We start from the raw sequence: 113,665 nt of genomic DNA, 5'->3' as shown, positions 1-113,665 counted from the left end.
ATCGACCCTGACCTGCGAGGACGAAAAGTTATCCACAGGCTGGGGACCCTCGGCAGCAGAAGTCCGGGCGGCCGGGCACTATGGGGCCATGACCGAGACCAACGGATCCACCCCGCAGGCGCAGACCCGGTCGATGCCCGACTGGGAGAAGCGCTTCCGCGCGCCCAGGGTGTCGCTGCCGGACTGGGCGGAGGACGCACCCCACCGTTCGCTGTTCGTCTCCAACGCCACGGGGACGTACGAGTTGTACGCGTGGGACCGCGCGACGGCCGAGCAGCGCCAGGTCACCGACCGGGCGAACGGCACGACGGACGGCGTGCTCGCACCGGACGGCGAGTGGATCTGGTGGTTCGACGACAAGGACGGCGACGAGTACGGCGTGTGGCGCCGCCAGCCGTTCCACGGCGGGCCCGACGAGGAGGCGGTGCCGGGCCTCGCGCCCTCCTATCCGGCGGGGCTGGCCATCGGCCGTGACGGCCGTACGGCGGTCGTCGGGCGGTCGACGGACGAGGACGGCTCCACCATCCACCTGTCCCGGTCCGGCACGGACCCGGTGGTGATCTACCGGCACCGTGAGTCCGCCGGTGTCGGCGACCTCTCGCACGACGGCTCGCTGATCGCGATCGAGCACACCGAGCACGGCGACGCGATGCACTCGGCGCTGCGCGTGCTCCGGCCGGACGGCACGACGGTCGCGGAGCTCGACGACACCAAGGGCGGCACGGTCGAGCTGGGCCTGGAGGTGCTGGGATTCGCGCCGGTCGAGGGGGACACGCGGCTGCTCATCGGCCATCAGCGGGGCGGTCGCTGGGAGCCGCTGGTGTGGGACGTGGTCTCCGGCGAGGAGACCGACCTGGGGCTCGCGGCCCAGCTCGACGGCGACCTGAGCGCCGAGTGGTACCCGGACGGTTCGGCGCTGCTGGTGGCGCACAGCTTCGAGGCCCGCAGCGAGCTGTACCGCTACGAGCTGGGGACCCGGGAACTGGAGCGGCTCCGGACGCCCAGGGGCACGGTGTCGGGGGCGACGGCCCGCCCGGACGGCAGCGTGGAGTACCTGTGGTCGTCGGCCGCCGAGGCACCGGTCGTGCGCTCGACGGCGGGCGGGGCGGTCCTCGACCCGCCCGGACTGAGGTCCCCGGGCTCGCTGCCGGTGGAGGACGTGTGGGTGGAGGGGCCCGGTGGCCGCGTCCACGCGCTCGTCCAGCGCCCGGCCGGCGTGCGGGGTCCCTGTCCCACCGTCTTCGACATCCACGGCGGCCCGACCTGGCACGACAGTGACGCGTTCGCGGCGGGCCCGGCCGCGTGGCTGGACCACGGGTACGCGGTCATCCGGATCAACTACCGCGGCTCCACGGGCTACGGCCGCGCCTGGACGGACGCCCTGAAGCACCGGGTCGGCCTCATCGAGCTGGAGGACATCGCCGCGGTACGGGAGTGGGCGGTCACCTCCGGCTTCGCGGACCCCGCCCGGCTGATCCTCACGGGTGGCTCCTGGGGCGGCTACCTCACGCTGCTCGGGCTCGGTACGCAGCCGGACGCGTGGGCCCTGGGCATCGCCGCGGTCCCGGTCGCCGACTACGTCACGGCCTACCACGACGAGATGGAGGCCCTGAAGGCCATGGACCGCACGCTGCTGGGCGGCACCCCCGAGGAGGTACCGGAACGCTTCGAGGCGTCCTCCCCGCTGACATACGTGGACGCGGTCAAGGCCCCGGTCTACATCTCGGCCGGCGTGAACGACCCGCGCTGCCCGATCCGCCAGATCGACAACTACGTCAAGCGTCTCCAGGCCCGGGGTGCGGTGCACGAGGTGTACCGGTACGACGCGGGACACGGCTCCCTGGTGGTCGACGAACGGATCAAGCAGGTGCGACTGGAACTGGACTTCGCGGAGCGGCACCTGCCGAGGTAGCCGGCGGACCCCAGGCAGCCCCAGTAGCCCCAGTAGCCCCAGGCAGCCCAGGCAGCCCAGGTAGCCCAGGCAGCCCCAGGCCGGCTGTCACCGGCCTGGGGCGGAGAGCGCTGGCCAGGAAACCCTCTGCCCAGGGCAAAGACTCCGTAAGGGCGGCTCCGGCCTGTGATGTTTGCGGGGGCGGACGCGCTGGGTATAGAGGGTCACCCATGTGACGGGTGTGCCCCGAGAGACTTCTCCACAGGGGGGACCTTTGAGCCGCCGTACGTCGCATGCGTACCAACCGCTGAGCCTGAAACGAAGAGCCTGGCTGACCCTCGGTGCCGTGGTCCTGGGGGGTGCGGGCGCCGTCACCTACGCCATCGCCGGCCCCTCGGACGACCCGGGCGCGCAGGGCAGGGCCAAGCGGCCGGTGAAGGTCCACGAGATCGCCCTCAAGGGCACGGGCGGCAAGCGCGAACTGGCGCGCACCGACACCGAGGCGTTCTCCCTGCTCGGCGTCTCGTGGACCGGTGCCTCGAAGCGGGTCGACGGGACCGCGCAGGTACGCGTCCGCAGCAGCGAGACCGGTGAGTGGGGCGGCTGGCGGAACCTGGAGGTCGACACGGATCCGCCGGAGGGCGTCGAGCCCGGCATGCGCGGGGCCTCGGAGCCGCTGTGGGTGGGGCCGTCCGACGGTGTCGAGGTGCAGGTCGTCCGGAAGAACGGCAACACCGGCGCCGCACTCCCCAAGGGTCTCAGGGTCGACCTCGTCGACCCGGGCGTGGTGACGAACGCCGAGACCAGGTCGGTGGGCACGGAGATCGAACCGGCCGCGTACGTGGCCGAGGACACCCCGTCGCCGACGGACCCGGCCACCGCGACGCCCACCGACACGGCCACCGCGCCCGACCCCGCGGCGAGCGAGTCCGGCAGCACCGCTCCCGCGCCCACGGACCCCGCGTCGCCCAGCGACTCGGCCCCGGCGTCGCCCTCGGAGTCCGCGTCCCCCTCGCCGAGCCCGACCAAGCCGGTCGCTCCGCCGTCCACGGTCACCGAGCCCCCGGTCATCAGCCGGGCGGCCTGGGGCGCGGACGAGTCGAAGGTCAAGGACCCGGCCGAGTACATCGACAAGATCAGCGCGGTCTTCGTGCACCACACGGTCGGCTCGAACAGCTACAGCTGTGCCCAGTCCGCCGCGCTGGTGCGGGGCATCATGGCGTACCACATCGACGCCAACGGCTGGAACGACCTCGGCTACAACTTCCTGGTCGACAAGTGCGGCCAGATCTTCGAGGGCCGCGCGGGCGGTGTCGACCTGCCGGTGCTCGGCGCGCACACGTACGGCTTCAACAGCTACTCCACCGGTATCGCCGTCCTCGGTGACTTCGAGGGCGACCCGGCCAAGGGCATCCCGGCGGGCAAGCCGAGCCGGGCCGCCCAGGAGTCGGTGGCCCGCCTCGCGGCCTGGAAGCTGGGCCAGTACGGCGGCAACCCGCAGGGCAAGGTCACGCTGACCGCCAAGGGTGACACCGGGGTGTGGAAGAACGGCCAGGAGGCCACCCTCAACACCATCTCCGGCCACCGCGACGCGTACGCCACCGAGTGCCCCGGCGCGAACCTGTACTCCCGGCTCGGCGAGATCCGCCGCTTCGCCGCGAGCCCCGGCGCCAGTTCGGCCGTCCCGACCGCCGACTTCAACCGCGACGGCATCACCGACCTGGTCGCCGGTGTGCCGAGGGCGTCCGGCAACGTCGGCAACGTCGTGGTCATACCGGGCGCCACGGACGGTCCGGTCGCGGGCGCCAGGACGAGGCTCACCCAGTCCAGCCCGGGTGTGCCCGGCACGTCCGAGACCGGTGACGAGTTCGGCGCCACCACCGCCTGGGGCGACATCAACGGCGACGGTTACGCCGACCTCGCCATCGGCGCACCCGGCGAGGACGACACGTCCGGTAACGCCGACCGCGGCGCGATCACGATCCTGTACGGCCCCGGTCTGAACTCCGGCACCTCGTGGACCACCACCGGTGTGACGAGCAAGGGCGCCCGGCTCGGCTCGGCCGTCACCGTCGGCGACTTCAACGCCGACGGCAAGGCCGACGTCTTCTCGGCCGGCACCGGCAACGGCGGCTCCTGGAACGTCAAGCTGACCGGCGGTGCCACCCAGTACGGCAAGCTGACCACGGCCACCGGGTCCGTCGCCTACACCGATGCCGCGACCGGCGACTTCAACCGCGACGGCTACGCGGACGTGGCCCTCAACTACCGCGACCAGTCCGGCGTCGGCCGGGTCACCTGGTTCAAGGGCTCCGCCACCGGCCTCGTGAAGGTCAGCGTCCTGTCGGTCAAGGGCGGCCGCTCCATCGCCGCGGGCGACGTCAACGGCAACGGCTACGACGACCTCGTGATCGGCCAGGCGTACACGTCGGAGTCCGGCGCGTACCGGGGCGGCCAGGTCACCGTGGTGCCGGGCACCTCGACGGGCTTCACCACGACCGGTATGACGACCGTCCACCAGGACACCACCGGTGTACCGGGCACCGCCCAGGACGGCGACGCGCTCGGCTGGTCGGTCTCGGCGGGCGACTACAACGGCGACGGCTACGCGGACGTCCTCGCGGGCGCCCCCAACAAGGACATCACCCGCAGCGGCGCGAACCAGGCGAACGCCGGTACGACCCTGCTGTTCAAGGGCACCTCCTCCGGCCTGACCGGCTCCGGTGCCCTGGCGTTCCACCAGGACACCTCCGGTATCACCGGCTGGACGGAGCCGAACGACAAGCTCGGGTCCTCCGTCGTCCTTCAGGACCTGTCCGGCTGGGGCCGCGCCGACCTCGCCATCGGAGCGGAGGGCGAGAACGACTACGACGGCACGATCCTCCAGCTCGACAGCGGCAGTTCGGGCGTCAACACCAGCGGCGGCGTCTACTACGGCCGCGACACCCTGGGCACCCCCGCGGGCGCCCGCCTGGGCCAGGCCCTGACGCCGTAGCGCGTCATCGGGGAGCCACAGCGACCGGCCAGGGCGTTCACGCCCTGGCCGGTCGTCGTGTACGCCCCTTGCGATCCGGGTGAGTCGCCCCTAACTTGAAACTGACGAACCGTCAGATAAGGCGGCGGCAGGCACAGGGAGGGGTACGGGAATGGCCGGCAAGGACGGTGGTACCAAGGACCTGCCCAGGGTGATCAGCGTGGACGACCACGTGATAGAGCCCGCGCACCTCTTCGAGACCTGGCTGCCGGCCAAGTACCGGGACAAGGGGCCGAAGCCCCTCACCGCCGGGATCGGCGAACTCCGGTACATCGGCGGGAAGTACCGGTTCACCACCGACCCGGACGGCCAGATCACCGACTGGTGGGAGTACGAGGGCACCCTCTTCCCGTACAAGCGCATCATCGCGGCCGTCGGTTTCTCCCGGGACGAGATGACCCTCGACGGGATCACCCGCGAGCAGATGCGGCGTGGCTGCTGGGACCCGAAGGCCCGGCTGGAGGACATGGACATCAACCATGTCGAGGCCTCCCTGTGCTTCCCGACGTTCCCGAGGTTCTGCGGGCAGACCTTCGCGGAGGCCAAGGACAAGGAGGTCGGCCTCGCGTGCGTCCGCGCCTACAACGACTGGATGGTCGAGGAGTGGTGCGGTGACAGCGGCGGGCGGCTGATCCCGCTGTGCCTCATCCCTCTGTGGGACGTCGGCCTGGCCGTCGAGGAGATCCGGCGCAACGCGGCCCGGGGCGTACGGGCGGTGACGTTCAGCGAGATCCCCACCTACCTCGGGCTGCCGTCGATCCACTCCGGCTACTGGGACCCGTTCTTCGCGGCGTGCGAGGAGACCGGGACGGTCGTCAACATGCACATCGGCAGCAGCTCACAGATGCCCGCTGCCTCCCCCGACGCACCACCCGCCGTCCAGGCCTCGCTGAGCTTCAACAACGCGATGGCCTCGATGATGGACTTCCTCTTCTCCGGTGTCCTCGTGAAGTTCCCGCGCCTCAAACTGGCGTACAGCGAGGGGCAGATGGGCTGGATTCCGTACGCCCTGGAGCGCGCGGACGACGTCTGGGAGGAGCACCGCGCCTGGGGCGGCGTCAGGGACCTGATCCCGGAGCCGCCGTCGACGTACTACTACCGGCAGATCTTCTGCTGCTTCTTCCGCGACCGGCACGGCATCGAGGCGATCGAGACCGTGGGTGTGGACAACGCGACCTTCGAGACGGACTACCCCCACGTCGACTCGACCTGGCCGGAGACGAAGAAGGTGGCGGCGGAGCACGTGGCCGGCCTCCCCGACGACGTGACGTACAAGCTGCTGCGGGGGAACGCCATCCGGATGCTGGATCTGGCGTTTGACCAGGGCAAATAGGCCAGGGCAAGTAGGCCAGGACAGGTAGGCCAGGGCAAGTAGGCCAGGACAGGTAGGCCAGGGCAAGTAGGCCAGGGCAAGTAGGCCAGGGGAAAGGGACCAGGGGGCCCGCTCACCACCTTTCCAGGGCCGTGGTGAAGACCAGTTCCGTGCGGTCGCCGGGCAGGGTGATGTGGGTGATGTCCACCGCGCGGTCCTGGATGTCGTACGACGTCTTGCGGACGACGAGCACCGACGTCCCCGGCGGCAGCTCCAGTACCCGTGCCTCCTGCGGTGTCGGCGGGCGGGCCGTGACGCGCTCCTCGATGCGGTCCACCTCGATGCCGACCGTGAAGAGCTGGTTCTGGGTGCCGCCGGGCCACGGCTCCTTGCCGTCGTCCAGGAGGTCGGGGTTCCCCGCGAGCATGTCGCGGACGAGATAGGACGTCACGAGGCTGAAGGGGGCGCTCTCGGCGGCGCATCGCGTCCGGTAGGTGCGCTCGACGAGTGCCGTGCCCTCCGGGACGCCGAACAACTCCGCCAGTTCCCCGCTCGCCCCGGTCTCGCGGTACTTCGCGTAGAAGACGAGGTCGCCGGTGCGGAGGCCGGTGTCGCGCTCGGTGACTCCGCTCTCGGCCCGCTCCGGCCTCGGCCGGCGCGCCCGGTTCTTCTCCCACTGGTGACGGCTGTTGTCGCGGACGGCCGGTGTGCGGGGGCGGCCAAGGCCCTCCCCGACCACTTCGTACGGCTTCGGCACGGGTGCTCACCGATCCCTCGCGGGGCCTGTCCTGCTCCTCTGCGTCTACCAGCATCAGCGTACGACTCCTGCCGAGGTCCTGCCGTTCGAGTGGGAGCCCGTGGCGATATGAGCCCGTGGCGATACTGGCGGGGACGGTGACCCCGGAAAGGCCCTCATGAAAAAGATCATTTCGATCGTCACGCCGGTCCACGGACAGGGAGCGCGGTTCCTCTCGGAGGCGTACACATCTCTGCGCTCCCAGAACCTCCCTGACGGCTGGTCATGGGAGTGGTGTGTGCAGGAGGACGGAAGCGACGTCCAGGCCTCGGCGTATCTTCCGGACCCGGCGAACGATCCGCGTATCCGGATCTCGGCGTCGCGGCGCGGCGGCCCGCACGTGGCGCGGACCATGGCGTTCGCCCGGTCAACTGGTGTGTATGTGAAGAACCTGGACGCCGACGACCAGCTCGCCGCCGGAACTCTCGCACGCGACATCGCGGTACTGGAGGAGCACCCCGCGGTGGGCTGGACCACGTCCCGGGCGGTCGACCTCCTGGAAGACGGCAGCACCGTCTCCTTCGAGGGCGATCCGGAACCCGGCCGGCTCCCGCGGGGAACCGCGTACGGATTCTGGGTCGAGCACCGTCGACCCCGGATTCATCCCGCCACGCTCTGTGTGCGGCGCCCCCTCCTGGCGCTGCTGGGCGGTTGGATGGCCCTGCCGGCGTCCGGTGACACGGGCCTTCTGCTGGGACTCGACGCTCTGGCGGACGGATGGTTCATCGGCGACACCGGTCTCGTGTACCGCAAGCACCCGGGGCAGATCACCACGCACCCGCATCACCGGGCGGGGGCGGAATGGGAAGCCCGGATGTCGTTGATCCAGGAGCATGCCGACGCCCTTCGCGCCTGGTCCGGCCTGACGACCGATGCCAACTGCCCACCCGGCGCGGCAGGTTGGGAGGAGCCGGACACGAAAGGGCCCGATCGCTGGCGACGGGGGATGCACCAGCGATCGGGCTATGAACAAGCGTAACAAGCCTGCTGGTCCGGCGGGAGCCCACAGCTCGACTGCACCGAGAACTTGTGATCGGGATCACTTGACGCGGTCCGCCGTGATGGCAACAGAAGGCTCACGCTCCGTTACCGGCCGCAGGGTGGCTCGTACGACAACCGGGGCAGGTACTCGTGCCATTTCTCCGGTGTCAGAACACCCCGCGTGGTCGCACAGATACGGCGAATGGCCTTGTCGGCGTCCAGATCCCACAGCCGGACGGTATCGGTACCGCTGGAAATGCCGAGCATGTGGCTTTTGGGGCTGAAGGACAGGAAATTTCCTGTCCTGGCGTTCGGGCTCATCGACCGGCCTATGGGAGCCGCCTCGGCGGGGACGGAGACGTTCCAGAGCCGGACCGTGTTGTCGTTGCCGCCGCTCGCCAGTGTGTGCCCGTCCGGGCTGTACGTCAGCGACACGACCGCTTCGGTGTGGCCGGTGAGGGGGGAGCCCAGCCGGGTCGCCTCGGCGGGATCGGTGACGTTCCAGAGCCGGACCGTGTCGTCGTCGCCTCCGCTGGCCAGCGTATGGCCGTCCGGGCTGTAGGCCAGCGCGTTGACGGGGCCGGCGTGCCATCTGAGCGGGGGGCCGACCGGCGTCGTGTGCGACGGGTCGGTGACGTTCCACAGCCGGACGGTGCCGTCCGCGCTGCCGCTGGCGAGCGTGTGCCCGTCCGGACTGAAGGCGAGGGAGTTGATGTAGCCCTTGTGCCCGGTGAGCGGTGCGCCGCGCGGCACGACGCGGGACGGGTCGCCGACGTTCCACAACTGGAACGTGCGGTCGGAGTAGGCGGTGGCGAGCGTGCGTCCGTCCGGGCTGAACGCCAGCGAGTCGGGGCCCATGAACCGTGTCCGCAGGGTGATGGGCGGACCGTGGGCGACCGGCCGGGCCGGGTCGGTGACGTTCCACAGGTACACCGTCCGGTCTCCCGTGAGCACCGCGAGGGTGCGGCCGTCGGGGGAGAACACCATCTCCTGGCCGCCTTCCGCGCGCATGAACGGTCTGCTCAGCGGCACCGGCCGGCCGGGAGTCTCCACGTTCCACAGCCGGACCCCGCCGTCGCGCGCGACCGTGGCGAGCACCCGCCCGTCCGGGCGGAACTCCCCACTGCGGCCGTTCATGTCCGATCCCGGTATCGACCACAGACGGACCTTGCTGTCGCCGCTCCCCGTGGCGAGGGTGCGGCCGTCGGGGCTGAAGCCCAGGGCGTACATCTCGCCGCTGCTGCCCGCGAGAGGCTCGCCGACCTGCGACGGGTACTCCGGATCGCTCACGTTCCACAGGCTCGCCGTGCTGTCCGCGCTGGCGGCGGCGAGCTGTTCCCCGTCCGGGCTGAAGGCCACGGACCAGATGGGGCCGGTGTGGCCGGTGAGGGGTGAGCCGATCGGTGAGGCGTGGGCCGGGTCGGTCACGTCCCACAGCCGGATGGTGTGGTCCGCGCTGCCGCTGGCGAGGGTGCGGCCGTCGGGCCGGAAGGCCACGGAGTGGACCAGGTCCGTGTGGCCGGTGAGGGGGGAGCCGATGCGAGTGGCGCGTGCCGGGTCGGTCACGTTCCACAGTCGCACGGTGTCGTCGTCGCCGCCCGTCGCCAGCGTGCGCCCGTCCGGGCTGAACGCGACGGACCGTACGGCGGCGGTGTGGCCGGTCAACGTGTCGAGCGGCTTCGGCCGGTCCGGGTCGGCCACGTTCCACAGGCGCACGGTGCGGTCCTCGCCGACCGAGGCCAGGGTGCGTCCGTCCGGGCTGAAGGCGACCAGGTAGATCGTGCCCTCGTGGCCGGTGAGGGGCCCACCGCGCCGGGCCGGTCGGCGGGGGTCCCGCACGTTCCACAACCGGATCGTGCCGTCGTCGCCCGCGCTGGCGAGGGTGTGGCCGTCCGGGCTGAACACCGCGCTGCTCACCCAACTCGTGTGGTCGGTGAGCGGCTTGCCGAGCTTCCTGGGGCGGCCCGGGTCGCTCACGTCCCACAGGCGTACGGTCCGGTCGTAGCTGGCGGTGGCGAGGGTGCGGCCGTTCGGGCTGAACGAGGTGAGGTAGACGGCGCCGGTGTGCCCGAGCAGGGGCGTGGCCAGCGGCGCGTTCACGATCGAGATCAGCCGGTTGCCGGCGTCCGCGTCGTCCGGGCGCAGGCGGTGTGCCACCAGGGAGAGTTGGGCGGACAGCGACGGATCATTGGACTGGGCGCGGTCGGCCTCGGCCATCACCTGCTCGAACACCGCTTCGTTGCGCTGCTGCCACGCGACGACCGCCGCGCCGACGGCCAGGACCGCCAGCGCGACCAGCGCCGACACCGCGCTCCGCCCGAGCCACACCGTGCGTCTGCGCAGCCTGACCGAGGCGGCCAGGAACTCCACCGCGCTACGGGTCAGAAAGGTGTCCCCCGCGTCCCGGGCGGAGGTCGCCCAGGTGTGGGCCTGCTCCAGCCGCGAACCCCGGTAGAGCAGCGACGAGTCGCGGTTCGAGCCCTCCCAGGCCCTGCCGTCCTCCTCCAGCCGCTGCCGCAGCAGATTGCCGCCCCGGTCCTCGTCGATCCAGTCACGCAGCCGCGGCCAGGCGTGGAGCAGCGCTTCGTGGGTGATCTCCACGGTCTCCGCGTCGAGCGTCACCAACCGGGCGCGCACCAGCGCTTCGAGCGACTCCTCCGTCTTGCCCGGGTTCGCCGACTCCTGGGCCAACTGGCGCCGTGTGCCCCGCCTGCGGGTGGCCGGGGTGTCCTCGCCCAGCCGTACCAGCCTGAGCAGGAGCAGCCTCGTGGCCGTACGGGCCGCCGGGTCGAGCCCGGACCAGGCCCGCTCGGCGGTCGCCGCCACGGCTCCCTGGATGCCGCCCGCCGCGCGGTAGCCGGTCAGCGTCAGCCGTCCCGCCTTCCGCCGCTGCCAGGTGGCGAGCAGGGCGTGGGAGAGCAGCGGCAGCACCCCCGCGTCGTGCGCCCCGCGCGGACCGTCGGCGCTCACCTCCCGGACGATCAGCTCCGCGAGGCCCGGTTCGAGCTCCAGCCCCACCGACTTGGCCGGCCCGGTCACCGCCTCACGCAACTCGGCGGTGGTGAGCGGCCCGAGCACCATGTGCCGGTGCTGCAACGCGTCGGCCAGTTCGGGGTATCCGAGGCACTGCTCGTAGAAGTCGGCGCGTATGCCGAGGACTACGAGGACGGGGGCCGGGACTTCCGGTTCGCTCGGTTTGCTTGGTTCAACCGGTTCGGCGGGGGTGCAGGCGGCGTGGAGGATCTCGATGAAGGCGCGTCGACTCGCCTCGTCCGGGCAGAGGGTGAACGTCTCCTCGAACTGGTCCACGATGACGACCGGACGCGCCGCGGTCCGGGCTTCGCGGTGCGCCCAGGCGGTGACGGCTTCCCGGACGGCGCGGGCGAAGGAGGGCGTACCGGGCTGCGGCGTACCGGGCTGTGGTGTCGCGGACGGCCCTGACGCACAGACCAAGTGGGCGAGTTCGGGGATCCGGCGGGTCAGCTCCCCAAGAGGGTCGGCTCCCGGCACGAGTTGGAGAACGTGCCGTTCCCGGCCGTCGTCCTCCGCGTCCGCTTCCAGCGCGCCGTTGCGCAACGCGGTGACCAGACCGGCGTTCAGCAGGGACGACTTGCCCGCCCCCGAGGCGCCGACGAGCATGACCAGGCCGCCGGGCTCCTCCGCCGCGCGCAGCTGGGCCACGAGGGCGTCCGTGCTCCGCTCCCGGCCGAAGAACCACCGGGCGTCCTGCTGACGGTACGAGGCCAGCCCCCGGTACGGGCAGACCACCCCCGGAACAACGGGAGTTGCGCGCGATGCCGGTTCCTTGCCGCTGTCGCCCTTCTCGCCCTTCTCTCCCTTGTCCCTCTTCTCGCCCGTTTTCCTCTCTTCCGCTTCCCCTTCTTCCGTGGAGGTCGCGGAGGGGTCGCCCACCGGGTCGGCGAGCGCGTGCTCCCACAGGCGCTGCCACTGGGTCAGGTCGTACAGGCCGGGGGAGACGGGGGTGGGCTGCTGGCGCCGTGCCTGGGGGATCAGGATGTGCAGTACCGCCGCGAGGGCGGTGAACTGGGCGGGCACGTTCTTGGCCCGTCGCCAGTCGCTGATCCGCTGAGCGGACACCCGTACGGGACGCCCTCGTTCGTCGACCCGCTGAAGCCGGACGACCGCCTCGGACACGCTCTTGAGGGGAGGGTTACCGGCCTCCTTGTACAGCAGGGCGAGACGTTCCGCGAAGGCCGTGCGCGCCCCCGAGCCGGAACCCAAGGTCTCCACTCCTCACTTCCCCTCATTGCCCCGCGCCTGGACATCCGGACCGGAAAACTCACTTTATACGGATGACCTGCGATTAAGTCATCGCACCGGTACCGGAACCTCCTCCGCGGGAGCCACAGCTGGAAGGATCAGGACGCAGTAGCGATTCCATCGCGCGGCGCCCGGACAGGCCATCAGTTCACGCTCGGAGAGACAACATGACGCCGCATGTTCTCGGCCATCTTTTGTCGGAGTCACGAAACGACGGCGACGGTCTCGACGTGTGAGCCCGGAGACCTGGAGATCCGGAGATCCGTGGAGTCGGTCCCCAGCGGACCGCGATCGCGTCGCCCACGGATCCGCCTGTTCTCGATCCGCACCAGTCGGCACACGCGGATCGAGGCCCTCACCGTTCGGCACCGGTCCCCACGAGGGGAGGGACCGGCGCCGAACGACGCGGTGACGGGAACGGGCGCGGCGGGCCACTGGCCGTCGCGCCCGCCGGCGCGGGCGCCTGTGCCGGTCGAGCGGCAGCCGGTCGCGTGGCCGGTCGTGCAGCCGGTACGTGCCCGTGGTCGCCGCTACGTGCCGGTGATCGCGGGTGGGCGCCTGCCCGGATCTCGGGATTCCGGGGTCTCGGGGCCGGACATTCCGGGATCTACTGCTTTCCGTCGCCGCCCACTGTGGCTGATATGAGCCGGTGTCAGCGCTACCTTCAGTCGCGCGAGTTGCCGAACAGCAGGCGGTAGCCGATGAGCAGCACCAGGGAGCCGCCGATCGCCGCGCCCCAGGTGTAGAGGTCGAAGAACTCCTTCTCCACCGGACGGTCGAGGAAGCGGGCCGAGAGCCAGCCGCCGAGGAAGGCGCCCGCGATGCCGATGAGGGTGGTGCCGATCAGTCCACCCGGGTCGCGGCCGGGCAGCAGGATCTTGGCGATGGCTCCGGCGAGCAGGCCGAGGATGATCCAGCTGATGATGCCCACGTTGTGGTCCTCCAGTCGGGTCGGGCCGGGCGGGGTCCGCCGGAAACCGACGCAATGAGTTGCCTGATTGCGCAAGTCTATGAATAGTTTCGGAGTTGTGGCGGGTCGTCGGCGAGTCGTCGCCGAATCGCCAGCGTTCATTGCGCAAGTCAGGAACTGGAAGGGGCTGAGGTCGCGTTGGTCACGACGATCGCGGGAAGCGTGAGCGGTTGCGGAGGATCTGCATGAGCGTCTCCCTGACCAAGGGCGGCAACGTGTCGCTGAGCAAGCAGGCCCCGGGCCTGACTGCCGTGACGGTCGGGCTGGGCTGGCAGGCGAACACCGGCTACGAGCTGGACGCCAGCGCGCTGCTGTGCGACCAGTCGGGGAAGGTGCTGTCCGACGAGCACTTCGTCTTCTTCAACAACCTGACCAGCCCGGACGGCTCGGTCCGCCACACCGGCGGCGGAAGCCCCGTCGACGGCGACGACCAGCGGATCCACGTCGACCTCGCCCGGGTCCCGGGCCATGTGGTGAAGATCGTCTTCCCGGTGTCCCTCTACGAGGGCGCCTCCCGTGGCCAGAGCTTCGGACAGGTGCACCGCGCCCACATCCGCGTCCTCGACCGTGAGGGCAACGCCGAACTGGCCCGCTTCGACCTCGCGTCCGGCGGCCTGTCGAGCGAGACGGCGCTGGTCTTCGGCGAGCTGTACCGGCACGGCGCGGAGTGGAAGTTCCGCGCCGTCGGCCAGGGCTACGCGTCCGGGCTCGCGGGCATCGCCGCCGACTACGGCGTGGACGTCCTGCGGGAGACGGCGCCGAGCCCGGCACCCGCTGCCTCGCCTTCCTCGCCTGCCTCGCCGCAGATGAGCACCACCTCGTACGTGCCGCCCGCACCCGCACCCGCGCCCACGCCCGTCGTCCCGACGCCGACCGTCATCTCCTCGCCCGCGCCCACGTTCGCCGCATCACCCCATCCCCCAGGGAGTTCCTCCGTGACGTGCTTCTTCGACCCCAGCCACGGCCCCGGCACGACGACGGTGACGTGGTCCCCGCAGTGGGGCGTGCCCCGGCCGACCCAGGCGTGCGCCGGGTGCGCGCAGCGGGTGCAGACCACCGCGCCGCCGTTCTACACGCCGCCCCAGCAGGGGTATCCGCAGGGAGCGCCGCAGGGCTATCCGCAGCAGGCGCACGGGCAGTCGTACGGGCAGCAGTACGGGCAGTCGTACGGAGACCACCACCACGACCGCCAGCAGCAGGACGGGGGGCGCCGCTTCGGCACCGGCGCACTCATCGGCGCCGGAGCGGCCGGTCTGGTCGGCGGCGCGCTGCTGAACGAGGCGTTCAGCGACGACGAGCCGGACGTCGTGGTCAACAACTACTACGAGGAGGACTGACCGAGGAGCCCCCCATCACCCGGCCGACGGCGCGCAAGGGCGCCGGAACCGGCACCTACACTGGGACGGCGCGCGTGCGTTGACAGTGATCAGGACGGGACGGGAGAGGACTGTGGCGGCAGACGCTGGTGGCTTCGACGATCCGTCCGCCGAGGTTCTGGCGGAGGCGGCCGCGGCGTTCGGGCTGCTCGCCTCGTCGGCACGGCTGCACCTGGTGTGGGCGTTGTCCCAGGGCGAGAGCGATGTCACGCACCTCGCCGACCGGGTGGGCGGTGCGCTGCCCGCGGTCAGCCAGCACCTGGCGAAGCTGAAGCTCGCCGGGCTCGTGCGCTCACGCCGTGAGGGCCGGCGGCAGGTCTACTACGTCGACGATCCCGACATCGTGACCGTGGTGCGGGTGATGGTCGGGCAGCTGACCGCGCGCTCGCGGCAGGCCCCCGCGTCGGTACGCCGACTGTACGAAGCCGGTGGCTGACGCGGAGGTCGCCGGTACCCCCGGTATCGCTGGTGTCGCCACCGCGGGGACTCATCCGGAATCCGCGGCGCCGACCGCTGTGCCGACCGCTGTGCCGACCGTGCTGGAGGTGCTGCGCCGGCTCGACAGCGGTCCCCGCGGTCTGACGGAGGCGCAGGCCGAGGAGCGGCTGGCCCGCCTGGGCGAGAACACGGTTCCGGCCCGGCGGGAGGCCTCCTGGCCGCGGCTGTTCGTGCGCAGTCTGCGGGATCCGTTCACCGCGGTGCTGGGGTGCCTCGGGCTGGTGTCGGCAGCCGTCTTCGCCTGGGGCACGGCCCTGGTGATCCTCTTCCTCGTCGTGGTCAGCTGCGCGCTGCGCGCGTCCGGTGAGCACCGGGCCGACCGGTCCATGGCCGGGCTGCGCGAGCTGGTCGCCACCACCGCCACCGTGCTGCGGCGCGCGGACGACGAGGACGTGGCGCCGACGGCCCGCGAGGTCCCCGTGAGCGAGCTCGTACCCGGCGACGTGGTACGCCTCGGTCCGGGCGACCTGGTCCCGGCAGACGTACGACTGCTGCGCGCGAGCGGCCTGACACTGCACCAGGCCGCACTGACGGGAGAGTCGGCACCGGCCGGGAAGTACGCCGCCGACGTCCCCGAGGCCCTGAACGTCCCCACCGGCTCCGTCGGCGGACTGTTCGAGCAGCCGCAGCTGTGTTTCCAGGGCAGCAGCGTCGCCTCCGGCAGCGCCACCGCGATCGTCACCGCGACCGGCGCGCACACCCGGTTCGCCACCGCCCACGGCGGCGGCACCGGCACCGGCGGCGGCACCGGCACCGGCGGCGGCACCCGCCGGCCGGAGGCGAGCACCTTCGACCGTTCCGTGCAGGGCATCTCCTGGATCCTGATCCGGTTCATGCTGCTCACCCCGCCGCTGGTCCTCATGGCCAACGCGGCGCTGCGCGGGCGCGGCCTGGAGACGCTGCCGTTCGCCGTCGCCGTGGCGGTCGGGCTGACGCCGGAGATGCTGCCGGTTCTCGTCACCACCTGCCTGGCCCGCGGGGCCTCGACTCTGGCCCGCGCCCACGGAGTGATCGTCAAACGGCTGCCCGTGCTGCACGACGTCGGCGCCGTGGACGTGCTGTGCCTGGACAAGACCGGCACCCTCACCCAGGATCGCCCGATCGTCCACCGCGCCCTCGGCCCGGACGGCCAGGACGACCCCGAGGTCCTGCACTGGGCCGCCGTGAACGCCTGGTGGACCCTGCAACTCGCCGACCTGCCCGAGCCCGACGCCCTCGACGAGGCGATACTCGACGCGGCCGACGAGGACGAGCTCATGGCGTACGACGGGACGGCGGCCATCCCCTTCGACCCGGCCCGCCGCCTCGCCACCGCCGTCATCCGCACTCCGGCTCCCGGCCGTCTCGGCGTACACACCCTGGTCGTCAAGGGAGACGTCGAAGCCGTCATCGAGCGCTGCGCACTCGCCGAGGACGAGCGGATACGGCTGCGCGGCCTCGCCGCCCGGCAGGCCGAGAGCGGGCTGCGCGTCCTGGCGGTCGCCACCGCCGAACGCCCGGCGCGCACCCGCCCCTACACCCCGGCCGACGAACGCGGCCTCACCTTCCGCGGCCTGGTCACCCTGCGCGACGCGCTCGCACCCACCGCCGCCGACGCACTGAACGTCCTCACCGACCAGGGCGTCACCGTCAAGGTCCTCACCGGCGACCACCCCGGCACCGCCGCCCGCGCCTGCCGCGACCTCGGCATCCCCGTCGCCGAGGACGCCCTGCTCACCGCCGACCGCATCGACGGCCTCACCGACGCCGAACTCGCCGCGCTGGCCCGCCGTACCACCGTCTTCGCCCGCTGCACCCCCGAACACAAGGCCCGTATCACCACCGTGCTGCGGACCGCCGGGCACACCGTGGGCTTCCTCGGCGACGGCGTCAACGATCTGCCCGCCCTGCGCGCCGCGGACGTCGGCATCGCCCCGCGCGACGCCGCCGACGTGGTCCGTGAGGGCGCCGACGTGGTGCTCGCCGAGAAGGACCTCACCTCGATCGCCCACGCCATCGGCGCGGGCCGGCACGCGGGCGGCAACATCGCCACATACCTGCGCGCCACGCTGTCCTCGAACCTCGGCAACGTCATCGCGATGCTCTGCGCGGGCCTGCTCCTGCCGTTCCTGCCGATGCTGCCGGCGCAGGTCCTGCTGCAGAACCTGTGCTTCGACGCGGCCCAGCTCGCCTTCGCCTACGACCGCCCGGACCCCTCGGTGCTGCGCCGCCCGACCGTGTTGCGCCCACGCGACCTGCTGCGCTTCATCACCGGTTTCGGCGTGCTCAACGCCGTCGCCGACCTGGCCACGTTCGGCGCCCTCGCGCTCGCGCTGCACGGTCCGGGCACGGGGGACGGCGAGGCGGCGTTCCACTCCGGCTGGTTCACCGAGAACCTGCTCACCCAGGCCCTGGTGATGCTGCTGCTGCGGATCGGCCGCCGCGGCGCCGAGGGGCGCGGGCCGGGCCCGGTCGCCTGGGCCGCTGCGGCGCTGGCCGCCATCGGGCTGCTGCTGCCACCGTCACCGCTCGGGCCGCTGCTCGGCCTGACCCCGCTTCCGGCGGTGTACTACCTGCTGCTCGCCGCCGTCCTGGCGCTGTACGCCCTCGGCCTCCTGGCGGCCAGGACGCGGTACGAGCGACGGCGGGCGCGGCGCGGCACGGCGTGGTGAGGCGCGGCCGGGCCGCGGCGTCCGGTCAGCCGCCGGAGCCGTACGACAGGTCGGAGCACAGGTCGTCGTCCGCCGAGCGGGCGCCGTCGGCCACCGAACCGGGGACGGCGGACGGCGTCGACGCCGGGGCGGAGGCACCCGCACCGGTGTAGGAGGCGCCGACGACCACGTTGACGACCGAGCCGTCGATGGCCTCCAGCCGGGCGCCGGGGAAGAGCTCGGCGACCGTCTCGGCCCGGCTCCGCAGGCCCGGCCCGTACTGGATGACCGTGGTGGCGTGCTGCTGGCTGCTCGCGTTGGCGGTGCCGGTGACGGTGAAGCCGTGCTCGGTGAGCGTGGCGGCGGCCTCGGAGGCCAGGCCGCTGGTGGTGGTGCCGTTGTAGACGGCGACTTCGGCACCGTCCCCGGAGACGTCCCCGGGGACATCAGAGGCGTCGTCGCCGGCCGGGGTCGCCGACGCGGCGGCTGACGCCGTGGGGGTGCGCTCGGTGCTCTTCTTCCCGCTCTTTCCGCTGGCGTCCTTGCCGTCGATGGTGCGGTCGTCCTTCAGCGCGGCCCACAGAGCGGAGGCGTCCGGCTCGACGACCGCGACGCGCGAACCCTCGTAGCGCCAGGGGATGGTCACGAACTTGGTGTTGTGCAGATCGATGTCCTTCAGCGACATGGCGAAGGAGATCAGCTTGTCCGCCGTGCCGAGTCCGGGGTCGACGGTCATGGACTCGGTGGCGGCGGTGGCGAGCGGCAGCAGTCTGGTCGGGGTGAGCCCGTCGCTCTTTATCTTCTTCAGGAGGCTGGAGACGAATGCCTGCTGGCGTTTGATCCGGCCTATGTCGGAGCCGTCGCCGATGCCGTGCCGGAGGCGGACGTAGTCCAGGGCCTTCTGGCCGGAGACGGTCTGCTCGCCCTCCTTGAAGATCAGCTCGCCCTTGGTGGTGCGGCTGGGGTTGAGATCCCCCTGGTAGATGTCCCCCGGGACGCACACCTCCACCCCGCCGACGACGTCCGTCAGCGCCGCGAAGCCCTTGAAGTCGACGACGACCGTGTGGTCGACGCGCAGCCCGGTGAGCTCCTCCACCGTGTTCTGGGTGCAGGCCGGGTTGCCCTTCGCGGTCTGCCCGACCGAGAAGGCCGCGTTGAACATGGTGTCGGGCTGGGTCCGCGTCCAGGTGCCGTCGGGCAGTTTGCAGGGCGGGATGGTGACCAGGGTGTCGCGGGGGACGGACACCGCTATCGCGTGCTTGCGGTCGGCGTAGATGTGCAGCAGGAACGCGGTGTCGGAGCGTCCGATGTCGTCCTTGCTGCCGCCGCCCAGCGCGCTGTTGCCGCCGGTACGCGCGTCCGAGCCGATGACCAGGACGTTCTGGCCCTTGGACGATCCGGCGTCCGGGCGGTCCCTGGACAGGCCGTCCCCGTCGAAGGTGTCGATGTCGCCGTTCAGCTTCAGGTAGATCCAGCCCAGGCCGGCCGTGCCGAGCACCGCCACGGCCAGCGCGACGAGCAGTGCCGTCCGCAGCGGGCCGCGGGCGCGGCGCTGTGCCGCGCGGCCACCGCGGGCCCTGCGACGGCCGCGCGGCTCCGACTGGCGCCGGCGGCGCGAGGGAGTGGTCTGCTCGCTGGTGGTGGTCATCGGCGCGCCCTCGTCCGTCCGGCTCGTACGGAAGGGACGAACTGACCTCATCCCATGAGTTGTATAGTTGCGCAATATAGCAAGAGTGGGAGAGGGGGTGGGCGGGGTGCTCCGCAACGGACTGGCGCCCTGGCACCTGCTGATCGTGGCGATCACGATCATCGTGCTGTTCGGTTCGAAGAAGCTGCCCGAGGCCGCCCGCGGGCTGGGCAGATCGATGCGCATCCTCAAGAGCGAGGCCAGGGCCATGAAGGGCGACGAGCCCGCGGGTCCGGCGGGGGGCGCGCCCGCCGGGGACGACTCGGCCCGCTGAGCGCCGGCCCGCCCGTCCGCCGGGAGTGGGCCGGCCCGCTGGGCGCCGACACCTTCCCGCGCCTCAGGGGCTGGCGATGTCGAAGCCGTACCGGAGCGGTTCGCCGGTCACGCGGTAGTCGCGGCGGTAGACGTACACCCCTTCCACGCGCACACCGTGCGGCGCGGCCTCCGGCTGGCAGGGGTACGTCACCTGGATCACGCGCGGCCGGTCGGAGACCGTCATCCGCATCCCGTCCGCGGGTCCTCCGTCGAGCACCGCGGTCTCCCGTCCCGTCGCGTCGCTGGTCTTCTCCATGGCAACATTTTAAAGGTTGTGCAACTATTCATGGATCGTGAGGCAGGTCACGGTCCGGCCGGGGTGCCGCAAGCCGGCCCGGATCACAGGAACCGGCTCAGGAACGCCCGCGTGCGAGGGTTCGCCGGGTGATCCAGGACCTGTTCGGGGGTGCCGCTCTCCACGATGCGGCCACCGTCCATGAAGACCACACGGTCGGCGACCTCCCGGGCGAAGCCGATCTCATGCGTGACCACCAGCATGGTGAGGCCGCCCCGGGCCAGGTCGCGCATGGTGGCGAGGACCTCGCCCACCAGCTCGGGGTCGAGCGCGCTGGTCGGCTCGTCGAAGAGCATCAGCTTGGGCCGCATCGCCAGGGCGCGGGCGATGGCCACCCGCTGCTGCTGTCCCCCGGAGAGCTGCCGGGGATAGGCGTCCGCCTTGTCGGCCAGACCCACCTGCTCCAGCAGCCGCAGCGCCGTCTTTCGTGCCTCGGGCCTGGCGACCCGGAGTACCCCGACGGGGGCCTCCATGATGTTGGCCAGGACGGTCTGGTGCGGGAACAGGTTGAAGTGCTGGAACACCATGCCGATGTCCCGCCGCTGCCGGGTCGCCTCACGCGGGCGCAGATGGTGGACCCGGGAGCCGGACCGGCGAAAGCCGATCAGTTCGCTCTCGACGTGGATGGAGCCCGAGTCGATCTGCTCCAGGTTGTTGACACAGCGCAGGAACGTCGACTTGCCCGAGCCGGACGGACCGAGCAGCACGACGACCTCCCCGGAGCCCACCTCCAGGTCGATGCCCTTGAGTACTTCCAGATGCCCGAACCGCTTGTGCACCTGGTGCGCCCGCACCATCGGCGTCCCTGCGGCCGGGGCGACATCCGTCGCCTTCGTGGTCAGGCCCGTGCCCATGGCCGTGCCCGTGCCTGTGGTCCTGGTCGTCATGAGGAGGTCTCCGATTCGGGCGCCGACGCGGTTTCGGACGCTGCGAGCGGTGCACGTGGCGTACGCCGCCGGAAGAGCGCGAAGTCCCAGAAGCTCTGCGGTGCGTTCCGGCTGCTGCCACGGGCGTAGTGGCGTTCGATGAACGACTGCCCGATGTACAGCACCGAGGTCATGACCAGGTACCAGAGGCAGGCCACGATGAGCAGGGGGATGGTCTCGAAGGTGCGGTTGTAGATCGATTGCGCGGTGTACAGCAGATCGGCCAGGGCGATCACGCTCACCAGCGAGGTCGCCTTGAGCATGTTGATGACCTGGCTGCCGGTGGGCGGCACGATGAAGCGCATGGCCTGCGGCAGCACGATCCGGCGCAGGATCCGCGCCCGGCCCATGCCGAGTGCCGAGGCGGCCTCGGTCTGGCCGTGGTCGACGCCGAGCAGACCGCCGCGCACGATCTCCGCCATGTAGGCGGCCTCGTTGAGACCGAGGCCGAGGATGGCCGCGAGCCACGGGCTGATCAGAGAGTTGGTCTGGGCGCTGACGAACTCGGGGCCGAAGGGGATGCCGACGGAGATCCGGGGCAGCAGCGCCGAGAGGTTGTACCAGAAGATGAGCTGCACCAGCACGGGGATGCCGCGGAAGAACCAGACGTACGCCCCGCAGACCGAGCTGAGCACCCGGTTCTCCGACATGCGCCCCACCGCGACGAGCACCCCGCCCACGATGCCGATCGCCATGGCCACCAAGGTGAGTTTGACGGTGGTGGCGATGCCCTGGCCGAAGACCTGTGCGCCGAAGTAGTCGCCGACCGTGCCCCATTCGAAGTTCGGATTGGTGACCAGGAAGTGCCCCAGCTGTGCGGCGAGCACGGCCAGGACCGCCACGGACAGCCAGCGCAGCGGATGCCGTACGGGGACGGCGTGGGCCACGTCCACGTCGCCCGCGTCGTGCGACCCCTTGGGCTCCTCGGGGCCTTCGGCGCCCTTCGGCCGTACCCCGATGGCGACCGCCGGGGTGTCGGTGTCGCTGTCGGTGCAGGTCCCGGAGTCAGGGGAGGGTGGTGGGGTGGCCATGGACGGCTCACCTCCTTTCGCTTTCATGAGTGGTCCGGCGCTGGTGCCTAGGACGTGGCGAGGTTGATGCCCGCCTGCTTCAGCTCGTTGTCCTCAAGGCCCCACTTCTTCATGATCTGGCCGTAGGTGCCGTCGTCCATGAGCTTCTGGAACGCCTTGAGCAGCACGTCGCGCAGCTCGCCGTTCTTGGGGACGACGGCACCCTGGTAGAGGGTGTCGAACCCGTTGGACTGCCCGGTGCCGGACAGTTCGAGCTCGCCCTTCGACTGCTGCACGAAGTACGTGAGCGGCGCCTGTGAGGAGAAGAAGGCGTCGGCGCGGCCGGACTTGACGGCGAGGATCGAGGACGGCTGGTCCTTGTACGACTGCACCTGGACGGCGGGCTTGCCGTCCTTCTCACAGGTCTGGGACTGGGTCTTGATGACGCCCTCGGCGGAGCCGCCGGCCATGACCGCGATCTTCCGGCCGCAGGCGGTGTCGAGGGAGGTGATCTTCTTCGGGTTGTCCTTGGGTACGGCGAAGACGACGAACTCGCGCACCCAGTCCACGAAGTCGTTGGCGCCCTGCCGGTCCTTGAAGTCACCGATCGGGCCGACGGCGAAGTCGTACCGCCCGGCCTTGATGCCCGTCAGCTCGCTCGGCAGCCCGTCCGCCGTGACGTGCTCGATGGTGACGCCGAGAAGCTGGCCGAGCGCGGTCGACAGGTCCGCGGAGGCACCGGTGAGGTGGTGACCGTCCGAGCCGGCGATCTCGTACGGAGGGAAGGAGCCGTTGTTGACCGAGATCAGCTTTCCGGCCTTGACCACCTTGGCGGGCAGCTGGTCGTGCAGCGCCTGGTCCATGGTGACCTTGGCTCCCGAGCCGGTGGTGGCGGAAGAGTCCTTCCCGCCGGTTCCGGCCTGCGGCGGGTTGCCGCCGCACGCGGCCAGCAGGGCGGTGCAGGAAAGGGCACCGACGGTGAGGGCGATACGTCTGGTGAACATGTTGCGCATGTCAGGCTCCGAGGGGAAGGCTGCCGAGGGGACGGACAGTGGGGTCGACGGCGAACCGTCGGTTGGCGAGGACGGGGAGGGTGCCACGGGCGGCCGCGGTGACGCCCGGGTCCGCCTCGGCCCAGGCCAGCCCCGGCGCGGCGGCGAGCCGGGAGCGGACGGTGCCGAGCGGGTCGACGATGAGGCTGTTGCCGATGTTGCGCGGGCCGCACTCGCCGCTGGCCGCGACCCAGCAGGTGTTCTCCAGGGCCCGCGCGGTGACCATGACCTCCCAGTGGCGCTCCTTGGCCGGGCCGCGCACCCAGGCCGCCGGGAGCACCAGCACCTCGGCACCGGCGTCGGCCAGCAGCCGGGCCAGTTCCGGGAAGCGTACGTCGTAGCAGGTCATGAGGCCGACCTTGGTGCCGGCCACCTCGACCACCACGGGCGGTTCGTCGGCGGGGCGGACGTTGGCGGACTCCTGGTCGCCGAAGGCGTCGTAGAGGTGGATCTTGCGGTAGCGGGCGATGAGTTCGCCCGCGCGCAGCACCACCAGCGTGTTGAAGACCCGGCCGTCGTCGGACGGTTCGTGGATGCCGACCACGATGGAGGTGGCGCTCCGTGCGGTGGCCGCGGCCAGTTCGGTGACGAACGGGCCGTCCAGCGGCTGTGCCACCTCACGGATGCGGTGGCGGTCCTCGGTGAAGCGGGCCAGTACGCCCTCGGGAAGTACGAGCAGATCGGCGCCGCCCTGGTCCGCCTCGGCAGCGAGGTCGATACAGGCGGTCAGGTTGTCCTTCCAGTCGGGACTGGCGGCGAACTGTCCTACGGCGATGCGCATGAGCGGGTTGCTCCAGGGTGGGTCGGCAGGTGGATCGAGCGGGGAGGAAGTGGATCAGACAGGGGTAAAACTGCCAGGGGAAGGTAAGGGGAGGCGGTGAGGGAGGGGAGCGGGGGAACAGCGAAGGGGAGTGGGCCGAGGAGATGCGGATCAGGGGGAGGGTCAGGGAGCGGATCAGGGGGAGAGTTCAGGGAGCGGGGAAAGGAGGAGGAGCGGCGGGCCCGGGGCTTCAGACGGCGGCTGTGGCGGAGGCCGACGGGCCGGGGGCGACGGGTTCCGGGAAGGGCTCCGGGAAGGGCTCCGGGAAGACGACGGCCGGGTCGATCGGATCGGGCCAGATGCCCTGCGCGTACAGCTCCTCGCAGAACGCGGCGGTCATCGCCGCGTTGCTCGCCGTACCGTACGGCATCCAGTCCTGGCCGAACAGCGTGGCCGACTCGGTCAGCGCGTGCAGCAGCCAGGGTGTGGTGTCGGTGAGAAGCCTGCGGCGGCCGAGCCAGTGGTGCTTGGACTCCTCCAGGCCCGCCAGGAGGGCGGCGGGCAACTCGGGGTGGGCCTCGACGACCTCCTTCTTCAGCGTCACCAGGTGGATTCCGGGGACGAATCCGGTGGCCGACCAGTAGGCGCGCTCGGCGGCCGGGTGGTCGTCCAGCAGATGCCGGAAGCGGCTTGCCGAGGTGAAGAACTCCGACGGCATGAAGGGGGTGAGGATCGCGTCCAGGCGTCCGGCGGCCAGTTCCCCGACCAGGGACTCGCCCTCCGGCATGGCCGAGACGTTCGACGGCAGCGGGCGGTCCCCGAGCCGTTCCTTGCCGACCTCGCCGGTGGCCAGCGGGCCGACCCGCCAGGTGATGCCGGACAGGTCCACGCCCGCGGCACGGATCAGCGCCCGGGTCCAGGTGTTGCCGGAGTCGGGCCAGCCGGTGAGGCCGATACGGGTGCCGGTGAGCTGGTCCAGCGAACGCATCGGGCTGTCGGTCCGCACCAGCACACAGCGGTGGCGAAAGCCGCGCATCACGAACGCGGGCAGACCCATCAGCCGGTCGTCGCCCGCCGCACGGGCCTGCACATAGCGGCTGAACGAGGTCTCGCCGCCGTCGAGGCCCGGCTCGGCGAGCACGTTCGGAGTGATCTCCCGCGCGTCGATCCGTATGTCGAAGCCCGGCACCCGCACCCGTCCGGACATCAGCGGCACCAGATGGTCCCAGTCGCGCAGGCCCAGACGGACGGTGGGGAGGGACGGACGTGACACGGCGCGCACTCCTAGCGTTTCGAGCAAGCTCGCACAGAGCGGTACAAGTTCTTGCATGGTGCGCATAGCTCTCTTTCGGCCATGCGATGTGCGGCAGGCTATTGTTCAGAACAGAATGCAAACAAGATGCGTTTTGTTACTGAACATAGTTTTTCCGTGTCGTAACCTGCGGGGCCGTATACGGCGACAGAGGGTCGGTGCGGGAGAACGGCCAGGTGAGCGGGGGGAAACGGCATGGCCGGGACCGATGGCGGAGGCAGGGGCAAGGGCGGAGGCGGGCAGGGAACGTGGCCCACCGCCCGGCTGGCGGCACGCATAGAGGACCCCAGCGCCCGGGGCATCGCGGTCACCATGACCGATCTCATCCGGTCGGGAGAGCTGGCGCCCGGCAGCGCACTGCCCACCGTGCGGGCTCTCGCCGGTGCGCTCGACGTCAGTCCCAGCACTGTCGCGGAGGCATGGGCAGTACTGCGCCGGCACCGAATGATCACCACGCTCGGGCGGCGCGGGAGCGTGGTCAGCGGCCCGCCGTCGGTACCGCACCCGGTTCGCTACGAGCGCGTCGGCGATTTCGGCGCCCACCTCACCCTCGACCTCGCCGTCGCCGCCCCGGACCCCGCGTTGCTGCCACCGCTCGGCGAGGCACTGCTCGCGGGCGCCCGGACACCCAAGCTCAACGACTACTCCCGTACCCCCATCACCGACGCCCTGCTGGACGCCGTGCGCGGCACCTGGCCGTTCACGCCCGAGGCGTGGCTGGCCGTCGGCGGCGGCTACGAAGGGGTGCAGGTGCTGTGCCAGGCGCTGATCGTGCCCGGTGACCGGGTCGTCGTGGAGGATCCCACGGCGGCGCGGTTGCTCGACATCCTGGATGCCCTGGACGCAACTGTCGTCCCGGTCGCGTGCGACGACGAGGGCCCGCTCCCGGATGCGCTGTCCCAGGCCCTGGACCAGCGCCCCGCACTGTTTCTGCATCAGTCCCGGGCGCAGGTCCCCTGCGGCTGGACGCTCACCGAGCGGCGGGCCGCCGCGCTTGCCGCCCTACTGGAGAGCGCGCCGAACGTCACCGTGGTCGAGGACGACGGCATCGGCCCGCTCGCCACGACCCCCGGCGCCAGCATCGGTGTCCATCTGCCGCACCGCACCGCGCTGGTGCGCTCGTACTCCAAGGCGTACGGCCCCGATCTGCGCCTCGGCGTGGTCGGCGGGCCGGGGGAACTGGTCGAACGCGCCCGGGTCCTGCGCACGTTCGGCACCGGCTGGACCAGCCGCATCCTCCAGGACGCGCTGGCCCACCTGCTCGTGGACGAGGCGGCCACGCGCTGCGTACGGGAGGCCGCCGACCGGTACGGCAGGCGCAGAACAGCGCTGGCCGACCGCCTGGACGGGCACGGCGTACGCACCCGCAACCAGGACGGCCTCATGCTGTGGGTGCCGGTGGCCGACGAGACGTCCGCGCTGGTCACGATGGCCGCCCGAGGCGTCACGGTGTCACCGGGCACCCGCTACTGCGTCTCGTACACCGAGCCTCACCTACGGGTCGCCACCAGCAGACTCTCCGACGACCCGGCCGCCCTCGACGAAACGGCGTCTCTCCTCGCCCTGGCGGCCACGGCCACGGCGGATCGCCTGCACTGAACGCGTCCACCGGTCTCGTCGTCGGCTGCATCGCGTACCGCGTCGGCGACCTGCGCCAGTTCCGCTCGCGGGTCGCCGCGGCTCGCCTCGGCCGTGGAGGCATACCGCGCGTCGGCGGCGCAGGCCGGCCGGAGTCAGCCGGTGCTACGGGTGCCGTTGGTACGGGTGGGCGTGCAGGCCGTCGGCGAGCCGGACGTGATGGTGCCGCCAGCCCGTCGACACCCGTCGGGCGCCCACCAGGTGAGGGTGCCCGGCGGGAAGGTCCGCGTGCACGTGCGCGGGCCCGGAGGGCCCCGGCCGCCACAGCCCTGCCGCCAGCAGCGAGGCGGCCAGCGCGATCGAGCCCAGGGCGAGCACCGCCCACGAGAGCCCGGCCGCCGAACCCAGCCATCCCGCCAGCGGATACGTCACCAGCCAGCAGCCGTGGGACAACGAGAACTGCGCGGCGAACGCCGCCGTACGCTCCGCGGGCGGCGCCGAGCGGCGGATGAGCCGCCCCGTCGGCGTCAGCACCATCGAGCACGCCGCACCGAACGCCGCCCAGACAGCCAGCAGCGCGGGCCAGCGCCAACCCCCGCTCGGCGCCGCCGTGACGACCCCGAGCCCGGCGAAGACGACCGCGAGCAGCAACGCCCCCGGCAGCATCACGGCCCGGTCCGGCACCCGGTCCAGGACCCGGGGCAGGACCAGGGCCACGATCATCGACCCCGCGCCGTACGCGCCGAGCGCCAACGGCACGGCGCTCTGCGGCAGTCCCAGGACCTCGCGCACGTAGACGACGGAGTTGACGGTCACCATCGCTCCGGCGGCCGCGACCGCGAGGTTCAGGGCGAGCAGCGCCCGCAGCTCGGGGACGGCGAGGAAGAGGCGGGTGCCCGTGGTGGCCCTGGCGCAGGCGCCCCGGGCGGGCGGCGCGGGAGGGGTGGCCGGCTCGGGCAGAGCGGCGGAGATCACCAACGCGGCCGAAGCGAGAAAGCCGAACACCGTCCCGGTGAACAGCCAGTTGTACGTGACGACCGACAGCAGCGCCGCCGCCAGCGCGGGGGAGAACAGGCTCTCCAGGTCGTACGCGAGCCGCGACATCGACAACGCCCGCGTGTAGTCACGCTCCTCGGGCAGCACGTCGGGGATAACGGCCTGGAACGTCGGCGTGAACACGGCCGACGCGGACTGGAGCAGGACGACCAGCACGTACACCTGCCAGACCTGGTCGACGAACGGCAGGAACAGCGCCACCCCGGCGCGCACCAGGTCCGCCGTCACCATGAGCGCCCGGCGTGGCAGCCGGTCGGCCACCGCGCCGACGGCCGGGGCGATCGCCACGTACGCCACCATCTTCAGGGCGAGCGCGGTGCCGAGCACCGAACCGGCGTCGGCGCCCGCGATGTCGTACGCCAGCAGGCCGAGCGCGACGGTCGCCAGCCCGGTGCCGACGAGGGCGATGACCTGGGCGGCGAAGAGGTGGCGGTAGGTGCGGTCGCGCAGGACGGCGAACATGCGGGCGGCTCCCTGGGCAGGCCGGTTCGGTCGGACCGGTCGGGCCGGTCGACACCCCACGAGTGTAGCCATCATGTGCGCACCTGCGCACATGATGGCTGGCTGTGACGGTCGCGATGCCGTGTTGTGTGGGGGCATGCCGCGCGATGCCGCGTGATGCGGGACGGTGTGGCGTCAGGGCTCCTGTGGTGCCGATACGGCCTGCCCCGCCACCGCCCCCGATGGCTCTAGGCTGACCTCATGCCTGAGCGCGACGCGATATCACCTGCGGCCAGTGCGCATCTGCGTGCTCCGGACAGCGCGCGGCTCGCCGAGGCGACGGGGGTGTTCGCGATGCTCTCGGACGCCACCCGGCTGCATCTGCTGTGGCTGCTCGCGCAGGGCGAGTCGGATGTCGGTTCTCTCGCCGAGCGGTGCCAGGCGTCGCGCACGGCGGTCAGTCAGCATTTGGCGAAGCTGCGGCTCGCAGGACTCGTCGACACCCGCCGCGAGGGCCGGCACATCCACTACCGCCTCAGTGACGGTCACCTGCGGCGCCTGGTCCTCGAAGCGCTCAGTCACGCGGACCACCGGGTGAGCGGACAGGCCCCGCACGACTGACAGGTCACGACTGGGAGAAGGCGCATGTGGTGCCGTGTGCCCGCGCGGGGCCACGGCACCACGGTGGTACCAGGCGGCTACTTGGCCACGTGGAGGGCGGCCAGGGCCTGTGCCCAGCGGGCGTACTTCAGCTGGGCCAGGTCGGTGACCGTCTTGACGCCGAACGCCTCCTCCAGCAGTTCGCCATCGCGGTCCGAGACCCCCTTCAGCGCGCTGACCGGCGTCGCCGTGGTCACAGGCGCCGTAAGAGGTCCGTCAAAGCCGTAAGAGGTCCGTCAAAGGGGTGGGCGCGGACGTAAGAGGCCCGTCAACGGTGCTCGGATTCGGCCGGCGTTCGGGGTTTCCTCGAAACGTCCGATCCGTCAGGCGTCCGGTTCTCACACGGATGCTCTCCGAATCCCCTCCAGGAGCTCACGATGGCCGACGTGGCCTTCGTTGTCACCACTCTCGCGGTGTTCGCGCTGGTGGCCTTCGTCGCCAAGGGGGTGACGAAGCTGTGACCGTCGAGAACATCGTCGGCCTGGTCGTGGCCGTCGCCCTGCTGGGCTATCTCGTCCTCGCCCTGATCTTCCCGGAGAGGTTCTGAGAGCGCACATGGGTCCCGTACTCGCCGGTGTGCTCCAGTTGCTCGCCCTCATGGTGGCGCTGGCGCTCGCCTACGTTCCCCTCGGCACCTACATGGCCAAGGTCTACTCCTCCGACAAGCACTGGCGCGTCGAGCGATGGATCTACAGGGCCATCGGCGCCCATCCGAACACCGAGATGCGCTGGCCCGCGTACCTGCGCGGCGTGCTCGCCTTCTCGGCCGTGGGCGTCCTCTTCCTCTACCTGCTGCAACGGCTCCAGGGCGTGCTGCCCGGTTCGCTCGGGTTCTCCTCGATCGAGCCGGCGCAGGCGTTCAACACCGCGGCGTCCTTCGTGACGAACACCAACTGGCAGTCGTACTCCGGCGAGCAGGCCATGGGCCACGTCGTGCAGACCGCCGGTCTGGCCGTGCAGAACTTCGTCTCCGCGGCCGTCGGTATCGCGGTCGCGGTGGCGCTGGTGCGCGGGTTCGCGCGCTCGCGCACCGGTGAGCTGGGCAACTTCTGGTCGGACCTGGTGCGCGGTGTCACCCGCATCCTGCTGCCGGGCGCGGCGATCGCCGCCGTCGTGCTGGTGGCCTGCGGAGTGATCCAGAACTTCTCCGGCATCCACGAGGTCGGCCAGTTCATGGGGGCCTCGCAGCAGTGGAACGGCGGTGCGGTCGCCTCGCAGGAGGCCATCAAGGAACTGGGCACCAACGGCGGCGGCTACTTCAACGCCAACAGTGCCCACCCCTTCGAGAACCCCACTCCGTTCACCAACCTGTTCGAGATCTTCCTGCTACTGGTGATCCCGTTCTCGCTGACCCGCACGTTCGGCGTGATGGTCGGCAGCGTGAAGCAGGGCTACGCGATCCTGGCGGCCATGGCGAGCATCTGGGTCGGCTTCGTCACCCTGATGATGTGGACCGAGTTCTCCCACCACGGCCCGGCGTTGCAGATCGCGGGCGGTGCGATGGAGGGCAAGGAGGTGCGGTTCGGCGTCGGTGCCTCGTCGATCTTCGCGGTGTCGACCACGCTGACCTCGACGGGTGCGGTGGACTCCTTCCACTCGTCGTTCACGGGCCTCGGCGGCGGCATCGCGATGCTGGGCATGATGCTGGGCGAGATCGCGCCCGGCGGTGTCGGCTCGGGCCTGTACGGCATGCTGATCATGGCGGTCATCGCGGTGTTCATCGCGGGGCTGATGGTCGGCCGTACGCCCGAGTACCTGGGCAAGAAGATCGGCACCCGCGAGATCAAGCTGGCGGCGTGCTACATCCTCATCACCCCGGCGCTGGTCCTGATCTTCGCCTCGGTCTCCATGGCCCTGCCCACACCACCGCAATCGATGCTGAACTCCGGCGCGCACGGGTTCTCCGAGGTGCTGTACGCCTTCACGTCCGCCTCGAACAACAACGGCTCGGCGTTCGCGGGCCTGAACGCGAACACCGACTGGTTCAACACGATGACCGGGCTCGCGATGCTGCTGGGCCGGTTCCTGCCGATGATCTTCGTGCTGGCGCTCGCGGGTTCACTCGCCGAGCAGAAGCCGGTCCCGGTCACCGCGGGCACCCTGCGCACCGAGAAGCCGCTGTTCGCGAGCCTGCTCGTGGGCGCCATCCTGATCATCACCGGTCTGACCTACTTCCCGGCCCTCGCGCTCGGACCGCTCGCCGAGGGGCTGGCGTCATGAACACCGACGTAACGAACCAAGGCGCAACGAACCAAGACGCAACGAATCAAGGTGCAACGGACCAAGACGCAACGAACCAAGACGTAATAAAACGAGACGTGAAGAACCAAGAGGCCTCGATGTCCACAGCCACTCCGACCCGGGCGCCGCACAGCGACGTACCCACCGGGCACAAGGCCGCCGAAGGCCGTGTCGGCGCGGGCCTGTTCGACCCCGGACAACTCGTCAAGTCCCTGCCGGACGCCTTCCGCAAGCTCGATCCGCGGGTGATGGTCAAGTCGCCCGTGATGTTCGTGGTGTGGATCGGCTCGTTCCTGACCACCGTCTTCTCCTTCACGGATCCCGGCAACTGGTTCGGCTGGACCATCAGCGCCTGGCTCTGGCTGACCGTGGTCTTCGCCAACCTGGCGGAGGCGGTCGCCGAGGGCCGCGGCAAGGCGCAGGCCGACACGCTGCGCAAGGCCAAGACCGACACGGTCGCACGCCGGCTGCTCGCGGACGGCTCCGAGGAACAGGTCCCGGGCACGGAGCTGCGGATCGGCGATCTGGTGGTGTGCGAGGCGGGCGACGTCATCCCCGGCGACGGCGATGTCGTCGAGGGCGTCGCGTCCGTGGACGAGTCGGCGATCACCGGTGAGTCGGCGCCGGTCATCCGGGAGTCGGGCGGCGACCGCAGCGCCGTCACCGGCGGGACGAAGGTGCTGTCCGACCGGATCGTCATCAGGATCACGACCAAGCCGGGCGAGACCTTCATCGACCGGATGATCAGCCTGGTCGAGGGCGCGGCCCGGCAGAAGACGCCGAACGAGATCGCGCTGAACATCCTGCTCGCCTCGCTGACCATCGTGTTCCTGCTGGCGGTGGCGACGCTGCCGCCGTTCGCCGCCTACGCGGGCACGCACCTGACGATGGTCGTGCTGGTGGCGCTGCTGGTCTGTCTGATCCCCACCACGATCGGCGCGCTGTTGTCGGCCATCGGTATCGCGGGCATGGACCGGCTGGTGCAGCGCAACGTGCTGGCGATGTCCGGCCGGGCGGTCGAGGCCGCCGGTGACGTCTCGACGCTGTTGCTGGACAAGACCGGCACCATCACCCTGGGCAACCGGCAGGCCGCCGAGTTCGTGCCGGTGAGCGGGACCACCGAGGCCGAGGTCGCCGACGCCGCCCAGCTCTCCTCGCTGGCCGACGAGACCCCCGAGGGCCGCTCGGTCGTCGTTCTGGCGAAGGAGAAGTACGGGCTGCGCGAACGCCACCAGGGCGAGCTGGCCGGCGCCGAGTGGATCGCGTTCACCGCCCAGACCCGGATGTCGGGCGTGGACGTCGACGGCAGGAAGATCCGCAAGGGCGCGGCCGGTTCGGTCATCACCTGGGTCCAGGAACAGGGCGGCACCCTCCCCGAGGACGCCGACACGATCGCGGCCCGGATCTCCGAGGCGGGCGGCACACCGCTGCTGGTCGCGGTGGACGACGAGCGGGGCGCCCGCGTCCTCGGAGTGATCCACCTCAAGGACGTCGTCAAGGACGGCATGCGGGAGCGGTTCGTCGAACTGCGCCGCATGGGCATCAAGACCGTCATGATCACGGGTGACAATCCGCTGACCGCGAAGGCGATCGCGGACGAGGCCGGAGTCGACGACTTCCTGGCAGAGGCCACGCCCGAGGACAAGATGGCGCTGATCAAGCGCGAGCAGGCGGGCGGCAAGCTGGTCGCGATGACCGGTGACGGTACGAACGACGCCCCCGCCCTGGCGCAGGCGGACGTCGGCGTGGCGATGAACACCGGTACGTCGGCCGCCAAGGAGGCCGGGAACATGGTGGACCTGGACTCCAACCCGACGAAGCTGATCGAGATCGTCGAGATCGGCAAGCAACTGCTCATCACCCGGGGCGCGCTCACGACGTTCTCCATCGCCAACGACGTCGCGAAGTACTTCGCGATCATCCCGGCGCTGTTCGCGGCGGTCTACCCGGGCCTGGACAAGCTCAACATCATGGGCCTGTCCTCACCCGACTCCGCGATCCTGTCGGCCGTCGTCTTCAACGCGCTGATCATCATCGCGCTGGTGCCGCTGTCCTTGAGGGGTGTGCAGTACCGGCCGATGAGCGCGGACCGGATGCTGCGGCGCAACCTCACGATCTACGGCCTCGGCGGGCTGATCGCCCCGTTCATCGGCATCAAGATCATCGACATGCTCATCTCCCTCATCCCCGGGATCAGGTGAACGACATGAACAACTCCGTCACCAACACCGCCCGGTTGCTCGGAGCGGGCCTGCGCGCCCTGCTCGTGCTGACCCTGGTGACCGGTGTCATCTATCCGCTGGTCGTCACCGGTATCGCCCAGGGGCTGTTCCCCGGCAGGGCGAACGGTTCCGAGATCAAGGCGGACGGGAAGGTCGTCGGCTCGTCCCTGATCGGGCAGGCGTACAACCTGCCGCTGAAGAAGGGGCAGCAGACCCCGGAACCGGACCTGAAGTGGTTCCAGGGCCGCCCGCAGAACGGGCTGGGCCACAACAGCGTCAACACCCAGTACAAGCTCATCGTCTCCGGCGCGACCAACCTCGCCGCCGACAGCAAGGACCTTGTCCAGCAGGTGAAGGACGCCCAGGCCGCGGTCATCAAGGACAACTCGGTGCCCGGTCACGTGGTCAAGCCGTCCGACGTCCCCGCCGACGCCGTCACCTCCTCCGCTTCCGGACTGGACCCGAACATCTCCCCGGCCTACGCGGACCTCCAGGTCCACCGGGTCGCCGAGAAGAACAACCTGCCGCTCGCGCAGGTGCAGAAACTGGTGGACGAGCACACCGACGGCCGCACGCTCGGCTTCATCGGCGAACCGCGGGTGAACGTCCTGGAACTCAACATCGCGCTCAAGGACCTCGCGGCGACGAAGTGACGGCCGGCGGCGACGACGAACTGACGGCCGGGGACGACGAGGTGGCGGTCGGCGACGAGGTGACGGCCTTGGAGCAAGTGACGGCCTTACACGACGGAAAGGCACACCGATGACCCAGGTGCTGGTGGTGGAGGACGACCCGCATCTCGTACGGGCTCTCGTGATCAACATGGAGGCCCGCCGGTACGGCGTGGACGCCGCCCCCGACGGGGCCACGGCTCTCAGACTGGCGGCCGCGCGTCATCCCGACGTGGTGATGCTCGACCTCGGCCTGCCCGACATGGACGGCGTCGACGTCATCAGGGCGCTCCGCGGCTGGACCCGTGTACCGATCCTCGTCCTCTCGGCCCGCCAGGCGTCCTACGAGAAGGTCGAGGCGCTCGACGCGGGCGCCGACGACTACATCACCAAGCCGTTCAGCATGGACGAGTTGCTGGCTCGGCTGCGGGCCGCCGTCCGCCGCGCCGAGGGCAGCCCGCTCGCCCCCGAAACGACCCTGGTGGAGACGGACGACTTCACCGTCGACCTGCTCGCCAAGAAGGTCGTCCGGGGCGGGCGGGACGTGCGGCTGACCCCCACCGAGTGGCACCTGCTGGAGATCCTGGTCACCAGCCCCGGCCGGCTCGTCACACAGAAGGATCTCCTCCGGGAGGTCTGGGGCGCCTCGCAGAGCACCAAGACCAACTACCTGCGGGTCTACATGGCCCAGCTGCGCCGCAAACTGGAGACGGACCCCTCCCACCCGCGCTATCTGATCACCGAGTCCGGCATGGGCTACCGCTTCGAGGGATGACAGACACGACCTGTCAGGATTCAGGAACCGCCCGCAGCGTAGGCGATGTTGGGCCGAGGTGGCTGGGCCATGCCCGCTCCGAGGAAGTAGTCGGGGTGGTGGGACTGCATGTAGCCCTTGAACGTCATGGCGTTCCGGTAGGCGGGGTTGTGCGCCGGCGTGTAGAGCCGGGTGTTCGTCGGCTGGTTCGTGGTGAAGATGATCAACTCGTCGTAGGACGCGTTGGTGTACACGGCTTCCTCGCGCCAGTCGCCGAGGATGTCACCGACGAAGGTGGGCTGCACGCCCTGGGAGGCGTTGACCGCGCCGTAGTTCCAGGTGCTGACCAGCCGGGGCAGGCTGCCGCTCGGCGTCGGGCGTGCAGGGTCCCACTTCTCGATCTTGCCGTCGTTGAGCAGCTCCATGGTGAGGTCGCCGTCCCACCACAGGCCCAGCTGCGGCCAGGGGCGCAGCGACGCGTTCGGCTCGGCGAGCTTGTTGGAGGGCGCGTTGTACAGGCCCGAGAAGGACCAGACCTCCATGCCGGGGAAGCGCGGGTCGACGTCTCCGGCCATGCCGCGTCCGACGTCGGCGGGGCCGTCACCCTTGTGCTCCCAGATGACGGTGCCGTTCGAGGCGTCGTAGTAGTACTCCAGCAGACCGCTCGGGTTGTCCTGCTGGACGCCGTAGCCCTCCAGGCCGGGACGACTGGGGTCCATGTCCGCGATGTGGAAACGGTCGCCGTGGTTGATGCCCTTGGGCCCCATCGAGTAGCGCAGGGACCCGTCGCCGTTCAGCACGAACCCGATCTCGGCGACCTCGTCCTTCCCGTCACCGTTGACGTCGATGGCGCGGGTGTTGTGCCCGTCGGGCGCGTTCTGGCTGCCGCGCTGCCATGTCCACTGGCGGTCCAGCGAATCGCCGTCGTACTTCCAGGCGGCCATCATCAGGTTGAAGGAGCCGTCGTCGCGCCGGTTCTTCATGTAGGCGACCAGGCTCGGCGTGGTCCCGTTGAGGTACGCCACGCCGAGGCGCGCGCCCATCGGACCGTCACCCAGGTAAGTCGTCGGCACGGCCGACCAGTTGCGGAGGGCTCCGGTCCGGCCGTCCAGGACGGCCATCCACTGCCGCGAGTCGTCCTCGTGCGTCCAGGTCGTGCCGTCGCCGAAGGTGACGCCGTCGGCGATCCGTACGGCGACCTCCGCGCGGCCGTCGCTGTCGAAGTCGTAGACCGTGACACCGTCCCAGTGGCCCAGGTCGATTGCGGACGACCCCGGCTCGATGTTGTCCTGGTTCTGACTGTTCGGCCCCATGTCGACCTCCCAGAGGAAGTCGCCGTCGCCGCTGTAGGCCTCAAGAGACTGGGGCGAGGTCTGCCGGTCCACCACGTAGTCGTACGCGCCGTCGCCGTCGAGGTCGCCGACCCAGACGAACTTCACCGGACCGCCGGAGCGTAACGGCACGCGGACCACGGGCTCCGTGGCGTGGTTGGCCGTCAACGTGAAGGCCTCGCTGGGCGCCTGCTCCTGCCCGCCCACGACCGGGGCCACCCGGTAGCTGTTGGACCTCGTCAGGTCGGCGGTGGGGTCGGCGTAGTTGGTGCCGCCCGTCAGGACAGCGGCGTTGAGCTTGACGTACGCGCCGCCACCGGTGGACCGGTACACGTTGAAGCCGATGCCCTCCGGGTCGAGCCCCAGCAGCCGCCAGGACACCAGGACCTGGGTGCTGCTGGAGCGCACCGCCACGACCCCGCGCCCGAGGTTCTCCATGACGCGGGCGGCCTGAACCGCCGTATCGGCGGTGGTGGTGGCGGTGGTCGGAGTCGGGTTGGGCGAGGCTGGGCTCGCGGGGCCGACGGCCAGCGTGGCGCAGACGGCCAGAACCGCCGGGATGGTGACGGCCACGCGGTGGGCGGGCCAGCTTTTCATGAGCATGACAAGTTCTCCTCCTTGCGATTGCGGTGCGCGGGGGTGGGGTTGGACCGGCTCCCGCCCTCGACCCAGGCCGGAAACCCCGAAGAGTTAAACCGTTTACACACCTGCGATGGAAGCACCGTGCCAGGTACGCGTCAAGGCTGTCGAAGCCTCCTGTTGACGCATCTGGCCGTATACGTGACCATCGAGCGGAAACGTTTACATACAGGTGGGGACGCAGGAGGCCCAATGCCTCGCCGGACCGCGCCCGACGACGGGCGGCCCCGCCTGGCGACGATCCGCGACGTGGTCCAACACGCCGGCGTCTCGGTCGCCACCGTGTCCCGGATCCTCTCCGGCACCTACCCCAGCGCCGCCGCCACCCGCGCAAAGGTCATGCGCGCCGTACGCGAACTCGACTACGTGGCGAACGCCCACGCCAGAGGGCTCGCCGGCGTGCGGCCCAAAAGCGTGGCCATCGTGGTCAACTCCGTGATCTCGCCGCACTACGCCCATGTCGCGCAGGGAGTGCAGGAGGAGGCGGCGCGCGAGGGCAGGCTGTGCATCGTCGGCACGACGGGCGGTGACCCCGAGCGGGAGTTGGACACCATCCGGCTGATGCGCCAGGAGCAGGCCGAGACCGTGATCCTCGTCGGGAACATCGTCGCCGACGACGCCTACCGCGAGCGCATGGCGAGCTACGCCCGCGCCCTCGCGGCGGCCGGCTCCCGGCTGGTGCTGTGCGGACGCCCTCCGTTGGGCCCCGACGTCCCGGCCACAGTCGTCGAGTACGACAACACCGCAGGCGCCCACGCCATCACCAGCCACCTGCTCTCGGCGGGCCACCGGCGCATCCTGTTCCTGGGGCGCCGTACCGGTTACACCACACCCGACAGCCGTGTCGCCGGCTACCGCGCGGCCCTGGCGGCGCATCGCGTCCCGCACGACCCCGGGCTGGAGGTCGACGGCACGATGGAGCGCGGCGAGGGCCACCGCATGAGGAGCGAACGGCTCGGCAGGGGACACACCCACATCGTCGTCCGCGACTCGGTCCGCCACCACCTGGAACCGTGACGGTACCGTCCTCGCCCAACCCGGGCACCTGCGCGGCCTCGCCCCCGTGCCCGCCCGTCAGGGCCATGTGCGCTCGATACGGTCATGTCGCACGGCGTAGGCCGCTGGACCGCCCTTCTCAACGGCTCGGTGGATCGCGTCACGGCGAGCGGCGAGCCGTTCGACCATCTCGGCGCTGCGCAACTGCTGGTTGTCGAGGTAGAACAGCACCGCTTCGCGTTCGACCACCCGCAGGCTCTCAGTCCCTCGGCTACGCGACGACCGAGATTCCGGTCGAGGAAGAACTCAGGCGGCAAGGCGCACCACTGCACGGCACAGCGCGTCGACCTGCTCAGGTGTCATGTCGAAGTCGTACGCGATTTCCTCGATGCTCTCCCCGGCCTCCCACAGGTCAGTGATCGCGTTGACCGCGACGCGATTGGCGGCCACCATGGGACGACCGTGACCGAACCTCGGATCGATCACGACGGGAACGGATTCCGGGTACTGCCTCAGCCGCAGGCTGGAGGGGAAGTCGTCGTCAGGCGCCCAGGTCAGGTAGCGAAGATAGTCGGAGACGACTTCCTGGATGGGGGCCTGACCGTCTCGGGCCCTGCGCAGATCCCCGAGGCCGTGTTCGACGAAGATGTCCACGCCGTCCGTCGCGATCCGCTTCGACACGAGGCCGTAGGGGGTGTCGAAGGCGTCCCGTACGGCGGCAGCGGCTTCCCTGATCTCGCTCATGCGGAGCCCCAGGGACCGCAGGGAACGGAGGACGTGCGCCTCGGCCACCGCGATGAAGGGTACTGAGGGCTGCCCCTTCCGTACGGGCTCGACTTGGTGGACCAGTGGTGCTCCGGCGGCCTTGCCCTTCAGCCACGAGATGAGAGTCGACTGCGGAATCTCCAGATAGGAGGCTGTTTCCGTCGGAGTCAGAAGTCCGTCCTTGAACCTGTCGACCATGCCCCACCTCCTCGTGATGCCGTTGCCGGTGCTGGGTTGCGCATCGTCGCACACCAAGCCTCCCACCCGAGGCCTCACCGCACACTCGCCCATCGGCTCAGCCGGCCGCACGGAGACGGCCCCCCGCTCGACATTCACGACAGCGCCCGGGTTCCGGAGCGCGGAAGGCCCGCTCACAGCCGTCGCAGGTTTGAAAGGGCAGCACGAAGGGGCGGGACGCATCCTCGGTGAGCGGGCGCGGAGGCGGCGCGGGCAGGGGCGTCTCCCGGAGGCGGAAGGCGAGGATGCCCGCCGGGCGGGTCAGGAAGTGGTCGGGGAGCCGTGCGGTGAGCAGTGCGGTGATCTGGGAGGGTGCGACACCGGCCGCGAGCCACTGGGTGACGGCCGGCGCCAGCCGCACGGCCTCCTGCTCGGAGAGAACGAGGCGGGGATCGATCCGGCGGAGTGAGGTCAGAACGGCGACTGCCTGCGGGTCGGCGTCGGAGAGCGCCGGGCGGGCCACCGCCGGTTTCTCCGTCTGTTCCCGAGCGGGAGTGGACATCGCTCCAGTGGTGACTGCCGCCGGGGGCGCGGCTTCCTCGGCTACTTGCCGCCTCCGTGGACGGGGAGGCCCCGGCGGCTTCGGAGGCGGAGGCCCGTCCAGGTCCGGGCCGCCGTCGGGTACGTCGTAGAAGTACGTCCGGGTACGGACCTGCCCGGTGGGTGTCCGCTCGCGGCGGCGCTCCAGGTATCCGGCCGCTTCGAGCTCCCTGAGCGCTCGCGAGATCAGGATCTCCCCCTCGCTGAAGTGCTCGCACAGGGCGGCGATGCTCACGGAGGAGCCGTCGGGCAGCGAGGAGATGTACGCCGCGACACCGACCGTGACGGCGCTGCCGCGTCGCTGCGCGAGGGCGTTGGAGATCACCGTGAAGTCGGCGGTGAGCCGGGTACGTACGTGGATCACGCCGGAGGTCGGAGTCCCGGCGTCGGCGCGCAGGCGCGCGTTAGACTGCGAGTCAGCCATCGGGAAGGTGCTTCTTCCTGATCGGTCAGGCCCTCGTTCGGGATGCCAGTCCCGGCCGGGGGCCGTATCTGTTTACGGGTTGTCGCGGCGAACGTAACCGTCCGTATCCCTCGCCTGCAAGCCGGTCACCCGGACGGGTGACGGGGGCTTCTCGGCCGGGGAGGGTGGGTGGGCGGGTAGTTCTTTCCCCCGGTTCTTTGGGGAGGTCAGTGGCCCGCCGGGCCCTTGCGGACGAGGAACCGGCGGGCCCGTAAGACGGAACGCGGCCGGGACCTGGCCGACTCAGACGCGGTGCTGACCGGCCTTCAACTCACCTATGAACTCTGCCCAGGAGCGGGCCTCGAAGAACAGAGCGGGACCGTGCGGGACCTTGCTGTCACGGACGGGCACGACGCCGGGGAACCCGTCGGCCACCTCCACGCAGTTGCCGCCCTCCTGATTGCTGTAGCTGCTCTTGCGCCAGGCGGCGCCGTTCAGATCGGGACGGGACGTTCGCTCCACGGTGGTTGTCCTCCATCACGGATCGGATCATGTCGAGCGACATGAGCGGGGGCAGGGCTGCCGCCCGCAGCCGATCGTAGGTCAGCGCGAAGCTCCTGACCTCCTCCGGATCCTCGATGAGTTGGCCGTAGTGCGCGCCTTCTGTGTAGGCGACTTCCGAGCCGTCCGGCATCGTCAGAACGGTGAGCGAGCCGCCCATGACGTCATGCTCGCCCTGGTCGAACGGCAGTACCTGCACGGTGACATGAGGCTCCGCTGCCGCCTCAAGCAGCCGCTCCAGCTGCTCACGCATCACCACCTGGCCGCCGACCGGACGCCGGAGCACCGCCTCGTCGAGAACGACCCACAGTTCCGGCCGATCTGGCGCACCGAGGCGATCCTGCCGTCCCATACGAACGGTGACCCGCTCTTCCAACTGCTCCTTGCTGCCGAGCGTTCGGCCGACGCTCAGAACTGCTCGTGCGTACGCCTTGGTCTGCAACAAGCCGGGCACCACATGCGCCGCGTACTCGCGGATGCCCACCGCCCGCCCCGAGTACTCCATGAACTTCCGCGACCAGTCCGGGAACGCCTCGCGGTACACGTACGGCCACAGCTCGACCAGCAGGTTGTCCGCACCCAGGGCGGCGTCCAGCGCACGCGCCAGCTCCAGCGTCGGCTTCGCCCCGGAGACACGCTCGATCTGCGTGATCCGGGTGCTCACCACGTGTGTCTTCGCGCCGAGTTCGGCCTGGGTCAGTCCCGCGGCCGTACGGAGCCTGCGTACGCGTGCGCCGAACAGCGCCGCCATCGACGTACTGGGATCAATTCCGTTGCCCAAGGCGTCACTTCCGTCCCTTACGAACCAAAAGGTAAGGCTGCGTCACCTTCCGAGCGTAGGGCTGCGGGACGAATCTTGAGTGCGGAACGTGATGACTCGACTACATCGCGGGACGACTCAGGGCTCGACAGGCAAGAAGAACGGAAACGCTGTGCTGACAGGAACGACCACCTCGGACGAAGAACCGCGAAGGAGCGTCGCCGAAGCGCCCGTGGCGGAAGCCGTCCTGCTCGACGGCGAAGCCACTGACGGTGAAGCGACCGAACCCCCGCCGCTCACCGCGCAGTTCGCTTCCTCGCCGCGAGGCGCGCGGCACGCCCGGCGCTTGGCCGTGCGGCGCATGGAGGAGTGGGGTTACCCACCGGCGTCGGACGTGTCGTGCACGGTCGCCCTCGTCGTCGCGGAACTCACCGCGAACGCCGTGCAGCACGGCCGCGTTCCGGGACGTGACTTCGGTCTCCGGCTCGCCCTCGACGAGGCGTCGGACCTGATCCGGATCGAGGTCGCCGACGCAGCCGCCGCGAAGCGACCACCCGCCGCCCCACCCTCGTCGTACCCCGACGGCGAGTCGGGCCGCGGCCTGCTTCTGGTGGACGTCCTGGCTGAGCGCTGGGGCTCGACACCCCGTCATCCCGTGGGCAAGACGGTATGGGCGGAGGTGTCGACGGAGGCATCAACCACCGCAGAACAGGGCGGTTCCATGGCCGGGTCCACACCCGTGCAGTGATCTGCCTCACAAGCTGTCACAGCGATCGATCACGCGGTGTCTTGAGGCCGAACCCCTGGAAACGGAGACGGGAGACACCATGGCGAAGAACACGAAGAACACAGATGTTGATGTCGATGTCGTCGTGATCGGCGGGGGATACGCCGGCGTCATGGCCGCCAATCGCCTGACGCAGCGTGACGACGTGACAGTGACACTCATCAACCCGCGCCCGAACTTCGTCCATCGGGTCCGCCTGCACCAGCTGGTGGGCGGGTCCGACGATGCGGTCGTCGACTATCGAGACGTCCTGGCCGAGGACGTCCGGCTGGTGGTCGGCACCGTGACACGGATCGACGCGGCAGGGCGCCGCGTGACGCTGGAGGCGGGCGGCGCGCTCGACTACGACTACCTGATCTACGCGGTGGGCAGCGGCAGCGCCGACCCGCGCGTGCCCGGAGCGGCCGAGTTCGCCCACCCGATCGCCACCCTGGAGGAGGCGCAGCGGCTGCGGCCGATCGTCGACGCCGCTCCCGCGACAGCCGCGGTGACGGTGGTCGGAGCCGGTCCGACCGGCATCGAGACCGCCGCCGAGCTGGCGGAGACCGGCCGCAACGTGACCCTGGTCTGCGGCGAAGTACTCGGCCCGTACCTGCATCCGCGGGGCCGACGCTCGGTGGCCGGGCGGCTGGCGGCGCTGGGGGTGACCGTGCTCGACGGCTCCGACGCGGCCGGCGCGGCCGACGCGAAGGTGACGGCGGTGACCCGCGATGCCGTGCGGCTCGGTGACGGCCGCGAACTGCCGAGCCAGGTGACCATCTGGACCGCCGGCTTCGCCGTGCCGGACCTGGCCGGGCGCAGCGGGCTGAGCACGGACGCCCTGGGACGCCTGCTCACGGACGAGACGCTGACGAGCGTGGACGACGAACGCATCGTCGCGGCCGGGGACTCGGCGGCGCCGTCGGACCTGCCGTTGCGGATGAGCTGCCAGGCCGCGATCCCTCTGGGCGCGCGGGCCGCCGACACGGTGCTCAGCCGGATCGCGGGTGAGCAACCCTCGCCCCTCAACCAGGTGTTCGCGGGCCAGTGCATCAGCCTGGGCCGTCGCGCAGGCATCTTCCAGTTCGCCCACCGGTACGACGTCGCGTTGTGGTTCCACATCGACGGTCGCCCTGGCGCGAAGCTCAAGGAAGTCGTCTGCAAGGGCATCGTCAAGCACCTGGCCGCCGAGGCACGCAAGGCCGGTTCGTACAGCCTGCACCGAGTCTCAGGCGGCACCAAGCGCCAGCAGCGGCTGCTGCAGCAGGCCGGGCGCGACGAGGCGCCGGCCACCACCCCCGCACGGGCCGCCTGAAGGAAGGCGCTGTGGATGCATGCTTGAAGGCCTCCAGTAACCAGGACCGTCCGCGAGACGAGAAGGGGCGGGACGAGACGAGACGAGAAGAGACGAGATGGGGCGAGACGAGAAGGGGCGAGACATGAGAGACCACGACCGGACCGGCCCGGCGACCGAGACGTTCATCGCCCACCGCAACCTGCTCTTCACCGTCGCCTACGAGATGCTCGGATCGGCTGCCGATGCTGAAGACGTCCTCCAGGAAACCTGGCTGCGGTGGGCCGAGGTCGACTTGTCACAGGTGCGCGACCACCGCGCCTACCTGGTCCGGATCACGACCCGACAGTCCCTCAACCGGCTGCGCACAATGAAACGCCGCAGGGAGGCGTACGTCGGACCCTGGCTGCCGGAGCCCCTGCTCACCGCGCCGGACGTGGCCCAGGACGTCGAACTCGCCGAGAGCGTGTCGATGGCGCTCATGCTCGTCCTGGAGACGCTGTCGCCGACGGAGCGCGCCGTCTTCGTGCTGCGCGAGGTTTTCGACGTCGGCTACGACGACATCGCCGCCGCCGTCGACAAGACCCCTGCGGCGGTGCGCCAGATCGCCCACCGAGCCCGCCGACACGTCGACGCCCGCCGCCCGCGCAAGGTGGTGTCCGCGAGCGAGTCCCGGGCGGTCCTGGAGTCGTTCCAGCGAGCGTTCGAAACCGGCGACCTACAGGGCCTCCTTGACGTGCTCGCCCCTGACGTCGTCCTGATGAGCGACGGCGGCGGCATCAAGCAGGCCGCGCGGCGGCCGGTCATCGGCGCCGAGAAGGTGGTCCGCATGTTCATCGGCCGCACCAGCAAGCTCGAAGCCACGCTCACCCTCGCCCCCACGACGGTCAACGGCAACCCGGCACTCGTCGTACGCCTGGACGACGCCCTCGACGGCATCATGGCGATCCGCGTCGAGGACGCCCGCATCACCGGCCTCTACTACGTCCGCAACCCGGAGAAGCTGTCCCACATCGAATCCGAGACTCTGCTCGCCTTCCGATGAATACCGGTGGCGGAACAGCGGCGGCTGACCAGATCCAACAAACCAACCCCGAACCGAAACCTCTGGCCACCGCCGTACGCCGCACCGACGTCCCTCATGGCCACCGCACCGCACCGCACCGCAGAACGCCAGAACGCCAGAACGCCAGAACGCCAGAACGCCAGAACGCCAGAACGCCAGAACGCACAGACGGTCTTTACCCGCAACGGCGAGTTCGCGAAGTGCCCACAGGGCCGGTACTCCGTGGACCAGGCCCAGGAGCAGCAGCGCACCGAGGACGTCGAAGACGGTCGGCACCACCGATCGCTGTCACGAAAACCGGTGCGCTCCTTGCTCGCTTCGGCTCCGGCAAGCGATTACTCAAGGCGCCGCTCTGGTTGTTCCTCGTCCTCGTCGGGCACGTGCACATCGCCGACGGCGATGTTGACCTCGACAACTTCCAGACCGGTCATCCGCTCGATGGCGGCTATCACGTTCTCTCTGACGTCGTTCGCGACATCGATGATGGAGACGCCGTACTCGACGACGATCTCCAGGTCGACCGCGGTCTGTACCTCGCCGACCTCGACCTTCACCCCGCTGGTGACGGACTTCCCGCCGGCACCGGGCATACGTTCACGCATGGCCCCCATGCCACGGGCGAATCCACCGCCCATCGAATGGATGCCCGGCACATCCCGGGCGGCCATCCCGGCGATCTTTCCCACCACACCGTCGGCGATCGTTGTACGGCCGCGCGACCCCGGGTCGCCTCCGTGCGGCACCTCCACACTCTTCCCGCCGCGCTCGCCCACTGACCCCGCGCCAGGGGGCTCGGGCCGGTTCGGCAGTCCGGTATCCCGCATCTTCAGTCACCACTTTCCGACGCACAGGCGGCCTGTCGTGCCTCTTCCTTCACGCTAACGGCGAGTGCCCGACGTCGCTCAGGCAAGTGGCATGTGAGCGATGTCGGGCATTGCGCCAGGAGGCGGTGGTACCCCACGCAGAAGGGCAGGTCGGGCGGCCGGTCCGGACCGCCCCACGGACAAGGACGCGGGGCCTGCGGTTGCGCCCCATCCGCGTTCTGAGGAGGACAAGGTCGGCGATGACCACCATCCCCCCGATGATCAGCAGGTAGAGCGTGTCCCTGCTGAGCGCACCGATGACGCCGAGCGCAACCGCCACGATGAGCAGCAGGAGAAACAGCACCGCGTCAGCCTCCCGGCACCAGCGGCGGGCCAGTCGCTGTGCGCCGTCCACGTGGACGGCCCACTGATCTCTCGGCCCGTCGGGTCAACGATGTCGCGGTCGCGTCACTCGCGGAGATCGGCCGAGTGGATCACACCTTCTCCCTGTGGCATGTGCCGGTGACGCAACGGCCCCGGCGTATACACACCGGGGCCGCCCTTCCGGGTCGTTGCACGTGAGAGTGCACCGGCCCACTCACCAGGGTATGCCCGGGACGCAATTTCGGTCATATGGGAGGACACGGTCGGTCATGTGGCCGACCGGAGCCCTCAGGGTGGCCAGTGCGGTGTCAGTCACTGTCCTTCTCCTCGGTCTCCATGAGTCGGATCCCTTTGTGCATCAGTGTGACCATCGCGGGTGTGTTTCCTCGCGCCCAGTCGACCTGGATGAGTCCCTCGGCCGCCAGGTACGTGCAGGCGGCGGCCAGGTCCTCCTCGGGCATGGCGAGATCCTCGCGCAGCTGCGCCCCGGTGAGGCCGAGGAGGCGATTGCCTTCGACGGCCTCGTACAGGGTCTTCATGATCGCCTCGCGGTAGTGCTTCCGCTCGTGGAGTGTCGCCATGGTCGCCTGCCTCTCGTGCCGACACCGACGGAAATCCGTACGTCTGGGGGTGTCCTTCTTCCCCCGCTGAGGGCCATCCCGTCAGATTTCGTCCGGCTGTGTGTGATCGTCCCGGGAGGACTGGCTGGTCAACAGCCAGGAGCGCACCGGCTCCGCCGTGCGCGTGGTGTCCACGGTGAGGTGGAGGCGTGTTCCGCCGTCGGCGCCTGCGGGGTAGCTGCGCGCTTCGGTGGCGGCGAAACAACGGCGGAGAATCTCCGCGACATGGCGAGCCGCCTCCGGGTCCGCGGCGACGATACGAACCTCCGCGTGCCCGGCCGACGGCAGTTCCGGTGACTTCATGGTGACCCCTTGCTCATTCAGGACGACGTGCATCAGGGGCGACGTGCCGGTGGGTGTGACGGCCGTCGCCCCACACCCACCCCTGACTGGAAGCAGGTCTGCGTCATCAGCGGCTCGCCTCTCGATGCTCAGGGGGTGTGGCGTCGGCAGGAGGACCCTTCGGCACGGTGGCACGTGGGCCCTTACGGGTCCGCCGACCGATTCCCGGTAGGGCGTCGCTGTAGCGGAACGCCCCGATCCTTTCGTCATGCTGCGCGTTGAGCCGGTGGATCAGGACCATTCCCGCGACGATCACGAAGATGACCACGGCGACGGTGACGGCTGTCTCCACGTCCTCACCTTCTCAGGGCGGAACTGGAGATCCTTGTCGTGGCTCCGGCCGCCGAAGCGGCTCCGCCGTCGGTCTCCCATTCCTCTTCCCGGCTCCGAGCCTCCGCCGCGTCGTGGCTCGTGGCCTCGTCGGCCATCAGACCGCTGGCGGTGCGGATACCTCCCGGAACGGTTGCTGCTGCCATCAGCCGGGCGGCGACGGCGGGCTCCGTCTCCGGAGGGATCACCAGCAGGTCCAGGCGGCCCACCGTGTAGGAGAGGAGGATCACCTTGTTCGGGTCCTGCTCGGCGGCGAACCAGCCGACATGCACCGTGTGCCCCGTGACGGGGACCTTGCGCGGGATGACGGGCCAGTGGGTCGGGTTCACGGTGATGTGGGTGATCCGGCCCCAGCGCGCGTCCAGCGCTTCTGTCAGAGTGGGGATCTCCCTGAGGAGATCACGGGAGCGGGGCCACCAGGCACCGTCCAGAAGATCTCGAACCGAGCCGGTCGGGGCGAGGGACAGCCGGGCCGGCGCCGAAGGCAGGCGCTCTTTGGTGATCGTAGGTTCGATGGTCGCGGTCATGACGCGGACCTGTCCCCGGCCTCCTCTTGGAGGCCGGTGTTGTTGCGCGCCGGGAACGGCACCGACATGGCGGCCGGTGTGCGAAGTGCTCCCGGTTTTTTCAGTCTACGCCGCTCCGAGGCCCCGGGACGTGCGCGTGAACAGGCATTTCACCGAGAGACTACGAGCCCGGAGCCGCCGGCGAGAGCAGCCGGGGCGGCGCACGATTTACGGTGATAGGGGAGGTCCCGCGTTCGGCGGCGACACCGAATCCCGCAGACAGGCGGACACCCATGACCGAATCCGACATGCCTCGCGCGCCCGGGCTCCTGCCGGACGCGATCCATCGGGCCACGAAACCCGGGACGGTTCTTCTGCGGCTGGAGACGACACAATCCCGGGAAGGCAACCTCGACGGCGCGTGGTGGCCGCGTTCCCGCGACATCAGCGCGGAGTTGCCCGGCCTCATCCACGTGCTGACCGGGCACCTCGGCCCCATCACGCGCGTCGGCCTGGACGCCACCGCATGGGATGGCCTTCCCACGCGCCTGGTCATCGACGACCGGGTCGTCCATATCGACTCCTTTCCGGTCGGTGATGACACCGCTCTGATCACTCGGGGCGACCAGGACCACTTCTCCCTTCTCGTGGTCCCGCCGCACGCGACAGCCGACGCCGCCCGTGCCGCGATGGCCAGGGCCGTCCGGGCCGACAACGTCACCCATGCGGCACAGATCCTCATCGACACCGGCACCCATCAGGCACACCCACTCCCCGCGGAGGGCCCTCGGACCGGCGAGGAACGCCGCGAGCCCGAGGAATGACGTCTGGAGGTCCGGGCGCCCGTAGGGCGTCTTTGCCGGGCGGCGCCTGCTTCAAGGCGATCGAGGCGGTGCCGCCCGTCGGAGTGGATGCCCGGTAGTGGTGTCCGCTGATGTTCCGCCGACGCCGTTAGGGTGCGCGACATGGCCCGTACTCGGCTGTACCGTGACGGCTCCCTGGTCGAGGAGGACTTCCCGGTCCGGGACATCTCCCGGCATCTGGCGGATCCGTCTTCGACTGTGTGGTTGGACCTGTACTGCCCGAACCGCGCCGAGTTCACGGCGGTCGGCGAGGAACTCGGTCTCCACGAGCTGGCTCTTGAGGACGCGCTGCACGAGGGACAGCGGGCGAAACTCGACAACTACCGCACCCATCACTTCCTCAGTGTCTACGCGGTCGCCGTCGACCCGGACGGCGCAGGACTGACGATGAGCGAGCTCGCGGTCATCCTCACGCCGCAGGCGCTGATCACCGTCCGCAAGGACGCCGCGTTCGCCCTCGACGAGCTGGTCGCCCGCTGGGACCGTACCGCGGCTCTGGCCGCACACGGGGTCGCCTTTCTGCTCCACGGCCTGCTCGACTATGTCGTTGACGGGCACTTCGCCGCGGTACAGCAACTCGACGAACGTATCGAGGAACTGGACGATCTGCTCTTCGCCGAAGGAGGCCGGCAGATCCAGACCGTACAGCGCCAGTCCTACGCCCTGCGGAAATCACTGGTTCGGCTCCGTCGCGTGGTCCTGCCCATGCGGGAGGTCGTCAACGCCCTCATGCGCCCCGATCTCGACGTCGTCGACGGCCCCTTGCTGCCGTACTACCGAGATGTGTACGACCACGTGCTGCGTGCCGGCGAGTGGACGGAGTCGCTGCGCGACCTGGTGGCCTCGGTGATGGAGACCAACTTGTCGGTGCAGGCGAACCGGATGAACCTGATCATGAAGAAGGTGACGAGCTGGGCCGCGATCATCGCCGTGCCCACGGCGATCACTGGCTTCTACGGACAGAACCTTCCCTACCCCGGCTTCGGACAACACTCGGGATTCGTCGTTTCCAGCGCCGTCATCGTCGTTGTCTCTCTGACGCTGTACTTCGCTTTCAAGCACTGGGACTGGCTCTGACCACACGCTCCTGCGTGCTCGTCGGCAGACGGGTCCTGGGAGCCGGTTCCCGAAGTCGACTGCCAAGACGGGGCCGAACAGCAATTCAGGCCCGGCGCTGATCTCTCAGCACCGGGCCTGACCTGGTGTTTCGGCTGTCGGGGTGGCGGGATTTGAACCCACGACCTCTTCGTCCCGAAGCAACTGGAAAGCGTGTCCGACGTTGGGCTGGCGTGCTTCTTACCTGCTGCGATGGTCCGCAGGTGTGCGTGTGTGTCCGCTGCTGTGCGTGGGCGTTGTCACGCAGTTAGACACTCACCGTGTTTCGCTAGCAGTACCTTCCGCCTGAGCCCTCGCAGCCCACCTTGAAGCAGATCTTCCCTCACCGGAGACAAGGGCACGGTGGGCCGCCCAACCTGCCTCGGTGAGCGCCCACGGGTCGCCGCGCCGTTCGTATGGCTTGAGAAGCCCTGCCTTGACCATCCGGTTCCGTTGCCAGGCGGTTCGGTTCTCCCACTTGACTTCCCCGTTCGAGGGTTGCGGCAGGTGGTCGGTCTCAGTGAGCTGTGAACCGTACCGCTCGTGGATCCTCCGAAGCACGGCCTGCTTGGAACCCACACCGCCCATCTCGCCAAGCGTTGTGAGAAGCCAACGGCCGAGTACCTCGTGGGGTGTCAGCTGCATGTCGGCGATCGTAGGTCCCCGCTGGGGCCCGTGTTGCGCTCTTTGCTGAGAAAGTAGCTTGTCTCGCGGGCAGCTGAGTCCGTTGGGAAGAAACACCCCGCCCCATCACGCCGCACCGCCACCCCTACGGGAAACGCGTATGCCCGAGGGGCGCTGACCTGGGGTTTCGCTGCTGGCCGCTCTGGCTTGACTGTCACTGTCGGTCGTCGTCGAGTGGCCTTGGGGGGCCTCGGACGGCCCAGGAACGATCTCCGGTGGAACGTGTAGCCACGACGACCGGAGGGCCCGGTACTACCTGCCTTCCTCTACCAGACGCGACGCCCTACAGGAAAACTTAATGTGCGGCAGGCAAGCACGCGTAATACTGGCGACCATGGAAATCGCAACTGAGGGTGGACATCGACTCCTCGCCTACATCAGTGCCGCAACTCGACGCGGAGCAATACTCAGCCCGGATAACCTGGAAGCCTACGCCAGGTCTCCTTTCCGACGCATGCGGAATACTACGTCCCCGTTCCAAAATTTCTTGGGGAGTCTGACCGGGAAAAGCGAACCACTTGAGACGTGGACGCAGTATCTGGAGCGCGTGGGATGGATCAAAGTCGCTAGCGACTCGGTGAAACTCTCACCGCTGGGCCACGCCATTCTCGCCGACCTTTCTGCACCAAAGCTGGACGTGACGAACGAGGACGCCTCCGAGGTCATCCTGGACCCGTCTGATCCATTCGCATACGTGCGCGTGATCGGAGCTCTTTCAGATGTCGGCGAGGGCCTCTTGGTCGACCCGTACTTCCGATTTGATCAGCTTGAGACAGTGGTCGAGCACACCCAGATCAGGCGGATCTTGACCAGTAAGAAGATCGGTGCTCCTGCGATTTCTCAGCTAGCGCTGGCATTGGCCGTCTACGACGAACCTCAACGCCCCGAGGTGCGTGTCGCGAACGAACTTCACGACAGGTTCGCCATTTCAGAGGGCGACAAGGTCATCGCCATCGGAACTTCCCTGAACTCTGTCGGGAGGAATCTGAGCATCGTTGTGCCGCTTGCAAGCATTGCTGGCAACGCGATTAGGCGGAGCCATGAAGACCTGTGGTCTAGCGCATCGGTATTGGAGCCAAAGAAACCTACACCGCAAGTAATGGAGACTGCTGAGCAGCTGAGCACGACGAAGCCGGAACAAAACTGAGGTCGGCGGAACGGCTTTGGGCTGGAGCTGCTTTGGGGCGAGTGATCATGGCCCCGTAAGCTTCCGGCGAGTCGGGCAGTCTGTGGACCTGCCCGTTAAAGCACGACGTTGGGGCCATGATCTTAGAGGCTCGCCCCAAAGTGGCTGCCTAAAGCCGTGGAGCCGACCGCCCCAGCCACAGAGGGTGTCTCCCCCTTCATGCCCGCAGCCGTCGAGCGCGCCGCCGGGCGCGGCCAGCCGGGGCGCAGACAGGAGGCAGGCCGCGCCGCAGAGGCGGCGCGCGCCCGCGCCGTGCGCGGGCACTTGAACCCGTGAAGAAGGTTGTTACTCAGCAGTGTGTTGTGATGCGCCACAAGGGCGCGTCGTACTGCTCCGGGCGGCTGCTGATGAGCAGTTGGCGCAGGTCCTCGCGGAGGGAGCCGTTGAGGTTCAGCGCCTCGGTGATGCGGCGGAACGTCGTGTGGGTGATTCCGCGGTTCAGGGCCTCGTCCTCGAACTGGTCGAGTTGGGACAGCACCGCTTCAGGGACCAGCTTCACCGGCGGCTGGTCTTTGAGCCATGCGGCTTTGTTGCGTTCGTAGTCGATTTCTGAGTACCCGCAGATTTCGCGGCTGTGGCCCTCTACCTCGTCCAGGGTGGTGGTCGTCGTGATGGCGCGGGCCAACTGGTTGCGGCTCAGCGCTTCGTCCAGATCGACTTCGTGGACGGTTGGTCCTTCGTCGGTGAGGGGGACGGGGAGTCCTGCGTCCCGCATCTCGCAGGTGCCGCGTACGCCTCGGGCTGTTGCCGCGAGCATCCCGGTTGCCTCGGACGGGTGCCACTCCAGGACCGAGCTGATCGACTCGACGTCCTTCGCCGTGAAGGTGTGGACGAGGGAGCCGAGTGCGCCGCGCAGTTCATCGAGGGGCAGTTCGCCATCCAGGCCGGGGCCTGCTACCAGGAGGCGGATCGGTGCGTTCACCTGGCAGCACGCGGCAAGCGTAAGTGCGTCAGCAAGCGGGCTCTTGAGCGTCGGTTCGTCGCCCCGCGCGAGGATGTCTCCACCCACGTCCAGGAGATCGATCGACTCCGGTGACAAGTGGCTCACCAACTCTTCGAGTTGGCGTGTGATGCCCTCGGCCCCGTGCTGCGGGTCGATCAGCGCGAAGGTGTGCGGGAACTCTGCGGCGAGTCGGGGGAGTGTGGAGCCTGCCGGAGGAATCGGGTGGGCTTCGGCCGGCACTGCCCAGACGGCCGGGGTGAGCTGTTCGAGGCCGGTGAAGTTCTCCGGTCCCCTCGGGCCCGGTACTGGGTCGATCAGGAGGCGGTCCCACGCGTACGTGAGGATCACCGCCTGGTCCTCGTCGCCGTAGAGGGCGGCGTGAAGCATGGCGGCGGCGACGGCGTCGCCCCCTCCTCCTGCTGCGACGATCAACCGCTTCATGCGGTTCAGCCTACGGGGTCCGGGGTTGACCACTCACTCTATAGTGGCTACTGGCCATAGCCACTTGGACAAGGAGGGTGGGGAGACATGCCTCAGATCGAAGAGGCTCAGCCGAAGTATCTCCAGATCGCGCATTACATCCGTGATCAGATTCTTCGGGGTGACCTGCGGCCGGGGGAGGAGGTTCCCTCGGAGCGGCAGTTGGCGGCGGACTGGAAGGTGTCCCGGCCCACGGCTGCGCGGTCGTTGGAGGCGCTGAGCCATCAGGGGCTCGTCGAGAAGCGCCAGGGATCGGGCACGTACGTGCGGAGCCTGGAGGTCAATCGGCGGGCGCGTGAGCTGTACGGGCGGGCTCGGCAGACCGGGAAGATCTACACGCCCGGCGAGTACGCGGTGATCACCTCGGCCGGTTGGATGGATGCGCCAGATCACGTTGTTGAGGCTCTGGGCCTGGTCAAGGACCGTCGGGCCGTGCATCGGCGGCGGGTGACGAACAACCAGGACGGACCGATCACGCTGTCTACCTCGTGGTTCGCTCCGGATGTCGGTCAGCGTGCGCCGAGGCTCCTGGAGCCGGAGCGGATTCAGGAGGGCACGCTCATGTACGTCGAGAACATGACGGGACGTCAAGGCAGTTACGGGGAAGATCGTATGTGTGCGCGGGGTGCCACCGACGAGGAGGCTGCTGACCTCCAGTTGGAGTCCGGTTCGGCTGTACTGATTGTTCATCACGTCGTCTTCGACCTTCAGGACAGGCCGTTGGAGTTCGCCGAAGCCACGTACCCGCCGCACCGCTGGGCGTTCGAGCAGGGCTATCCGCTCACCTGATGGTGTGGTGACGTTCCGTCGGCTGCGCCGAACGGGTTGCGCATTCGAAGTGGCTAATGCTACTATCCAGGAAGTGGCTAAGGCCACTTGGATTGGAAGGGGGCACGGCGTGACCAGTCAGCGGCCGGACGAGGGCGCGCGTTCAACTTGCCAGGGTTGCCGGGGGCGCGGCTGGAAGCGCGTCGGCTCCCGTACGGCTCTGGCGCTCTCCACGGCCAATGACCGTGCCCGTGCCACATCGAAACGGCGCTGCCTCGACTGTGACGGCAGCGGCAAGGAGTGAGCGCGGATGGCGTACACGATCGACCGTTTTCCCTCCGAGGACTCACCGCGCCTGGGTGCCATGACCCTGCATCCCGTCGCGGAGTCTGTGCCTCGGGCGCGGCGATGGTTCCGGAAGTTCATCGCCCCGTACAACCCGGCCTGCTCGATCGACGACTGTGCGTTGATGATCTCGGAGCTGGTGACGAACGCGATTCTCTACGGGCGGGCGGATGACACCTGGGTGGTGCGCGTTGAGTGGTATCGCGAGGAGACCTCGCTTCGGGTCGAGGTGCACAATCCGGGGTTCCCGGCGAACGTGCGGATGCGGCAGCCGGAGGCCAGCGATGCCCACGGGCGCGGGCTGCTCCTGGTCGACTCCATCGCCGAGTCGTGGCACTCCGGTCCCAGTCGCTTCGGCGGAACGGTCGTCTCCTTCGTCGTTGCCGACGCGTGGCCGTCCAGCGAGGGCTTCGGGCCGATTCTGTTCTGATGGCCGTGTTGTCGTTAGTCTGGTTGACCAGTTGACTTGGCCAATCTCGACAGGCGGCGTTCATGGCGTATGAAGTGGCGGCACCGAAGTACGTGCGCCTCGCGCAGACGATCCAGCGCCGCATCGAGGATGGCACCTACCCGCCCGGTACGCGGGTGCCCAGCGAGAATCAGTTGGTGCAAGCCTTCGGTATGTCCCGCCCGACTGTCGTTCGGGCGCTGGAGCTGCTGAAGCGAGATGGCTGGCTGGAGTCCCGGCAGGGGTACGGGACGATCGTTCGGGGCCGTCCGGAGGTTATTGAGCAGCGGGATCGGCGGGGCCGTGAGGCGCTGGAGCGCGATGAGTCGCGGGCCTCGGGGCGCTTGGTGGAAGTCGCTGAAGTCCCTGTTCCGGCGCGGCTCGCCTCCGCGCTCGGGCTGCCGAAGCGGGCCAAGGTCCTCATGCGTCGCTTTCTGGTGGAGGAGGACGGTGAAGCGGTCGAGCTGGTCTCGTCGTACTTCCCCGCCGGCCTCGTCGAAGGAACCGAGCTGGCGAGCTCCGGGCTGCTGAGCGGCGGTTCGCGTGAGCACGTGGAGGCTCGGAAGAAGGTCCGCTTCGACCATGTGACGGAACGAGTCTCGGCTCGACTGCCTGACAGCGGTGAAGCTGAACTGCTCGGCTTGCCGGATGGCGTGCCTGTGCTCAGCGTTCTGATCATCGCGTGCGATGCCTCCGGACAGGCGTTGCAAGTCTCTGACGTGCTGCTTCCTGCCGATCGGCAGGAACTCGAAGACACCTACCGCTTGAACTGACGCCTGGCGCGGGCGAGTTCGCCTCCAACTTCACTTGACAAGTCAACCTGTCATCTCTAGCTTCGGACTTGCTAAGTCAACTTGTCAGGATGGCGAGTTGGTCGACTCAGAAGGAGAAATCTCTGTGCGTGTGATCCGCATTGACGCCTCGACCGCCACGATCTTGCTCACCGAGGCTCCGGCGCCGAAGGTGCGCGACCGGCAGACCGGTGAGATCGCGAAGGATGCGGTGAGCGGCGAGGCACTGATGACGATCGGTGTCGTCTACATCGAGGAGGGGGAGTCGTCGCTGATCAAGGTCACGGTTCCTGAGAGCGGTGTCTCCGAGGGACTGACGCTCGGAGCTCCGGTCGCGCTTCCGGGGCTGGTGGCGCGGCCTTGGGAGAGCGTGTTCAACGGCCAGCAGCGGCACGGCATCGCCTACCGGGCCACCGCCGTGGCTCCGGGCGCCTTCCCGATGGCTCAGGCGGGCTGATCGCTGTGACCGACCTGGTGACGTGGGCCGAGCTGGGCGGGTCGCTCGCTGCGATAGGCGGCGCGGCCTACGTCCGGCACGCTCACCCGGCGGCCTACTGGTCCACGGTCGGGCTGCCGGTCTCGGTGGCCCGGCTGCTGGCCTCGTACTCCTCGACCATGGACGCGTGCGGCCTGACGGTCGAGCCGTCCCGGTGGCGGGCACTGGCCGTGAGGGCGACCACTCGCCGTGAGGTCCGGCCGGTTCCCCCGCGCCGGGGCATGATCCGGCCCACCTCGACCGGTCTGCGGCTCCGGCTGCGGCTGGCTCCGGGGCAGGAACCTGCGGACGTGGCGGCCTCGGCCGAACGGCTGCGGCACGCCTGGGGTGTTCACGCTGTGTACGTACGGGATGTGAAGCCCGGAGTCGTGGAATTGCGGCTGGTCGGCTTCGATGTCCTGCGGAAGGTGCGGATGCCCCGCCGGACCGATGCTGGTCCGCTTCAGGTGCCGGTGGCTCTGCGGGAGGACGCGACCGCCTTCGTACGGGACTACCAGGCCGTTCCCCACGAACTCGTGCTCGGCGCCACGCTGTCGGGCAAGTCCATGTTCCTGCGGAACCTGCTTGCCGGGCTGGCCGCTCAGCCGGTGGTCCTGGTGGGGATCGACTGCAAGCGCGGGGTGGAGCTGGCACCGTTTGCGCCCCGGCTTTCCGCGCTGGCCACCGATCCGGAGCAGGCGGCCGAGCTGCTGCCCGTGCTGGTCAAGGAAATGGAGGACCGATACGACCTGATCAAGGCCCGACAGGGCATCGCACCCGGCACCCCGGATGAGGAGATCACCTCGGACATCTGGGGCCTGCCCGAGGGTGAACGCCCAGCGCCCATCGTGCTGTTCGTCGACGAGGTGGCCGAACTCTTCCTCGTCGCCACGAGGAAGGAGGAAGAACGGCGGGACGAGATGGTCACCCAGCTCATCCGGCTCGCCCAACTCGGCCGAGCGGCCGGCATCTACCTGGAGGTCTGCGGGCAGCGCTTCGGCGCCGAGCTGGGCAAGGGAGCGACCATGCTCCGTGCTCAGTTGACCGGGCGGGTCTGCCACCGCGTCAACGACGAAGCCTCCGCCAAAATGGCACTCGGCGACATCGCCCCCGAAGCGGTCTGGGCAGCCTGCGCCATCGCCGCCGAACTGCCCGGCCTCGCCGTCGTCGGCGACACCTCCGGAGGCTGGTCCCGCATCCGAACCCCGTACCTGTCCCTCGCCGACGCTGCGGCCACATGCCGCGACACGGCGCACCTCGCCCCGGACGTACCGGCGCTCACGCCCTTCCACCCGTACGTCCCGCCCGTGCCGGTGAAGGACTCCGGGCCCGTGGCCGCTCCTGAGACGGTCACCGAGTAACCGCATCGCTCCAACGGTCGGCGCGGCCGTCCCGCGCCACGTCCCTACCCCACCCATGCCTGGAACCGGAAGGAGTCGCGCCGTGCGTGCCCTGCCCGTCCGCGTTGACGCCGTGCTCGTTCAAGCACTGATCGCCGCCGCGCTGTCCTTCGCCCACCTGCACGACCTGGCCTCGGCCGCTGGACAGGACGGCTGGAAGGCGTGGGCCTATCCGGTCTCCGTCGACCTGCTGATGGTGGCGGCCTGGAGGCGGCTGCGTTCGGGGGAGGCGAAAGCGGCTGGCTGGTGCTGGTTCCTCGTCGCGCTGGCCGCGTCCCTCGGGGCCAACGTCGCCACCGCCGGACTGCTCGACCTGGACGACGTACCGGCCTGGCTGCGCATCCTCGTCGCGGGCTGGCCCGCGGTTGCCTTCCTGGGCGGCACGCTCCTTGCCCACGGATCAGCGAAGCCGAGCGAGGCTCCGGTGACGGCACCCGCACCGCCCTCGACGGCCACAGTCCCCGATCCCACCACCGCAGAAGTCGAGCGGCCCTCAACGGCGGCCGAACTCCCTGCCATCGAGCCGGAGTCGGCTCCGCCCTCACCGCCACCCGTACCGCCTGCCCTCGTCGCCCACGCCCGGAAGGTCGCCGACGAGCACCGCGCCCGGACCGGCACGGACATCGACACCTCGACCCTTCGCGCCCGGCTCGGCGTCCCGATGCCGCTCGCCGAAGCCATCGCCACCCAACTCACCTGACCCCGGAGGACTTTCCCCCTTGCGTCCGTCCACGCTCCGCGCGCTCAAGCGCGCCGCCGAGCTGACCCGCCAGAACCGACTCACCGAAGCAGTGCTGATCGCAGAGCCGGTGATCCTCACCGCCGACAGCTACGAGGGCGACGAGATCTTGCGCTGGCTGGCCGACCACGTCACCGACTTCACCGGCGAAACCGAAAAGGAGACCCCCTGATGCCCGCCAACCGCCGCTTCCGCCGCGTCGTCCGCATCGGCCCCGTACAGGTCGCCACCTACTACGACGGCCGGGGCCGCGAGAAGCACACCGCCGCCTGCACTGCACCGCGCTGCGGCTTCTCCGCCGATTACGACAGCCGCGCCGCCGCCGAGCTGGCCGCCCGAGCTCACCGCTGCTCCGTCCGCTGACCCCCGATCTGCTGAGGAGAACCCCGTGACTGTCTCACTGCCGCTCGTCTTCGTCCTGGGCATCGTCGCCTGGGCCGCGATCAAGTTCCTCGGCATCCGCCTCTGGGTCGCCGCCGTGATCGCCCTGTTCGGTTTCTGGCTCTCCCAGACCTTCCTCGCCCCGGCCATCGAGTCCGGCACCCGCTCCGGCGTCGACATCGTCAACGGCAACCACGACTGACCGTCCCGACCGACAAGGAGTCCCACGATGTTCCGCCCCAAGCTGCCCGACACCCCGCACGTCCCGAGCATCACCACGCACATCCCGCAGGACCACGCCCCGGCGCCCGCTCACTCCGCCGGCCGCCCAGCCGCCCCGTACGTGGGGGTCGGCGTCAGCGCGGTCGCCGCCGTGGTCGTCGTCGGCGTCGTGCTCACCGCGCTCCTGGCCGCCGTCGCCCTCTCAGCCATCTCCGTGGCCATCGCCGCCGTCGTCCTGCGCTCCCTCGTCACAGGCGCCAACAGGCGCTGACCGGCCGCCGGGGCGGCAACAAGCCGCCAAGCATCCCGCCGCCCCGGGGCCGTCCCTCCCAACCGCTGACACAGCCGAAAGGAAGTCCCATCATCACCCGGCAGACTCCGCCCCCGCTGGCGGAACTCTCCATGCTGGCCTCCCTGGGCACCATGCCCGAGCTGGCCCGGCAGCTGTCCGGCCTGGGTGGCTGCACCCACCCCATCCGCCTCGACGGCCACCGCACCGAGTACGAGGTCAACCAGACAACCGGCGAGATCGGCCGCGTCCTCAACCACCTGGACTCGACCACCCTCCCCGCCGGGAACCTCCTCGTCCGCTGCAACAACCGGCGTGCAACCCGTTGTGCGGCCTGCGCTGAGATCTACCGCCGCGACACCTACCAGCTGATCACCGCCGGGCTACGCGGCGGCAAGGGCACCCCCGAACAGGTCGCCACGCACCCGCGCGTCTTCGCCACCTTCACCGCCCCGAGCTTCGGCCCGGTCCACAACCGGCCCTCCAGCGGCCGGGCCTGCCGCTGCGGCACCCGCCACGACGAGACAGACCCCGCTCTCGGCACACCCATCGACCCTGAGACGTACGACTACGAAGCGGCCGTGCTCTGGAACGCCCACGCAGGAGCCCTCTGGCGCCGGTTCTCCATCTACCTGCGTCGTGAGGTCGCTAAGCGCGGCGGACTCACCCAACGCGCCTTCCGCGACCACGCGCGCATCTCCTTCGCCAAGGTCGCCGAGTACCAAAAGCGTGGCGCCGTCCACTTCCACGCGGTCATCCGCCTCGACGGCCCGGAAGGCGGCGACACGTCCCCTCCAGCCTGGGCCACGGCCGAGCTGCTTACCCACGCCATCCGAGCAGCCACCACCGCCGCACGCGTCAACGGCCCGCAGATCGATGGCCGAGCCCACACCTTCACCTTCGGCCGCCAACTCGACATCCGCACAATCCGCTCCGCTGACTTCGACGACGGCCAGGAGCTGACCGAACGCGCCGTAGCCGCGTACATCGCCAAGTACGCCACGAAAGGCGCCGAGACCGCGACCGGCACCCTCGACCGTCCCATCCGCTTCCTCGCCGAGCTGGCACAGGCCCGGATCACCGACCACGCCCGCCGCATGATCCGCACGGCCTGGACCCTCGGCGCACGCCCGGAGCTGGCAGACCTCCGCCTACGCGCCTGGGCCCACATGCTCGGCTTCCGCGGCCACTTCTCCACCAAGTCCCGCCGCTACTCCACCACCCTCGGTGCCCTCCGCGACGCCCGCGCCGAATGGCGCCGCGCCCAAGCGGCTCCCGTTGCCCCGCAGGACGGCGAAACAACCCTCGTCCTCGCCCACTGGGTCTTCGCCGGAACCGGCCTGTCCAACGCCGAAGCCTGGCTTGCCGCCAGCGTCCACGGTGATAGCCGACTCAGCCGAGAGGCCGCCCGCGAAGCCGGGCGAGACCACACCGACTTGGAAGGAGCCGCCGCATGAACACCGCCGCCTCTGAGTTGCTCACTGTGCCGGAGGTCATGGCACGGCTCAAGGTCGGACGCTCCAAGGTCTATGACCTGATCCGCACGCGCCGCCTGGCTTCCCTCAAAGTCGATGGTTGCCGCCGGATCCCTGATGACGCCGTACGCGACTTCATCGAGAACCAGATGAGCGAGGCTGCCTGATGACCAAGCGGCGTAGTCGCGGTGATGGCGGCCTGCACTGGGACGAGAAGAGACAGCGTTGGATCGCCACGGCGAACCTCGGCTTCGATCCGAGCGGTAAGCGGATCGTCAAGCGGGGGAGTGGCAAGACCAAGACCGAGGCGAAGAACAAGCTCAAGGAGGTGCTGCGGGACCATGAGGACGGCCTCGCGATCGCGCCCACGGGCTACACGGTCGCTGACGCCGTGAACGACTGGCTTACCTACGGCCTGGCGGGCCGTGACCAGGGCACGGTCGAGAACTGCACCATCCTGAGCAAGAACCATGTGATCCCAGCTCTGGGCGCCCGGAAGCTCCGCGACCTCAGCGCGGAAGACGTCGACCGCTGGCTGGCTGCCAAGGCCAAGATCCTCAGCACCCGCACGCTGCAGGCCATCCACTCCTGCCTGAACCGCTCGGTCAGGCGGGCCATGGCTCGGGACAAGGTGAAGCGCAACGTGGTCGAGCTGTGCTCAGTGCCCCAGGGGCAGGCGGGGCGGCCATCCAAAGCACTCACCTTCGCCCAGGCCGAGGCGGTACTCAGCGCGGCCGAGGGGACCTCGATGCACGCGTACATTGTCGTCGCCCTGCTGACTGGCGCGCGCACCGAGGAACTGCGGGCCCTCACCTGGGATCACGTCTTCTTGAAGGGGCGGCCGGACGTCGACCCGCCGCAGCCTCCGCACATCGCGGTGTGGCGCTCGGTCCGGCGCGGCGGAGATACGAAGACCCGGAAGTCCCGGCGAACGCTCGCTCTGCCGGCGCGTTGCGTGGATGTCCTCTGGCAGCAATTCGAAGACCAGGGCTGGGAACGGCTCGCCGCTGGGGACAAGTGGGAGGAACACGGGCTCGTGTTCTCCTCGGCCGTGGGCAAGCCGCTCGATGCTCCCAACGTGCGGCGGGCCTTCCGCCAGGCGCTCAAAGACGTCGAGGGACTCGACGCCGACGAGTGGACTCCTCGGGAGCTCCGGCACAGCTTCGTGTCCCTGCTCTCCGACCGTGGCGTCCCCCTGGAGGAGATCTCTCGTCTCGTCGGACACTCCGGCACGGCCGTGACCGAGGAGGTCTACCGGAAGCAGATCCGGCCCGTGATCCAGACCGGTGCCGTGGTCATGGATGGCATCTTCAAGCGGGGTCCAGAGCGTTAGTCACGCAGATAGACACACAGACGAAACAGGTGAGGGACCTAGGAACGTTCCTAGGTCCCTCACCTGCTGTTTCACTGTCGGGGTGGCGGGATTTGAACCCACGACCTCTTCGTCCCGAACGAAGCGCGCTGCCAAGCTGCGCTACACCCCGATCGTCGCTGCGCGTCGCGGCGACGTCGTTTACTTTAGCCCACTGGTGGCTGGAGACGAAATCCGGTTTTCCGGGAGGGGGCGGGGTCGGCTCACCAGTCCAGGCGGCCTCGGCGGGCGCGGACCGGGTTGGGGCGGAGGTGGTCGAGGGCGACCAGGAGGAGCCCCAGGGCGTAGCAGGCGAGGCCGATGAGGAGGGCGTTGGCGAGGACGCTCTTGTAGCCCTGCTGGTCCACGTCGAGGAAGGGGTAGAGGTACGACGCCGAGGAGCCGTCGGGCAGCAGTACGCCGCGGGCCAGCGTGAACGCGAGGTACGCCAGGGGGTAGAGCAGCCACGTCGCCGCGAGGGCCGGGCGCAGGGGGGCCGGGCGGGTGAGGAGCAGCCAGTCCGCGGCCACCGCGACGGGGAGCAGTGTGTGAAGGAGGGGGTTGGCCTGCGCGGGCCAGCCTGCGAGTGTGGCGATCTCTCCCGTTCCTGGCCCGGCTCCCGCGCCCAGGGTCGGGGTCGGGGTCGGTCCCATCGTGAGGAAGGGGGGCGAGCCCCCGGTGAGGATCATGTGGCAGATCAGGGCCGCGATCGAGACGTAGAGCAGCGTGCCGCCCGTCACCAGGGGTGGCAGGGGGCGGCGGGCCGTCCAGGCCCGTGAGGCGGAGGAGGTGAAGACCACCGCCACCAGCACACCGGTCTGGATCATGAAGTAGCTCAGGACGTGGGGCGGGCTGCCCCGGACCAGTTCGACGCCCACGCCCGTTGCCGCCGTCAGTGCCACCAACAGGCGGAAGGCGGCTGCCACCGGGCGCCGGTTCGGGGCGACCACCGCGCTTGCGGGGACGACGGACTGCAGCGGCGCGGGCATGCCCGGTATCACGGGAAGGTCGGGTATGTCCCTGGGTATCGGTGCGGTCATGCGTTCACGCTAAGTCGCGTCGACAAAACCGGCTAAATGGGGCACTCCGTATGGGTGAGGTGCTGGGGACGCGCCCCCCGAACCCGTTCCGTGCGGGCAGTTGTCAGGGAGTCACCGTGCTGCTGTCACTCCCGTCCCACCAGCGTCAGCAGTGATGCCTCAGGCGGGCAGGCGAACCGTACGGGCGTGTAGCGGTTCGTGCCGCAGCCCGCCGACACGTGCAGGTACGCCGTTCGCTCGTCCACCGTGTGCGTGGACAGGCCCTTGACCCGGTCCGTGTCCAGGTCGCAGTTGGTCACGAGTGCGCCGTAGAAGGGGATGCAGAGCTGGCCGCCGTGGGTGTGGCCGGCGAGGACCAGGCGGTAACCGTCCGCGGTGAAGGCGTCGAGCGAGCGGAGATACGGGGCGTGCACCACACCCATCGAGAAGTCGGCTGATGCGGAGGGGCCGCCCGCCACGCGCTCGTACCGGTCCCGCTTGATGTGCGGGTCGTCCAGGCCGGTCAGCTCAACCTCCATGCCCTCGATCTTCAGCGTGCCGCGCGTGTTCGTGAGGTTCAGCCAGCCCGCCGTGTCGAAGCCGTCCCGCAGCTCCTCCCAGGGGTTGTGGATGACGCCCACCGCCGGTGCGTTGCCGTTCAGACCGTGGCGGCCCTGGGCCTTCTCCAGCAGGTAGCGGGCGGGGTTGCGCAGCTTCGGGCCGTAGTAGTCGTTCGAACCGAAGACGTATGCCCCCGGGAACTCCATCAGCGGGCCCAGCGCGTCCAGTACCTCGGGGACGCCCTCCGGGTCGGAGAGGTTGTCCCCGGTGTTGATGACGAAGTCGGGGCGCAACCCGGCCAGGGAGCGCAGCCAGCGTTGTTTCTTGCGCTGTCCGCTGACCATGTGGATGTCGGAGATCTGGAGTATGCGCAGCGGCCGCATGCCGGACGGCAGCACCGGCACCGTCACCCGGCGCAGCCGGAAGGAGCGGGCCTCGAACCCCGCCGCATAGACCAGACCGGCGGCGCCCACCGCCGCGATGCCCAGAGGTACTCCGTATCGCGCTCGCATACACCCATCGTGTCAGACCCGCGCGACACCTCGCTCAGCCTGTGGATAACCAGGGCCGGTCGCGGGTGGCCTCCCCAAGTCCCCTTGTGGAGAAGGCGGAAGAGGCGAGGCAGATGTCGGCCGATGGCCCGCATCACGTTCAGCACCGAGTCCTGCACCGAGTCCTGCACCGAGTCCTGCACTGAGGCCTGCATCGGGTCCTGCATCGTGTCCAGCAGCAATTCGCCGGCGCCCGGCCATGTCCTGCCACGCCCTGCCACGTCCCGTGAAATCAACGGGCGGTCGACCCTGCGCACCTGCGACAATTGATCTCATGACCACGCTCAAGTCGAAGCTGCAGGAAGACCTCAACGCCGCGATCAAGGAGCGCGACGAGCTCCGCTCCTCGACGCTCCGGCTGACGCTCGCCGCGATCACCAAGGAAGAGGTCGCGGGCAAGGAGAAGCGCGAGCTCTCCGACGACGAGGTCCTGAAGGTGATCACCAAGGAGGCGAAGAAGCGGCGCGAGGCCGCGGACGCCTTCGCGCACGGTGGCCGGGTCGAGCAGGCCGAGCGGGAGAAGGCGGAGGGCGAGGTCCTCGCGGCCTATCTGCCCAAGCAACTCTCTGACGAAGAGCTCCGGCAGATCGTCGCCCAGGCCGTCGACGAGGCGAGGGCGGCCGGTGCCGAGGGGCCGCGCGCGATGGGCCAGGTCATGAAGATCGTCAACCCGAAGGTGGCGGGCCAGGCCGAGGGCGGTCGCGTCGCCGCGGTGGTCAAGCAGCTTCTCGCAGGCGGCTGAGCAGCATCTCGAAGCTCCGATACGGCGGTGGGGTGCCCCCTTTCCCAAGGGGGCACCCCACCGCCGTATCCGGCCGACGGGTTACCGATCGGCCGGACGACCGGTCAGCCGAACCCGCCGCCGCCGTTCCCGTTCCTGCCGCCGTTGCCCTGGCCCTGGATGAAGCCCTCCGGGATGGAGAAGGACGGGGTGGGGAACTCGCCGCCGGTGCCGCCGTTGACCAGGCCGCCGGTGCCGCCGTTCCCCCTGTTGTCGTTGTTGTCCCCGTTGTCGCGGCCCTGGCCACGGTCGCGCTCACGCTTGCGCTCGTCGGGGATGTTGATCAGGTTGAAGTTGGGTGCGTCCTTGCCCACCAGCGCGCCGTTCATCATGTCGCGCCAGATCGGGCCGGGGACCTCACCGCCGTACACCTTGGGGTAGTAGGCGCCGCCGATGCGGATGTCGACCATGCGCCGCTTGTGCGCCGGGTCGCCGACCCAGACGGCACCCGCCATGTTCGGCGTGTAGCCCACGAACCAGGCGGCGTAGCGGAAGTCCGTCGTACCGGTCTTGCCGGCGCTGGGGCGGCTGCCGAGACCCGCCTGTGTACCCGTACCGTCCTCGACCACGCCCTTGAGCAGGGTGTTCATCGTGTCGGCGGTGGTCTCCGACATCGCACGCGAACAGGTCGACTTCGGGACGTCGAGGGACTTCGTCCGCCCGCCGACGCTCTGCTTGATCGACTCGATGGCGACCGGCGTGCAGTACATGCCGCGTGAGGCGAAGGTCGCGTACGCGTTCGCCATCGTCAGGGGCGACATCTCCTGGGTGCCGAGGGCGATCGACGGGTTCTGGCCCATCTTGCCGCCGTCCGCGCGGTTGACGCCCATCTGCCCTGCCATCTTCGTGACCGGGCAGATACCGATGTCGGCGATCAACTGCACGTAGTAGGTGTTCACCGACTTGGCGGTGGCCTCCTTCATGCCGTACGGGCCGACCTCCGACTCGTTCTCGTTGGTGAGCTTGGCGCCGTCGGTGTTCACCCAGTTCTTGCCGTCGCAGGCCGCGATCGGGCTCGGGTAGGGCATCTCGTACGGCGACGAGTACCGCTTCGTCGGGGCCATACCGCCCTCGATGGCGGCCGCGGCGACGATCGGCTTGAACGTCGAACCGGGCTGGTAGCCGGCGCCGCCACCCATGTCCGCGTCGACCGAGAGGTTGATCGTCGTCTCGTTCTGCTTGGTGTCGATGCCGTACGGGCGGGACTGGCCCATCCCCAGGATCTTGCCGGTGCCGGGCTCGACGATGCTGGCGGCGGTCGCCACGTCGTCGCTCTGGTTGACGTGCGTCTTGATCGAGTCCTGGACCGACTGCTGGGCCTGCGGGTCCATCGTCGTCCGGATCGTCAGGCCGCCCTGGTTCCAGATCTTGGCCCGGGCCTCCTTGGACTTGCCGAAGACCGGGTCGTTCAGGAACACCTCGCGCACGTAGTCGCAGAAGAAGCCGGCGCCCTTGACCGCCGTGATGCAGCCGTTCTTCGGCTTGCTGACGTCGAGCCCCAGGGGCGCCCTCTTGGCCTTGTCCGCCTGAGCCCGGGAGATGTCGCCGACGTCGGCCATGCGCTGAAGCACCAGGTTGCGCCGCTTCTTGGCCTCCGCCTCGTCGTTGATCGGGTCGTAACGCGTCGGCGACTGGACGATGCCGGCGAGGAGCGCGGCCTCGCCCAGTTCCAGGTCCTTGGCGGGCTTGGAGAAGTAGCGCTGGGCGGCGGCCTCGATGCCGTACGCCTGCTGCCCGAAGAACGTGATGTTGAGGTAGTTCTCCAGGATCTTCTTCTTGCCGAGTTCTTCCTCCAGCTGGATCGCGTACTTCAGCTCGCGGATCTTGCGGCCGAGGGTCTGCTGGGTGGCCTGGGCGACCTTCGTCGGGTCGTCGCCGGCCTCCTCCACCGCGACGTTCTTCACGAGCTGCTGCGTCAGCGTGGACGCGCCCTGCTCGACGCCGCCGCTCTGCGCGTTCTTGTTGAGGGCGCGCAGGATGCCCTTGAGGTCGACCGCGCCGTGCTCGTAGAAGCGCGAGTCCTCGATCGCGACGATCGCCTTCTGCATGGCGGGCGCGACGTCCTTGAGCGCGACCACGGTGCGGTCACGGGAGTAGACCGTGGCGATCTGGCCGCCCTCGCTGTCGAGGATCGTCGTGCGCTGGCTCAGGGGCGGGCGCTTCAGGTTGGCCGGGAGCTCGTCGAAACCCTCCACCGATCCCTTCGCGGCCAGCCCGAGGGCGCCGACCGCGGGCAGTGCGATGCCCGCCATGACGGCCCCCGCGAGCACACTGACACCGAGGAACTTGGCGGCCTGCTGCGTTGGCGACAGACCTCCGCCCGAGCGCTTGTTTGGCATGGGGGCAGCCTAATCCGTAGTGATGAGCGTTCCGAGGGAGCGGGTGCCTCTCGGAATGTTCGAGTACAGGATCGTGACATCTCGGCGCCGCCGGGCCGTGACCACGGTCACGCGGGCGTCCGGCGGGTGACGCTGTGCGGATGGCGCTGTGCGGATGACGTCGGGCGGATGACGTCGGGCCAATGTCTGATGCCGAGGCAACGGATGTGTCTACGTTCTCATTCGCCGGACACGCGCATATGCCTTGGCCTAAGCTGCTCTCGACTGTCACAGCAGTAGGCCCATGTATCAAGTACGTCTGGCGAACCCGAATCGTTCCGACGTTCTGCCCACTTTTTTTCGAGGACGTGCCCGAATTCGCCGCGTGTGTCACTTGGCGTCCGTTGTGGAGCGGCTTAACTGTCCCGTTCTGACGGGAAGGTCACGTATGACCTCAGGTCACTCCCGCGGGTGATCTGCCGCTTACCCATAGTCCGTTCGGGCCATTCAAGATTGGGCCCGACGGGGGTGTTGCGCTGTGCCCACCTTCCGTAACGTCCTCAACTGGCGGCGGTGAATATGCCGCTGCCGCCGTGGGGGAGCCTCGATTCGGGAGAGGACGGCGCCGGTATGGGCTGGGTAACCGACTGGAGTGCGCAGGCTGCCTGCCGCACTACCGATCCGGATGAACTGTTCGTTCAGGGAGCAGCGCAGAACAGGGCCAAGGCGGTGTGCACCGGGTGTCCGGTACGCACGGAATGCCTGGCCGACGCGCTCGACAACCGCGTGGAGTTCGGCGTGTGGGGAGGCATGACGGAGCGCGAGCGCCGCGCACTGCTGCGCAGGCGTCCGACTGTCACGTCGTGGCGCAGGCTGCTGGAGACCGCGCGTACGGAGTACGAGCGCGGCGCGGGCCTGCTGCCACTCGACGAGGAAGAGGTGTACGAGAACTACGCGGCGGTGGGCTGAGCGCGGTGGGCTGAGCAGAGTGCGTTGACTGCCGCGCCGCTGAGGACGCCCTTGTGGCGTCGGCGCGTCGGGCAGGTGCGCCGGCTGCTGGGTGCCCCGGGCCTCCTGTACCGGTTGTAGGTCCGGACGACTCAGGCGTCGGTCGTGGGCAGTTCCGGCCGTATGGCCGCGAGCCGGTCACCGATGTCCCGCAGGCCGGCGAGGTCATGGACGTCGCCGGGCAGTGCGCCCACTTCGGCCACGGCCACCTCGGGGTGGAGCGCGGTGAAGCGGTCGCGCGTGCGCTGCTCGCGGGAGAGCAACTGCATGCGCTCGGCGTGCAGTCTCAGGAGGCCTGCGGTGAGTTGGTCGACGGTCCGGTCCGTCCGGTCCGCGGTGGCCCGGTCTGCGGCGGGGGAGCCTGCTTCGGGTGCGGGAACCTCGGACTCGTGACCCTCGGATGCGGGAGGTGCTGAACTGCCGTACGCGTCGGGAGGGTTACGAAGTCCTTCTTTCCCGTCCACCTGATCGACAATGCGGGGCTCGGCAAGATTTTCCGCGGCGGCGGGATCGGCAGGGGCTGCCGTGGCCGACTCGCCCTTGGCTGGATCGGCTGAGGCCGGATCGACTGTGGCCAGGTCAGCTGTGGCCGGGTCAGCTGTGGCCGGATCGGCCGCAGGGGGATCAGACACGGAAGGCTCGGCCGCGGAGGGACCAGACGCGGAAGGACCGGCCGCGGTGGGATTGGCCGCGGAAGGTGCGGCCGCGGTGGGATCAGTCGTGGAAGGATCCGCCTGGTCGGCCGCGAGATCGAGGTTCTCCGCAGCGGCGAGTGCGCGCTCGGCGGACAGTTGGGCGGCGCCGCTGCCGTGGACCCGGTTGAGCACCAGACCGGCGAGCGGCATGTCCTCGGCGGCCAGTCGCTCCACGAAGTACGCGGCCTCGCGCAGCGCGTCCCGCTCCGGGGCCGCCACCACCAGGAACGCCGTACCGGGCGCCTGCAGCAGCTTGTACGTGGCGTCCGCGCGCGTGCGGAACCCGCCGAACATCGAGTCCATGGCGGCCACAAAGGTCTGCACGTCCGTCAGGAGCTGGCCCCCGAGAAGCTTCCCGAGGGCGCCCGTCATCATCGACATCCCGACGTTCAGGAACTTCATCCCCGCACGCCCGCCCATCTTCGCGGGCGCCAGCAGCACCCGGATCAGCTTCCCGTCCAGGAACGACCCCAGCCGCTTCGGGGCGTCCAGGAAGTCCAGCGCGGAGCGCGACGGCGGCGTGTCGACGACGATCAGGTCCCACTCGTCCCGGGCACGCAGCTGCCCCAGCTTCTCCATCGCCATGTACTCCTGCGTGCCCGCGAAGCCCGCCGAGAGCGACTGGTAGAAGGGATTGCCCAGGATGGCGGCCGCCCGCCCGGGGTCCGCGTGCGCCTCGACGATCTCGTCGAAGGTGCGCTTCATGTCGAGCATCATGGCGTGCAGTTCGCCGCCGGTGCTCTCGTCGACGCCCTTCACCCGGCGCGGCACGTTGTCCAGCGAGTCGATGCCCATGGCCTGCGCCAGCCTGCGCGCGGGGTCGATGGTGAGCACCACGACCTTGCGGCCGCGCTCGGCGGCACGCAGCCCCAGGGCCGCCGCCGTCGTCGTCTTGCCGACGCCTCCGGACCCGCAGCACACCATGATGCGGGTCTTCGGGTCGTCGAGCAGTGGATCCACCGCCAGGGCGCGGGTGGAGGCGATCGCTCGATGGGGGTCGTGCGGGTGGGCCGGGTCGCGCGTGGAGGCCAAGCTGTGCGTGGGGGCCGGGTCCTGACTCATGAGATCCCTTGCTGACGCAGTTCCGTGGCCAGTTCGTACAGGCCCGCCAGGTCCATGCCCTCGACGAGCAGCGGGAGTTCGTGCAGCGGCAGGGCCAGCTCCCGCAGTACGGCCCGCTGCTCGTGCTCCAGGGTGTGGCGCTCGGCGTACTCGGCGGCCTGCTCCAGCAGCGGCTCCACGAGCCGCTCGGCGTGGCCACCGCGCCGCGCTCCGCCGAGCCCGGCCGCCGAGAGCGACCTGGCGATGGACGGACGGGACGCGGCCCGCAGGAACTCCAGGTCGTCGCCGTCGAGTACGGCCGGACGCACCATGTTCACAATGACCCGGCCCAACGGCAGCCCGGCCGAGCGCAGCTCCGCGATGCCGTCCACGGTCTCCTGGACGGGCATCTCCTCCAGGAGCGCCACCAGGTGCACGGCGGTCTCGCGGGACTTCAGGACCCGCATCACCGCCTGGGCCTGATTGTGTATCGGGCCGATCTTCGCCAGGCCCGCCACCTCGTCGTTCACGTTGAGGAAGCGGGTGATGCGGCCCGTGGGCGGCGCGTCCATCACCACGTAGTCGTACAGGAACCGGCCGCTCCTGTCCTTGCGGCGCACCGCCTCGCACGCCTTGCCGGTCAGGAGCACGTCCCTGAGGCCCGGCGCGATGGTGGTGGCGAAGTCGATGGCGCCCAGCTTCTTCAGGGCGCGGCCGGCACCGCCCAGCTTGTAGAACATCTGGAGGTAGTCCAGAAGAGCCAGTTCGGGATCGATCGCGAGCGCGTACACCTCGCCACCGCCCGGAGCCACGGCGATCTTCCGCTCCTCGTACGGCAGCGCCTCCGTCTCGAAGACCTGCGCGATGCCCTGCCTGCCCTCCACCTCGACGAGGAGAGTGCGCTTGCCCTCCGTCGCGAGGGCGAGCGCGAGTGCTGCGGCGACCGTGGTCTTGCCGGTACCGCCCTTGCCGCTGACGACCTGGAGCCTGCTCACGCCTTCGAGCCTAACCAGTCCGCGTACGGCCTACGCGGGAGGCTGTGGATAACGCGGCTGCTGTCGGCCCCATGAGCCCCGTACGACCCCCGCATGAACCCCGCTGCGCAACGGCTAGAGTCGGCCCCATGACCAAGTGGGAATACGCAACCGTGCCGCTGCTCGTCCACGCCACGAAGCAGATTCTGGACACCTGGGGCGAGGACGGCTGGGAGCTCGTCCAGGTCGTGCCCGGGCCGAACAACCCCGAGCAGCTGGTGGCCTACCTGAAGCGGGAGAAGCAGGCGTGAGTGCCGTCGAGGCGAAGCTCGCCGAGCTCGGGCTGAGCCTGCCGGAGGTCGTGCCGCCGCTCGCCGCGTACCAGCCCGCCGTGCGGTCGGGCGTGTACGTGTACACCGCCGGGCAGCTGCCCATGGTGGACGGCAAGCTGCCGGTCACCGGCAAGGTCGGCGCGGAGGTCACCCAGGAGGAGGCCAAGGACCTGGCACGCACCTGCGCGCTCAACGCGCTCGCCGCGGTCAAGTCGGTCGCCGGTGACCTCGACCGCGTCGCGCGCGTGGTGAAGGTCGTGGGCTTCGTCGCCTCGGCCCCCGACTTCACGGGCCAGCCCGCCGTCCTCAACGGCGCCAGTGAACTGCTCGGCGCGGTCCTCGGCGACAAGGGCGTCCACGCCCGCAGCGCCGTCGGCGTGGCGGTGCTTCCGCTGGACGCGCCCGTGGAGGTCGAGATCCAGGTGGAGCTGACGGAGGGGTGAGCGACGGCTCCGGGGACAGCGGTGCCCGGCGCGGTACGGCGCCGCCGTTCCTGTCGGGAAAGCCGTTCCTGTCGGGAAATCCGTGACCAGGAGCACCGGTTCGTAGGACGCGTAGAACGTGTAGTACGCGCCCCAGGAGCAACCGATTGTTGCCTCTCGAACATCAGCGCACTACGGGATAGCCTCCGGCCATGGCGAACGGTCAGTGGTACCCACCGGAGTGGCCGGAACGCATTCGCGCGCTGGCGGAGGGCACGCTCACCCCGGTCGTCCCCAAGAGGGCGGCCACGGTCATCCTGCTCAAGGACACCGACGGCACCCCCGTGGTGCACATGCTGCGCAGACGCGCCTCCATGGCCTTCGCCGGAGGCGCGTACGCGTACCCGGGCGGTGGTGTGGACCCCCGCGACGACGAACGCCACATCCGCTGGGCGGGCCCCACGCGCGCGTGGTGGGCGGACAGACTGGGGGTCGACGAGGCCGGCGCCCAGGCCGTCGTCTGCGCGGCTGTACGCGAGACCTACGAGGAGGCGGGTGTCCTCCTCGCGGGCCCGACCGCCGACTCCGTGGTCGGCGACACGACGGGGGAGGACTGGGAGGCGGACCGCGCGGCCGTGGCCGCCCGCGACCTGTCCTTCGCGGAGTTCCTGGAGCGCAGGGGCCTGGTGCTGCGTTCCGACCTCCTCGGCGTGTGGACCCGGTGGATCACCCCGGAGTTCGAGCCCCGCCGCTACGACACCTGGTTCTTCGTGGCCGCCCTCCCCAAGGGCCAGCGCACCCGCAACGCCTCCACGGAGGCCGACCGCACCGTGTGGATCCGCCCCCGCGACGCGGCCGACGCGTACGACAAGGGTGAGCTGCTGATGATGCCGCCCACCATCGCGACCCTGCGCCAGCTCGTCCCGTACGCCTCGGCCGCGGAGGCACTGGCCGCCGCGCCCGGCCGTGACATGACCGCGGTCCTGGCACGGGCCCGCCTGGAGGACGGCGAGATCGTCCTCTCCTGGCCCGGTCACGACGAGTTCACCAAGCACATCCCGACGGGGCGAACCCCCGCATGAGTCACGTCCTGATGAGCCACGTCCTGGAAGAGGCCCCCGCATGACGGACGCCGCCGCACTTCCCGGCCAGCCACGGGGTGGGGTCGTCTCGGGCGCCGCCACCCCGCGCGCCGTCAACGTGCTCGCGCCCAACGCGTCCCCGATGACCCTCGACGGCACGAACACCTGGATCCTGTCCGAGCCCGACTCCGAACTGGCGGTCGTCGTCGACCCGGGGCCGCTGGACGACGGACACCTGCGGAACGTCGTCGACACGGCGGAGAGGGCCGGAAAACGGTTCGCGCTGACGCTGCTCACGCACGGGCACCCCGACCACGCGGAGGGCGCGGCGCGGTTCGCCGAGCTCACGGGAACCACGGTGCGCGCGCTCGACCCGGCACTGCGGCTCGGGGACGAGGGGCTGGGCGCGGGCGACGTGGTGACCGTCGGCGGGCTTGAGCTGCGGGTCGTCCCCACACCCGGGCACACCGCCGACTCGCTGTGCTTCCATCTCCCGGCCGATCGGGCGGTCCTGACGGGTGACACCATCCTGGGCCGCGGAACGACGGTCGTGGCCCACCCGGACGGCCGTCTCGGGGACTATCTCGACTCCCTGCGGCGGCTCCGGTCACTGACCGTCGACGACGGCGTCCACACCGTCCTCCCCGGCCACGGCCCCGTCCTCGACGACGCCCAGGGCGCCGTCGAGTTCTATCTCGCCCATCGCGCCCACCGGCTCGCCCAGATCGAGACGGCGGTCGAGGACGGCTACCGCACGGCGGCCGAGCTCGTGGCCCACGTGTACGCGGATGTGGACCGGTCACTGTGGCCGGCGGCCGAACTGTCGGTACGGGCGCAGCTGGACTACCTGACGGAGCACGGCCTGATCTGACGCCGGGCCGCTGCCGCCTCAGGGGCGCGCTGCCTTGACGCCGTGCACGCGCGCGTACTCCTCGGCGAGCCACGGGCCGAGGTCGTCCACGTAGCAGCGCAGGACGGCCGGGTCGGGCCCCGGCTCGTACGCCGCGACCGCCGCCGACCGCATCTGCCCGGCGCGCTCCGGGTAGTACTGCCCGAACACCTCGGCCATAGCGTGCAGGTCGCTGGTCCAGCCGTTCCAACGGGGCATGACCAGGGTGAAGCCTGTGCGGACGAGGTGGCGGGAGACGCCACGGACGAGGGAGCGCCGGGCTTTCTCGGTGGCCGCGTCGCCGGACGCGCCACCGGTCACTTCCTCGATCCGTTTGCGCCACCGCTGAAGGCGCAGGGTGAGATCGCCGTTGGTCTCGCGCGCGAGGAGCGAGTCCGGGCGGTAGCGGGGCAGGTACTGGGCGAGGTCTTCGCCCAGGAGAGGCGTGCAGAGGCAGGCGACGAACCAACCCAGGTCGTACCTCTCCAGGGCACTCAGCAGCCGCGTACGGCTGTGCAGCAGGGTGCCGGAGCCGTCGATCTGCGGGAACTCCAGGTCGAGCGCCTCATCGAGGGCACGGGCCTCCGCGCGGTCCGCCTCCGTGGGTTCCTGGCGGAGGGCGACGAGGAGGTCCAGGTCGCTGCGCCCCACGCGCGCGGTGCCGCGGGGGACCGAGCCGTAGAGGTACGCGCTGTGCAGGCGGGTGCCGAAGGCGTCGAGGATCCGGTCTCGCGCGGTGGCGACGACGGGACGGAACGCCTGGGGGATCCGCCCGAGGGATCCCTCGCGTTCGATGCAGCCCTGCGGGTCGAGCCCTCTGGGGGCTCTGGAGTGCTCAGTTCCGGCCACGTGATCACTGTGAATGAGGCCCCGCTCCAGGGAGCGGGACCCCGTCGGTGTGCCGGAAGTCAGCGGGAACGCTTGGCGAGGCGCTCGACGTCCAGGAGGATCACCGCGCGGGCCTCCAGACGCAGCCAGCCACGGCCGGCGAAGTCCGCGAGGGCCTTGTTGACCGTCTCACGGGAGGCGCCGACGAGCTGGGCGAGCTCTTCCTGCGTGAGGTCGTGCACCACGTGGATGCCTTCCTCGGACTGCACGCCGAAGCGACGCGAGAGGTCCAGGAGCGCGCGGGCCACGCGGCCGGGGACATCCGAGAAGACCAGGTCGGACATCTGGTCGTTGGTCTTGCGCAGTCGGCGGGCGACCGCGCGCAGCAGGGCGCCGGCCACCTCCGGGCGGGCGTTCAGCCAGGGCTGGAGGTCGCCGTGGCCCAGGCCGAGCAGCTTGACCTCGGTCAGTGCGGTGGCCGTCGCCGTACGCGGGCCCGGGTCGAACAGCGACAGTTCGCCGATGAGCTCACTGGGGCCCACGACGGCCAGCATGTTCTCCCGGCCGTCCGGGGACGTGCGATGAAGCTTGACCTTGCCCTCCGTGACCACGTACAGGCGGTCACCGGGGTCGCCCTCATGGAACAGGGCGTCACCGCGCGCGAGGGTCACCTCACTCATGGAGGCGCGAAGCTCCGCGGCCTGCTCGTCGTCGAGCGCGGCGAAGAGCGGATTGCGCCGCAGAACGTCGTCCACGAGTTCTCTCCTTGTCGACCTGCTCAGGGGATCTTGCTCCCCGTGGTACCAGGGGACCGTGCTCCCCATATTGCCCGACGGTCCAAACAGTGTGATCTGTCACAAGGATGCCGTACAGGTGTGCCCACGTGTCCGGCAGGGGTCCAATTGCCGGCCGGTCTTCTGGGTCAGGGGCAGATGTCGGTGCCTGGCTTTAGGCTGGCCGGGTGTCCAAATCGCCGGTGAGAGCACAGGTCAAGGGAGCTGGACGGGTGGTTGCACGGCGCGATTCCGCTGTGGGCGAACAGGTCCCCGCGGAAGCGAAGAAAGCGACAAAGGCGGCAGAAGCGGGTGCGGCCGCGAGGTCGGCCGCTGCCGAGGAGCCAGGAGGGAAGCCTGTCCGGAAGTCGGCCCCGAAGAAGGCCGCTCCGGCCGGGAAAGCCGCTCCAGCCGGAAGAATCACTCCGGCTGGAAGAGCCGCCCCGTCCAAGAAGGCTGCTCCTTCGAACTCCGAGCCCGCCGTCAAGGAGGGACCGGGCGGCAAGGCCGGGGACAAGAAGCCCCCGAAGCCCCCGAAGACCGAGTCGCGCACCGCGCTCGTCCGCCGGGCCCGCCGTATCAACCGCGAGCTCGCCGAGGCGTACCCGTACGCCCACCCGGAGCTGGACTTCGAGAACCCCTTCCAGCTGATTGTGGCCACGGTCCTGTCGGCCCAGACCACCGACCTGCGCGTGAACCAGACGACGCCGGCGCTCTTCGCGAAGTACCCGACGCCCGAGGACCTTGCCGCGGCCAACCCCGAGGAGGTCGAGGAGATCCTGCGGCCGTGCGGCTTCTTCCGGGCCAAGACCAAGTCGGTCATGGGACTGTCGAAGGCCTTGGTGGAGGACTTCGGCGGGGAGGTGCCCGGGCGGCTGGAGGACCTGGTCAAACTGCCCGGCGTCGGCCGGAAGACCGCCTTCGTCGTGCTCGGCAACGCCTTCGGGCGACCCGGGATCACGGTGGACACGCACTTCCAGCGTCTGGTCCGGCGCTGGAAGTGGACCGAGGAGACCGAGCCGGACAAGATCGAGGCGGCCGTCGGCGCGCTCTTCCCGAAGACCGAGTGGACGATGCTCTCGCACCACGTGATCTTCCACGGCCGCCGTATCTGCCACGCCCGCAAGCCCGCGTGCGGCGCCTGCCCCATCGCCCCGCTCTGCCCGGCGTACGGCGAGGGCGAGACGGACCCGGAGAAGGCGAAGAAGCTCCTGAAGTACGAGAAGGGCGGCTTCCCGGGCCAGCGCCTCAAGCCCCCGCAGGCGTACCTGGACGCCGGCGGCATCCCGGCACCCCCGCTGGGGGCCGGATGACAGCCGGCACAGCAGGACACCCACACGGCGCCCGCACGGCTGGAAGGCCGTACGGCGCCCATACGCCAGGACACCCGACCGGCGCCCGCACGGCTGGAAGGCCGTACGGCGCCCATACGCCAGGACACCCGACCGGCGCCCGCACGGCTGGAAGGCCGTACGGCGCCCGCACGGCAGGAAGCCCCCGCGGCGCCCGTACGGCGCGACACCCACACGAGGGACCCGCGGAACGATCTGCCGTGGCGTGCGCGTTGGGATCGGCAGAGCGACGGGGGTGGCGATGACGCACGCGAGCAACACGCACGACGGGCGGCTGGTGCTGAGCAAGGACGGCCTGCCCGGCTGGCTGGACCCGGTGGCCCACGCCGCCGAGACGGTGGAGCCACCGCAGCTGAGCAGATTCCTCCCGCCGGCGAACGGCGAGGGCCGGCAGTCCGCCGTGCTCATCCTGTTCGGCGAGGGAGAGCGCGGGCCCGAGCTGCTGCTCATGGAGCGGGCGAGCTCGCTGCGGTCGCACGCGGGCCAGCCCTCCTTCCCCGGAGGCGCCCTGGACCCCGAGGACGGCGACCCCAAGGCCGACGGGCCGCTGCGGGCGGCTCTCCGCGAGGCCGAGGAGGAGACCGGGCTCGACCCGAGCGGCGTCCAGCTGTTCGGCGTGCTGCCCAGGCTGTACATCCCGGTGAGCGGCTTCGTGGTCACTCCCGTGCTGGGCTGGTGGCGAGTGCCGAGCCCGGTGGATGTCGTCGATCCGAACGAGACGGCCCGTGTCTTCACCGTCCCCGTGGCGGATCTCACGGACCCCGGCAACCGCGCCACCGCCATCCACCCCAGCGGTCACAGAGGCCCGGCATTCCTGGTCGAATCGGCCCTGGTGTGGGGATTCACGGCCGGAATCATCGACCGTCTGCTGCACTTCGCGGGCTGGGAGCGGCCTTGGGACCGGGACAAGCAGGTCCCGCTCGACTGGCGCGCATGACAGGGTGACAGCCGTGCTGTGTTTTTCCGGGGGACGCCGTGCCCGTGTGCCACTGCGGGGTGGCCCCGTCGCCCGGCCGGGGATTGGCGACCGCAAGGTGACGAGGCGAGGCTTGAAGCAGTGAACGTGCTGGACATCCTGTTGCTGGTCGCCGCCGTGTGGTTCGCGATCGTGGGCTACCGCCAGGGCTTCGTCGTCGGCGTCCTCTCGGTGATCGGCTTCCTCGGTGGCGGCCTCGCCGCGGTCTATCTGCTCCCGGTCGTCTGGGACGCGCTGACCGACGACGCGGAGGTAAGTACGACCGCCGCCGTTGTCGCGGTGATCGTCGTCATCGTCTGCGCCTCGGTCGGCCAGGCCCTGACCACCCACTGGGGCAGCAGACTCCGCCGCTACATCACCTGGTCCCCGGCCCGCGCCCTCGACGCCACCGGGGGCGCTTTTGTCAACGTGGTGGCGATGCTCCTGGTCGCCTGGCTGATCGGTTCCGCGCTCGCGGGGACGACGCTGCCGACGCTGGGCAAGGAGGTGCGCAACTCCAGGGTGCTCCACGGTGTGTCGAGCACCCTCCCCGACCAGGCCGACACCTGGTTCGCGGACTTCTCCTCGGTCCTCGCGCAGAACGGCTTCCCACAGGTCTTCAGCCCGTTCTCGAACGAGAAGATCCCCGAGGTCCAGCCCCCCGACCCGAGGCTGGCGAACAGCGCGGTCGCCCAGCAGGCCAAGAAGTCCATCGTCAAGGTCATGGGCACCGCCGAGAGCTGCGGCAAGGTCCTCGAAGGCACCGGGTTCGTCTTCGGCCGGCGCCGCGTGATGACCAACGCGCACGTGGTCGGCGGCGTCGACGAGCCCACCGTCCAGATAGGGGGCGAGGGCCGCAGGTACGACGCCACGGTCGTCCTCTACGACTGGGAGCGCGACATCGCCGTACTGGACGTGCCGAACCTGAACGCGCCGGCGCTGCAGTTCTCGCCCGAGGACGCCGCCACCGGCGACAGCGCGATCGTGGCGGGCTTCCCGGAGAACGGCGCGTACGACGTGCGCCCCGCGCGGGTGCGGGGCCGCATCACCGCCAACGGCCCGGACATCTATCACCGCGGCACCGTCAGCCGTGACGTGTACTCGCTGTACGCGACCGTCCGCCAGGGCAACTCCGGCGGCCCGCTGCTCACGCCCGACGGCAAGGTGTACGGCGTGGTCTTCGCGAAGTCCCTCGACGACCCCGAGACCGGGTACGCGCTGACCGTGGACGAGGTCCAGGAGGACATCACCAGAGGCCGAGCGGCCAACCAGCAGGTGGGCAGTGACAGCTGCGCTCTCTAGCGACAGCCGCCCTCTAGCGAGAACTGCCCTCTAGCGGCAGCTGCGCCTCTAGCTAGCTACAGCTGGTGCGCTCTCCAGGGCCGACCGACGGCGGAACGGCTCAGGCGCGCGCGTGGCGCAGCCGCGCCGAGACCCAGCGGGCCCGGCGGCGCAGAATGTGTGGAATGCCCAGCCGGGAGTCCGCGCCCGAAAGCTGCGGACCACCTCCCTGACGGGAGCTCAGGCCCGCGGCGGGGCGGCGGTTGCGTGCTGCGTCACTGTAGTCGTGCGTCCAGCCCATACCCCGTCCTCTGCCCCTGCCCCAAGGTCGATAACCGCCCCCAAGCCCCCCAATTGGCCTATGCGCCAGGCATGTGGCCGTTCACAGGAACTTCGTAAAACGTTCGTGGGGCCTTCGGGGGACCTGTGTGGGGCAGGTGTTCCCATCCGGGTGCCGTCCGGGTACAGGACGCATCCGGACGGTCACCGATCGGGTTCGGGATCCTTCAGCCAGTTGATCAGTTCGGTCGAGAACGCGACCGGGTCCTCCTCGTGCGGGAAGTGCCCCAGACCGTCGAACAGACGCCAGCGGTACGGGGCCTCGACGTACTCTCCGGAGCCGGCCGCGCTCCGGGTGCGCAACACGGGGTCCAGCGAGCCGTGCAGGTGCAGGGTGGGCACGCGCACCGGGCGCTTCATACGGCGGTTGAACTGGATGCCGTCCGGGCGGGCCATCGAGCGGACCATCCACCGGTACGGCTCGATCGAGCAGTGCGCCGTCGACGGGATGCACATGGCGCGCTGGTACGTCTCCACGGTCTCGTCGTCCGGCAGCCGCGGCCCCGACCAGTCCCGCACCAGCCGGCCCACCAGGGCTCCGTCGTCGGCGGTGAGCTGCCGCTCGGGGATCCAGGGCCGCTGGAAGCCCCAGATGTAGGAGCCGGCGGCCGTCTGCTTGACGTCCGACAGCATGGCCGAGCGCCAGCGCCTGGGGTGCGGCATCGAGGCGACCGCGAGCCGCCGTACGAGCTTGGGGCGCATCACGGCGGCCGTCCACGCCAGGTAGCCGCCGAGGTCGTGGCCGACCAGCGCGGCGTCGGGCTCCCCGAGGGACCGCACGACTCCGGTGATGTCGAGGGCCAGGTTGGCGGGGTCGTAGCCGCGGGGCGTACGGTCGCTGCCGCCGACGCCCCGCAGATCCATCGCCACGGCCCGGTAGCCGGCATCGGCGAGGGCGACCAGCTGATGCCGCCACGTCCACCAGAACTGCGGGAAACCGTGCAGCAGCAGGACCAGCGGTCCGTCACCCAGCTCGGCGATGTGGAAGCGCGCGCCGTTGGCCGCGACGTCCCGGTGCGCCACCTTCGCGCCGGGCACGTCCAGCCGTACGACTGAGGCGGGCGGCGCGGCGGAGGTCCCGGAGGCCGCGGCCGGCGGGGAGGCCGGGACCTCGGAAGACGCCGAGGAGGCCGAGGACGCCGAGGATGCCGGGGTGTCCGAAGGGGTGGCGGGGTCCGTCATGAGGACGAGCGTGCCACAGCCTCGACGGGGGCGTCGGCCTGGCTGGGCCGACGGGGGTGCGGCTTGGCGTTCTGCAGGACACCCGCGGTCTCCTTCATGGAGGAGGCGACCTTCTGCGGGCCCTGTCCCTTCTTGGCCTTCTTGGCGAAGGCGACACCGATCAGTGCGAGGAGTCCGGCGACCAGCACGTTGGCCGCGAACGACAGCAGGAAGCAGACCGCGAGGTTCCAGCCGCTCCAGGTCCGGATGCCGTACGCGAGGGCGAAGTTCAGCATCGGCAGGGAGAAGAGCAGCACCGCGCCGGCCGCCGCGAACGCCCCGCCGCCCATCGCGCCGCGCTTGACGTCGTGCTTGAGCTGGGCCTTGGCCAGCGCGATCTCGTCGTGCACCAGCGCGGACATCTCGGTGGTCGCCGTGGCGAACAGTTGGCCGATGCTGCGTTCGGCGCCGACCGGGCTGCCGTCGGGTGCGCTCATCGAAGTCTCCCTCACTTGCGTCCTCGGCCTCCCCGGGGCTGTGGGACCGCCGTACGGAACGGGCCGTTCGCCGCGCGTGCGGTCCTTCGTACGGTCTGGGGGTGCCTGCGGTTTTGTGCGGTCCTGTCAGATCATGCCGGACCGTCGTCCCCCTCGCTTGCCCCGCCCGAGACTTCGGCAAGCCTCCGGTGCTCGGCGGCCTTGCGCTCGTAGATCTCGGCCATACGCAGGTGGTAGGCGGGGTTGTCCTGTTCGTAGATGTCGGGGATGCCGTCGAGGTCCTCGTCGCGCTCCTCCGCCTCGTACAGGGCGCGGTACTTGGCGTTCCGCACCTTCAGTAGCACGGTCGCCAGCATGGCCGCGATGAGGGAGCCGACGAGCACGGAGGCCTTGGCCTTGTCGGTGAGCTCCGGAGTGCCTTCGAAGGCGAGTTCACCGATGAGCAGCGAGACGGTGAAGCCGATGCCGGCCAGCGTGGCGACCGCGAAGACGTCCGGCCAGGAGAGATCCTCACTGAGCGAGGCCCTGGTGAAACGGGCCGTCAGCCAGGTGCCCCCGAAGATGCCGAGCGCCTTGCCGACGACGAGTCCGAGGACGATACCGAGCGTCTCGGGCTGGGTGAACACCTCGCCGAGCGCGCTGCCGGAGACCGCGACACCCGCGCTGAACAGGGCGAACAACGGCACGGCGAGGCCCGCCGAGAGAGGGCGTACGAGGTGCTCGATGGACTCGCCGGGGGAGCGGGACTCGCCCTCGCGCCTTGTGCAGCGCAGCATCAGACCCATGGCGACACCGGCGATGGTGGCGTGGATGCCGCTGTTGTACATCAGCCCCCAGATGACGAGCGCGAGCGGTACGTACACGTACCAGCCGCGTATGCCCTTCCTGATGAGCAGCCAGAAGACGATGAGGCCGACGACGGCGCCGGCGAGCGCGACGAAGTTGATGTCGGAGGTGAAGAAGACGGCGATGATCAGGATCGCGAACAGGTCGTCGACGACGGCGAGCGTGAGCAGGAAGGCGCGCAGGGCGGAGGGCAGGGAGGTCCCGATGACGGCGAGGACGGCGAGTGCGAAGGCGATGTCGGTGGCGGTGGGCACGGCCCAGCCGACGAGCGAGCCGCCGCCGATGACGTTCGTGACCGTGTAGACGAGCGCGGGCACGGCCATCCCGCAGAGCGCGGCGACGACGGGGAGCAGGGCCGCTTTCGGGTCCCGCAGGTCACCGGCCACCAGTTCGCGTTTGAGTTCGATGCCCGCGACGAAGAAGAAGACCGCGAGCAGTCCGTCGGCCGCCCAGTGCTCGATGGAGAGGTCGAGGCCGAGAGAGCCCGGCCCGATGTGGAAGTCGCGCACGGCTTCGTAACTGCTGTGCAGGGCAGGCACGTTCGCCCAGATCAGCGCGACGACCGCCGCTGCCAGGAGCAGCACACCGCCGACCGTCTCCGTCCGTAGCGCGTCCGCGACGAAGTTCCGCTCGGGCAGCGAGAGACGGCCGAGGAACTTACGGGCGCTGGTGGTGGTGCGGGGGGCGGGCATGGCGGGGACCTCCGGTCGGTGGGCAGGACGAATCACCTGCCGACCAGACTTCCCGGCGCACCTTCAGCATCTTTTCGTGTTGTTGACGGGCTTCTTACTTTACCTAACTGTGCGGGAACCCATCCATGCGCCCCCGGGCCAGGTGATCCCGCACGTCGAGCGCGGGCGCCGGGGACGCGAAAGGGGCACCCGCTGTGCCGCCGGGTGCCCCTTTCAGGACCGTACGAACCTGCCCGCCGTCGGCCGTGCTCAGCCGCCGGCCATGGGCAGTCCTCGTGGCAGTCCTCGGCCGTGCTCAGTCGCCGCCCGTGGTCAGTCCTCGCTCGGTGCTGCCGGCAGCTTGGCCTGGATCAGGTCCATCACCGTCGAGTCCGTCAGCGTCGTGACGTCTCCGAGCTGCCGGTTCTCCGCCACGTCACGCAGCAGCCGCCGCATGATCTTCCCGGAGCGGGTCTTGGGCAGCTCCGCGACCGGCAGAATCCGCTTCGGCTTGGCGATGGGGCCGAGGGTCGTGCCCACGTGGTTGCGCAGTTCGGCCACCAGGTCCTCGGTCTCCGCCGCGGTGCCGCGCAGGATCACGAACGCCACGATCGCCTGCCCCGTGGTCTCGTCGGCGGCGCCGACCACGGCCGCCTCCGCGACCGACGGGTGGGACACCAGCGCCGACTCCACCTCGGTGGTGGAGATGTTGTGGCCGGAGACGAGCATGACGTCGTCGACGCGCCCGAGGAGCCAGACGTCCCCGTCGTCGTCCTTCTTGGCGCCGTCCCCGGCGAAGTACTTGCCCTCGAAACGTGACCAGTAGGTGTCGATGAACCGCTGGTCGTCGCCCCAGATGGTGCGCAGCATCGACGGCCACGGTTCGGTGAGGACCAGGTAGCCACCGCCGCCGTTGGGCACCTCGTTCGCCTCGTCGTCTACGACGGTCGCGGAGATGCCGGGCAGCGGCGTCTGCGCGGAGCCGGGCTTGGTCTCGGTGACACCGGGCAGCGGGGAGATCATCATCGAGCCCGTCTCGGTCTGCCACCAGGTGTCCACGACCGGCGTCCTGTCCGCGCCGATGTTCTTGCGGTACCAGATCCATGCCTCGGGGTTGATCGGCTCACCGACCGAGCCCAGCACGCGCAGGGAGGACAGGTCGAACTTCGCGGGGATGTCGTCGCCCCACTTCATGAACGTACGGATCGCCGTCGGCGCCGTGTAGAGGATGGTGACGCCGTACTTCTGCACGATCTCCCAGAAGCGGCCCTGGTGCGGGGTGTCCGGCGTGCCCTCGTACATGACCTGCGTCGCGCCGTTCGCCAGCGGCCCGTACACGATGTACGAGTGGCCGGTCACCCAGCCGACGTCGGCCGTGCACCAGTACACGTCCGTTTCGGGCTTCAGGTCGAAGACGGCGTGGTGCGTGTACGCCGTCTGGGTGAGGTAGCCGCCGGAGGTGTGCAGGATGCCCTTCGGCTTACCCGTCGTGCCCGAGGTGTAGAGGATGAAGAGCGGGTGTTCGGCGTCGAACGCCTCGGGTGTGTGCTCGGCGGACTGGCGCTCCACGATCTCGTGCCACCACACGTCGCGGCCCTCGGTCCAGGCGACCTCCTGGCCCGTGCGGCGGACGACGAGGACGTGCTCCACGTTGTCCACGCGGTCGACGGCGTCGTCGACCGCGGGCTTGAGCGCGGAGGGCTTGCCGCGGCGGTAGCCGCCGTCGGAGGTGATGACGACCCGGGCGTCGGCGTCCTGGATACGGGTCGCGAGCGCGTCCGCGGAGAAGCCGCCGAAGACCACGGAGTGCGCGGCGCCGACGCGGGCGCAGGCGAGCATCGCGATCGCCGTCTCGGGGATCATCGGCATGTAGACGGCGACCCGGTCGCCGGCCTGAACGCCCAGCTCCAGCAGCGCGTTCGCGGCCTTGGAGACCTCGTCCTTGAGCTCGGCGTAGGTGATGGCGCGGCTGTCGCCGGGTTCGCCCTCGAAGTGGAGGGCGACGCGGTCGCCGTGCCCGGCCTCGACGTGCCGGTCCACGCAGTTGTACGCCACGTTGAGCTTGCCGTCCTCGAACCACTTCGCGAACGGCGGATTCGACCAGTCAAGGATCTCGGTCGGCTCCTTGGCCCAGGTCAGCCTGCGGGCCTGCTCGGCCCAGAAGCCGAGCCTGTCAGCCTTGGCCTGTTCATACGCCTCCGCGGTGACGTTGGCGTTCGCGGCCAGGTCGGCGGGGGGCGCGAACCTGCGCTCTTCCTTGAGCAGGTTGGCCAAGGATTCGTTGCTCACGACATCTCCCTTTCCCAGGGTGTCCGTTGTGTCCCAGGCCACAGCTCATCAGACCCGGACCCTCGATGACAAGGGCCGTCCGGTGAATTGGTTTAGACCTGTGGGCGGGTGGCTCCCCGGCGGGTGCCACCCATGCTCACGGACGGCGCGTGTGCGGGGTTCACCTGCCGGGGTGGGACCGGCCTCGTGCTGGGCAGGGGAGGGGGCGAAGCGACGTTGCCGGGGTCAGCCGACTGGTGTCTGCCGACCGGGGTGGTCGGCCGGGGTGGTCGGCCGGGGTGACCGGCTGGGTGTGCCGGCCGGGGTGGTCGGTTCGGGCGGCCGCAATGCGGTGCGCGGGTTCGTCCCGTCGTCGGGCCCGGGCAAGCCTTCTCCCTGGGCGTCGCGTCCTCTCGGGGTCACGCGGAACGGTGCAGATCCTCCACCACGCTCGCGTTCTCGGACGCGTCCACGTGGTCGAACACCTCCGTCCCGTCCGTGCCGGTCAGCAGATACGCCTGTGCCTCGCCCACGTGGAAGTACATCCCGTGCAGCTCCAGCGTTCTCTCCTTCAGGGCCTGCGCCACGGATTCGTGCGCCCGGAGGTGCTCCAACTGCTGGACCACATTGGTCAGGCAGAGCTGCTCGACCGCGTCGGCGGGTGCCCGCCCGGCCAGCCGCGCGCCGGGACGGCTTATGTCCGCCGCGCGCTCCAGACTGGGCCGTCCGTGCCGCAGCCACCGCTTGAGCGGCGTCCGGGTGCCCCCGGGCTCCGTTTTCAGCAGTGCCTGCATCGCTCCGCAGCCGGAGTGCCCGCACACCGTGATGGACCGCACCTTCAGTACGTCCACCGCGTACTCGATCGCCGCGGCCACCGAGTCGTCCCCGCTCTCCTCGCCGGGCAGGGGGACGAGGTTCCCCACATTGCGGACGACGAAGAGGTCGCCGGGTCCACTGGAGGTGATCATCGACGTGACGAGCCGTGAGTCCGCGCAGGTGAGGAACAACTGCGAGGGCCGCTGTCCTTCGCGCGCGAGCCGGGCCAGCTCATCGCGCACCAGTGGGGCGGTGTTCCGCTGGAAGGCGCTGATGCCGCGCGCCAGCTGCTGCCCGCTGGGCCGGCCGGAACCGCCGGTGTCTTCACCTGTCCGGTCACCCGGTGCCACGGTTCCCGGGTCCTGGCAGTGGTGGTTGCGCCAGGGCGTCCAGGGGCGGCACCGGCATCCGGAGATCTCGGCGGGTTCCGCGATACGGGTGCCCGCGCGCCCGGTGAGCTCGACGGAGCCGCCCTGTGCGGTGTGTGTGTTCTGCCAGTCCTGCAGCGTCTCGAACGCCGCGTGGTCCATGAACGAGCCGTCCAGCTCCACGACGGCTTCGGTCCCGTGGGGCACCAGGTGGAGGGCCCGGCTGAGCCGGGGCACCGCGAGGAACGTCAACTGGCCGCGTACACGTACGTAGTGGACCCCCTCTGTCTCGACGTGTGTGATGCGGGTGCGGGCGAGGCGGTGCAGGGAGACGCCGACGGCCACGGCGATGCCCAGGGCCACGCCCTCCAGGACGCCCAGGACGACGACGCCGAGCGTGGTGACGGCGTACACCAGCGCCTCTCGGTGGCGGGTGACCGTGCGGATGTGGTGCAGGGACACCATCTGGATGCCGACGGCCATCACCAGGGCGGCGAGCGATGCGAGGGGGATCAGCTCAAGGACGGGGACCATCAGCAGCGTGGCTACTACTACCCAAACGCCATGCAGCATTGTGGAGTTCCGGCTCACGGCGCCGGAGTGCACGTTCGCCGAACTCCGTACGGCGACCCCGGCGATGGGCAGCCCGCCGAGCGCTCCCGAGACGACGTTGGCCGCACCCTGGCCGAGCAGCTCACGGTCCAGGTCCGAGCGGGGCACGCCCGGCCGCCCCGCCGCCAGCTTGTCCACGGCGACGGCACCGAGCAGTGACTGCACGCTGCACACCAGTGTGATGGTGAGGACCGCGGCGACCAGACCGAGCGCCGATCCTTCGGGCATTCCGGCCAGGGCGTGGCTGCGCCAGGACGGCAGGTCGACCTTGGGCAGGCTCAGTCCTGCCAGGGAGGCTGCCGCGGTGGCCAGGGTGACGGCGACGAGTGCGGCCGGGACCCGGCGCAGCGCCTGCCCGGCGCGCCCGGGAATCCGCGGCCATGCGAGCAGCACGGCGAGGGTCAGCGCGCTTATAGACAGGGCGGCCGGACGCAGCTGTGCCAGCTGGGCGGGCAGCGCGCGGAGGTTGTCGAGGACGGCGCTCTGCGGGGTCCCGCCGAGCACGATGTGCAGCTGGGCGACGGCGATGGTGATGCCGATGCCGGCGAGCATGCCGTGCACGATCGCGGGGCTGACGGCGAGCGCCGTGCGGGCCACGCGCAGGCAGCCCAGGCCGAGCTGGGCGAGTCCGGCGGCGATGGTGATGGCGCAGGTGGCCCGCCAGCCGTATTGCTGGATGAGCTCGGCGGTGACGACGGTGAGGCCGGCGGCGGGACCGCTGACCTGGAGCGGTGAGCCGCCGAGACGTCCGGCGACGAGGCCGCCGACGGCGGCGGCGACCAGGCCGGCCTGGAGGGGCGCGCCCGTGGCGAGGGCGATGCCGAGGGACAAGGGAAGGGCGATCAGGAAGACCGCGAGTGACGCGGAGACGTCGGCGCTCGCGATGCGGAACGGACGGTGTGGGCCCGGCGGGGGGCTGTGGGGCGGATGGGTGCGCTTGGCCCGAGTCGGGTCTTCGGCGCGGGTGGGGACGCAGGCTGACATGGTTCCCGTCTCCTCCGGGGCGGCGCGGTCGCGGAACAGGTGGTCCCCGCTCTCGGGCGGGGTCGGGTCGCGGCCGTGGGTCACGGCGTACAGCGGCGGGATATCTCAACAATCAGTAAACGAATCGTAATGCAGAGTAAAGGAAGTGTGGGTCCAAAAGTGGCAAATGGGTGAGTAGATCACCCCGTCGAGTGAATGTGGATTTTCATCGGCTTGTCATACAAATTCTTTTCCGCGGTCGTGCGACTTTGTCTCCGTGAAGGAGTCGGCGCGCCTTTCGGATGGCGCGGCGAACTCCCTCACCGGGTTGCCCTGACTGAAGGAAGAAGGTGGGCCGAGGATGGACGCCACCCACAGGATCGCCGCGGGTGCCGCACTCGTCGCGGTCTGTTCCGCGGCACTCGCCGGTTGCGTGACCGGCGACACCGGCGCCCGCACCGATGGCGGGGTTCCCAGAGAAGGCGCGCACGGCCCGAAGAGGGCCGTTCCGGCGCCGGCACCCAAGGACGGCGTGCGCCTGATCGGTGACGGCTCCACCGCGTACACCGGCCCGCAACCCGGTCGGCCGGGGCAGCCCGGACCGGAGCGGCTCGCACCGGGTCGGAAGCCGCCGCAGTTCGTGGTCTTCTCGTGGGACGGCGCGGGCGAGGACAGCCAGCGGCTGTTCTCCCGCTTCCGCAAGGTGGCCAGGGCCAACAACGCGACGATGACGTACTTCCTGAGCGGCGTGTACATGCTGCCGGGCGGGAAGCGCGAGCTGTACCGGCCGCCGCAGCACGCGCCGGGCAGCTCGGACATCGGCTTCAACGACATCCGCGGCATCCGGGACACCGTGGCCCAGTTGCGTGGCGCGTGGCTGGAGGGCAACGAGATCGGGACCCACTTCAACGGCCACTTCTGTGGCCCGGGGGGTGGGGTCGACGAGTGGTCGGTGGACGACTGGAAGAGCGAGATCGCCCAGGCCAAGGCTTTTGTGAAGTCCTGGAAGACCAACACGGGCCTGGCGCAGGAGGAGCCGCTGCCCTTCGACTACGACAGGGAACTCGTCGGTGCCCGCACACCCTGCCTCGAAGGGCAGCGGAACTTCGTGCGGGCAGCCGCTGAGCTGGGCTTCCGCTACGACACCAGCGGCGTCACCGAGCAGGTCTGGCCCAAGAAGAAGGGCGGGCTGTGGGAGCTGTCGATGCAGATGGTCCCCGTCCCCGGCCGTGATTTCGAGACGCTGACGATGGACTACAACTTCTACGCGAGCCAGTCCCGGGCACGCGCCGGCGACCCGGCCATGCACACCTACTGGGGCAACCAGTACCGTGACGGCCTGCTCAAGGGCTTCGAGCGCGCCTTCCACGGCAATCGCGCGCCCCTGATCATCGGCAACCACTTCGAGTCCTGGAACGGCGGTGCCTATATGCGCGCCGTCGAAGAGACCATCAAGGCGGTCTGTACGAGGGCCGAGGTGCGCTGTGTCTCCTTCAGGCAGCTCGCCGACTGGCTGGACGCCCAGGACCCCGAGACCCTGGACAGGCTGCGCACCCTTGAGGTCGGCGAGGCTCCGGCGCGGGGCTGGAGCGCCTTCCTCGCGGGCGGAGCCGCCTCTGCTCCCAAGGGTGTCCCCGGAGCCCTGCGGCCCACCAGTTAGCTCCCGGCCCGGCGGGGGCGCGTAGGGTCGTACTCATGAGTACGACAGGCGCGACCGCCGATCCGCTGGCGGCCCTGGGGGAGCTCCCCGGGGTGGCCGAGTCCGTGGAGTCCGTGCGCAAGGCCGTGGACCGTGTCTACGGGCACCGGATCATGCGCCGCCGCAGCAACGAGATCACCTCTGAGGCGGCACTGCGCGGAGCTCGCGGTTCCGCCGCGCTGTCCGGTGCCGACTGGGTCCTGGAAGAGGTGCGTCGCCGCACGGACTTCCGGGGTGACGACGAGGCCCGGGTGACGGGCGCCGCCCTCAGGCTGACCGCCGAGGCGGGCCAGCTGCTCTCCATCTGGCGGCAGTCGCCCCTCCGGGTGCTGGCCCGGCTGCACCTGGTGGCGGCGGCCGATGACAACGCGCGCGTGGGACGTCCGCGTCAGGACGGCGAACCGGTCGACGAACCACTGGTCGAACTGCCGCTGCCGGACGCCGCCGAGGTCTCCGGCCGCCTCGAAGGGCTCGCCGAGCTGATCATCGGGGGGAGTTCGGCCCCCGCCCTGGTGACCGCTGCCGTCGTCCACGGCGAACTGCTCGCCCTGCGCCCCTTCGGCTCCCACAACGGTCTCGTCGCGCGCGCGGCCGAGCGCATCGTCCTGGTCGGCAGCGGGCTCGACCCCAAGTCCGTCTGCCCGGCGGAGGTCGGCCACGCGGAACTCGGCCGTGCCGCCTACGTCGCGGCCCTGGAGGGCTACGTCTCCGGAACCCCGGAGGGCATGGCCGCCTGGATCGCCCACTGCGGCAGGGCCGTGGAACTCGGGGCCCGTGAGTCGACCGCCGTGTGCGAGGCGCTCCAGCGCGGGGCGGCGTAGCGCCCCGGGCAGCAGAAAAGGCCCTCCTGGAGGGCCTTTTCAGGAGGTTGCGGCGGTACGAGTGCTCGTACCGCCGCTGGCATGTTCACCGGGTTACCAAGCGTCCTCTCTCTATTGCCCATCAGGCCGGGAACTGTTGCCCGTCACCTGGTGCGGCTGGCCCGTATTCGACGGGTCGACGTCGCGTGGGTGCCCGATGTTCATGCTCGGTCCGTGGGGCCAAAATGCGTTATTAAAGGTGATCCTTTCGGATCTCCTTTGGTCTCGCGGGCCGTTGAGTCCTTTGTACTCCAGCGCCCTGGGCAAGCGGAAGCCCTGGATGCACTTCTTTACTTTTGGCATCAAAGGGGTGTTAACGGGCGCCGAACGGAGCGTCGGGGCGGCCATTGAAGATCATGTGGCGGCGAGCCGACGCCGGCTCGCGTACCAGACGAGTCCGGCAGTGGCCGCCGCGGCGCCTATGGCGGCGGCTGCGACAAGGGCGGGACGCGGTGGCGCCGACAGTCGCTGCTTCAGTCGTACCGGGTGGTGGAAGTCCAGAATCGGCCACCCGCGCGCGAGGGCCTCCCGCCGCAGGGGACGGTCCGGATTCACCGCATGGGGGTGACCGACGGTCTGCAGCATCGGCAGGTCCGTGACGGAGTCGCTGTAGGCGTAGCAGCGCGCCAGGTCGTACCCCTCGGACTCGGCCAGTTCCCTGATCGCCTCGGCCTTGGTCGGGCCGTACGCGTAGTACTCCACTTCGCCCGTGAAGCAGCCGTCGTCGCCCACGACCATGCGGGTCGCCACCACGCGGTCCGCACCGAGAAGTTCCCCGATCGGCTCGACCACCTCCGCGCCGGATGTGGAGACGATGACGACATCGCGCCCGGCGGTGTGGTGCTCCTCGATCAAGGAGGCGGCCTCGTCGTAGATGATCGGGTCGATCAGATCGTGAAGGGTCTCGGCGACGATCTCCTTCACTTGCCGGACGTTCCAGCCGCGGCACAGCGAGGACAGGTACTCGCGCATGCGCTCCATCTGGTCGTGGTCGGCGCCGCCCGCGAGGAAGACGAACTGGGCGTATGCGGTTCGCAAGACGGCTCTGCGGTTGATCAGGCCGCCTTGGTAGAACGACTTGCTGAACGTGAGCGTGCTCGACTTCGCAATGACCGTCTTGTCCAGGTCAAAGAAGGCTGCTGTGCGGGGCAAGGAGTGGTTTTCCACGGCCTGAGCATATGCGCCCACCATTCGGGCTAGTGTGGGGCGCGTGGGTTTGCCTGAGAAGGCTCTCGGGTACACCATGGAAGTCACGGATCGTTCGCGACCGTGCTAACCCGGTCCGACTCCTCCCCCCCCCGAGTCGGCCGTGGGGACGACCCCCGCTCTCCCCCCCGGCGGGGGTCGTCGCATGTCCGGGCGGGTTTTCCCTCTCTCACACATGATCGCCCGGCCCTCTCGTGGCCGCATGCGACCCCGCCGCCTGAGCACATGATCCGTCACTGTCTGTAGTCGTCAGGCTGCGTTGGGGAAGTCGCGCAGAGGTCGCCTGTATGGGTGACGGCGATATTCACAACCCCTGTGTTGTCCACAGTTTTCGACCAAGATCCACATGATTTCCGGGATCGCTGCACCGTGATTCAAGCGCGCACCGCTCGCGGCGAGTTCATGGCCGGATCGGTTTGTCGGTGCGCGTTTGGCCGGCTCCTGTCGGCCTTGCATATGGAGGCCGGTCCGCCGGTTCTCCACAGGGGACTTCCCAGGGGCGCGAATCGCGGGGCCGAAGAGGGCCGCGCGGGCGCCGCGCAGGAAACAGCGAAGGGGGCTGGAGATCGTGGCGGGAGCCATCGTGAACCAGGTGCCGCCCGCCGCCGAAGGGCGGCAGGGCAGGCCGTTGATCGTCACCGAGGACGTGGAACTGCTGGACGACCTGCTGCGCCTGTGCGCGGCCGCGGGCGCCAGACCGGAGGTCCACCACGGAGTGCCGGAGGGCAGGGGCCGGTGGGAGGCGGCGCCGCTCGTCCTCGTCGGCGACGACGCGGCACGGCGCGTACGAGGCGCCGCGCGCAGACGAGGGGTGGTGCTGGTCGGCCGGGACCAGGACGACTCCGGGGTCTGGCGGCGAGCCGTCGAGATCGGCGCCGACCACGTGCTGGTGCTGCCGGACGGCGAGCAGTGGCTCGTCGACCGCATCGCCGACGTGGCCGAAGGCGTGGGCAGGCCCGCCCTGACCGTGGGAGTGATCGGCGGCCGGGGCGGTGCCGGAGCGTCCACCCTGGCCTGCGCGCTGGCGGTCACCTCCGCGCGGCAGGGCAGGCGCACCCTCCTGGTGGACGCGGATCCGCTGGGCGGCGGACTCGACGTCCTCCTGGGCGGCGAGGCTGCCGAGGGACTGCGCTGGCCTGCGTTCGCCGCCTCGCGCGGCCGGGTCGGCGGCGGAGCCCTGGAGGAGTCGCTGCCCGAACTGCACTCCCTCCGGGTACTCAGCTGGGACCGCGGCGACGCCGTCGCCATCCCACCCCAGGCCGTGCGAGCGGTCCTGGCCGCCGGCCGGCGGCGCGGCGGTGCGGTGGTCGTCGATCTGCCGCGCCGCATCGACGAAGGCGTCGCGGAGGCCCTCGCCCAGATCGACCTCGGTCTGCTGGTGGTCCCCGCCGAGCTGCGCGCGGTCGCCGCGGCCGCGCGGGTGGCGTCCGCCTTCGGGATGGTCCTGCGCGATCTGCGGGTGGCCGTGCGGGGCCCCTACGCGCCGGGCCTGGACGACCGCGAGGTGGCACGGCTGCTCGGACTGCCACTGGCCGGCGAAGTGCCCGCCGACACCGATCTTCTGGACGGCGCCGCACCCCCGGGAGGAGCCCCGCGCGGACCACTCGCGCGTTTCTGCACGACCTTCTGGGAGCGAGCGGTCGGAGGTGAGGCCGCATGAAGGGCGGCTGGGACCCGGCGGCGGGGACCGAGACCGATTGCGGGCTGCTGGACGGTGTCCGGCAGTGGCTCGCCGAGAGCGGCTCCGAACCGACACCCGCGCGCGTGGCACAGGCGTTGCGGGAGCGGGGACGGGTGCTCGGGGACGCCGAAGTCCTCGGCGCGGCCGAACGGCTGCGCTCCGAACTGATCGGCAGCGGGCCACTGGAACCGCTGCTCGCCGACCCTGAAGTCACCGACGTCCTGGTGTCGGCGCCCGACCGGGTATGGGTGGACCGGGGCGGCGGCCTGGAGCTGACGGAGGTCTCCTTCCCGGACGCGGCGGCCGTACGACGACTCGCGCAGCGCCTGGCAACGGTGGCCGGCCGCAGGCTCGACGACGCGCGCCCGTGGGTCGACGCACGCCTTCCCGACGGCACACGCCTGCACGCGGTGCTCCCACCGGTGGCCGTGGGCTCGACCTGTCTGTCCCTGAGGGTGGTACGGCCGCGGGCGTTCACCCTCGACGAACTGGTGGCGGCGGGGACGGTACCGCCGGGCGGCGACCGAGTGCTGCGGGCCCTGATCACCTCCCGCCTGTCGTACGTGATCAGCGGCGGCACCGGAACGGGCAAGACGACGCTGCTGAGCGCCCTCCTGGGCCTGGTCGACCCGGGCGAGCGGATCGTGCTGGCCGAGGACTCGGCGGAGCTGCGCCCCGGTCATCCGCACGTGGTGCGGCTGGAGGGAAGACCCGCCAACCAGGAGGGCGTGGGGCTCGTCGAGCTCCAGGACCTGGTGCGGCAGGCGCTGCGAATGCGGCCCGACCGGCTGGTCGTCGGCGAGGTGCGCGGGCCCGAGGTCGTGTCGTTGCTGGCCGCCCTGAACACGGGGCACGAGGGCGGCTGCGGCACCCTGCACGCCAACGCGGCGGACCAGGTGCCCGCCCGGCTGGAGGCACTCGGCACGGCCGCAGGGCTCGACCGGGCGGCGCTGCACAGCCAGTTGGCGGCCGCGCTGTCCGTGGTCGTCCATCTCGTCCGGGACCGGGACGGGCGGCGCAGGATCGCCGAGGTGCACGTGCTGGAGCGGGATCCGTCCGGGCTGGTGGTGACGGTGCCCGCGCTGCGGTGGGGTGCCGAGGCGTTCGCGTACGAGCGGGGCTGGGAGCGGCTGCGAGGGCTGCTCCGGGAAGGGAGCGGAGCGCTGTGACGGGGGGCGACGAGATGTCGGCCGGGCTGACCGGGGCGGCCCTGGTGTGTGCCGGGGCGGCGGCCTGGCTCCTGGGCGGACCGGGTACCGGGACACGGCGGGCGCAGCTGCTGCTTGCCGGTGGTGGGGCGGTGGGACCGCCGCCCTGGGAGAGGGCGGCCCTGCGCCTGCGGCGGCTGCCGGCCGAGTGGTGGGCGCCGGTGATCGGGGTCGTGATCGGCGTGCTGGGCGGGTCCGTGCTGCCGGTGCTGGCCGGTGCGCTCGGAGTGCCGCTGCTGCGCCGGTTGCGTCGGGCCCGGGAGACACAACGGGCGGGCGAGCGGCGCGGTGACGCCGTGATCGCGCTCTGCGGGGCGCTCGCCGGAGAGGTTCGCGCCGGTCGGCAGCCGGGTGAGGCGTTACTGCGGGTCGCCCGGGACTCGGGCGGGCTCGGCGAGGCCCAGTCGGTGGTGCTGGCGGCCGCGCGGTTCGGCGGGGACGTGCCCGGCGCTCTCGTGGACGCGGCACGGCAACCGGGCGCCGACGGACTGCTGGGGCTCGCCGCGTGCTGGCGGGTGGCCGTGGACCGGGGCGCGGGGCTAGCGGCCGGACTCGACCGACTGGAGGGCGCCCTGCGCGCCGAACGGGACCAACGGTCCGACCTGCGCGCCCAGCTGGCAGGCGCCCGGTCCACGGCCGTGATGCTCGCCGGGCTGCCGGTGCTCGGCCTGCTGCTGGGCACCGCGCTGGGCGCCGACCCGCTGCACGTGGTGCTGCACAGCGCCGCCGGCCTGGGCTGCCTGCTGGTCGGCGGAGTGCTGGAGGGCGTCGGCCTGTGGTGGGCGCTGCGGATCGTACGGGGGGCGGAGGCGGCATGAGCACGGACGTTGTCCACAGGCTGGGGGTGCTCGTGTGCGGGGCTCTGGGACTGTGGTGGCTGGTCCGGTCCCTCGACACTGTGCGGCGCGAACGGAGGCTGCGAAGACGGCTGGGCGCCGTGCTGCTTCCGGAGGCTGTGCCGTCGGCGCGGCGGCAGGTGGTGCGGGAGACCGTACGGCGGTGGCTGCCGGTCGCCGGGGTGGTGAGCGCCGGGTGGGTGCTGGTCGGAGGCCTCACGGGGCTGGCGCTGGGGCTGACCGCCGGAGGCGGGTTCTGGTGGTGGCAGCTGCGGCACCGGCACCGGGCCACCGGGTCCGCGGGAAAACCGCCGGACGGGGAGTACGACCCGGCCCGAGTGGCCCGTCAACTCCCGCTCGCCGCCGACCTGCTGGCAGCGTGCCTCGCCGCCGGAGCCGGCCCTGCCGTGGCCGCGCGGGCCGTGGGCGAAGCCCTGGGAGGGCCCGTCGGAGAGCGGCTGGATCTCGGTGCGGCACAGGAGCGGCTCGGGGGCGAACCGGCCGAGGCGTGGCGGGCGTTGGCCGCGCTCCCCGGTGCCGGCCCCTTGGCGCGGCTCCTGGAACACGCCGACGAGTCGGGGGTGCCCGCCGCGGCCCCGGTGGCCCGGCTGGCGGCCGAGGCCCGCGCCGCGTGGGCACGCGCCGCGACCGAGCGGGCGCGCCGCGCCGCCGTCATGGTCACCGCACCCGTGGGGCTGTGCTTCCTGCCCGCGTTCATCGCGATCGGGGTGCTGCCGGTGGTGATCGGGCTCGCGGACGGGCTGCTGGGAGGGGGCGGCGAATGACGGGATGACAGGCGACGACAGCACAAGCGGCAGCAGAAACGACAGCGGCAACGCAAACAACAGCACAAACAACAGCACAAACAACAGTACAAACAGCGGCACATGCGATGAACGGAACGGATCCTTACGGGGGTTGAGATGCAAAAGGCAGTACGGGCGGTAGCGGCGGTACGAGGACGGATGCGCGCCCTGGTGCGCAGGGTGCGCCAGGCACCGAGGGACGCGGGGATGGTCACCTCCGAGTACGCCGTGGGGATCATCGCGGCGGTCGCCTTCGCCGCGGTGCTCTACAAGGTCGTGACCAGTGGGCAGGTGCAGACGGAGTTGCAGGACATCGTGAAGCGGGCGCTCGATGGCGGGTCGTGAGCGGTGGGCCGTGTGGTGGGGCGGTGGTCGCTGGGGAGCGTGGAGAGCGGCCGTCGAGCGGAGGCGTGACCGTGGTTTCGTGACCGCGGAGGCAGCGGTCGCCCTGCCCGTGCTGGTGCTGTTCGCGATGGCGCTGGTGTGGGCGCTGCTCGCCGCGTGTGCGCAGATCCAGTGCGTGGACGCGGCGAGGGCGGGCGCTCGGGCGGCGGCTCGCCAGGATCCACCCGACGCGGTCGTGGCGATGGCTCGCCGGCTGGCGCCCGAGGGGGCCAGGGTCACCGTGAGCCGTGAGGGCGACCTGGTGCACGTGGTGGTCGCGGCGAACCCACCGGGACCGGACGCCCTGGGCCTGGACCTGAGCCATGAGGCCGTGGCACTCGCGGAGGAGACGGTGGGGGCCAGGGGGTGATGGACACAGGGCACGAAGCACGGACGACGACAGGCGAGACCCTTCCGCCTGACAGGGCACGCCGAAAGCCGTGGCGGGAGAGAGACAGGGCACGCCGGAAGCCGTGGCAGCTCAGTGACGGATGGCGCAGGAAGCCGTGGCGGCACAGTGAAAGTGACCGATCGCGCCGGACGGGTCATCGCTCCGATCGAGGATCCGCGACCGTCTGGGCCGTGGGTGCCATCGCGGTGCTGTGTGTGATCTTCGGGGCCCTGCTGGCCATGGGCCAGGCGGTCGTGATCCGGCACCGTGCGGCCGGGGCGGCCGATCTCGCGGCGCTCGCGGCCGCCGACCACTGGACGCAGGGCGGGGACGCCGCCTGTGCCATGGCGGAGCGGGTCGCCCGGGCCCAGGGCACCCGGCTCGTGCGGTGCGCGATCGAGGGCGAGACCTCGGACGTCAGGGTTGCGTCGGGGAAGGGACCGTTCAGCGCGGAGGCCAGATCGAGAGCCGGACCGGCGGCGCCGGTCGCACCCGGAACCGACGGCCCCAGACCCGGCCCCCACGCCCCGGCCCCCCAGGCACTGAACGCGCCAGGCACTGAACGCGCCAGGCACTGAACGCGCCAGGCACTGAACGCGCCAGGCACTGAACGCGCCAGGCACTGAACGCGCCAGGCACTGAACGCGCCGGGCACTGAACGCGCCCCACACCGCGGCAGTCAGCCCGCCGGCGCGTCCCGCAACAGCTCCGTCAGCAACCGCACGGCTCCCCGCTTGTGCAGTGGGTCGTTGCCGTTGCCGCATTTTGGGGACTGGATGCAGGACGGGCAGCCTGCGTCGCACTCGCAGGAGGCGATGGCCTCGCGGGTGGCGGTGAGCCAGGAGCGGGCCGTGTGGAAGGCGCGCTCGGCGAAGCCCGCGCCGCCCGGATGGCCGTCGTAGACGAAGACCGTCGGCAGCAGCGTGTCGGGGTGCAGCGGGATCGAGACGCCGCCGATGTCCCAGCGGTCGCAGGTCGCGAAGAGCGGCAGCATGCCGATCGACGCGTGCTCGGCGGCGTGGAGGGCGCCGCCGAGGATCTCCGGGTTGATCCGGGCCGCGTCGAGCTGGGCCTCGGTGACCGTCCACCACACGGCACGGGTGCGCAGCGTACGAGGGGGGAGGTCGAGTTTCGTCTCGCCGAGCACTTCACCGGTGATCAGCTTTCGACGCAGGAAGGAGACGACCTGGTTGGTGACCTCGACGGAGCCGTAGCACAGGCGTCCGTCGCCCCACGGGACCTCGATGTCCGTCTCCAGAATGGAGATCGACGTCGTGTCGCGGGCGACCGTCGAATACGGCGGGTCGGCCTCCTGGACGAGGGCCACGGATTCGTCCAGGTCCAGTTCGCGCACCAGGTACGTACGGCCCTGGTGCAGGTGCACGGCGCCCTCGTGGACCGTCGTGTGCGCGGCGCCCGCGTCGACCGTGCCCAGGAGCCGCCCCGTGCCGGCCTCGACGATCTGGACCGGCTGCCCGCCCTGCCCGCGGATGTCCGTGAGGTCGGCGGCCCGCTCGCGGCGTGTCCAGTGCCAGGCCCTGGTGCGGCGCCGGAGCAGCTTCGCGGCTTCCAGCTGCGGCAGCAGGTCCTCAGTGGCGGGGCCGAACAGCGGAAGGTCGTCGTCCGTCAGGGGGATCTCGGCGGCGGCCGCGCACAGGTGCGGGGCCAGGACGTACGGGTTGTCCGGGTCGAGGACGGTCGACTCGACCGGCTGGTCGAACAATGCCTCGGGATGGTGCACCAGGAACGTGTCCAGCGGGTCGTCGCGGGCGACCAGGACGGCCAGGGCGCCCTCCCCCGAGCGGCCGGCGCGGCCCGCCTGCTGCCACAGGGAGGCCCGCGTGCCCGGGTAGCCGGCGATGACCACGGCGTCCAGGCCGGAGACGTCGATGCCCAGCTCCAGGGCGGTGGTGGCGGCGAGGCCGAGGAGTTCGCCCGAGTGGAGGGCGCGCTCCAGGGCGCGGCGTTCCTCCGCGAGGTAGCCCCCGCGGTACGCGGCGACGCGCCGGGCCAGCGAGGGGTCCCCCGCGGTGCCGGCCCCCGAGGTCACGGTGGCGAGGCGTTCCTGGGTGATCACCGAGATGAGTTCGGCGCCGCGCCGGGAGCGTACGAAGACGACCGAGCGGACTCCCTGCAGGACGAGGTCGGTGAGGAGATCTGCCGTCTCCGCGGTCGCCGTGCGCCTCACCGGCGCGCCCTTCTCGCCGTGCAGTTCGGTGAGCGGGGGCTCCCAGAGGGCGAACACCAGTTCCCCGCGGGGGGAGGCGTCGTCCGCGACCTCGACCACCGGCACGCCGGTGAGCCGGGACGCGGCGACCGAGGGCTCGGCGGCGGTCGCCGAGGCCAGCAGGAAGACGGGCGAGGCGCCGTACCGGGTGCACAGTCTGCGCAGGCGGCGCAGCACCTGGGCGACGTGGGAGCCGAAGACGCCGCGATAGGTGTGGCACTCGTCGATGACGACGTACTTCAGGGCCTTCAGGAAGGAGGACCAGCGCGGGTGTGAGGGAAGGATTCCCCGGTGCAGCATGTCGGGGTTGGTGAGGACGTAGTTGGCGTACTGGCGGATCCACTCGCGTTCCTCGACCGGGGTGTCGCCGTCGTAGACGGCGGGGCGGACCGCGGTGCCCAGCGGATGTGAAATTTCTTTCACCGATCGGCACTGATCCGCCGCGAGTGCTTTCGTCGGGGCCAGGTACAGGGCGGTGGTGCCGCGGCCGTTGGGTGCCTCGGAGCCGTCCAGGAGGCCGGAGAGGACGGGGACGAGGTAGGCGAGCGATTTTCCGGAGGCCGTGCCGGTGGCGACGACCACCGAATCTCCGTCCAGGGCGTGTTCGGCGGCGCGGGCCTGGTGGGCCCAGAGGTGTTCGATGCCCTTGGCCTGCACGGCCGAGATGACTTCCGCGCGGATCCGGTCGGGCCAGACGGCATGGCGGCCCTCGCGCGGGGGCAGGTGCTCCGTATGAGTGATGCGCGAAGCCCTGCCCGGCGCGGAGGCGAGCCGGTCCAGGACCGCCCCGGGTGCGGGGCGGGCGGCGGAGTCCGTCGGGGATCGATCGGATCGGTGATTCTTGGCCATCGGCACCGAGTGTGTCACTGGCGTGACGGACAATGGTCCCAAGGCGTCGTGCACGCCTCCCGGTAAGTGATTGAATGCCATCGCGGCTGGGGAACCGTCCTGGGGCTCCGCCGAGGTGTCCCGAGGGACGACCGCTCGATTAGCAAGGTGCTGGAGGATCCGTGGACCTGTCCCTGTCGACCCGTACCGTCGGCGATCGTACGGTCGTCGAGGTCGGTGGCGAAATCGACGTATATACCGCGCCCAAGTTGCGCGAGCAGCTGGTCGAGCTGGTGAACGACGGGAGTTTCCACCTCGTCGTCGACATGGAGGGTGTCGACTTCCTCGACTCCACCGGGCTCGGCGTGCTGGTAGGCGGCTTGAAGCGTGTCCGGGCCCATGAGGGCTCGCTGCGCCTGGTGTGCAACCAGGAGCGCATTCTGAAGATCTTCCGCATCACCGGTCTCACCAAGGTGTTCCCGATCCACACCTCGGTCGACGAAGCGGTGGCGGCGACGGACTGACCGTCGGTGGGCCGCGTGCCCATGACGGCTGAGACAAACAGGAGGGGGACCGGGCCCGCGACGGCCCGGCCCCCTGACAGCACGCCCGTTTCCGAGGGGGATGCATGGCCACCGTTGAACTCCGTTTCAGCGCGGTCCCAGGACATGTCAGGACCGCCCGCCTGGTGGCCGCTTCCGTCGCACGCAAGGCCGGGGTGGACGAGGCCGTCCTCGACGAGGTGCGGCTCGCCGTCGGCGAGGCCTGCACCCGGGCCGTCGGCCTGCACCAGAGCAGCGGCATCTCGGCGCCGGTGCGGGTGCTGCTGATCGAAGAGGAGAAACAGTTCTCCATCGAGGTCGGCGACGAGGCGCCGCGCGCCGTGCCGGGCGGCACGACGCACGGAGCCCACGAGGACGCGGACGTGGAGGCCGAGGAGGACGAGATGGGCCTCGCGGTCATCAGCGGCCTCGTCGACGACCTGGAGGTCACCGCGGGCGAGCACGGCGGCCAGATCCGTATGAGCTGGCCGACCACACCGCCGGTCGCGGTTCCCTGACGCGCACCTCCCGTACGCCCCGTCGGCGTACCTCGCGCTTCGAGTCTCCGTAAAGGGCCCTGCTGAGCAGGGCCCTTTACCTTTTGTCTGATCATTCTGCGACGACTTCCCGATGATGCGCCTGAATTAGTGAAGGTATTCACGATCAATCAGGTGGTCATGTGATCAAGCGTCAACGCTTTTGGGGCGTTACCGCTTTCGGGTTCTGTACCTCGTCGACGATCATTTGCTGATGGGCAGGTGGAGCTAATTCCGTTTACCGCGTACTGTTTTGATCAGGTTCCCCTCCCTAGAATCCGTCCACATCTTGAGCTCAGCCCAAGCGTCAAGGAGGACGAATGGCGGGGCTTTCTACCCCTCAACAGTTTGATCACCCCACAACCTTCGCGGCCGCAGTGTTGACGAACGACAATCGGCTCATCGTGATGGTCATCGGGATCGTCGCGCTGGCCGCTCTCGTGGTCGCCGGGGTCCTGGTGCGCCAGGTGCTCGCGGCCGGCGAAGGCACCGACAGCATGAAGAAGATCGCGGCGGCGGTCCAGGAAGGCGCCAACGCCTATCTGGCCCGGCAGTTGCGCACGCTCGGCGTATTCGCCGTCGTCGTGTTCTTCCTGCTCATGCTGCTGCCCGCGGACGACTGGAATCAGCGCGTCGGCCGATCGGTGTTCTTCTTGATCGGCGCCGCGTTCTCGGCGGCCACCGGTTATATCGGGATGTGGCTGGCCGTACGCAGCAATGTGCGGGTCGCGGCCGCGGCACGTGAAGCCACCCCGGCGGAAGGCGAGCCGGAAAAGGATCTCACCGCCGTCTCGCACAGAGCAATGAAGATCGCTTTCCGCACGGGTGGCGTCGTCGGCATGTTCACGGTGGGGCTCGGTCTGCTGGGCGCCTCCTGTGTCGTGCTGGTGTACGCGGCCGACGCTCCGAAGGTCCTGGAAGGCTTCGGTCTCGGTGCGGCGCTCATCGCGATGTTCATGCGGGTCGGCGGCGGCATCTTCACCAAGGCCGCCGACGTCGGCGCCGACCTGGTCGGCAAGGTCGAGCAGGGCATTCCGGAGGACGACCCGCGCAATGCCGCGACCATTGCCGACAACGTGGGCGACAACGTCGGCGACTGCGCGGGCATGGCGGCCGACCTCTTCGAGTCGTACGCCGTGACCCTCGTCGCCGCGCTGATCCTCGGCAAGGCGGCGTTCGGTGACTCGGGACTCGCGTTCCCGCTGATCGTGCCCGCGATCGGGGTGGTCACCGCGATGATCGGCATCTTCGCCGTGGCCCCGCGGCGCGCCGACCGCAGCGGGATGAGCGCCATCAACCGCGGTTTCTTCATCTCCGCGGTGATCTCGCTGGCGCTGGTCGCGGTCGCGGTCTTCGTCTACCTGCCGTCGTCGTACGCCGACCTGAAGGGCGTCACGGACGCGGCGATCCTCGGCAAGGGCGGCGATCCGCGGATCCTCGCGCTCGTCGCGGTGGCCATCGGCATCGTGCTGGCCGCGCTGATCCAGCAGCTGACCGGCTACTTCACCGAGACGACCCGCCGCCCCGTGCGGGACATCGGCAAAACGTCGCTCACCGGCCCGGCCACCGTCGTCCTCGCCGGTATCTCCATCGGTCTCGAATCGGCCGTCTACACCGCCCTGCTGATCGGCCTCGGCGTGTACGGGGCGTTCCTGCTCGGCGGTACGTCGATCATGCTCGCCCTGTTCGCGGTGGCGCTGGCCGGCACCGGACTGCTCACCACGGTCGGCGTCATCGTCGCCATGGACACCTTCGGGCCGGTCTCCGACAACGCTCAGGGCATCGCCGAGATGTCCGGCGACGTCCAGGGCGCGGGCGCGCAGGTGCTCACCGACCTCGACGCCGTGGGCAACACCACCAAGGCCATCACCAAGGGCATCGCCATCGCCACGGCCGTCCTCGCGGCCTCGGCGCTCTTCGGGTCGTACCGCGACGCGATCGTCACGGCCGCGAACGACGTGGGCGAGAAGGTGTCCGGCGCGGGCGCGCCGATGAACCTGATGATGGACATCTCACAGCCCAACAACCTCGTCGGGCTCATCGCGGGCGCCGCGGTCGTCTTCCTCTTCTCGGGGCTGGCGATCAACGCGGTCTCGCGGTCCGCCGGTGCGGTCGTCTACGAGGTGCGCCGGCAGTTCCGCGAGAAGCCGGGGATCATGAACTACACCGAGAAGCCCGAGTACGGCAGGGTCGTCGACATCTGCACCAAGGACGCCCTGAGGGAGCTGGCCACACCAGGACTGCTCGCCGTCATGGCGCCCATCGCCATCGGGTTCACGCTCGGCGTCGGCGCGCTCGGGGCCTACCTCGCGGGTGCGATCGGCACGGGCACGCTGATGGCGGTGTTCCTCGCCAACTCCGGCGGCGCCTGGGACAACGCCAAGAAGCTCGTCGAGGACGGCCACCACGGCGGCAAGGGCAGCGACGCCCATGCGGCGACCGTCATCGGCGACACGGTGGGCGACCCGTTCAAGGACACCGCCGGCCCCGCCATCAACCCGCTGCTGAAGGTGATGAACCTGGTGGCGCTGCTCATCGCGCCCGCGGTCGTCAAGTTCAGTTACGGCGCGGACAAGAGCCTCGCACTCCGTGTGGTCATCGCGGTGCTCGCGCTCGCGGTGATCGTCGGCGCGGTGTACGTGTCCAAGCGGCGCGGTATCGCCGTGGGTGACGAAGACCACTCCGACCGGGTGGCCACGTCGGCGGATACCGCGGTGGTCTCGTAGACGGCGGTACCAGGGCCGGCTTCCCGTCGGCCAACGGGCGGGCGGATGGCGCGTGTTGGCGCGCCGTCCGCCCGTTTCGCCGTTTGTGCGCTCTGTCCGTGAGCCTTCTCTCGCTGGTGCACAACGGATCATTAGGTGTGATAACGGTTATATGACACCGGGGTGTCGCCCGTTCTGCGTGTATGTTCCGGGGCCGAGAGCCATGGAAGGGACCAATCCGGTGAACAAGAAGCTCGCGGCCGCACTGTCCGGCGGTGCGGTACTGGTACTGGCGCTGTCGGGATGCAGCAGCGACGGCAACAGCGACAAGCTGAACTCCTGGGCCAAGCAGGTCTGCGACGCCGTGCAGCCGCAGACGAAGAAGATCACGGCCGCCAATGCCGCGATCCAGCAGGAGACCTCGGACGACAGCGCACCGGAGGCCGTGCAGAAGGTGGACTCCCAGGCCTTCCAGGACATCTCCGACGCCTACAAGGCGATGGCGACCGCTGTTCAGAAGGCCGGGGCGCCGGACGTCGAGAACGGCGACAAGAAGATGCGGGACGCGGTCAAGGAGCTCAACACCCTCTCCGCCGCCTACGGCGAACTGAAGAAGAAGTCGGACGACCTCGACACCAAGGACCAGGCGAAGTTCGCCGACGGCCTCAAGGGCGTCGCCACGGAGCTGGAGAAGCTGAGCAGGAGCGGCAGCGACGCGCTCGCCAAGCTGGAGGAGGGCGACGTGGGCAAGGCGATGTCCGAGCAGCAGAGCTGCAAGGCCGCCGCCGTCTCGTCCTCGCCGGGCAAGAGCTGATCCTCGGCGGTAAGAGCTGACGTCCGCGGGAAAGGGCGCCCCTGAGGAGGGCGATCGTTCGTCAGCCTCACCAGGGTCCGGTACGCACGCGTGCCGGACCCTTGGCATATGCCGTCCACAGGTGTGCGCGCCAGGTCGCGGAAGCCGACACAATGGGACCGTGAGCAACTCCAGCCTGTCGCCCCTGCCCGCCACCGACCGCCCCGACGTCGCCGCCCGGCTCCGGGACGCCCTGATCGGAGCCGGTTTCACCGCCGACGGGCTGCTCGACCTGCTCGGCGCTCCCGCGTACGCGGCGCTGGCCCGCAGTGAGACCGTGCCGGCGCTGCGGGCGACGCGCGGGGACACGCCGCTGGAGGCGCTCGTGCGGCTGTTCCTGCTCCAGCAGCCCGTGGCGCACGCGCGTGTGGCGGACGCGCTGCCGGTCGACGCCTGTCTGGAGAGCGGCTGGCTGGTGCGCGGCGCTCCGGATGCCGGGGACGATCTCGCCGCCACCGTCGACGTACGGCCGTACGGCGGTCCCGGTGGCGAGGACTGGTTCATCGTGTCGGACCTGGGGTGCGCGGTCGGCGGGGCCCGCGGCATCGGCGGCCATGAGGAAGGCGTCGTACTCGGAGTGGGCGGAGCGTCCACCACGCTCGCCGGAATCACCGTACGTACCCCGGTCACCTCCGTGCTCGACCTCGGCACCGGATCAGGAATCCAGACCCTGCACGCCACGCGCCAGGCCACCCGGGTGACCGCGACCGATGTGAACCCGCGCGCGCTGCACATCACCGCGCTCACGCTCGCGCTGTCCGGCGCACCGGCGGCCGACCTGCGCGAGGGTTCGCTCTTCGAGCCGGTACGGGACGAGACGTACGACCTGATCGTGTCCAACCCGCCCTTCGTGATCTCCCCCGGCGCCCGGCTCACCTACCGCGACGGCGGCATGGGCGGGGACGACCTGTGCCGCACCCTGGTCCAGCAGGCGGGCGAGCGGCTGAACGAGGGCGGTTTCGCGCAGTTCCTCGCCAACTGGCAGCACGTGGAGGGCGAGGACTGGCCGGACCGGCTGCGCTCCTGGGTGCCGCGCGGGTGCGACGCCTGGATCGTGCAGCGCGAGGTGCAGGACGTCACCCAGTACGCCGAGCTGTGGCTGCGCGACGCGGGCGACCACCGCGCGGACCCCGCCGAGTACCAGGCGCGGTACGACGCGTGGCTCGACGAGTTCGAGGCACGCAAGGTCAGGGCCGTCGGGTTCGGCTGGATCACCCTGCGCAGGACCGGCGCCGCCGAGCCGTCGATCACGGTGGAGGAGTGGCCGCATCCGGTCGAACAGCCGCTCGGCGACACGGTGCGCGCGCACTTCGAGCGCCTCGACTATCTGCGCGGGCACGACGACGCGGCCCTGCTCGCCGGGCACTTCAGGCTCGTCGCGGAGGTCGTCCAGGAGCAGGTCGGACTGCCGGGCGCCGAGGACCCCGAGCACGTGGTGCTGCGGCAGAACCGCGGGATGCGCCGGGCCACCAAGGTGGACACCGTCGGCGCGGGCTTCGCCGGGGTGTGCGACGGCACGCTCAGCGCGGGCCGGATCCTCGACGCCATCGCGCAACTGGTCGGCGAGGACCCGGTGTTGCTGCGCGACCGGACCCCGGCGCAGATCCGGCTGCTGGTGGAACAGGGCTTCCTCGAACCGGCCGGGTAGAGGCCCCGGCGCTGCCCGAGCCGTCGTCCCGTGCACGACATCGTCCCGTGCACGACGGCCTGGGTGTTCACCACACGTTCGTCTTCCGGCCTCCCGGGCCTGTGAGGCTTCCTGGCCCGAGGATCCGAGCACACAGGACATGGAAGAGACATGGAAACCGCACCGGCGATCTTCACGGGCACCGTGTTCGTACTGTTCGGGTCGTCGCTGCTGCTGTGGACCGGACACCGGGTACGCCATCACGAGGCGGTCGCCGAGGGAGTGCACCCCAGGATCTCCGCTGTGGTCGCGACACTCGCCGGCGTGAGCGCACTGGCGCTCGCGGCGTGGTGCTTCGCGCAGGTGTGAGAGCGGCGCACGGCCAACGGCCCGCCCCCGGACGATCTCCAGCAGCGCATCACCCGTAGACGACCGCCTGCCTTCGCGGACTCCGAGCGTACGTACGAGCGACCGGGGCGCCCTTGCCGCCTCTCGGACTGAACGCGGCGCTCCCGAGTTACCCTCGGAAACCATGCTCGGCGGTGCGCCGGACCCGACCGTCCTCCTCGCGCCCTGACGCCGAGCCCGCGTGTGCATACTGCCACAAGAAGGCTACGGATGGTGAGAAGAACCGATGAGCCTTCATTCCGGCCCCAGGTTAGTCTGAGGCTTGACCCGTTACATTGGGAGACCGTTCGAGTGGCCGTTGTGGACTTCGGTCATTTGACACGGGGGCGGGATTTACCGTCACACTCCGCAGCGTCAGTACGTGCGCGCCACATCCCCGTGGCCCCAGCCCTGGGGTGCCCCCAGCGTCGACCGGAGAGAAGAGCGAAGTTGTCCCCGACCAGCGAGACCGCGAAGGGCGGCCGCCGACTCGTCATCGTCGAGTCGTCTGTCAAGGCGAAGACGATCAAGGGCTATCTCGGCCCCGGCTACATCGTCGAGGCGAGCGTCGGGCACATCCGTGACCTTCCTAACGGCGCCGCGGAGGTGCCCGAGCAGTACACCGGCGAGGTACGCCGCCTCGGCGTGGACGTCGAGCACGACTTCCAGCCCGTCTACGTGGTCAACGCCGACAAGAAGGCCCAGGTCAAGAAGCTCAAGGACCTCCTGAAGGATTCCGACGAGCTCTTCCTCGCCACCGATGAGGACCGCGAGGGCGAGGCCATCGCCTGGCACCTCCAGGAAGTCCTCAAGCCCAAGATCCCGGTCAAGCGGATGGTGTTCCACGAGATCACCAAGGACGCGATCCGTGAGGCCGTCGCCAACCCGCGCCAGCTCAACCAGAAGCTGGTCGAAGCCCAGGAGACCCGCCGTATCCTCGACCGCCTCTACGGCTACGAGGTCTCGCCGGTCCTGTGGAAGAAGGTCATGCCACGCCTGTCGGCGGGCCGTGTGCAGTCCGTGGCGACCCGCCTCGTCGTGGAGCGGGAGCGCGAGCGCATGGCGTTCCGCTCCGCCGAGTACTGGGACCTGACCGGCACCTTCGGCACGGGCCGTGCCGGCGATCCGTCCGACCCGTCCTCGCTGGTCGCGCGGCTGACCGCGGTCGACGGCCGGCGGGTCGCCCAGGGGCGTGACTTCGACTCGCTCGGGCAGCTCAAGAACGCGAACACGGTGCACCTGGACGAGGCGCACGCCCGCGCACTGGCCGCCGCCCTTCAGAGCACGCGGTTCTCCGTGCGCTCCGTCGAGTCCAAGCCGTACCGCCGCTCGCCGTACGCGCCGTTTCGCACGACGACCCTCCAGCAGGAGGCCAGCCGTAAGCTCGGCTTCGGCGCGAAGGCGACCATGCAGGTCGCGCAGAAGCTGTACGAGAACGGCTACATCACGTACATGCGTACGGACTCGACGACCCTGAGCGACACCGCGATCACGGCCGCCCGCGCCCAGGTCACGCAGCTGTACGGCGCCGACTACCTGCCGGACCGGCCGCGTACGTACGCCAACAAGGTCAAGAACGCCCAGGAGGCGCACGAGGCGATCCGGCCCTCGGGCGATCGTTTCCGCACGCCCGCCGAGACGGGGCTGACCGGCGACCAGTTCAAGCTCTACGAGCTGATCTGGAAGCGGACGGTCGCCTCGCAGATGAAGGACGCGACCGGGAACTCCGTCACCGTCAAGATCGGCGGCGCCGCGGCCGACGGGCGGGACGCCGAGTTCAGCGCGTCCGGCAAGACGATCACGTTCCACGGCTTCCTCAAGGCGTACGTCGAGGGCGCCGACGACCCGAACGCCGAGCTCGACGACCGCGAGCGCCGGCTCCCGCAGGTCGCCGAGGGCGACGCCCTGAGCGCCGAGGAGATCACGGTCGACGGGCACGCCACCAAGCCCCCGGCCCGCTACACCGAGGCCAGCCTGGTCAAGGAGCTCGAAGAGCGCGAGATCGGCCGCCCGTCGACGTACGCGTCGATCATCGGGACGATCCTCGACCGCGGCTATGTGTTCAAGAAGGGCACGGCCCTGGTGCCGTCCTTCCTGTCCTTCGCCGTGGTCAACCTCCTGGAGAAGCACTTCGGGCGGCTCGTCGACTACGACTTCACCGCCAAGATGGAGGACGACCTCGACCGCATCGCCCGTGGCGAGGCGCAGTCCGTGCCGTGGCTGAAGCGGTTCTACTTCGGCGAGAGCGCATCCGACAGCGGCTCCGCCGAGGGGAACGGCGTCGGCAGCGCGGCCGAGGCGGGCAACGGCGACGGGGACCACCTGGGCGGCCTGAAAGAGCTGGTCACCGACCTCGGCGCGATCGACGCACGCGAGGTGTCGTCCTTCCCCGTAGGCAGCGACATCGTGCTCCGGGTCGGCCGCTACGGCCCGTACATCGAGCGCGGCGACAAGGACTCCGGGAACCACCAGCGCGCGGACATCCCGGACGACCTCGCCCCGGACGAGCTGAGCGTCGAGCTCGCGGAGGAACTGCTCGCCAAGCCGAGCGGTGACTTCGAACTCGGCACCGACCCGTCGACCGGCCACCAGATCGTCGCCAAGGACGGCCGCTACGGCCCGTACGTCACCGAGGTGCTCCCCGAGGGCACCCCGAAGACCGGCAAGAACGCGGTCAAGCCGCGCACGGCCTCGCTGTTCAAGACGATGTCGCTGGACACGGTGACCCTTGAGGACGCGCTCAGGCTGATGTCGCTGCCCCGTGTCGTCGGCACCGACGCCGAGGGCCAGGAGATCACCGCGCAGAACGGCCGTTACGGCCCGTACCTGAAGAAGGGCACGGACTCCCGTTCCCTCCAGGCCGAGGAGCAGCTCTTCACGATCACGCTGGAGGAGGCGCTGGCGATCTACGCCCAGCCCAAGCAGCGCGGGCGGGCCGCGGCCAAGCCGCCGCTGAAGGAGCTGGGCGCGGACCCGGTCAGCGGCAAGCCGGTCGTGGTCAAGGACGGCCGCTTCGGCCCGTACGTCACCGACGGCGAGACGAACGCGACGCTGCGGTCGGGCGACAGCGTCGAGGAGATCACTCCGGAGCGCGGGTTCGAGCTGCTCGCCGAGAAGCGGGCGAAGGGGCCCGCCAAGAAGACGGCGAAGAAGGCCGCGGCGAAGAAGACGACCGCCAAGAAGACCAGCGCCAAGAAGGCCGCCCCGGCCAAGAAGGCGGCCGCGAAGAAGACGACGACGTCGAAGACCGCGGCGAAGAAGGCGCCCGCCAAGAAGGCGGCGGCGAAGGCGGCCGACGCCGAGTAGGGACGGAACGCAGACAGGTGCAGGTCGGGCCCCGGCATCCGCCGGGGCCCGACTTGTAGAAGCCCTGTGAAGTTTGGTTTTCGCTCGCCGCTAGGCTGAACGCTTGGCCCTGCCCGTCAGGGCACCATCTGCTTCAATGTCGACCGCCGCAGAACGGGTACTCGGTTCTGCGGCCGCACCAACTCCACAGACGAGACGTCCCGCCGATCCGGCGGCAGGCCCGGTTGTCCGGACTTGGCCGAACTGGCGTGACGGAGAGCCCGCGTACCATCGCCCAGTAGAGGGATGCGACGGTTCTCCGGACGGAAGAGAGAGATGACGCGAGCCGAGCAGCCAACGGCCCACCACCCGTCCCCTGACGACGCCCTGGTCGCGGACTCCCGCGAGCGCGCCGTCCGCGCCCTGCTGCGCCAACCGCAGCTCAAGCGGCTGTGGAGTGCGCAGCTCGTGGGCGGCGTGGGCGATGCCCTCGCGCTGCTGGTCCTCGTGCTCCTCGCCTTCCAGGCGGCGATCACCCAGGGCTCGTTCGGCGGTGGTTATCGCGGGGTCGCCCTGTGCGTGGCCGCCGTCTTCGGGGCACGCCTACTGGCCACCCTGCTCTTCGGGGCAGTCCTCCTCGGACCGCTCACCTCGCTCACGTCCCAGGAGGGCCCGCTCGACCGCCGCTGGACCATGGTCGGCGCGGACGGACTGCGCGCGGCGCTGCTGCTCGTGGCCCCCCTGTGGATCGACTGGACACCGGACAACGCGCTCGCTGTCCTTCTCGTGACCGCCTTCGTGACCGGAGTCGCCGAGCGTTTCTGGACGGTGTGCCGGGAGAGCGCGGCACCCGCGCTGCTGCCCGCGCCCCCACTGGAGGGCGCCACCGTGCGCCCGCTGCCGGACCACATGGACGCGCTGCGGCGCCTGTCCCTGCGTACGGGATTCGTGGCCGTGCCCCTCGCCGCGGGCGGCCTCGTCGTGATCTCGCTGCTCAACAACCTGCTGGGCTCCGGTATCGCCTGGTTCGGCCAGCACCAGGCGGCACTCGCCTCCTACGTGGCGGCCGGGCTGTTCGCCGCCTCCCTCTCGGTCCTGGTCTTCCTCGAAGTGCCCGACACGCGCACCCCGCGCGCGCGGTCGCCGCTGGAAGGTCTGCGCCGCCCCAAGACGGGCACGGGCGTCGACAAGGGCCGTACCGGCGCGATCACCATCGCCGTGCTCGCCTGCGCGTCCGTCGCGAGCGCCGTCGCCGCCGCGGTCGCCGTGGCCGTGCTGCAGGCCAAGGACCTGGGCGGCGGACCGGTCACCTACGGGCTGCTGGTCCTCGCGCTGACCGGTGGCGTCGTGGTGGGCATCCGCAGGGCGCCGTCGGTGCTGCCCGCGCTGTCGCGGCGCCGGCTGCTCGCCCTGGCGATCGCCTCCACCGGCGTGGCGCTGCTCGCCGCCGGGCTCGTACCGGACCTCACGAGTGTGGTCCTGATCCTCGCCCTCGCGGGCGTGGGCGCGGGCATCGCCGCGAACACCGGTCACGCGCTGCTGGACCAGGAGACCGAGGACTCCCGCCGGACGCGCACGACCGAGCACCTGCACGCGGTCGTACGGGTCTTCGTGGCGCTCAGCGCCGTGATCGCCCCGGTGCTGGCGGCGCTGATCGGGCCGCACCGGCTGGAAAACGGCAGGTTCGTGTTCGCGCACGGGGGCGCCGCCTTCACGCTGATGCTGGTGGGCGCGCTGCTGCTGCCGGTGGCCGCGCTGGTGCTCGCCAAGGTGGACGACCGTTCCGGGGTTCCGCTGCGGCACGACCTGCTGGACGCGCTGCGCGGCGGGGACGACCCGGAGGTGGCCCCGGCCGCCTCGGGCTTCTTCATCGCCCTGGAGGGCGGCGACGGGGCCGGCAAGTCGACCCAGGCCGAGGCACTCGCGGAGTGGATCCGCGCCAAGGGGCACGAGGTCGTGCTGACCCGCGAGCCGGGCGCCACGCCCGTGGGCAAGCGGCTGCGGTCGATCCTCCTGGACGTGTCGTCGGCCGGACTGTCGCACCGGGCCGAGGCGCTGCTGTACGCCGCCGACCGCGCCGAGCACGTGGACACCGTCGTGCGGCCCGCCCTGGAACGGGGCGCCGTCGTCATCTCGGACCGGTACACCGACTCGTCGGTGGCCTACCAGGGCGCGGGCCGGGACCTGTCGCCCACCGAGATCGCGCGGATCTCGCGCTGGGCGACGAACGGACTGGTCCCGCATCTGACGGTGCTGCTGGACGTCTCGCCCGAGACCGCCCGCGAGCGGTTCACGGAGGCGCCGGACCGGCTGGAGTCGGAGCCGGCCGAGTTCCACGCGCGCGTGCGGTCCGGTTTCCTGACGCTGGCCGCGGCCGACCCGGGGCGCTACCTGGTCGTGGACGCGGGCCAGGAGCCCGAGGCGGTCACCACCGTCGTCCGGCACCGGCTCGACACGATGCTGCCGCTGTCCGAGGCCGAGGTGAAGGCTCAGGAGGAGGCCCGCCGCAAGGCCGAGGAAGAGGCGCGCCGCAAGGCCGAGGAGGAGGCGCGCCGCAAGGCCGAGGAGGAGCGCCTGGAGCGTGAGCGCCAGGAGGAGCTCGCCCGGCTGCGCGCCGAGGAGGAGGAACGCAAGCAGCGCGAGCTGGAGGAGGCCCAGCGGCGCGAGGCCGAGCGGCAGGCGGAGGAGGCCCGGCAGCGGGCCGAGGAAGCCCGGCGGAGGGCCGAGGAGGAGCGCGCCCGGCTCCTCGCGGAGGAGAAGGCGCGGGCCGAGGAGGAAGCGCGCCGCAAGGCCGAGGAGGACCGTCGCCGCAGGCAGGCCGAGGAGGAGGCCCGGCTGCGGGCCGAGGCCGAGGCGCGTCGTCTGGAGAAGCAGCGCAAGGCCGAGGAGGCGCTGCTGCGGGCCGAGGAGGCACGGGCGGCGGCGGAGGCCGCGGCCGCGGCTTCGGCCGGGACGGCGTCGAGGACGGCCGGTGCGGCCGGTGCCGCTGGTGCTGGTGGTGCTGCCGGTGGCTCCGCGGCTCCTGGCGGTGGCTCTGCGGCTGCCGGGGCGGATGCGTCGCGGGAGTGGGCCTCCGAGGGGACGCCCACCTCGTCCCCGACGTCCTCGCCGGACAACGAGGTGACCGTGCCCACGCCCGTCGTGTCCCCGCGGAACCCGTCGGGCGGACCCGTGGACGAGACGGCCGTGCTGCCGCCGGTCATACGGCCCGGTGGCCCCGACTCGGAGACCACCACCGAACTGCCGCAGCCGCCGGTGCCTCCGGGTGCCGGGGACGAGACCACCGTGCTTCCTCCCGTAAGGGAGGAGGGTGCCGCTCCGGCGGACCGGGTGCCGTCGGGCTTCTTCCGGGACGAGCGTTCGGCGCTCGATGGCCCCCAGGACCGTACGCGCGAGCTGCCCCAGGTGGACGCCGAGGGAGCCCCGCGCCGCCGCCCCCGGCCCGACTGGGCTGAGGAGACCCCGCTGGACGACCTGCCGACCCTGGCCGACGAACTGCTGGGGCCGCGCGACGGCTACGAGGACGGGGCCACCGACAGCCGGGACGACGACGGGCGCGGCGGGGGCCGTGGCGGCCGGGGCCGGGGCGGACGGCGGCGCTGATGACGCTCGGGCCGGGGCGGACGGCGGCGCCGGTCGCGGTCCGGACCCGGCTGTCAGTGGCCTCGCGCACAATGGGATGCGGCAAGGCAGAGCGTGACGGAAGGGGCGGTGCCGCATGCCCGTGTGGGACGACCTGGTGGGCCAGGAGCGGCTGAGCGCGCAGCTCGAAGCCGCCGCCCGGGATGCCGACGCGATCGTCACCGCGGCCGCCGCGGACGCGCCGCCGCCGGAGGCGTCGAAGATGACCCACGCCTGGCTGTTCACGGGCCCTCCCGGCGCCGGACACACCACGGCCGCGCGGGCCTTCGCGGCCGCCCTCCAGTGCGTCAGCCCGGACCGCGCGCTGGGCGGGACCCCCGGCTGCGGCTTCTGCGACGGCTGCCACACGGCGCTGGTCGGCACCCACGCCGATGTCACCACGGTCGCCGCCGTGGGCTCGCAGATCCTCGTCGAGGACATGCGGGACACCGTCCGCAAGTCGTTCACGGCACCGGCGAACGGCCGCTGGCAGATCATCCTCGTCGAGGACGCCGAGCGGCTGAACGAGAAGTCGGCCAACGCGGTCCTCAAGGCAGTCGAGGAGCCCGCCCCCCGCACGGTCTGGCTGCTGTGCGCACCCTCGCTCGAAGACGTCCTGCCCACCATCCGCTCCCGATGCCGCCATGTGAGTCTGCTCACACCCTCGGTGGACGCGGTCGCCGACATGCTCGTACGGCGTGAGGGCATCGAGCCCGACGTCGCCGCCGCGGCGGCCCGCGCCACGCAGGGGCACATCGACCGCGCCCGCCGTCTGGCCACCGACCCCCGCGCGCGGGAGCGGCGGGCCGCCGTGCTCAAGGTGCCCCTACGCGTCGAGGACATCGGCGGCTGCCTCAGGGCGGCACAGGAGCTGGTCGACGCCGCCACGGAGGCGTCCAAGCAGCTCGCCGAGGAGCTCGACGTCAAGGAGACCGAGGAGTTGAAGGCGGCGCTGGGCGCGTCCCAGGGCGGCCGCCTGCCGCGCGGCACCGCGGGCGTCATGAAGGACCTGGAGGACAAGCAGAAGCGCCGGCGGACGCGTGCGCAGCGCGACAGCCTCGACCTGGCCCTGACCGACCTCACCGGCTTCTACCGCGACGTCCTCGCCCTCCAGCTCGGCTCCCGCGTGGCCCTCGCCAACACCGAGGCGCACGACACGCTGGAGCGCCTCGCCCGCGACACCACACCCGAGTCCACACTGCGCCGCATCGACGCGATCACCGCATGCCGCGACGCCCTCGACCGGAACGTGGCCCCCCTGCTGGCGGTGGAGGCGATGACGATGGCGCTGCGGGCGGGCTGAGCCTGTGGTTCGGCCCCATGTGGCGGACCGGCGCGTCGTAGCCGTCAGCCGTCACCCTTACGAGCCGCTGCCACACACCTCGCAAACAGTGACCAATTCGTAGCGCAGAGTTACGATCACGTAATGCACATCAGGAGCTGCCCCCGGTTGCCCTCCAGCGGCACGACCACCCACGCTCGGCCCCACGCTCGTCCGGACCGCCGGAACCGAACGCTGCGTACCTTGCGTTCCCTGCGTACGACCACCGGAT

102 protein-coding genes, 1 tRNA gene and 1 pseudogene (1 of these 104 only partly in view) are annotated in these 113,665 nt (G+C 70.3%); 63 read left to right on the top strand and 41 right to left on the bottom strand.

The annotated features are described in order from the left end of the window. Positions 1 to 88 precede the first annotated feature (88 nt). The 3 genes from IE262_RS27290 to IE262_RS27280 all read left to right on the top strand — a co-directional run bounded on the left by IE262_RS27290 (position 89) and on the right by IE262_RS27280 (position 6,258). The gene (locus IE262_RS27290; protein ID WP_189877381.1) at positions 89 to 1,912 is read left to right on the top strand and encodes a S9 family peptidase; all 1,824 of its coding nucleotides are present in this window, start codon (positions 89 to 91) and stop codon (positions 1,910 to 1,912) included. A 253-nt stretch (positions 1,913 to 2,165) separates the two neighbouring features. Next, the gene (locus IE262_RS27285) at positions 2,166 to 4,886 is read left to right on the top strand and encodes an FG-GAP-like repeat-containing protein (protein ID WP_229877516.1); all 2,721 of its coding nucleotides are present in this window, start codon (positions 2,166 to 2,168) and stop codon (positions 4,884 to 4,886) included. A 151-nt stretch (positions 4,887 to 5,037) separates the two neighbouring features. After that, the gene (locus IE262_RS27280) at positions 5,038 to 6,258 is read left to right on the top strand and encodes an amidohydrolase family protein (protein WP_189877378.1); all 1,221 of its coding nucleotides are present in this window, start codon (positions 5,038 to 5,040) and stop codon (positions 6,256 to 6,258) included. Between the two features lie 112 nt (positions 6,259 to 6,370). On the opposite strand, the gene IE262_RS27275 is transcribed toward IE262_RS27280, so the two are convergent. Further along, positions 6,371 to 6,994 (bottom strand): UTRA domain-containing protein, encoded by a 624-nt coding sequence (locus tag IE262_RS27275; protein ID WP_189877376.1) that lies wholly within the window; start codon positions 6,992 to 6,994, stop codon positions 6,371 to 6,373. Positions 6,995 to 7,151: 157 nt separating this feature from the next. Here IE262_RS27275 and IE262_RS27270 point away from each other — a divergent pair, with 157 nt between their 5' ends. Beyond that, on the top strand, positions 7,152 to 8,012 hold the full coding sequence (locus tag IE262_RS27270; protein WP_134034613.1) for a glycosyltransferase family 2 protein: 861 nt from the start codon (positions 7,152 to 7,154) through the stop codon (positions 8,010 to 8,012). Between the two features lie 107 nt (positions 8,013 to 8,119). Here IE262_RS27270 and IE262_RS27265 read toward each other — a convergent pair whose 3' ends face one another. Both IE262_RS27265 and IE262_RS27260 read right to left on the bottom strand, forming a co-directional pair. Beyond that, the gene (locus IE262_RS27265; protein WP_189877374.1) at positions 8,120 to 12,265 is read right to left on the bottom strand and encodes an nSTAND1 domain-containing NTPase; all 4,146 of its coding nucleotides are present in this window, start codon (positions 12,263 to 12,265) and stop codon (positions 8,120 to 8,122) included. Between the two features lie 694 nt (positions 12,266 to 12,959). Further along, positions 12,960 to 13,226 (bottom strand): GlsB/YeaQ/YmgE family stress response membrane protein, encoded by a 267-nt coding sequence (locus IE262_RS27260; protein ID WP_134034619.1) that lies wholly within the window; start codon positions 13,224 to 13,226, stop codon positions 12,960 to 12,962. 224 nt (positions 13,227 to 13,450) lie between these two features. Between IE262_RS27260 and IE262_RS40385 the strand changes: the two genes are divergently transcribed. The 3 genes from IE262_RS40385 to mgtA all read left to right on the top strand — a co-directional run bounded on the left by IE262_RS40385 (position 13,451) and on the right by mgtA (position 17,790). After that, positions 13,451 to 14,602, top strand: a complete 1,152-nt coding sequence (locus IE262_RS40385) for a TerD family protein (protein WP_189877372.1) — start codon at positions 13,451 to 13,453, stop codon at positions 14,600 to 14,602. Positions 14,603 to 14,714: 112 nt separating this feature from the next. Then, on the top strand, positions 14,715 to 15,077 hold the full coding sequence (locus tag IE262_RS27250) for an ArsR/SmtB family transcription factor (protein WP_134034625.1): 363 nt from the start codon (positions 14,715 to 14,717) through the stop codon (positions 15,075 to 15,077). Beyond that, positions 15,070 to 17,790, top strand: coding sequence for a magnesium-translocating P-type ATPase (mgtA, locus tag IE262_RS27245; protein ID WP_189877370.1), 2,721 nt, complete (start codon positions 15,070 to 15,072; stop codon positions 17,788 to 17,790). The genes IE262_RS27250 and mgtA overlap by 8 nt, the downstream gene beginning before the upstream one ends. Before the next feature lie 25 nt (positions 17,791 to 17,815). On the opposite strand, the gene IE262_RS27240 is transcribed toward mgtA, so the two are convergent. Continuing rightward, positions 17,816 to 19,417, bottom strand: coding sequence for an LCP family protein (locus tag IE262_RS27240; protein WP_189877457.1), 1,602 nt, complete (start codon positions 19,415 to 19,417; stop codon positions 17,816 to 17,818). Between the two features lie 85 nt (positions 19,418 to 19,502). Between IE262_RS27240 and tatA the strand changes: the two genes are divergently transcribed. Then, the gene (gene tatA, locus IE262_RS27235) at positions 19,503 to 19,730 is read left to right on the top strand and encodes a Sec-independent protein translocase subunit TatA (RefSeq protein ID WP_373305149.1); all 228 of its coding nucleotides are present in this window, start codon (positions 19,503 to 19,505) and stop codon (positions 19,728 to 19,730) included. A 63-nt stretch (positions 19,731 to 19,793) separates the two neighbouring features. Here the strand turns inward: tatA and IE262_RS27230 are convergent, their stop codons facing one another. The 6 genes from IE262_RS27230 to IE262_RS27205 form a co-directional block, all read right to left on the bottom strand. Beyond that, positions 19,794 to 20,027 (bottom strand): hypothetical protein, encoded by a 234-nt coding sequence (locus tag IE262_RS27230; RefSeq protein WP_134034637.1) that lies wholly within the window; start codon positions 20,025 to 20,027, stop codon positions 19,794 to 19,796. A gap of 83 nt (positions 20,028 to 20,110) precedes the next feature. Next, positions 20,111 to 20,863 (bottom strand): amino acid ABC transporter ATP-binding protein, encoded by a 753-nt coding sequence (locus tag IE262_RS27225; RefSeq protein WP_134035076.1) that lies wholly within the window; start codon positions 20,861 to 20,863, stop codon positions 20,111 to 20,113. 86 nt (positions 20,864 to 20,949) lie between these two features. Then, positions 20,950 to 22,023, bottom strand: coding sequence for an amino acid ABC transporter permease (locus tag IE262_RS27220; protein ID WP_229877515.1), 1,074 nt, complete (start codon positions 22,021 to 22,023; stop codon positions 20,950 to 20,952). Positions 22,024 to 22,070: 47 nt separating this feature from the next. Continuing rightward, a complete protein-coding gene (locus IE262_RS27215; protein ID WP_229877514.1) occupies positions 22,071 to 23,015 on the bottom strand; it encodes an ABC transporter substrate-binding protein in 945 nt (314 codons plus the stop codon). Between the two features lies 1 nt (position 23,016). Continuing rightward, the gene (locus tag IE262_RS27210; protein ID WP_189877367.1) at positions 23,017 to 23,835 is read right to left on the bottom strand and encodes a deaminated glutathione amidase; all 819 of its coding nucleotides are present in this window, start codon (positions 23,833 to 23,835) and stop codon (positions 23,017 to 23,019) included. Between the two features lie 229 nt (positions 23,836 to 24,064). Next, a complete protein-coding gene (locus tag IE262_RS27205) occupies positions 24,065 to 25,087 on the bottom strand; it encodes a substrate-binding domain-containing protein (RefSeq protein ID WP_229877513.1) in 1,023 nt (340 codons plus the stop codon). A 234-nt stretch (positions 25,088 to 25,321) separates the two neighbouring features. Between IE262_RS27205 and IE262_RS27200 the strand changes: the two genes are divergently transcribed. After that, positions 25,322 to 26,725, top strand: a complete 1,404-nt coding sequence (locus IE262_RS27200) for an aminotransferase class I/II-fold pyridoxal phosphate-dependent enzyme (protein ID WP_189877365.1) — start codon at positions 25,322 to 25,324, stop codon at positions 26,723 to 26,725. 144 nt (positions 26,726 to 26,869) lie between these two features. On the opposite strand, the gene IE262_RS27195 is transcribed toward IE262_RS27200, so the two are convergent. Further along, positions 26,870 to 28,222, bottom strand: coding sequence for an MFS transporter (locus tag IE262_RS27195; protein ID WP_189877363.1), 1,353 nt, complete (start codon positions 28,220 to 28,222; stop codon positions 26,870 to 26,872). Positions 28,223 to 28,462: 240 nt separating this feature from the next. Between IE262_RS27195 and IE262_RS27190 the strand changes: the two genes are divergently transcribed. After that, a complete protein-coding gene (locus IE262_RS27190; RefSeq protein WP_134034649.1) occupies positions 28,463 to 28,822 on the top strand; it encodes an ArsR/SmtB family transcription factor in 360 nt (119 codons plus the stop codon). A gap of 77 nt (positions 28,823 to 28,899) precedes the next feature. Here the strand turns inward: IE262_RS27190 and IE262_RS27185 are convergent, their stop codons facing one another. Then, entirely contained in the window at positions 28,900 to 29,058 is a 159-nt protein-coding gene (locus tag IE262_RS27185; RefSeq protein ID WP_189877472.1) for a hypothetical protein, read from the bottom strand. A 260-nt stretch (positions 29,059 to 29,318) separates the two neighbouring features. Here IE262_RS27185 and kdpF point away from each other — a divergent pair, with 260 nt between their 5' ends. From kdpF to IE262_RS27160, 5 genes are all read left to right on the top strand, one after another. Beyond that, the gene (gene kdpF, locus IE262_RS27180) at positions 29,319 to 29,408 is read left to right on the top strand and encodes a K(+)-transporting ATPase subunit F (protein ID WP_067057375.1); all 90 of its coding nucleotides are present in this window, start codon (positions 29,319 to 29,321) and stop codon (positions 29,406 to 29,408) included. Between the two features lie 8 nt (positions 29,409 to 29,416). Continuing rightward, positions 29,417 to 31,081: a potassium-transporting ATPase subunit KdpA gene (gene kdpA, locus IE262_RS27175; RefSeq protein ID WP_189877361.1), complete on the top strand. Its 1,665-nt coding sequence runs from the start codon at positions 29,417 to 29,419 to the stop codon at positions 31,079 to 31,081. A gap of 119 nt (positions 31,082 to 31,200) precedes the next feature. Beyond that, entirely contained in the window at positions 31,201 to 33,303 is a 2,103-nt protein-coding gene (kdpB, locus tag IE262_RS27170) for a potassium-transporting ATPase subunit KdpB (protein ID WP_189877359.1), read from the top strand. 5 nt (positions 33,304 to 33,308) lie between these two features. Then, the gene (locus tag IE262_RS27165) at positions 33,309 to 33,977 is read left to right on the top strand and encodes a potassium-transporting ATPase subunit C (protein ID WP_134034661.1); all 669 of its coding nucleotides are present in this window, start codon (positions 33,309 to 33,311) and stop codon (positions 33,975 to 33,977) included. A gap of 109 nt (positions 33,978 to 34,086) precedes the next feature. Beyond that, positions 34,087 to 34,770, top strand: a complete 684-nt coding sequence (locus IE262_RS27160) for a response regulator (protein WP_189877357.1) — start codon at positions 34,087 to 34,089, stop codon at positions 34,768 to 34,770. A gap of 20 nt (positions 34,771 to 34,790) precedes the next feature. On the opposite strand, the gene IE262_RS27155 is transcribed toward IE262_RS27160, so the two are convergent. Then, a complete protein-coding gene (locus tag IE262_RS27155; RefSeq protein ID WP_229877512.1) occupies positions 34,791 to 36,683 on the bottom strand; it encodes a rhamnogalacturonan lyase family protein in 1,893 nt (630 codons plus the stop codon). A 228-nt stretch (positions 36,684 to 36,911) separates the two neighbouring features. Here IE262_RS27155 and IE262_RS27150 point away from each other — a divergent pair, with 228 nt between their 5' ends. After that, positions 36,912 to 37,736 (top strand): LacI family DNA-binding transcriptional regulator, encoded by an 825-nt coding sequence (locus IE262_RS27150; protein ID WP_308432795.1) that lies wholly within the window; start codon positions 36,912 to 36,914, stop codon positions 37,734 to 37,736. Between the two features lie 57 nt (positions 37,737 to 37,793). On the opposite strand, the gene IE262_RS27145 is transcribed toward IE262_RS27150, so the two are convergent. The 5 genes from IE262_RS27145 to IE262_RS27130 all read right to left on the bottom strand — a co-directional run bounded on the left by IE262_RS27145 (position 37,794) and on the right by IE262_RS27130 (position 40,972). After that, positions 37,794 to 37,964, bottom strand: a complete 171-nt coding sequence (locus IE262_RS27145) for a hypothetical protein (RefSeq protein ID WP_229877511.1) — start codon at positions 37,962 to 37,964, stop codon at positions 37,794 to 37,796. A gap of 57 nt (positions 37,965 to 38,021) precedes the next feature. Continuing rightward, positions 38,022 to 38,678, bottom strand: coding sequence for a DUF433 domain-containing protein (locus IE262_RS27140; RefSeq protein WP_189877355.1), 657 nt, complete (start codon positions 38,676 to 38,678; stop codon positions 38,022 to 38,024). Positions 38,679 to 38,775: 97 nt separating this feature from the next. Further along, positions 38,776 to 39,681: a hypothetical protein gene (locus tag IE262_RS27135; RefSeq protein ID WP_189877353.1), complete on the bottom strand. Its 906-nt coding sequence runs from the start codon at positions 39,679 to 39,681 to the stop codon at positions 38,776 to 38,778. A 282-nt stretch (positions 39,682 to 39,963) separates the two neighbouring features. Further along, positions 39,964 to 40,095 (bottom strand): DUF397 domain-containing protein, encoded by a 132-nt coding sequence (locus tag IE262_RS39705; RefSeq protein ID WP_229877525.1) that lies wholly within the window; start codon positions 40,093 to 40,095, stop codon positions 39,964 to 39,966. Next, entirely contained in the window at positions 40,058 to 40,972 is a 915-nt protein-coding gene (locus IE262_RS27130; RefSeq protein ID WP_189877450.1) for a helix-turn-helix domain-containing protein, read from the bottom strand. The genes IE262_RS39705 and IE262_RS27130 overlap by 38 nt, the downstream gene beginning before the upstream one ends. A gap of 181 nt (positions 40,973 to 41,153) precedes the next feature. On the opposite strand from IE262_RS27130, the gene IE262_RS27125 reads away from it, so the two are divergent. The 3 genes from IE262_RS27125 (at position 41,154) to IE262_RS27115 (ending at position 44,086) form a co-directional block, all read left to right on the top strand. Then, positions 41,154 to 41,729, top strand: a complete 576-nt coding sequence (locus tag IE262_RS27125) for an ATP-binding protein (protein ID WP_189877351.1) — start codon at positions 41,154 to 41,156, stop codon at positions 41,727 to 41,729. A 79-nt stretch (positions 41,730 to 41,808) separates the two neighbouring features. Then, on the top strand, positions 41,809 to 43,062 hold the full coding sequence (locus tag IE262_RS27120) for an NAD(P)/FAD-dependent oxidoreductase (RefSeq protein ID WP_189877349.1): 1,254 nt from the start codon (positions 41,809 to 41,811) through the stop codon (positions 43,060 to 43,062). A gap of 124 nt (positions 43,063 to 43,186) precedes the next feature. Then, complete coding sequence (locus IE262_RS27115) at positions 43,187 to 44,086, top strand: RNA polymerase sigma-70 factor (RefSeq protein WP_189877347.1); 900 nt, start codon at positions 43,187 to 43,189, stop codon at positions 44,084 to 44,086. 356 nt (positions 44,087 to 44,442) lie between these two features. On the opposite strand, the gene IE262_RS27110 is transcribed toward IE262_RS27115, so the two are convergent. The 5 genes from IE262_RS27110 to IE262_RS27090 all read right to left on the bottom strand — a co-directional run bounded on the left by IE262_RS27110 (position 44,443) and on the right by IE262_RS27090 (position 47,113). Further along, a complete protein-coding gene (locus IE262_RS27110) occupies positions 44,443 to 44,931 on the bottom strand; it encodes an Asp23/Gls24 family envelope stress response protein (protein WP_134034691.1) in 489 nt (162 codons plus the stop codon). 671 nt (positions 44,932 to 45,602) lie between these two features. Then, complete coding sequence (locus tag IE262_RS27105) at positions 45,603 to 45,875, bottom strand: hypothetical protein (RefSeq protein ID WP_189877344.1); 273 nt, start codon at positions 45,873 to 45,875, stop codon at positions 45,603 to 45,605. An 81-nt stretch (positions 45,876 to 45,956) separates the two neighbouring features. Next, positions 45,957 to 46,217: a hypothetical protein gene (locus IE262_RS27100; protein ID WP_134034700.1), complete on the bottom strand. Its 261-nt coding sequence runs from the start codon at positions 46,215 to 46,217 to the stop codon at positions 45,957 to 45,959. Positions 46,218 to 46,323: 106 nt separating this feature from the next. Further along, positions 46,324 to 46,548: a hypothetical protein gene (locus IE262_RS27095; RefSeq protein WP_134034703.1), complete on the bottom strand. Its 225-nt coding sequence runs from the start codon at positions 46,546 to 46,548 to the stop codon at positions 46,324 to 46,326. Between the two features lie 4 nt (positions 46,549 to 46,552). Beyond that, positions 46,553 to 47,113, bottom strand: coding sequence for a DUF5994 family protein (locus tag IE262_RS27090; RefSeq protein ID WP_189877343.1), 561 nt, complete (start codon positions 47,111 to 47,113; stop codon positions 46,553 to 46,555). A 272-nt stretch (positions 47,114 to 47,385) separates the two neighbouring features. On the opposite strand from IE262_RS27090, the gene IE262_RS27085 reads away from it, so the two are divergent. After that, positions 47,386 to 47,916 carry a DUF5994 family protein gene (locus tag IE262_RS27085; protein ID WP_134034709.1) on the top strand — a complete coding sequence of 177 codons (531 nt, stop codon included), beginning with the start codon at positions 47,386 to 47,388 and terminating at the stop codon, positions 47,914 to 47,916. 141 nt (positions 47,917 to 48,057) lie between these two features. Continuing rightward, positions 48,058 to 49,032: a magnesium transporter CorA family protein gene (locus IE262_RS27080; RefSeq protein ID WP_189877340.1), complete on the top strand. Its 975-nt coding sequence runs from the start codon at positions 48,058 to 48,060 to the stop codon at positions 49,030 to 49,032. A gap of 294 nt (positions 49,033 to 49,326) precedes the next feature. Here IE262_RS27080 and IE262_RS27075 read toward each other — a convergent pair whose 3' ends face one another. After that, positions 49,327 to 49,695 (bottom strand): winged helix-turn-helix domain-containing protein, encoded by a 369-nt coding sequence (locus IE262_RS27075; RefSeq protein ID WP_189877338.1) that lies wholly within the window; start codon positions 49,693 to 49,695, stop codon positions 49,327 to 49,329. Between the two features lie 373 nt (positions 49,696 to 50,068). On the opposite strand from IE262_RS27075, the gene IE262_RS27070 reads away from it, so the two are divergent. Further along, positions 50,069 to 50,881, top strand: coding sequence for a hypothetical protein (locus tag IE262_RS27070; protein WP_189877336.1), 813 nt, complete (start codon positions 50,069 to 50,071; stop codon positions 50,879 to 50,881). A 328-nt stretch (positions 50,882 to 51,209) separates the two neighbouring features. Here the strand turns inward: IE262_RS27070 and IE262_RS27065 are convergent, their stop codons facing one another. Further along, positions 51,210 to 52,304 carry a DUF1152 domain-containing protein gene (locus tag IE262_RS27065; protein WP_189877334.1) on the bottom strand — a complete coding sequence of 365 codons (1,095 nt, stop codon included), beginning with the start codon at positions 52,302 to 52,304 and terminating at the stop codon, positions 51,210 to 51,212. Positions 52,305 to 52,391: 87 nt separating this feature from the next. Between IE262_RS27065 and IE262_RS27060 the strand changes: the two genes are divergently transcribed. The 13 genes from IE262_RS27060 to IE262_RS27000 all read left to right on the top strand — a co-directional run bounded on the left by IE262_RS27060 (position 52,392) and on the right by IE262_RS27000 (position 61,009). Next, positions 52,392 to 53,132 (top strand): GntR family transcriptional regulator, encoded by a 741-nt coding sequence (locus tag IE262_RS27060; protein WP_189877332.1) that lies wholly within the window; start codon positions 52,392 to 52,394, stop codon positions 53,130 to 53,132. A gap of 289 nt (positions 53,133 to 53,421) precedes the next feature. Then, on the top strand, positions 53,422 to 53,886 hold the full coding sequence (locus IE262_RS27055; protein ID WP_189877330.1) for an ATP-binding protein: 465 nt from the start codon (positions 53,422 to 53,424) through the stop codon (positions 53,884 to 53,886). 62 nt (positions 53,887 to 53,948) lie between these two features. Then, positions 53,949 to 54,677, top strand: a complete 729-nt coding sequence (locus tag IE262_RS27050; RefSeq protein WP_189877328.1) for a GntR family transcriptional regulator — start codon at positions 53,949 to 53,951, stop codon at positions 54,675 to 54,677. Positions 54,678 to 54,801: 124 nt separating this feature from the next. Continuing rightward, positions 54,802 to 55,152 (top strand): SCO3933 family regulatory protein, encoded by a 351-nt coding sequence (locus tag IE262_RS27045; RefSeq protein ID WP_189877326.1) that lies wholly within the window; start codon positions 54,802 to 54,804, stop codon positions 55,150 to 55,152. Between the two features lie 5 nt (positions 55,153 to 55,157). Next, the gene (locus IE262_RS27040) at positions 55,158 to 56,531 is read left to right on the top strand and encodes an FtsK/SpoIIIE domain-containing protein (protein WP_189877324.1); all 1,374 of its coding nucleotides are present in this window, start codon (positions 55,158 to 55,160) and stop codon (positions 56,529 to 56,531) included. Positions 56,532 to 56,613: 82 nt separating this feature from the next. Beyond that, positions 56,614 to 57,270 carry a DUF2637 domain-containing protein gene (locus IE262_RS27035; RefSeq protein WP_189877322.1) on the top strand — a complete coding sequence of 219 codons (657 nt, stop codon included), beginning with the start codon at positions 56,614 to 56,616 and terminating at the stop codon, positions 57,268 to 57,270. Between the two features lie 19 nt (positions 57,271 to 57,289). Beyond that, positions 57,290 to 57,481, top strand: coding sequence for a hypothetical protein (locus IE262_RS27030; RefSeq protein ID WP_189877320.1), 192 nt, complete (start codon positions 57,290 to 57,292; stop codon positions 57,479 to 57,481). Beyond that, positions 57,481 to 57,672 (top strand): mobile element transfer protein, encoded by a 192-nt coding sequence (locus IE262_RS27025; RefSeq protein ID WP_189877318.1) that lies wholly within the window; start codon positions 57,481 to 57,483, stop codon positions 57,670 to 57,672. The genes IE262_RS27030 and IE262_RS27025 overlap by 1 nt, the downstream gene beginning before the upstream one ends. A gap of 25 nt (positions 57,673 to 57,697) precedes the next feature. Beyond that, on the top strand, positions 57,698 to 57,892 hold the full coding sequence (locus tag IE262_RS27020) for a hypothetical protein (protein ID WP_189877316.1): 195 nt from the start codon (positions 57,698 to 57,700) through the stop codon (positions 57,890 to 57,892). Positions 57,893 to 57,919: 27 nt separating this feature from the next. After that, on the top strand, positions 57,920 to 58,183 hold the full coding sequence (locus IE262_RS27015) for a SpdD protein (protein ID WP_189877314.1): 264 nt from the start codon (positions 57,920 to 57,922) through the stop codon (positions 58,181 to 58,183). A gap of 131 nt (positions 58,184 to 58,314) precedes the next feature. Continuing rightward, positions 58,315 to 59,658 (top strand): replication initiator, encoded by a 1,344-nt coding sequence (locus IE262_RS27010; RefSeq protein WP_229877510.1) that lies wholly within the window; start codon positions 58,315 to 58,317, stop codon positions 59,656 to 59,658. Further along, positions 59,655 to 59,843: a helix-turn-helix domain-containing protein gene (locus IE262_RS27005; protein ID WP_189877312.1), complete on the top strand. Its 189-nt coding sequence runs from the start codon at positions 59,655 to 59,657 to the stop codon at positions 59,841 to 59,843. The genes IE262_RS27010 and IE262_RS27005 overlap by 4 nt, the downstream gene beginning before the upstream one ends. Beyond that, positions 59,843 to 61,009 carry a site-specific integrase gene (locus tag IE262_RS27000; RefSeq protein WP_189877310.1) on the top strand — a complete coding sequence of 389 codons (1,167 nt, stop codon included), beginning with the start codon at positions 59,843 to 59,845 and terminating at the stop codon, positions 61,007 to 61,009. The genes IE262_RS27005 and IE262_RS27000 overlap by 1 nt, the downstream gene beginning before the upstream one ends. A 77-nt stretch (positions 61,010 to 61,086) precedes the next feature. On the opposite strand, the gene IE262_RS26995 is transcribed toward IE262_RS27000, so the two are convergent. The 3 genes from IE262_RS26995 to IE262_RS26985 form a co-directional block, all read right to left on the bottom strand. Next, positions 61,087 to 61,160, bottom strand: a tRNA-Pro gene (locus IE262_RS26995). A gap of 91 nt (positions 61,161 to 61,251) precedes the next feature. Further along, positions 61,252 to 62,067, bottom strand: a complete 816-nt coding sequence (locus IE262_RS26990; RefSeq protein ID WP_189877308.1) for a Pr6Pr family membrane protein — start codon at positions 62,065 to 62,067, stop codon at positions 61,252 to 61,254. Positions 62,068 to 62,192: 125 nt separating this feature from the next. Continuing rightward, on the bottom strand, positions 62,193 to 63,119 hold the full coding sequence (locus IE262_RS26985; RefSeq protein WP_134034733.1) for a metallophosphoesterase: 927 nt from the start codon (positions 63,117 to 63,119) through the stop codon (positions 62,193 to 62,195). A 313-nt stretch (positions 63,120 to 63,432) separates the two neighbouring features. Between IE262_RS26985 and IE262_RS26980 the strand changes: the two genes are divergently transcribed. Then, positions 63,433 to 63,900, top strand: a complete 468-nt coding sequence (locus tag IE262_RS26980; protein ID WP_189877306.1) for a GatB/YqeY domain-containing protein — start codon at positions 63,433 to 63,435, stop codon at positions 63,898 to 63,900. A 104-nt stretch (positions 63,901 to 64,004) separates the two neighbouring features. Here the strand turns inward: IE262_RS26980 and IE262_RS26975 are convergent, their stop codons facing one another. Beyond that, positions 64,005 to 66,278 (bottom strand): transglycosylase domain-containing protein, encoded by a 2,274-nt coding sequence (locus IE262_RS26975; RefSeq protein WP_189877305.1) that lies wholly within the window; start codon positions 66,276 to 66,278, stop codon positions 64,005 to 64,007. A 609-nt stretch (positions 66,279 to 66,887) separates the two neighbouring features. Here IE262_RS26975 and wblA point away from each other — a divergent pair. Beyond that, the gene (gene wblA, locus IE262_RS26970; protein WP_059133594.1) at positions 66,888 to 67,226 is read left to right on the top strand and encodes a transcriptional regulator WblA; all 339 of its coding nucleotides are present in this window, start codon (positions 66,888 to 66,890) and stop codon (positions 67,224 to 67,226) included. 131 nt (positions 67,227 to 67,357) lie between these two features. Here wblA and bagB read toward each other — a convergent pair whose 3' ends face one another. Together bagB and bagA are read right to left on the bottom strand one after the other, a co-directional pair. Then, positions 67,358 to 69,022, bottom strand: coding sequence for an ATPase BagB (gene bagB / locus IE262_RS26965; protein ID WP_229877509.1), 1,665 nt, complete (start codon positions 69,020 to 69,022; stop codon positions 67,358 to 67,360). Then, positions 69,019 to 69,996: an ATPase BagA gene (gene bagA, locus IE262_RS26960; protein WP_134034742.1), complete on the bottom strand. Its 978-nt coding sequence runs from the start codon at positions 69,994 to 69,996 to the stop codon at positions 69,019 to 69,021. Before bagA ends, bagB begins: the two co-directional genes overlap by 4 nt. A gap of 128 nt (positions 69,997 to 70,124) precedes the next feature. Between bagA and sp36 the strand changes: the two genes are divergently transcribed. The 4 genes from sp36 to IE262_RS26940 all read left to right on the top strand — a co-directional run bounded on the left by sp36 (position 70,125) and on the right by IE262_RS26940 (position 72,682). Continuing rightward, positions 70,125 to 70,286, top strand: a complete 162-nt coding sequence (gene sp36 / locus IE262_RS26955) for a Sp36 family protein (RefSeq protein ID WP_003975360.1) — start codon at positions 70,125 to 70,127, stop codon at positions 70,284 to 70,286. Beyond that, positions 70,283 to 70,750 (top strand): RidA family protein, encoded by a 468-nt coding sequence (locus IE262_RS26950; RefSeq protein ID WP_134034745.1) that lies wholly within the window; start codon positions 70,283 to 70,285, stop codon positions 70,748 to 70,750. The genes sp36 and IE262_RS26950 overlap by 4 nt, the downstream gene beginning before the upstream one ends. Before the next feature lie 191 nt (positions 70,751 to 70,941). Beyond that, complete coding sequence (locus tag IE262_RS26945; protein ID WP_189877303.1) at positions 70,942 to 71,811, top strand: NUDIX hydrolase; 870 nt, start codon at positions 70,942 to 70,944, stop codon at positions 71,809 to 71,811. Positions 71,812 to 71,851: 40 nt separating this feature from the next. Then, positions 71,852 to 72,682, top strand: coding sequence for an MBL fold metallo-hydrolase (locus IE262_RS26940; RefSeq protein WP_189877301.1), 831 nt, complete (start codon positions 71,852 to 71,854; stop codon positions 72,680 to 72,682). 18 nt (positions 72,683 to 72,700) lie between these two features. On the opposite strand, the gene IE262_RS26935 is transcribed toward IE262_RS26940, so the two are convergent. Both IE262_RS26935 and IE262_RS26930 read right to left on the bottom strand, forming a co-directional pair. Next, positions 72,701 to 73,549: a nucleotidyltransferase domain-containing protein gene (locus tag IE262_RS26935; protein ID WP_189877299.1), complete on the bottom strand. Its 849-nt coding sequence runs from the start codon at positions 73,547 to 73,549 to the stop codon at positions 72,701 to 72,703. A gap of 59 nt (positions 73,550 to 73,608) precedes the next feature. Next, positions 73,609 to 74,283: a Crp/Fnr family transcriptional regulator gene (locus IE262_RS26930; RefSeq protein WP_131558600.1), complete on the bottom strand. Its 675-nt coding sequence runs from the start codon at positions 74,281 to 74,283 to the stop codon at positions 73,609 to 73,611. A 251-nt stretch (positions 74,284 to 74,534) separates the two neighbouring features. On the opposite strand from IE262_RS26930, the gene nth reads away from it, so the two are divergent. The 3 genes from nth to IE262_RS26915 all read left to right on the top strand — a co-directional run bounded on the left by nth (position 74,535) and on the right by IE262_RS26915 (position 77,910). After that, positions 74,535 to 75,614 (top strand): endonuclease III, encoded by a 1,080-nt coding sequence (gene nth, locus IE262_RS26925; RefSeq protein ID WP_189877297.1) that lies wholly within the window; start codon positions 74,535 to 74,537, stop codon positions 75,612 to 75,614. 280 nt (positions 75,615 to 75,894) lie between these two features. Further along, entirely contained in the window at positions 75,895 to 76,590 is a 696-nt protein-coding gene (locus tag IE262_RS26920; RefSeq protein ID WP_189877295.1) for an NUDIX hydrolase, read from the top strand. 120 nt (positions 76,591 to 76,710) lie between these two features. Further along, positions 76,711 to 77,910, top strand: a complete 1,200-nt coding sequence (locus tag IE262_RS26915) for a MarP family serine protease (protein ID WP_134034763.1) — start codon at positions 76,711 to 76,713, stop codon at positions 77,908 to 77,910. A gap of 100 nt (positions 77,911 to 78,010) precedes the next feature. On the opposite strand, the gene IE262_RS39700 is transcribed toward IE262_RS26915, so the two are convergent. From IE262_RS39700 to IE262_RS26890, 6 genes are all read right to left on the bottom strand, one after another. Beyond that, positions 78,011 to 78,190, bottom strand: coding sequence for a hypothetical protein (locus tag IE262_RS39700; RefSeq protein WP_229877508.1), 180 nt, complete (start codon positions 78,188 to 78,190; stop codon positions 78,011 to 78,013). Positions 78,191 to 78,372: 182 nt separating this feature from the next. Further along, complete coding sequence (locus IE262_RS26910; protein WP_229877507.1) at positions 78,373 to 79,410, bottom strand: alpha/beta fold hydrolase; 1,038 nt, start codon at positions 79,408 to 79,410, stop codon at positions 78,373 to 78,375. Next, positions 79,407 to 79,886, bottom strand: a complete 480-nt coding sequence (locus IE262_RS26905; protein WP_134034769.1) for a phage holin family protein — start codon at positions 79,884 to 79,886, stop codon at positions 79,407 to 79,409. Before IE262_RS26905 ends, IE262_RS26910 begins: the two co-directional genes overlap by 4 nt. A gap of 131 nt (positions 79,887 to 80,017) precedes the next feature. Beyond that, positions 80,018 to 81,424, bottom strand: a complete 1,407-nt coding sequence (nhaA, locus tag IE262_RS26900; RefSeq protein WP_189877293.1) for a Na+/H+ antiporter NhaA — start codon at positions 81,422 to 81,424, stop codon at positions 80,018 to 80,020. A gap of 312 nt (positions 81,425 to 81,736) precedes the next feature. Further along, complete coding sequence (gene acs / locus IE262_RS26895) at positions 81,737 to 83,692, bottom strand: acetate--CoA ligase (RefSeq protein ID WP_189877291.1); 1,956 nt, start codon at positions 83,690 to 83,692, stop codon at positions 81,737 to 81,739. Positions 83,693 to 84,090: 398 nt separating this feature from the next. Then, a complete protein-coding gene (locus IE262_RS26890; protein ID WP_189877445.1) occupies positions 84,091 to 86,451 on the bottom strand; it encodes a SulP family inorganic anion transporter in 2,361 nt (786 codons plus the stop codon). A 340-nt stretch (positions 86,452 to 86,791) separates the two neighbouring features. Between IE262_RS26890 and IE262_RS26885 the strand changes: the two genes are divergently transcribed. Both IE262_RS26885 and IE262_RS26880 read left to right on the top strand, forming a co-directional pair. Continuing rightward, complete coding sequence (locus IE262_RS26885) at positions 86,792 to 88,090, top strand: polysaccharide deacetylase family protein (RefSeq protein WP_189877289.1); 1,299 nt, start codon at positions 86,792 to 86,794, stop codon at positions 88,088 to 88,090. Between the two features lie 35 nt (positions 88,091 to 88,125). Beyond that, positions 88,126 to 88,950: a Fic family protein gene (locus IE262_RS26880; RefSeq protein ID WP_189877287.1), complete on the top strand. Its 825-nt coding sequence runs from the start codon at positions 88,126 to 88,128 to the stop codon at positions 88,948 to 88,950. A 393-nt stretch (positions 88,951 to 89,343) separates the two neighbouring features. Here the strand turns inward: IE262_RS26880 and IE262_RS26875 are convergent, their stop codons facing one another. Next, positions 89,344 to 90,180, bottom strand: a complete 837-nt coding sequence (locus IE262_RS26875; RefSeq protein ID WP_189877285.1) for an HAD family hydrolase — start codon at positions 90,178 to 90,180, stop codon at positions 89,344 to 89,346. Between the two features lie 583 nt (positions 90,181 to 90,763). Here IE262_RS26875 and ssd point away from each other — a divergent pair. The 7 genes and pseudogenes from ssd to IE262_RS39695 all read left to right on the top strand — a co-directional run. Next, positions 90,764 to 91,855 carry a septum site-determining protein Ssd gene (gene ssd / locus IE262_RS26870; RefSeq protein ID WP_134034788.1) on the top strand — a complete coding sequence of 364 codons (1,092 nt, stop codon included), beginning with the start codon at positions 90,764 to 90,766 and terminating at the stop codon, positions 91,853 to 91,855. Then, on the top strand, positions 91,852 to 93,045 hold the full coding sequence (locus IE262_RS26865; protein WP_189877284.1) for a TadA family conjugal transfer-associated ATPase: 1,194 nt from the start codon (positions 91,852 to 91,854) through the stop codon (positions 93,043 to 93,045). The genes ssd and IE262_RS26865 overlap by 4 nt, the downstream gene beginning before the upstream one ends. Before the next feature lie 14 nt (positions 93,046 to 93,059). Further along, complete coding sequence (locus IE262_RS26860; protein ID WP_134035114.1) at positions 93,060 to 93,902, top strand: type II secretion system F family protein; 843 nt, start codon at positions 93,060 to 93,062, stop codon at positions 93,900 to 93,902. Beyond that, on the top strand, positions 93,899 to 94,705 hold the full coding sequence (locus tag IE262_RS26855; RefSeq protein ID WP_189877282.1) for a type II secretion system F family protein: 807 nt from the start codon (positions 93,899 to 93,901) through the stop codon (positions 94,703 to 94,705). The genes IE262_RS26860 and IE262_RS26855 overlap by 4 nt, the downstream gene beginning before the upstream one ends. 138 nt (positions 94,706 to 94,843) lie before the next feature. Then, positions 94,844 to 95,071: a DUF4244 domain-containing protein gene (locus IE262_RS26850; RefSeq protein ID WP_134034811.1), complete on the top strand. Its 228-nt coding sequence runs from the start codon at positions 94,844 to 94,846 to the stop codon at positions 95,069 to 95,071. Continuing rightward, positions 95,058 to 95,480, top strand: a complete 423-nt coding sequence (locus IE262_RS26845; protein ID WP_134034814.1) for a TadE family type IV pilus minor pilin — start codon at positions 95,058 to 95,060, stop codon at positions 95,478 to 95,480. Before IE262_RS26850 ends, IE262_RS26845 begins: the two co-directional genes overlap by 14 nt. Before the next feature lie 173 nt (positions 95,481 to 95,653). Then, positions 95,654 to 96,079 (top strand): annotated as a pseudogene (locus tag IE262_RS39695) (Rv3654c family TadE-like protein); the annotation flags it as partial. A gap of 101 nt (positions 96,080 to 96,180) precedes the next feature. On the opposite strand, the gene sftH reads toward IE262_RS39695, so the two are convergent. Continuing rightward, positions 96,181 to 98,658, bottom strand: coding sequence for a DEAD/DEAH box helicase (gene sftH, locus IE262_RS26835; RefSeq protein ID WP_189877278.1), 2,478 nt, complete (start codon positions 98,656 to 98,658; stop codon positions 96,181 to 96,183). Positions 98,659 to 98,738: 80 nt separating this feature from the next. On the opposite strand from sftH, the gene bldG reads away from it, so the two are divergent. The 10 genes from bldG to IE262_RS26785 form a co-directional block, all read left to right on the top strand. Continuing rightward, positions 98,739 to 99,080 carry an anti-sigma factor antagonist BldG gene (gene bldG / locus IE262_RS26830; RefSeq protein WP_005475923.1) on the top strand — a complete coding sequence of 114 codons (342 nt, stop codon included), beginning with the start codon at positions 98,739 to 98,741 and terminating at the stop codon, positions 99,078 to 99,080. A 104-nt stretch (positions 99,081 to 99,184) separates the two neighbouring features. Further along, on the top strand, positions 99,185 to 99,616 hold the full coding sequence (locus IE262_RS26825) for an ATP-binding protein (protein ID WP_134034820.1): 432 nt from the start codon (positions 99,185 to 99,187) through the stop codon (positions 99,614 to 99,616). A 338-nt stretch (positions 99,617 to 99,954) separates the two neighbouring features. Continuing rightward, positions 99,955 to 102,360, top strand: a complete 2,406-nt coding sequence (locus IE262_RS26820; protein WP_189877276.1) for a sodium-translocating pyrophosphatase — start codon at positions 99,955 to 99,957, stop codon at positions 102,358 to 102,360. A gap of 202 nt (positions 102,361 to 102,562) precedes the next feature. Next, positions 102,563 to 103,153 (top strand): small secreted protein, encoded by a 591-nt coding sequence (locus IE262_RS26815; RefSeq protein ID WP_189877274.1) that lies wholly within the window; start codon positions 102,563 to 102,565, stop codon positions 103,151 to 103,153. A 160-nt stretch (positions 103,154 to 103,313) separates the two neighbouring features. After that, positions 103,314 to 104,840: a DUF7059 domain-containing protein gene (locus IE262_RS26810; RefSeq protein WP_189877271.1), complete on the top strand. Its 1,527-nt coding sequence runs from the start codon at positions 103,314 to 103,316 to the stop codon at positions 104,838 to 104,840. Positions 104,841 to 104,990: 150 nt separating this feature from the next. Further along, positions 104,991 to 105,188 carry a hypothetical protein gene (locus IE262_RS26805; RefSeq protein ID WP_134034832.1) on the top strand — a complete coding sequence of 66 codons (198 nt, stop codon included), beginning with the start codon at positions 104,991 to 104,993 and terminating at the stop codon, positions 105,186 to 105,188. A 468-nt stretch (positions 105,189 to 105,656) separates the two neighbouring features. Then, the gene (gene topA, locus IE262_RS26800) at positions 105,657 to 108,512 is read left to right on the top strand and encodes a type I DNA topoisomerase (protein WP_189877269.1); all 2,856 of its coding nucleotides are present in this window, start codon (positions 105,657 to 105,659) and stop codon (positions 108,510 to 108,512) included. 315 nt (positions 108,513 to 108,827) lie between these two features. Next, the gene (tmk, locus tag IE262_RS26795) at positions 108,828 to 112,094 is read left to right on the top strand and encodes a dTMP kinase (protein WP_189877267.1); all 3,267 of its coding nucleotides are present in this window, start codon (positions 108,828 to 108,830) and stop codon (positions 112,092 to 112,094) included. Between the two features lie 115 nt (positions 112,095 to 112,209). Then, positions 112,210 to 113,415, top strand: coding sequence for a DNA polymerase III subunit delta' (locus tag IE262_RS26790; protein ID WP_134034841.1), 1,206 nt, complete (start codon positions 112,210 to 112,212; stop codon positions 113,413 to 113,415). Between the two features lie 123 nt (positions 113,416 to 113,538). Beyond that, positions 113,539 to 113,665, top strand: the 5' end (the start) of a protein-coding gene (locus tag IE262_RS26785) for an alpha/beta hydrolase (RefSeq protein WP_189877265.1). 1,586 nt of this gene lie beyond the right edge of the window; only the first 127 of its 1,713 coding nucleotides appear in the window; its start codon is at positions 113,539 to 113,541; its stop codon lies beyond the right edge, outside the window.

Source organism: Streptomyces bluensis (assembly GCF_014650715.1).
In the GTDB taxonomy this organism is placed as follows: domain Bacteria; phylum Actinomycetota; class Actinomycetes; order Streptomycetales; family Streptomycetaceae; genus Streptomyces; species Streptomyces bluensis.
The sequence above is the reverse complement of the archived record's forward strand: the minus strand, read 5'-3'. Positions and strand labels throughout refer to the sequence as shown.

What these genes read in the sequence shown, in the direction of transcription:
- IE262_RS27290 (WP_189877381.1), top strand. Translation starts at nt 89, where the DNA reads ATGACCGAGACCAACGGATCCACCCCGCAGGCGCAGACCCGGTCGATG.
- IE262_RS27280 (WP_189877378.1), top strand. Translation starts at nt 5,038, where the DNA reads ATGGCCGGCAAGGACGGTGGTACCAAGGACCTGCCCAGGGTGATCAGC.
- IE262_RS27270 (WP_134034613.1), top strand. Translation starts at nt 7,152, where the DNA reads ATGAAAAAGATCATTTCGATCGTCACGCCGGTCCACGGACAGGGAGCG.
- IE262_RS40385 (WP_189877372.1), top strand. Translation starts at nt 13,451, where the DNA reads ATGAGCGTCTCCCTGACCAAGGGCGGCAACGTGTCGCTGAGCAAGCAG.
- IE262_RS27240 (WP_189877457.1), bottom strand. Translation starts at nt 19,417, where the DNA reads ATGACCACCACCAGCGAGCAGACCACTCCCTCGCGCCGCCGGCGCCAG.
- IE262_RS27230 (WP_134034637.1), bottom strand. Translation starts at nt 20,027, where the DNA reads ATGGAGAAGACCAGCGACGCGACGGGACGGGAGACCGCGGTGCTCGAC.
- IE262_RS27225 (WP_134035076.1), bottom strand. Translation starts at nt 20,863, where the DNA reads ATGGTGCGGGCGCACCAGGTGCACAAGCGGTTCGGGCATCTGGAAGTA.
- IE262_RS27220 (WP_229877515.1), bottom strand. Translation starts at nt 22,023, where the DNA reads ATGGCCACCCCACCACCCTCCCCTGACTCCGGGACCTGCACCGACAGC.
- IE262_RS27215 (WP_229877514.1), bottom strand. Translation starts at nt 23,015, where the DNA reads ATGCGCAACATGTTCACCAGACGTATCGCCCTCACCGTCGGTGCCCTT.
- IE262_RS27210 (WP_189877367.1), bottom strand. Translation starts at nt 23,835, where the DNA reads ATGCGCATCGCCGTAGGACAGTTCGCCGCCAGTCCCGACTGGAAGGAC.
- IE262_RS27200 (WP_189877365.1), top strand. Translation starts at nt 25,322, where the DNA reads ATGGCCGGGACCGATGGCGGAGGCAGGGGCAAGGGCGGAGGCGGGCAG.
- IE262_RS27195 (WP_189877363.1), bottom strand. Translation starts at nt 28,222, where the DNA reads ATGTTCGCCGTCCTGCGCGACCGCACCTACCGCCACCTCTTCGCCGCC.
- IE262_RS27190 (WP_134034649.1), top strand. Translation starts at nt 28,463, where the DNA reads ATGCCTGAGCGCGACGCGATATCACCTGCGGCCAGTGCGCATCTGCGT.
- kdpA (WP_189877361.1), top strand. Translation starts at nt 29,417, where the DNA reads ATGGGTCCCGTACTCGCCGGTGTGCTCCAGTTGCTCGCCCTCATGGTG.
- kdpB (WP_189877359.1), top strand. Translation starts at nt 31,201, where the DNA reads ATGTCCACAGCCACTCCGACCCGGGCGCCGCACAGCGACGTACCCACC.
- IE262_RS27165 (WP_134034661.1), top strand. Translation starts at nt 33,309, where the DNA reads ATGAACAACTCCGTCACCAACACCGCCCGGTTGCTCGGAGCGGGCCTG.
- IE262_RS27160 (WP_189877357.1), top strand. Translation starts at nt 34,087, where the DNA reads ATGACCCAGGTGCTGGTGGTGGAGGACGACCCGCATCTCGTACGGGCT.
- IE262_RS27155 (WP_229877512.1), bottom strand. Translation starts at nt 36,683, where the DNA reads ATGCTCATGAAAAGCTGGCCCGCCCACCGCGTGGCCGTCACCATCCCG.
- IE262_RS27150 (WP_308432795.1), top strand. Translation starts at nt 36,912, where the DNA reads ATGCCTCGCCGGACCGCGCCCGACGACGGGCGGCCCCGCCTGGCGACG.
- IE262_RS27140 (WP_189877355.1), bottom strand. Translation starts at nt 38,678, where the DNA reads ATGGTCGACAGGTTCAAGGACGGACTTCTGACTCCGACGGAAACAGCC.
- IE262_RS27135 (WP_189877353.1), bottom strand. Translation starts at nt 39,681, where the DNA reads ATGGCTGACTCGCAGTCTAACGCGCGCCTGCGCGCCGACGCCGGGACT.
- IE262_RS27130 (WP_189877450.1), bottom strand. Translation starts at nt 40,972, where the DNA reads ATGGCGGCGCTGTTCGGCGCACGCGTACGCAGGCTCCGTACGGCCGCG.
- IE262_RS27120 (WP_189877349.1), top strand. Translation starts at nt 41,809, where the DNA reads ATGGCGAAGAACACGAAGAACACAGATGTTGATGTCGATGTCGTCGTG.
- IE262_RS27115 (WP_189877347.1), top strand. Translation starts at nt 43,187, where the DNA reads ATGAGAGACCACGACCGGACCGGCCCGGCGACCGAGACGTTCATCGCC.
- IE262_RS27110 (WP_134034691.1), bottom strand. Translation starts at nt 44,931, where the DNA reads ATGCGGGATACCGGACTGCCGAACCGGCCCGAGCCCCCTGGCGCGGGG.
- IE262_RS27105 (WP_189877344.1), bottom strand. Translation starts at nt 45,875, where the DNA reads ATGGCGACACTCCACGAGCGGAAGCACTACCGCGAGGCGATCATGAAG.
- IE262_RS27100 (WP_134034700.1), bottom strand. Translation starts at nt 46,217, where the DNA reads ATGAAGTCACCGGAACTGCCGTCGGCCGGGCACGCGGAGGTTCGTATC.
- IE262_RS27090 (WP_189877343.1), bottom strand. Translation starts at nt 47,113, where the DNA reads ATGACCGCGACCATCGAACCTACGATCACCAAAGAGCGCCTGCCTTCG.
- IE262_RS27085 (WP_134034709.1), top strand. Translation starts at nt 47,386, where the DNA reads ATGACCGAATCCGACATGCCTCGCGCGCCCGGGCTCCTGCCGGACGCG.
- IE262_RS27080 (WP_189877340.1), top strand. Translation starts at nt 48,058, where the DNA reads ATGGCCCGTACTCGGCTGTACCGTGACGGCTCCCTGGTCGAGGAGGAC.
- IE262_RS27075 (WP_189877338.1), bottom strand. Translation starts at nt 49,695, where the DNA reads ATGCAGCTGACACCCCACGAGGTACTCGGCCGTTGGCTTCTCACAACG.
- IE262_RS27070 (WP_189877336.1), top strand. Translation starts at nt 50,069, where the DNA reads ATGGAAATCGCAACTGAGGGTGGACATCGACTCCTCGCCTACATCAGT.
- IE262_RS27065 (WP_189877334.1), bottom strand. Translation starts at nt 52,304, where the DNA reads ATGAAGCGGTTGATCGTCGCAGCAGGAGGAGGGGGCGACGCCGTCGCC.
- IE262_RS27060 (WP_189877332.1), top strand. Translation starts at nt 52,392, where the DNA reads ATGCCTCAGATCGAAGAGGCTCAGCCGAAGTATCTCCAGATCGCGCAT.
- IE262_RS27055 (WP_189877330.1), top strand. Translation starts at nt 53,422, where the DNA reads ATGGCGTACACGATCGACCGTTTTCCCTCCGAGGACTCACCGCGCCTG.
- IE262_RS27050 (WP_189877328.1), top strand. Translation starts at nt 53,949, where the DNA reads ATGGCGTATGAAGTGGCGGCACCGAAGTACGTGCGCCTCGCGCAGACG.
- IE262_RS27025 (WP_189877318.1), top strand. Translation starts at nt 57,481, where the DNA reads ATGCCCGCCAACCGCCGCTTCCGCCGCGTCGTCCGCATCGGCCCCGTA.
- IE262_RS27015 (WP_189877314.1), top strand. Translation starts at nt 57,920, where the DNA reads ATGTTCCGCCCCAAGCTGCCCGACACCCCGCACGTCCCGAGCATCACC.
- IE262_RS27010 (WP_229877510.1), top strand. Translation starts at nt 58,315, where the DNA reads ATGCTGGCCTCCCTGGGCACCATGCCCGAGCTGGCCCGGCAGCTGTCC.
- IE262_RS27005 (WP_189877312.1), top strand. Translation starts at nt 59,655, where the DNA reads ATGAACACCGCCGCCTCTGAGTTGCTCACTGTGCCGGAGGTCATGGCA.
- IE262_RS27000 (WP_189877310.1), top strand. Translation starts at nt 59,843, where the DNA reads ATGACCAAGCGGCGTAGTCGCGGTGATGGCGGCCTGCACTGGGACGAG.
- IE262_RS26990 (WP_189877308.1), bottom strand. Translation starts at nt 62,067, where the DNA reads ATGACCGCACCGATACCCAGGGACATACCCGACCTTCCCGTGATACCG.
- IE262_RS26985 (WP_134034733.1), bottom strand. Translation starts at nt 63,119, where the DNA reads ATGCGAGCGCGATACGGAGTACCTCTGGGCATCGCGGCGGTGGGCGCC.
- IE262_RS26980 (WP_189877306.1), top strand. Translation starts at nt 63,433, where the DNA reads ATGACCACGCTCAAGTCGAAGCTGCAGGAAGACCTCAACGCCGCGATC.
- IE262_RS26975 (WP_189877305.1), bottom strand. Translation starts at nt 66,278, where the DNA reads ATGCCAAACAAGCGCTCGGGCGGAGGTCTGTCGCCAACGCAGCAGGCC.
- wblA (WP_059133594.1), top strand. Translation starts at nt 66,888, where the DNA reads ATGGGCTGGGTAACCGACTGGAGTGCGCAGGCTGCCTGCCGCACTACC.
- bagB (WP_229877509.1), bottom strand. Translation starts at nt 69,022, where the DNA reads ATGAGTCAGGACCCGGCCCCCACGCACAGCTTGGCCTCCACGCGCGAC.
- sp36 (WP_003975360.1), top strand. Translation starts at nt 70,125, where the DNA reads ATGACCAAGTGGGAATACGCAACCGTGCCGCTGCTCGTCCACGCCACG.
- IE262_RS26945 (WP_189877303.1), top strand. Translation starts at nt 70,942, where the DNA reads ATGGCGAACGGTCAGTGGTACCCACCGGAGTGGCCGGAACGCATTCGC.
- IE262_RS26940 (WP_189877301.1), top strand. Translation starts at nt 71,852, where the DNA reads ATGACGGACGCCGCCGCACTTCCCGGCCAGCCACGGGGTGGGGTCGTC.
- IE262_RS26920 (WP_189877295.1), top strand. Translation starts at nt 75,895, where the DNA reads ATGACGCACGCGAGCAACACGCACGACGGGCGGCTGGTGCTGAGCAAG.
- IE262_RS39700 (WP_229877508.1), bottom strand. Translation starts at nt 78,190, where the DNA reads ATGGGCTGGACGCACGACTACAGTGACGCAGCACGCAACCGCCGCCCC.
- IE262_RS26910 (WP_229877507.1), bottom strand. Translation starts at nt 79,410, where the DNA reads ATGACGGACCCCGCCACCCCTTCGGACACCCCGGCATCCTCGGCGTCC.
- IE262_RS26905 (WP_134034769.1), bottom strand. Translation starts at nt 79,886, where the DNA reads ATGAGCGCACCCGACGGCAGCCCGGTCGGCGCCGAACGCAGCATCGGC.
- nhaA (WP_189877293.1), bottom strand. Translation starts at nt 81,424, where the DNA reads ATGCCCGCCCCCCGCACCACCACCAGCGCCCGTAAGTTCCTCGGCCGT.
- IE262_RS26890 (WP_189877445.1), bottom strand. Translation starts at nt 86,451, where the DNA reads ATGTCAGCCTGCGTCCCCACCCGCGCCGAAGACCCGACTCGGGCCAAG.
- IE262_RS26885 (WP_189877289.1), top strand. Translation starts at nt 86,792, where the DNA reads ATGGACGCCACCCACAGGATCGCCGCGGGTGCCGCACTCGTCGCGGTC.
- IE262_RS26880 (WP_189877287.1), top strand. Translation starts at nt 88,126, where the DNA reads ATGAGTACGACAGGCGCGACCGCCGATCCGCTGGCGGCCCTGGGGGAG.
- IE262_RS26875 (WP_189877285.1), bottom strand. Translation starts at nt 90,180, where the DNA reads ATGGTGGGCGCATATGCTCAGGCCGTGGAAAACCACTCCTTGCCCCGC.
- IE262_RS26865 (WP_189877284.1), top strand. Translation starts at nt 91,852, where the DNA reads ATGAAGGGCGGCTGGGACCCGGCGGCGGGGACCGAGACCGATTGCGGG.
- IE262_RS26860 (WP_134035114.1), top strand. Translation starts at nt 93,060, where the DNA reads ATGTCGGCCGGGCTGACCGGGGCGGCCCTGGTGTGTGCCGGGGCGGCG.
- IE262_RS26855 (WP_189877282.1), top strand. Translation starts at nt 93,899, where the DNA reads ATGAGCACGGACGTTGTCCACAGGCTGGGGGTGCTCGTGTGCGGGGCT.
- IE262_RS26850 (WP_134034811.1), top strand. Translation starts at nt 94,844, where the DNA reads ATGCAAAAGGCAGTACGGGCGGTAGCGGCGGTACGAGGACGGATGCGC.
- IE262_RS26845 (WP_134034814.1), top strand. Translation starts at nt 95,058, where the DNA reads ATGGCGGGTCGTGAGCGGTGGGCCGTGTGGTGGGGCGGTGGTCGCTGG.
- sftH (WP_189877278.1), bottom strand. Translation starts at nt 98,658, where the DNA reads ATGGCATTCAATCACTTACCGGGAGGCGTGCACGACGCCTTGGGACCA.
- IE262_RS26825 (WP_134034820.1), top strand. Translation starts at nt 99,185, where the DNA reads ATGGCCACCGTTGAACTCCGTTTCAGCGCGGTCCCAGGACATGTCAGG.
- IE262_RS26820 (WP_189877276.1), top strand. Translation starts at nt 99,955, where the DNA reads ATGGCGGGGCTTTCTACCCCTCAACAGTTTGATCACCCCACAACCTTC.
- IE262_RS26815 (WP_189877274.1), top strand. Translation starts at nt 102,563, where the DNA reads ATGGAAGGGACCAATCCGGTGAACAAGAAGCTCGCGGCCGCACTGTCC.
- IE262_RS26805 (WP_134034832.1), top strand. Translation starts at nt 104,991, where the DNA reads ATGGAAACCGCACCGGCGATCTTCACGGGCACCGTGTTCGTACTGTTC.
- tmk (WP_189877267.1), top strand. Translation starts at nt 108,828, where the DNA reads ATGACGCGAGCCGAGCAGCCAACGGCCCACCACCCGTCCCCTGACGAC.
- IE262_RS26790 (WP_134034841.1), top strand. Translation starts at nt 112,210, where the DNA reads ATGCCCGTGTGGGACGACCTGGTGGGCCAGGAGCGGCTGAGCGCGCAG.